Consider the following 115,343-nt stretch of genomic DNA (forward strand, 5'->3'; position numbering starts at 1 on the left):
TCTTACCAAGGAGAACTCTCTTTTACAATGGACTAGTTTTTAGGGGGAAGGTCAACGGCACCAAAAATCTTCGCAAATGCGTACATTCTCTCTTGACAACCCTTCTTAAGTTGTTATATTACTATTAAATCGCAAACAGGAGGTCATGCAAATGGCAACCAAAGCAAAACCATATGACGTAAAGGACTTCACGGAGCCGGTTAAGGAATTGTCCAAGCTCGTAAAAGAGACTTACCTTAACACTATAGATTTCTCCCACTCGATTTCCGAGGAGAACAAGAAGATGTTCCAGAAGCAGCTCGACTACGCGCTCGACGCAGAGAAGGAATACGTCAGCACGGTGAAAGACCTCTTCGACAAGTTCCCGAAGGAAGAAATCCCCTTCGTAAAGATGGACGCGAGGGCGTTCGACGATGGCTGGATAAAGGCGCTCGAATACAGCAAGAACGTAATCGATTCGCTCAAAACAATGTCGGACAATATGACCGACGGCAGCCACGACATGGCGAAGAAGAACATCGTGAAGGCATTCTCGATTTTCGACGAAGCCCTGGACTCGTTAAAAATATAAGTTCTGAATATCAGACATACGCGGGGCGGCCGGACGGCTACCCCGCTTACAATTGCCCGGTTTTCAGTCCTTGATCCATTCTCTATAAACTCGAATTCCATTCACATGCCGGGATTTACAGGTACCCTCATATTCTATAGGGATATTGAAGGAGCCCGAAGCCTTGACCCACGCGAGGCCACAGGCTTCCGGCAGCATAAAGGGGATTCATGAAGAAGTCAAAGGAATATCCTAAGCTCGCCCCTGATATAAGGGCGCTCGAGACGCGCGAGTCCGGGGTCGACTACGATGCGGTCGCCCCGTTCGAGGACGAAGACGACAACCTGCAGTTCGACGACGATACCGGGACCGAATTCGATCCCGGTGCACCGCGCAGGAAACGGAAGAAAAAGCCCGGGGCTTCGAAGCTCGAAGAGCACCTCCGCCTTCTTCACGTCTACTTCCGCGACCTCGAGCACGAAACGTCACTCCTCTCTCCGAAAGAAGAGCTCCGCATCGCGGCCAACATCCGTAAATGCGAGAACAAGGCCGAGGCCATAAGGGCCGTCCTCACGGAGCTCGCCGAGGGGAAGCTGCCGAAGAAGCCCCAAAAAGAGTATCCCTTTTACGACGGCGGCGACATGCTCGACTACGTACAGAGGATGAACACCCTCTCCAACGCCTACATGAAACGCTCGAACGAGCTCAAGAACCGCTTTATAAAATCCAATTTAAAACTCGTAATCAGTATAGCCAAGAACTACATGGGAAGGGGGCTCCCGCTCGCCGACCTCATACAGGAAGGCAACCTCGGCCTCATGCGCGCCGTCGAAAAATTCGACTATACACTGGGATATAAATTCTCGACCTACGCGAGCTGGTGGATACAGCAGGCCGTCTTCCGCGCCCCGTTCGAAAAAACGAAGACAATTCGCATCCCCGTTTATCTCTACGAATGGGCCGGGAAGGTCAAGGCCGTAACCGCGCTCCTGACGAAGGAGCTCGACAGGGAGCCCACCTGCGAGGAAATAGCCAAGGAGCTCGAAATAGCGCCCTCCGTAGTAAAGCGCATAATACAGACGGCGTCCGACGTGATGAACAACGTGCAGTCCCTGGACGCACCCATTTCCAACGACGACCAGCGCACCTACATCGAATTCGTCGAGGATTCGAAAATACCGCCCCCCGACACCGCCATACTCAAGCGCTCTGTCCAGAATAGGATAGAGGACGTCCTCTCGACGCTCAGCCCCAAGGAAGAGGAAATCATAAGGATGCGCTTCGGCATAGGTATCGAAACCACCTACACTCTGAACGAGATCGGCGACAAGTTCGGCGTAACCAGGGAGCGCATAAGACAGATCGAAAAATCAGCTCTCGACAAGATAGCGTCCTCCTACCTCGGCGATTATCTCAGGGATTTAGTCTAGAATCCGACGTCGCGGCCGTGAGCCGCGACAACAACTTATCCGTCATTCTGAACATGATTCAGAATCTTGCCTTTTTCTTTTTTGTAATTCCCAGGAATTCCGAGCGAGCGAGGAATCACCCCTCCAGTCTGTCATTCCTGCAACGATTTCGAGCGAGTGAGGAATCGGACGCCCTTGGCCGACTGTTATGAAGCATGTTTAGTACAGCTCGAAAGTAACCCAAACCCAAATAGCAGGAACCCATTCAGTTTCCCGCCAGCAATCCATCAAGATCTTGTCATTTCGAGCTTGTGCGAGAAATCTATCTTTGCTTTAATCCCCCTTAGAAAAAGGGGGACAATTCCGAACGCGTGAGGAATAGGGGGATTTAATCTTTATAATGTGTCATTTCTGGCAAAGCGAAGCAATTCAAACTCATTCCGGCACTGTCCCGTCAAGCAAATACGTCCCCCACTCGGCAACGTAGGCGTCGAGGTCGAAGGGCGGCGTCCAGTCCTGGTCCACCGTTATGTACAGGACCTGACCCGGGTAAATCCTGTTCGGATTCCGAATCGTCCCCGCGTTATCCCGGTATATCCTCACCCACTGCCTCGGGTCCCTGTAGTAATACCCCGCCAGCAGGTGAAGCTCCTCTGCACGCTTAACGGTGTGGGCGATAACCCTCTTCGGCGGCTCCGGCGGAAATTCGATGGAATGAGCGGAAGATGCCACGAATCCAAGTGTGATTAGTATAGGCGTAATAGACATAAGACCCCGCATAATACACCCCCGTTGATTTCAAACCCCAATATCCATATTATAATGCATCCGTGTCCGACGGAATACCGAAACACGGACGATAACGAAACCATGCGCGCGATAATCCAACGAGTAAAAGAAGCGAAGGTCGATGTCGCCGGCGAAACCGTCGGTAAAATAGGGGAGGGTATGCTCGTCCTCCTCGGGGCTGGCAAGGATGATACGTCCGCCGACGCCGATTACCTCGTCGACAAAATCCTGGCGCTCCGCATATTCGAGGACGCTGACGGCAAGATGAACCTCTCCGTCACGAATACGCCCGGCTCGCTCCTCGTCGTCTCCCAGTTCACCCTCTACGGCGACTGCCGGAAGGGCAGGCGGCCATCCTTCGACAAGGCCGCCCCGCCCGAAGTCGCCGAGGCCCTTTACGAAGAATTCGTGTCGAAGCTCCGCGCCCGCGGGGCACACGTCGAAACCGGCCGCTTCCGCGCCATTATGGACGTCCATCTCGTGAACCGGGGGCCGGTAACACTGATGCTGGACAGTAAGAAGGAATTTTAGGACCAGGATAAACTGATTCCCCTAGTACAAAAATATTTTGGAAATATTACTCGCACGGGCTATCTTGGTTAATTATTCGGGCCTTCTCTATGTCAGCCCTGAATCTATATCAAGTATTAGATTGGATAGACACTCATGAAGGAGAGTAACGATGAAGAAAAACACTATCTGCCTATGGTACAACCATGACGCGGAAGAAGCGGCGCACTTTTACGCCCGAACCTTTCCCGACAGCAAGGTCGGCGCAGTACACCGGGCGCCGTCCGACTTTCCGGGCGGTAAAGAGGGCGATGCCCTGGTTGTCCATTTCACGGTGTGCGGCGTGCCGTGCATCGGCCTCAACGGCGGGGACGCGTTCAAGCACAGCGAGGCGTTCTCTTTTCAGATCGCTACCGAAGACCAGGCGGAAACCGACCGTTACTGGAACGCCATTGTCGACAATGGAGGCACGGAAAGCGCATGCGGCTGGTGCAAGGATAAATGGGGCCTGTCGTGGCAGATCACGCCGCGCGTCCTGACAGAGGCACTGGCCAGGGGCGGCGATGTGGCGAAGCGCGCGTTCGAAGCGATGATGGATATGCGGAAGATAGACGTCGCCAGGATCGAGGCGGCGGTGCGCGGGTAAGAATCGCATCCTCAAGCCGGCGCCTTTTTGTCATTCATCAAACCCGGATTTTCTCTTCATCCGGGCCCGGCCCTGAAAAGAAAGCCAAAGACAGATTACTCGGAATTGCCTCGAAATAGCGGATTATTCACCCCCACCCCTCACCTTACTTCCCGAACGCCTTGTCGTACGATTTCATACATCCTTTTATATAACTGTCGACTACGCCTTCGTCGGTGGAAAATCCCATTTCCTTGAAATGCTCTTCCCATAGTCTGTGGAATAATTCTCTGCATTCTACCTTCGCCTCGTCCGGCTTGTATTCGGTGTAATCAAGCGCTATTGATTTACCGCCTTGCTCCCCGATGATCTCCGCCCTGAGCTCGCTGCCGCTATCCGCGTAGGAAGGGTAGGCCAGGAAAGATAATGCTCCTAGAGTCATAAAAATTACCTTCATATATTTTCCTCTCCGTTATTGGTATCCACATTATAATGCGCCACCAGCCCACCAAACGCCGTTCACTCATCAAGTCAGATTCCGCATATTTAAAGATTTCTGTATGTACAAAGATTATTGAGAAGAATTTACATTTATGATAGCATAGGACAGTATCGGTAAAAAGGAGGAGCAAGATGGAAATTAAAAAATGGAAATCGATATTGTTTGTCGGGCTTATCGTTTTTGGTTTCCCGGGTTCGATTTTGCCGAATAAAGTTCATGCGGATGATGGGGAATACGTGTCGGGTTGCTGCCAGTTCTTTATGGAAAAAAGCCGGGGTGTTTATATCCATCCTCGCCCGATCCATGCGCCAATAACATGAACGGGAAGTTCCTCGAGGGTGAGAAATGTGACATCGATACGGGCTACTGCTCGGGATATACGGCAGACGAGCCAGCCTCATCCGAGTGAACGTAGTCTATGCGTCTTATTTCTGACCCTTTGCCCAAACCTTTTTCAAGAGGGAAAGGTATCTGCGGGAGTCGGTTGATTTCCCTCTGCGGGGCATTATATTACCCCCATGGAAAAGGTGGTCTGCACTCATCCGAGGGCAAGGCGCGATTACGACATCGAGGAAAACTACGAGGCCGGCATCGAGCTCAAGGGCTCCGAGGTGAAATCGCTGCGCGTGAACCAGGCGAGCATAAAGGAGAGCTTCGCCATGATCAGGGACGGCGAGGTGTTCCTCATTAACAGCTACATCGCTCCCTACGAGCAGGCGAACCTCTTCAACCACGAGCCCCGCCGCGACCGGAAGCTCCTCCTCAACAAACGCGAGATTAACCGTCTCATGGGCAAAACCCTCATCCGCGGCTACACCCTCATCCCGCTCAAGGTCTACTTCAAAAAGGGCAAGGCCAAGGTGGACCTCGCCCTCGGCAAGGGCAAGAAGGTCCACGACCGCCGCGACGACATCAAGAAACGCGAGGCCGACAGGGAGATGGAAAAGGCCCTGAAGCGCCGCTACTGATTGTAGCGTCCTTCCTCCGTGTAGTGTATCCTTATAATCCCTCCGGGCGTCGCCCGGGGTTGAAATCGGCGTAACCGTAATTATTTTATTTAAAGCGGGTTACGCTGCATTACTCAGGTTTGTACTGTTCTTTGACATGGGGGCGACATGGCTTCGACGGGGAATGGGATAGTTTGTGCTGCATGCCGAGCTTCTACTAACTCGTAAAACTGGTGGAGCACACACAAGTGCCGAAAATGACTTTGCACTCGCTGCCTAACTGAGCGGCGACGGCTCCTTAATGCGCGCTCGCGGGATTAAGAGGGCCGACGACTAGCGAGCTGGTCCGATGGCGACGCACTGGACACCTGAGGACGAGACAAAATTCGGTGCTGGCGGTGAAAACCCTGTCTATCGGTAACTTCACTGCGAGACTAAACGATAGACTAAGCATGTAGAGGCCTTTCGAGTCTCTTTCTCGGACCCGGGTTCGATTCCCGGCGCCTCCACCATTTAGAAAAGACAAACCCGTCTCTCTGGGGTCATTCTCCGGGGTGACGGGTTTTCTTTTTCCCCTTGCTTCTAAAGGGTTTGCGCCCGTTTCACATCTTTCCAAAGCACCTCTCCGCACCATCGATTCTCCCCATCTTCCAGCCTCTCTTTCTCTGTTTGGCCCCTGATTCTCTGTTTTCTCCGGACCAAGTCCGAAGCTCGTCCGGAAAGCTACATCCTTGATTGATATGGGTTTGTGGCTGGTTGCCATTTTTGGCGGTTGTCTTAGGTCATCGCTCGACGCCGCAACCGGACGTTTTTTTCGAACTCGCCTGCATCGGCCGTGAAAAGAAGCGCGGTCAACTCCGGTTTCCAGACCCCCAAAGTAGAAAAGCCGACGCTGATGGTCGGCTCTCTGGGGTGGTCTCGGGTCCGGTCGTCAGTCGGTGGCGAAGCCGAACTGGCGGCGCTGCTCGGCCCAGTCCTCGGGAAAGGTCTGGGTCAGCTTGGCCAGCGAGAGTCCGTTGGGTTCCTCGCCGTTGATCAGGGCTTCGACGATGTCAGGGGCCAGAGTCGTCAGCTTGAGGATGCGGGCCACATACGAGCCATCGACGTCGAGGGTACGGGCAAGCTCGCTGATGGACTTGATCTGCCCGGATTCGAGGATGTCGGCCCAGGAAAAGGCCCGTCCCAGCGCTTGGAGGATGGCGGACTGCACCGGTTCCTGCGCTCCGATGATTTCTCCATCCAGGGCCTGGGGAGCGATGACCGTCTTGCGGCCACGCATGCGCCGGATCAGCATCGGGATGTGGATCTGCAGGTTGCCGTTGTCGGCAACGGTAATGGTCGGCTTCATTTTCATCGGCTTGCCCTCCGTTCGGTGACTTCGCATGCCAGACCAGCCAGCTCGGCGATGAGCGTTGTCAGCCCGTTGGTTCGCAGCTCCATGTCGATTCCGGTCTCGCGGATCTCGACCTTATCCACCAGGAGGCGGATGAGCCGATTTCGCTCCACTGGGAAAAGGTCTTCCCAGAAGCCCTCGACATTCTGGAAGGCCTCCGACACATCCTGTTCCGTGATGCTGTTCCCCTGGTAGGCTCTGCAGCGCTCGCTCACATGGGTCAGTTGTTTCGAGAGCTCGACCGCCTGGCGGTTAACCGTCGTCAGCATCTCGGTCTTGCCCGGCTGATCGCTGCCGGGTTTCATCAGTTCGAGTGCTTGCTCCCGCGCCTGCGACAGTTCCATCTCGAGTTGGGCTTTCTGCTTGAACAGCCGCTCCCGCTCCGCCTGCTCGATGTCCCGGGCCGCGAAGTAAGTTTTGGCCACCAGCGTCGGTGTGCGGAACACCGCGCTCAACTGCTCGATCACCGCCTGCTCGATGTCCCCGGCGGGAATTCGTTTGAGGGGGCATCGGCTCACGGTCCGCTTGCTGTCCTTCTGGCAGATGTAATAGGTGTAGTGGCGGCCGTTCTTGCGGGCGTAGGTCGGTCCCATCGAGCAGCCGCAGTGGCCGCAGCGGATGACGCCCTTCAGCGGGGCGACCATTTTGGTCCTGGCCATGGAAACCTTGACCGGTTTGTTGTCCTCCAGGATGGCCTGCACCTTGTCCCAGGTTGCCCGGTCGATGATCCCTTCGTGCTCGCCGGGGTAACTGCGATCCTTGTGGGCGATCTCGCCGATATAGATTCGATTGTTGAGCAGCCGGTAGATGTGGGCGGTGTTCCATTCGGAGCCCTCGCGCACCTTTCCTTTCTTGGTGGTCCAGGCCTTGGTGCGGTATCCCTGTTCGTTCAATTCCTGGCCCAGCTTCTTGGCCGAGCCGATCTGGATGAACCGGCGGAAGATGTACTGCACCGTCCTGGCTTCATCCGGGTTGACCAGCAGCTTCTTGTTGTCCCTGTCGACGTCGTATCCGAGGATGGGTACGCCGCCGCAGTATTTCCCCCGGCGCTTGGCGGCCGCCACCTTGTCCCGGATACGTTCGGCGATGACCTCCCGCTCGTACTGGGCGAAGGTGATCAGGATGCCGAGAAACATCCGGCCGGTGGGATCAGTGGTGCTGAAGTGCTGGGTGACCGAGACGAAGCTGACACCCTTCTCGTTGAAGAGGTCGATCATCTTCATGAAGTCCAGCAGCGAGCGGGACAGCCGGTCGACCTTGTAGACGACGATCACATCGATCTTCCCGGCGTCGATGTCCGCCAGCAGGCGGCGCAGCCCCGGACGCTCCATGTTCCCGCCCGAGAAACCACCATCGTCATAGCGATCCGGCAGAGCCGTCCAGCCCCGCATCCTCTGAGCTTCGATATAGTGTTCCGCCGATTCCCGTTGCGCATCCAGCGAGTTGAACTCCTGCTCGAGCCCTTCCTCATGACTCTTGCGGGTGTAAATGGCGCAGCGCAGGGTCTTGTTTTTGCCCGGCGCGACATTGCTGTTATCAAGCATCCGAACCTCCCTCGGCTTTTCTGCCGTAAACCTTCTTCAGTCCGAAAAAGACTTTCCCGTTCCAGCGCGTCCCGGTGATCTCTCTGGCCACCGCGCTGAGCGACCGGAAGGTGCGGCCTTCGAACTCGTAGCCATCGGCAAGGACGATCACCTCATAGCGCCGGTCGTTCCATACCCGCACCAGTCTGGTCCCGGGCAGGATCGCCTCGTTTGATTTCCGCTCTTCAGGGATGCGTCGATTGACAGTGGCGACCGGGTCCTCCTTGGCGGCCTGCTGGAGATGGACCTTGGCCTGCTCGGACAGCCCACCGTAGAAAAGCTCCTGGATGCGATAGGCCAGCCGCTTGATGAGGAATTGCTTTTTGTACTGGGGCGGCTCTTCGCCGTAGAGGTCGAGCCATTTTTCCCGGAGCTGCTCCAGGGACATGGATTGCAGCAGGGCCATCTGCCGAAGGACCGAGTTTCGGGTTCGGTCCTGATTCTTGCCGCCCGTGGCGGCATTCTGTAACTCATTCATTTTCAACTCCTTATTTTGGTTTCCGGACGAGTTGTCATGAATGAATGCTCTGTTCCGGCAATGAATCAAGTCCTTCTCCGAGCACAGGGGAAGAATCTTCGAAAACCTCTAACTCATTGCTTACACATGCTTTTTTTGCCTTTCGGCGCAGGATCGCAGTGGCCAGAATGGAAACGGCTGACTGGAGCCTCGCCTCACCCGATAGGCGGCCGGGTTTGCCGCTTTCGCCAAGGTCATCCGTCCCCGGCACATCATTCATTTCCTGTACATCCAACATCGAACACCTCCGGTGGGACCGGGGGACTGGATGGTGTGGATGCCAGAAAACGGTGGCGGTCGGGATGCGCGTTCGATGGCACCCACAACCGCCTCAGCTCCGCCTCTGGTCGGTTATCTGGTTGTGCCCGGCTTTAACCGGACTTGCGTTCGTTACCTACCGGAGGGACATGCAAGATGACGGAATCAGATGAAAAGTCCTGTTTTTGATTGACCTGATATTCATCAGGTCGTATATTTCTTGGTCATAAATTGGGCTTAATCCGCTCAGTGGCCATGACACGGAGCAATCGCCATGGGAAAGAAAAAGCTATCGGAAATAACCGACCCGCAGGCCAGGACGCTGAGGGTCATTTGCCAAATCATCGATGAAAAGGGGTTGCCGCCAACGGTGAAAGAATTGTCGGAAGTCCTCGGTATCAGCCACGCGAGCGCCCACGAGCAGATCGCTCAACTGGTTCGGAAAGGCTATCTGAAGAAAGAAGCTCGTAAGGCCCGGAGCATCGTCGTCATCAGGAGGCCCGAATAACGATGCCGGGTCGCGACAAATAAGGAGATCGACATGGGGCACGTCAGACTTGGGAGCCTTCCAAGATCGAGGGCATGGAAAGAGGTGGTCGGCCTGATCACGGCCGGTGCCGATGTGTCCCAAATCGCAAACGCCACAATACGGGCTGCTGACAAGGCCTTCTCATTTGTGCTCAACGATGAGGGGTTTACCGAGGCGGTATGGTTGATGACCCAGCTTGCCATTGCTGCCAAGAAGGACAACTTCAACGATCACCTGCAGTCGGTCGGCATCAATCTGCCGCAGGACACCTCATTGCCCGACGTTGCCGCCGCTGTTGCAGAGGCAATGGATCGGAAACTGGAGTCCAACGGTAGCCGCTCTGACTTGGGTGAGATGTCGCAGCGGGCCTTGGTTGGAGCATTGGTCGAACACATCTCTCCCAAGCTGCCCTCCTTGTTTACGCCAGACGCCAGTGACGTTCAGGCAGCATTGGCGTCGCTCGGGAAAAAACGGGAGTTCGGCGAGTTGTCCCGCACGTTCTTCGCCAAGCTGACCAACGAGAGCATGAATTATTTCCTGTCAAAAACGCTGGCGACCCATCTGGGCGAAGGCCAGCGCTTTGCCACCATGAATGAAATGGGACAATTCGAGAAAGCCCTGACCACGCACTGCAAAGAAGCATCCCTGATCGTCGAACAGTTTTCGGCGGATTGGTTTTCCAAGCACAAATACGAAGAAGGCGGTGACATCTCCCGGGAGTCGTCCAACGGCTTCGCCTCCTATGCGCTGAAGAAAATGAAGGACGAATTGAAAGAAGGAGCGCGAGCCGATGCAAGATAAGCGTTACATCATCTGCGGAAACGCACCGACCAGCGGAATCGAGGAGAACCCGAATCGGGATTTGCGCCTGCGCTTGTGGGGCAAAGATGGGCCGGACAAGATCACCCTACGCATTGAGGACATCCACAAAAAGATGAGCAAGGACGTGCCGGATTCCTTCCAGGATCTGCTCGAAATTGCCACCTACGTCTACAGCGCCGACCAGGCCATTCCCCGTGGGGCCGATGACGTTGATTCCTTTGGTCATGGTTGGCGGAGAAACCTGCATTTCATCATTCCGGTCCGGAACCCGGATTTCTGGAATGGTGAGGAGATTCAGCAGGCCCTGTGCTCGACGCTTGGGTTCCTGTCTGATGACAGCTATCACTTCGAATTCACCAAGCTGACAGAGGCTCAGGCATTCCAGGGCTACCTGGACTTCAACGATGACGGGCGTCTTCTCGGTTATCCGGAGCAGGTGGTGATGTTTTCAGGCGGGCTGGATTCGCTGGCCGGAGCTATCGACGAGGTGTTGAACGAAAAGCACCGGGTCGTTCTGGTGACTCACAAGTCAACCCCGAAGCTCAACAAGCGCCACCGCCGCCTGGAAAAGATGATCGCCGACAAGGCCGGGGAAAACGCTCCGCTCCACATCGGCGTTCGCGTCAACAAGAACAAGGGGCTGAACTACGAGTACACTCAGCGGAGCCGCTCCTTTCTATACGTGTCCATCGGCGCGACCATCGCAAAAATGATCAACCTGAAGAGCGTCCGTTTCTACGAGAACGGCGTCATCAGTCTGAATCTGCCGGTCTGCGCCCAGGTCGTCGGCGGCCGAGCAACGCGCACCACCCATCCCAGGGTAATCCGAGGGTTTCAGGAAATCATCAGCCTGGTAGCTGGCGAACCTTTCACCATTGAAAATCCCTACATCTGGAAAACCAAGGCTGACGTCGTCGGGGTCATCACCAAAGCCGGATGCCAGGAGATGATCGCGGCATCGACCACCTGCACGCACACCTGGGAGATGACCAATCACCATACCCACTGCGGCACCTGCTCGCAGTGCATCGACCGGCGCTTTGCCGTGATCGCTGCCAAGGCCGATCAGTATGACCCTGTCGATGCCTACAAGGCCGACATCTTCACCCAAAGCCGAAGCAAGGACGAGGACAAGATCATGGCGGCCGCATACCTGGAACGTGCCAACCAGGTCCGTGATCAGGATGACATCACCCAGTTTATCGCTCGATTCAGCGAGGTGAGTCGGGTCTTCCGCTACCTGAATGGGAACCCCGGAAGCGTGGCCCAGAAGGTCTATGACCTTTACAAGCGCCACGCCAAGGAGGTCTGCGAAGCGATGGACACCATGGTCGCCCGCAACATCACCGCCATCCGCCAGCGCACATTGCCGGGAGACTGCTTGCTTCGGACGGTCTATGAATCGGGATCGGTGATCTCAGTCCCAGCCATTCCGGTCGAGCTGAAGCAACCGGACAACTACTTCAGAAAGCGCGGGGGTGTCTGGGCCGCACGCTTTAACGGTAACGCCGAGGTGCTCGTGACGGGTGTCGACAAAGGAGCCGAGTACATCAACTTCCTCCTGGCAAGGCCCAACAAGGAAACCTCGGTCTACGAGATCGTCTGCGGGTTTGCCATCGATAGCTGCAACGCGGTCCTGAACTCCAATGAGACCGACGAAGGTTTTCAGGTCACCCAGGGGGTTCCGTTGGGTGATACCGGTTTCGTTGCCGACCGCAAGGCCGTCGAGCAATACCGGGAGACGGCTCACGACCTTCTACGAGAGATTGAAGAAGCCCGGGCAGAAAACAACGATGCCGAGATTCAGCGACTGGAAGACGAAATGACCCAGATCACCGCCGCAATCAACGAGGCGGTTGGTCTGGGTGGCAAACTCCGGAAATCCCACGACAAGCGGAAGAACATCCGCGACGCCTTTCGTAACGCCGTGAACCGGGCCATCAAGTATCTGGAGAAGTATGACAAGCCGCTGGCCGCCCACCTGAAGGAATCCATCAAGTGCGGCAACGAGCCTGTCTACCGGACCGAAGAGGAGATCGTTTGGGAGGTCCGCCCGATAGTCAACGAGTGACCCGGGACCACCCAGGAAGAAAAAACTAAAAAAAATTTCCGCTACGCCAAATGTAGCCATTGCGACGCCGGATGTAGCGCCTTCCCCAATGAAGGCGCGATCCGGCGTTTTTTATTGGTCAGCACAGGGTTGGCCACCGGGCGTGCCAGAACTTCCGAACAAGGAGACTGGCAGTGGCACAAATCAACAAAGCACACCTCACCCCACCGAAGCGGCGACTCATCGAGCTGATGCAGGACATCAACTTCGGCCGCATCACCAACATTCCGGTCCGCGACGGCGAGCCGGAACTCACCCCTGACACGGTCATCGAGCGCGAGATCAAGCTGGGCGGACAGAGCGGTCCCCGGCCCGAGCGCGACCAGGATGACTTCATCCTCAAGCAAGAGGTCGTGGCGCTGCTGGAGCACCTCGCGCAGATGGGCAGCGGAAAAGTCTGCCTGCTCGAGATCAAGCACGGTCTCCCGTTCCTGATGCGCATCGAGGAACGGGCAGCCTGAACACGTAACGACCTGAACCCTTAGACACTGGACAACAAGCTGGACGCATGGCGGAGGCTGTTGTGGGTGTCGCCGAGCCGAATACGGCAATTGGCGGCGTACCTGCGACCCCTTCGCCCACGCGACAGCTTTGTCCTGTGATCTGGCCCGTGCCGACACCCACGCGGACCTCCTCCTCGCTCCGAGGAGGCCCCGATGGTTTCACAGAATTCTTACGACGGCATCGACAAGTATGCCGCCGACCTCATTCGGCATAAAGCACGTCAACTCGTAGGCAAGGCCGGATTCACCGAGGACGACAGACCCGACCTCGAACAGGAACTGATGATCGATCTGCTGCAGCGGATGCGGCATTTCAATCCCGCCAAGGCCAAGAAGACCACCTTCATGGCCCGGATCGTCGAACGTCACATCTCCACCATTCTGGAGGCCCGGTTCGCCCAATGCCGGGACTGGCGGCTCTGCCAAACCTCACTCAACGAACCCCTCGATAACGGCGAAGGCGACACCACCGAGCGGATCGACTTCCTGGACAGCGAGGGCTCTCTGGGAAGCGGCACCCGCGAGACAAGGGAGCGCCTCGCCCATGAGATCCGCATGGACCTCGACCGGGCCATCGCCTCGCTGCCGGAAGAGCTCCGGTATCTGTGCGTGCGCCTGCACGACAGCACCATGGCCGAAATCGCCCGGGAGATGGGCATCCCCAGAACCACCCTCTACGACCGGCTGAGCAAGCTGCGGGAGGCTTTCAGCGAGGCTGGCCTGACCGACTACCTGTGATCTCCGACGCATCAGCCCCGGCTCCGGTAAGTAAGCACCGTGCCGCATGGTGCGGCTATCCGGGGCCTCGGAAATCAGAACCTGAACAAAAGAGGAGTTCAACCATGACTCACGACACCTACAAGTACCGTTTTGACGAGTCGGTCCCGGCCCAGGAACTGGAAGACACTTTCATGCTGGCGATGCTGGCCGTCGAAAGCCTGCATGGCCGTTCCCGTGTGCGGATGGAGAGCCGGTTCAATCTGGACAAGGCCCGCCGTACCTGCGTGATCGACGCCTCCACCGATGTCGGCAGTGATCTCGCCCGCATCTTCACCGGCTTCGCCACCAAGGAATACGGCGAACGCTCGGTCCTGATCGAACGATCTCAGCCGTCGGGTTGCGCCTGCGCCTCCAAGCATCGCGCAGCGCCAGCCGCCGCCGAAGCGGGGGTGGCGGTATGAGCGAGCTGATGACCACCACCTATTCCATGTGGCGGCTGTTCCGCAACTGCCGCATGGCCTGCAAGTGGCGCTACATCGACGAGCTGGTGCCGCTCGAGCGCGACCCCAATCTGGCCTTTGGCTCGGTCATTCACGACTGCCTGGAGAGCTGGCACGGCGAGCGGGATCTGGCCAAGGTCCTCGACCACATCGACCGGACCTATCCGAACCGAGCGCAGGACGATCATCAACAGGCCGACTGGCATCTCGCCCGAGCCATGATGAGCGCCTATGCGGAACACTACCCGGCTGAAGCGTTCGAGGTCGTCGCGCTCGAGAAGACCTTCGAAGGTCCCATCGTCAACCCGGCGACCGGCGCGACCTCGCGAAGTTTCCTTCTCGCCGGAAAGGTGGACGGCATCGTCCGTCAAGATGGTCAGTATTTCCTGCTGGAACACAAAACCGCTTCACAGATCGACGCCAGCTACCTGGAGCGGCTGTGGACCGATTTCCAGATCATCCTCTACGCCTGGTACCTGGAGCAGACCCTCGGCATCACGGTCAGCGGCATCATCTACAACGTCCTGGTCAAGGCCAAGCTGCGCCAGGGCAAGGGTGAAACCGAAGCCGAATTCGAGGCCCGCCGGGCGGAGCTGATCGCCAAGTCGAAAACCGGCAAGAGCAGCGCCAAGCGCAAGTTGCCCGAGGACGACGACACCTTCCAGCAGCGGCTCCAGGAGAAGTACCTCGAGCCGGGCATGTTCCACCGCGAGGTGCTCTACATCTCCCGCGACCAGTTCGATGAACTGCGGGCGGAGCTGTGGGAACTCTCCAAGGCCATGCTCGACGCCCGTCGGCGCGACACCTTCTACCGCAACACCAGCTACTGCTTCCAGTACGGAAGGCCCTGCGCCTACTTCCAGCTCTGCCGCTCGGGCGGCAACCCCAACGTCATCGAAAACCATTTCCAACGGATCGCCCCGCACGAAGAGCTGCGGGACGGAGCCGGTGAAGACGCCGCTCCGGTGTTTTGAAATCCCAACCATAAGGAGACGAAGCCATGCTTCCCAAGACCAAAAGCAAACCCAAACACACACTCTCGGACCTCACCGCCCTGGTGTACGGCCCGAGCAAGATCGGCAAGAGCACCTGGTGCTCCAAGGCCGATGACGCACTGTTCCTGGCGACCGAGCCGGGTCTGAACGCCCTGGAGGTGTTTCAGACCCCGATCACCTGCTGGGACGACCTTCTGCAGGCCTGCGCGGAAATCGCCGAGGGCAAGCACGAGTTCAAGACCATCGTCGTCGACACGGTGGATAACGCCTACAAGATGTGCTCGGACTACGTCTGCAAGAAATTCAAGATCGAGCACGAGTCCGACCTGGGCTACGGCAAGGGCTACGCGCTGATCAACAACGAGTTCCAGCGCGTCATCAACAAGCTCGCCTTCCTGCCCTATGGGCTGATCCTGATCTCCCACTCCCAGGAGCGGGACATCGAGACCCGGACCGGCAAGCACACCCGCATCGTGCCGACGCTGCCGGAGAAGGCGCGGAAACTGGTCACCGGCCTGGTGGACCTGATCCTGTTCTGCGACCTGGACATGAAAACCGGCGAGGACGGTAAGCCTGTATGGCAGCGCGTGATGCGCACCAAGCCCAGTCCCAACTACGACGCCGGTGACCGCACCGGCCGACTCCCCGAAGTCATCCCCCTCGATTTTTCGAGCTTCATGAAAGCGTTCAACAACACGGCAGCCGGAGCTGCGGCGAGTGCCGCCCGGCCGAAGCCGGAGCCGACCGCGAGTGCGGCGGCGAAACCTCAACAGTAAGGAGATCCGACCATGGAACACTACGAAAACCAATCCAACAGCAACCTCGACCTGGCGCAGTTCGACGACGCCTTCGAAACCGCCGAAGTCGAGGAACGTGAGTTCGAGGCCGTCCCCGACGGCAAGTACCAGGTCAACGTCGACCGGGTCGAACTGACCCGCGCCCAGACTTCGGGCAATCCCATGCTCAAGTGGACACTGCGCATTCTCGCGCCGACCCACAAGGGCCGTCTGCTCTGGCGCAACAACGTCATGGCCAGCAACGAGAACATCAAGTGGCTCAAGCAGGACCTTTACACCTGCGGGCTGCAGCTCCAGAAGCTCTCCGACCTGCCGGGTCACCTCGAGCAGCTTCTCAACATCAAGCTGGAGGTGACCAAACGCACTCGCGGTGAAAACGAGAACATCTACTTCAACCGTCGCATTGTCATGGCCGACGATGCCGGGGCTCCCGGCGCGGCGATGGACGACATGATCCCGTTCTGATGATGGACCGGATCACCGTTGTCGTCGACACCCGTGAACAGGAGCCCTACAGCTTCGATACAGACAAGGTTTCGGCGGTTCGCAAGGCGCTGCCCGCCGGTGATTACTCGCTGGTCGGCCTCGAGGAGCGGGTGGCGGTGGAGCGCAAATCCCTGACGGATTTCGTCTCCACCGTCATCCGGGGGCGAAAGCGGTTCCACCGCGAGCTGGAAAAGCTCTCCGCCTACGAATCCGCCTGTGTGGTTGTCGAGTGCAACTTTCGCGATCTGGTCGATGGCCGCTACCGCAGCGATGCCCACCCGCACGCGCTGATCGGAACGGTCGCCTCCATCGTCGTCGACTTCGGTGTCCCCGTCTACTTCTGCTCGGACCGGCAGGCCGCCTGCCGTTTTGTCGAGGAGTACCTGACACGTTTTCACCGGAGGATCGCGAGATGCCAAAAAGAAATGAGAGTAACCCGGCGCGACTCCGGGGAAGAATAGAGCGCGTTTACTATGCCGGACCCAAGTTCTCCGCAGGCCGACTGCTCACCCCGACCGGTGAGGAGGTCCAGTTCGCGGGCAATTTGTTTGCCCGGGAAAATCAACCTGTGGTCCTGCTCGGGTCGTGGTCCACCCATCCCAAATACGGCCGTCAGTTCAAGGTCGACGGGATGGAGCACGACCTCGAACTCGATCCGGAAGGGCTGATCCACTATCTGGCCAACCATCCGGAGATCAAGGGCATTGGTCCGGCCAAGGCCAGATTGATCGTCGAGAGCTTCGGCGACGCCTTTGAAGAAACCCTTCTGAGTGACCCCGAGCGCATCGCGCTCAAGGCTCGGCTGCCGCTGGACGCGGCCCGGCGGCTGCGTGACGAGTGGTTGAAGAACCGCAGCGTCAACACCGTCATGGCCTGGCTTTCGGCATTCGGCTTGACCCATCATCAGGTCACCACCCTGGTCGAAAGACTCGGCGGGAACTGCCTCGATATTCTGAAGGAAGACCCGTACATCCTCATTCGGGAGATCCGGGGATTCGGCTTCAAGAAGGTCGACAAGATCGCCCGCAAGCTGGGCACCCCCAAGGACCACGTTCCCCGTATCCGGGCCGGTCTGCTGTTTTGCGTCCGTGATGCCCTGGACAATGGCCACTGTTGGATCGAATACGAGGATCTGGTGGACCAGACCAATCTGCTGCTGGTCATGGATGCCCTGGACAGCCGGGTCCGCATCGAGAGCGCCCTCGACGCGCTCATCGAAGAACAGGCGCTTGCCTGCGATTCCCACGGCGGACGGTTCGTGGTCGCTCTGCCGGAGATCGTCCGCATGGAGCGGGAGCTGGCCTCGCTGTTCGGCCAGGCCGAAACACCCAACCCGCATTTCAAGTCCGTTAAGAAACTCGATGCCCTGATTCGGCGCTGCGCTACGACGCTGAACGAGAAGCAGCTCGACGCGGTCCGCTTGGCCCTCAAGCACAGCATCAGCCTGATTTCGGGTGGAGCCGGTTCGGGCAAGAGCTACACCATTTCGGTCATCAACACGATTTGCGAGGAGAGCGATCTGGAGGTCGTGCTCGCCGCGCCGACCGGCAAGGCGGCAAAGCGCCTGGAGGAAGTCAGCGGCCGCAGCGGCACCACCATTCACCGCCTGCTCGGCTATGACGGCAAGGGTTTCTCGCGCAGTAAGGAGAATCCCATCGATGCCGACGTCCTGGTGGTCGACGAGTTTTCGATGGTGGACGTGCCCCTGGCCTGGCATCTGTTCGAGGCGGTCGACCTGTCGCGGACCACGGTGCTGTTGGTAGGTGACCACAACCAGCTTCCGCCGGTGGGACCCGGAAACATCCTGCGCGATCTGATCCAGACACGCGCCATTCCCACGGTCATCCTCGACAAGGTCGTGCGCCAGGCTGGCGTCCTCAAGGAGAACTGCACCGCCGTTCTCAAGGGCGAGGTGCGCAAGACCAGCGAGGCGTCGGTGACCGGATGCCGGGATTGGTACCTGGTGGATCAGTTCACCGATCCGATGGCGGCACGCTCGTTTCTGCTGGAGCTGTTTCAGGAGCGGCTCGACGCCCTGGGGTTCGACATCATCAAGGATGTGCAGGTGCTGACGCCGACCCACAAGGGACCGCTCGGCACCAAGGAACTCAACGAGGAACTGCAGCGGCTCATCCAGCGCAAACTCTGGAACACCGAGGTCCCGCCGGTCGCCATGGGCCGCCGCGCCCCGTTTCTCAAGCACGACAAAGTCATCCAGACCCGGAACAACTACGACCTGAACGTGATGAACGGTGCCATCGGCTATGTGGTCGATGTCCTCGCGAACGGCACGTTGGTCATCGACTTCGACGGCATGCCGGTGGAACTGGAGAAGGGGTCGCCCGACCTTCAGGACCTGCAACTCGCCTATGCGCTCACCATACACAAAACCCAGGGTTCCGAGTTCCCCTGCGCCGTGGTGGTGGTCCACAAGGCGCATTCCTTCATGCACCACCGCAATCTGCTCTACACCGGGGTGACTCGTGCCCGGCGCACCGCCATTGTCCTGGGTGACCATTGGGGCATCCAGAACTGCGCCAAGCGGTGCCAGGTGGATGACCGCCGGACCTTTCTGCCCCTGTTTCTGGACGCCGCCCAGCACGCGGATGCCGATTTCGCCCGTGTCGCGGAGGCCGAATGAGCATGGGCGGAACGGATAACGTCAGGGAGTATTACCGGCTCGTCACCGAGATGGACATCGGTGACGTGGCCCGGGAACTCCTGCCGGGACGGATCACCCAGGAGACCGGCCAGCGCTTGATGTGCGACTGCCCCAACCATCAGAGCCAGTCGCGCCTGTCGCTGCACGTGATGCTCGACAAACAGGGCTGGTACTGCTTCGGCTGCGGGGTTGGCGGCGATGTGCTGCAGCTCGTGGAGTTCATTCAGACGGGCTCGGTCACCGCCGGGCAATCCGGTCCGATGCCGGACAGCCACCGTCAGGCCCGGGACTATCTCGCCAAGAAGGCGGGCTTGCCGCCGCTGTCGCGCTATGGCCTCAGCCAGGAGCGTCTCGCCCAGACGGAGGCCGACCGCGCCTTCGAACTGCGGGTCAAGGACGCGCTGACCTCGCTGGCCAGGCTTTACCACGCCAGACTCAAAGAGTCGCCGGAGGTCCTCGACTGGCTGAAATCCAAATACGCCCTGAGCGAGGAGACCATCGACGATCTCCTGATCGGCTACGCGGACAACGCGTCCGGCGCGGTCGCCCAACTGACCGGGGGTGAGGACGGTTTCTCCAAGCGGGAGCTCGCCGCCACCGGCGCTTTCCGTCCCACCAGCCAGGACGGCCTGACGCCATTTTTCGAGCGCCGGATCGTCTTTCCCTACTGGAGCCGTGGCCGGGTGGTGTTCATGATCGGCCGCAAGACGCCGTGGACCCCGGACGTTGGCTGGGAGCAAGGGAAATACAAGAAACTGCCGGTTCACGACGAACACCAACGGCCTTACGTCGCCGACTTCATCAACAACGCGCTGCTGTTCAACGAGGACTGCCTGCTGGCGAGGCCCGGCAAGGTGATCATCACCGAGGGGGTGACCGATTGCTTGGCGCTGATGCAACTGGGCCTGCCCACCGTATCTCCGGTCACCGTCCGCATCCGGGCCGCCGATTGGGAGCGCCTGATCCCCAAGCTGCGCGGCGTCGAAACTGTCTACATCTGCCAGGACAACGAACTCTCCCAGGCCGGTCTCAAAGGGGCGCTGCAAACCGCTCGCACCCTGGCCGAACACAAAATCGACACCCGCCTGGTGACGCTGCCCTTGTCGGAGACACAGCTCTCGGCCCGGCAGGAGCTGACCGAACGCTTCGGCCTGACGGCGAGCGTGGGGCCGAAGGAGCTGGCCAAGCTGCTGGCGGGACGTCCCGCCGAGGAAATCCAGGCGGCCGAGGCGCTTCTCGCCACCGCCAAGATCGACGTCAACGATTACATTGCCGCCGGGCATACCCGGGAGGATTTCGAACGCCTGCTCGCCGAGGCCAGCACGCCCATCGAGTTCGGCGTGCGCTCGCTGCCCGAGGGCGCTGAAGAAGAGGAACGCAACCGCCTGCTCGAACCGATCCTGGGAGAGATTTCCGAGCAGTCGCCGCTGGAACAGGCCCGCCTGCTGAAGCTGGTGCAGGAGCGCATCGGCGGTGGCGTTTCGATGGCCACCCTCAAAGAGCAGATCCGCGCCATCCAGAAGGACCGCAAGGTCGAGTTCCGCAACGAAAAGAAAAAGGCCAAGCGGATGTCCGGCGCGATGCCCGGATCATGCCGCGCCCGGGTCGACGAGGTGCTGATCGACACGGAACTTGAGAACGGCGCTCCCGACTACACCCTGGCCGCCGAGGCGGCCTACGACTGGTTCACCGCCAACGGTGCCCAGTTCTTTCACACCCTGCAGGGCGAGCCGTTCATGTATTTCGACAACGCCATCTACTGGATGGATTCACCGGACAGGGGCCGCAAGCGCCATTACGCGGCCATGCTCTATAAGCACACGGGCATGGTGCCGACCTCCAACGGCGGACGGACATTTTTCGAGGTACTGCCCAGCCTGGCTATGATCCGAGGCCAGGTGCGCGACCATTTTTCCTGGCTGCACACGGATGTGGCTTCCTACACCGTCTATTTCAACCTGAACAATCCGGAGCACGAGATCGCCAAGATCACCCCGGACGAAATTCAGATCATGAAGAACGGCGGCAACGAGGATGGCATCATCCTGGACGGCTCGCGGAAGATGAAGCCGCTGAAATTCCTGCCAGACGCCGATCTCGAAGAGGCGGACCGGCTCCTGGTCGATCTGCTGGTGGGCAACATGACCTGTCCACAGGGGGATCGCTTTCTCATCCTTTCCTGGCTCTCCTGTTTCCTGCTGATCGATTTTGCCGGGACGCGGCCCATGACCCGTTTCGAGGGTTCGGCCGGATCGGGCAAGACCACCGCCAGCAAGATCACGTCGACGCTTCTTTACGGCGAGCCCCAGCACAAGAAGGCCACCGATGCGGCGAACTACACCGACGGCTCGCAGAACCCGCTCATCGTCCTCGACAACATCGAGGTCAAGCAGATGACCGAGGATCTGACCACCTTCATGCTGACCAGCATCACCGGCATCGCCAAGGAGAAACGCAAGAGCGGCACCGACAGCGAGACCATCACCGAGCGGACCAAATGCCTGCTGAACACCACCGGCATCGAGCCGCTGTGCGGGGAGCTTTCGGAGATCCTGTCGAGGTCCTTCGTCATCAACTTCGACCTCGCCAACCAGGCAAGCGACTGCTTTCTGGAATCGGAGGTCATTTCCGCCATCCAGCAGAACCGGGACCTGATCATCTCGGCCATCATGAAGCGAACCAGTCATGTTCTGGCGATGATCCGGGACGGAGCCCAGAAGCAGGTCATGCGCCTGCTGCACCGAACCATGCCGACCCATGGCAAGCGCCGTTGCAACGATTATCTGAGCCTGATGTACCTGATGATGCTGGCCGGGTCCGAGGAACACGAGGTAACCACCGGACTCGAGGATCTGAGCCCGCTGTTCATCGAGCAGATCCATTCCATCAACGACACCAGTCAGGAGATGGCGCGGGAGTCGAACCCCATTGCCACGGCGCTGGCGTCGCTCTTCCATGCCTACCGGAATGCGGTGGAGCTGGACGAGAAGGCCCGCTACGGCGAGGACGACCGGGCAAACCACGTCGTCGGGTTCATCGAACGCTACCAGGTGCGGTTCGAAAACGAGAACACCATGGAGCCGGTGTCGGCTGGACGGCTGCTCGCGGCGCTGCGCAGGGTTGGCCGGGAATTCAACCTCGAATTCGAATACAAAAAGCCCGCCCAGCTCGGTCGGCGCATCAGCAACGACCTGGACGTCATCCGGGACGCCGGGTTCGACATCGACCGGCAGCGCAACGCCCACACCAAAAACTTCGAGTACCGGATCGGTCGTAGAGGTGCTTAACGAGAAATTTTCTCTTTTGGATTGACTTTCGAGCCGCCTATGCCTATATTAAAGGCATGATAAAGCGAATATTTCACTTTAGGAGGCGGTAAGATGATAGTCAGTTTCTCACTCGAAAACTGGATGTCCTTCCGCAACCAGGTCACATTTTCGATGGTCGCCAGCAGGGAGCGCCAGCATGGAGACAGGGTTCCCAAGCTCGGCAAGTACCAGACGAGAGTTCTTCCGGTTGCGGCAATTTATGGCGGCAACGCGTCGGGCAAGACCAATTTTTTCAAGGCCCTGAGTTTCGCCAAGGCGCTGGTCGTCAAGGGCACCCAGCCCGACAGCCTGATTCCTGTCGAGCCGTTCCGGCTGGACGCCAAGGTGGCTGATCAGCCGTCACGGTTTGGCTTCGAGCTGCTGATCGACGAGATCATTTACGAGTTCAGCTTCGCGGTGACCCGCAAGGCGGTTCTGGAAGAGAAGCTGGTGGCCATTACCAGCACCAGTGAAAAGGTGCTCTACCACCGTCGGGACGGAAAGCCCAACTTCGATGATTCCCTGGCCAAGGACCAGTTCCTCCAGTTCGCCTTCAAAGGGACCCGGGACAACCAACTCTTTCTGACCAACTCGGTTTCCCAGAAGGTCGACAATTTCCGGCCGGTCTACGACTGGTTCAAGGACACGCTCGAGCTGGTCGCGCCCGATTCCCGCTTCGAACCTTTCGAGCAGTTCCTCGACGAGGGGCACCCGCTCTACTCGACCATGAACGAGATGCTGCCGCAGCTCGACACCGGCATCGCGCACCTGGGTGGTGAGGAGATCCCTTTCGAGAACATTCCGCTGCCCGAGCCACTGAAGACCAAGCTGCAGGAAGACGTCAAGGAAGGCATGACCGTTCGTCTGCTGACCGAGCCGATCAACGAGCGATTTGTGGTGACCCGCAAAGGTGGTGAACTGATCGCCAAGAAGCTGGTGACCTATCATCCGAAGGCGGACGGCACGGAAGCCAAGTTCGAGATCCGCCAGGAGTCGGACGGCTCACAGCGGGTGATCGATCTGCTGCCCGCGTTTCTTGAGCTGTCGGCCCAGGTCTCGAAGAAGGTCTACGTGATCGACGAGGTCGACCGCAGCCTGCACACGCTGCTGACACGCAGATTGCTCGAAGCGTACCTCGCCAATTGCTCCACGGAAACCAGAACGCAGTTACTGTTGACCACCCATGACGTGCTGCTCATGGATCAGCAACTGCTGCGCCGTGACGAGATGTGGGTAGCCGAAAGAGACGCCACCGGAGCTTCGAACCTGCTCTCTTTCAGCGAGTACAAGGATGTCCGGTACGACAAGGACATTCGCAAGAGCTACCTGCAGGGACGACTGGGTGGAATTCCCCGGATTCTGTTGGGAGGCGCTTTGACCAATCCCTGCCTCACCGAAGAAAGTGAGGGGGATAACTGATGCCACCGAATAGACGCAGATTCCAGAGACCCCTTGGCGAGCGTCGCTACCGCAAACTGTTCGTGATCGCGGTGGAAGGCGTGAAGACCGAGCCGCAGTATTTCGCCATCTTCAATGACCAGCAATCGGTGATCCGGGTGAACTGCCTCAAAGGCAGCCACGATAGCTCCCCGCCGCAGGTACTGAAGCGGATGGAGGACCATCTCCGGCAGGAGGAGCTGAGATCCTCCGACGAAGCCTGGCTCGTGGTGGACAAGGATCAGTGGACCGACGAACAGTTGGACCAGCTTCATGCCTGGGCTCAGGCACGCGACAATTACGGCTTCGCCCTCAGCAACCCCAAGTTCGAATACTGGTTGCTGCTTCATTTCGAGGACGGCACCGGCATCGCATCGTCACGGGATTGCAGCGACCGGCTGAAGCGGCATCTTCCCGGTTACGACAAGGGGATCGACGCACGCAAGATCACCCGCGACCGAATCGATGAAGCCATCCGCCGCGGCAGGCTGCGCGACAATCCTCCTTGTGCCGACTGGCCACGAGCCCTTGGCGGCACCACGGTTTACAAGCTGGTCGAAAACATTCTCCAGGTCTGAACCTCAACCAATTCGATCCCCAATCATCCAGGACGCTCTCGGGCGTCCTTTTCTTTTGCGGTGGTGCGGTGATCACCGCTGTCCCTTGCGGTGGATGACCACCGCACGCCAAACCCTTGCCAGACAAGGCTTTCATGGCCTTTGCGGTGGTTGCGGTGGTAAATCCAGAGGTCTCACCCCCTATGGGCTGAAATATTTTTTCGACCCACCGATCCGGCATTCCTCGCCAGAGAAATTCCGGCCAAGCGTGAGAGACATTCCCCAAATACCACCGCAACCACCGCACTCTCTCTTCTCTTTCTTCATAACTATCTAAAAACAAATAACAAACAAAGAACTACCCCCTGCGGTGGGACAAGAAAATCTTCCACCGCACGACCACCGCAGCCACCGCAGATATCCACCGCAGCGGGTGGTCACCGACGGTTTCAGGGCAGCTCCGGTAAGTAACGGGAAAAGCGATTAACCCGTATTTCTGGAGCGTGAAGCCATGAGCCTTCTGAAAACCATGATCAAGCACACCGCCGGAGGGCAGGAAGCCTCGGCCGGATGTGAACCCCCCTCATTACCACCGCAACCACCGCAACCCGCCATCTATGTCTCCACCGGGCTCGATATCCACGACATCAAGGACGCCCGCGATTGGCCTGAAGACAGGGAGATCGACGGCACGCTGTGTCGCCGTCTGTCGCCTGAATACTTTGCCTGGCTACGTTCCCGCATGGTCACGGCCCAAGCCGCGCACAAGGCCGGAAAATTCCCCGACGATGCCTGGAACACGCTGCGGCAGCGATTCAACGCCCTGCAGGAGCTGGCCATCCGGGAGTTCGGCAAGGAACACCTCCAGGAGGTCCTGCAATCCTTTTCCCCGAAAAACTACCGGCCACCTGCGCTTCGTCCCGAGCCCCAGGAGAAACCCGTCGAAGTTCCCAGAAAGGACTGGATTTATCCCGGGAACCAAGCTTGGAAATGTAAGCAGCCGGTGACTTCCCAGGCTGTCGCCAAGGTCGACGCCATCCGTGAGGAGGCCATGGCCAAGGGCTGGTCCGAGGCACGCCTCTATCAGAACCAGGGCCGGTTTCGGTTTCCCTGCGGCGAGGACTACGGCTTGGTCTGCTTCGTCGATGGCGATCAGGAGATTGGCGAGGTCACCGAACGTTCTATCGAAATTATCCACGGGCCGAAGTCCGGGCGTCCCAGCACGCTGCGGTTCTACAACCCGGACGTGCCGCAGCCGTGGATGAAGAAATTGGAGGATTGAGCCGTGAAGAAAAAGAAACGCTACGCCAACGCCAAGGATGTCCTGCCCGAGGAACTGTTCGAGCAGATCCAGAAGCACTACACCGGGATTCTCTGGGTCCCGGCACCGAGCCGGTTTTACCAGGAGCGCCGCGATCTGGTGCTTGCCCTTCACCTGCAGGGGATCAGCAGCCAGGAGATCTCCAACCTCGCCGGAGTGACCACCCGCCGGGTCAATCAGATCATCGCCGCCGAACGAAAACAGGATCGGGACCGACAGTTGGCCATCGCTTCCGGTAAGTAACCCCTGAACCGGCGGGAGCGCGTTTGGAGGCTAAATCGGCCTCCCGCCCCGCATCCCGGCTTGGGAAAACAATATTCGGCAGGATTTCCACGTGGCACTGAACAAACCGGACAAAGAAACGCTGGACCGCTGGCACCGCAACGAGGGCAAGACCGAACCGCCCCGGCGCGGGCCTGGTGCGCCCGAGGGCAACCAGAACCGGCTGCGCCACGGCATCTTTGCCGACCGCTGTCTGACGCCGGAAGAGAAGGTCATGTTCGACGCGATCATTGACCGCCTCAACCAGGACTTCGAGTTCAACAAGTCCAGCGACTTCCTGCAGGTGGAGCTGGTCGGCGTCTACTCGGTGAAGCTGGTCCGCGCCCAGATCGAAGGGAACACCGACGCCGCCGAAAAGCTCGACCGGATGATCCGCTGCCACATGAAGGATCTCAAGACCACCAAGATCGCCCGCGAGGGTGAGGAGCCGAAAGGACTGCAGACCTCTCCGGCGGAATGGGCGGCGGCGCTGCTTGAGAAGGTGGCCGAGGCCACCAACGCCCCGGGCGCGAAACCCTCCGGCCGCAAGAAACGCGGAAAGAATTGCGGATAACACCATGGAGGGCTTTTCCGATGACCCCGGCACACGGCGACTTGCGGCAGACTGCTTCACCAGGAATTGCGGATAAGACGTGTTCCTTGCACTTTCGGAATCGGCATTCTCCGGCTGCCGATCATCATTTCCACTCCTCGATTTCTTCCTGCAGCTCTCGATATCCGCTTGGCATGTGTGCGCATAAGCCGAGCCGCATAACCCAAGTAGATATTGGCATGTTCGCGCCGGAGCTCTCTCACACAACCCAAGTAAATATTGGCATGTCGAGCCCCAGGCAGAACCGGCCAAGCCCCGCAAACAGCCATTCCTTCGGCAGCGGCCCTCACATAAGCCAAGCAGATATTGCCATGTGTGTTCCGCGCCTGGAGCGCACAAGCCAAGCAGTTATAGCCATGTGCGGCCGACAGACAGCGAAGGAGAAATTACGGTCAATCGATATTTCCCGCTCCGCCCGGGAGGAAGAGACCCTCCGTCATGATCATTCATCATCGGCGGATGTGTTCTTCTGCGGGCACTGTCATTCACTGTCTTCGACACTGTCTCGGCCAACGAAAACAGGAGCAGCCGAGGCCGCTCCCATCGTCGGGTCCGGAAGGATCAGAGGCGTTCGAGGGCTTCCTCGAGCTGACCGTCCACGAGGTGGGTATAGATCTGGGTGGTGGACACGTCGCGATGTCCCAAGGCCCGCTGCACCACGAGCAGGTCATTGGTCGCGCCGTAGAGGTGGGTGGCGAAGGTGTGACGCAGCCCGTGCGGCGTCAGTTCCTTTTCGATCCCGGCTTTCCGCAGCCAGTGGGCGAGCCGGTTTGCAATCTGCCGCTGGCAGAGTCTGCCGTCCCGGTTCGACAGGAACAGGGCTTCCATTTCCGGGCGGCCGTGTCGACGACGCTCGGCCAGGTAACGGCGCAGCAATGTGCGGAGGTCGGTCTTGATGAACTTGACCTGCGGCACATTCCCCTTGGCCCGCACCCGCAGATGCTTGGCGTCGAGGTCGATGTCATCCATGTCGAGCGCGGCCAGCTCGCCAAGCCTGATCCCGGTGCCCAGCAGCACCTCGATCATGGCGCGGTCGCGCAGCGCGGAGAAGTCGGTCCGTCCCTTGAGTTCCTTGAGGAGCCGTTTCTTTTCGGCGGCGGTCAGGAACACCGGCAGTTTTCTCGGCAGCCGATGCATGCGGATGGACCGGGCCGGATTGTCATCGACCACGCCCGCCTCGACAGCCCAGGCGAAAAAGGCTCGTACCGCAGCCTTCATCCGATGGAGCGAAGCCGCCGAGCGAGGGCCGCGCTCACTCTCGATAACCACCTCGGCGGAGAACACCTGGTCGAGGAGCCCGGCCGTGACCGCCCGGCAGACGATGCCCGGGGTCAGCTTCCCGGCCACGCGGGCCACCAGGGCGAGGTCCCGGCGGTATGCGGCTATGGTCGCAGGGGAGCGTCCTTCGGCCGACAGGCGGGCACAGAACGCCTCCGTCGCGCCCGTCAGGTCGAGGTCAGCCGTTCGGTTGCTCATCGCTGGACTCCTTCACCCGGCTGTGGCCCATGGGTGTGCTCTTGGGCAGAGGCAGCTCCGCGATGCGCCCCGATTCCCTGGCCCAGACCATCATCATGCGGAACACCCGGACGGTCTTGGCGACGGTGCGCTCGGCCCGCTCCTTGCCGTCGGGGAGTTTGAGCAGCAGGTCGGACTTGTAGAACTTGCCGACCTGGGGGAGCCGGATCTCGGCGAGCTGGCGATCCGCGCCGAAGAAGGCCTCGACCACGTCGAGGTCCTTCCTGTAGGTGTAAAGGGTCCGCTCTTTCTTTCCGGATTCCCGCAGGTGGCCGATGAAAGCCTCGGCGGCTTGATGCACGGTGCATTCGGTCATGTCGATGTCTCCTTTGTCGGTGGCCCGGTGTGTTCAGGACAGGAACTCGTCCAGCTCCCGCAGCAGTTCCTCGACGTGGCCGAGGGAGCCGACGCTCGCCCAGGTGATGTCCGTCTGCTTCGCGTCCGCTTCGAGCTTGCCGCGAATGCCCTCGATCAGCCGGGTGATGTTTTCCTGCTTTTCTCGGTACGCCTTGAGTGCCTGCTGGCGGTTTCTGTCGTAGGTCATGGCCTGCCTCCGGTTCCGGTTTTCTTGGATGCGGGACCATCCCGCGTCACATCCAATGACGCTTCTATTTCGTTGGAAATCAAGTGCTTGCAGAGATCTTTCTGCATGTGCCCCAAACCCATAAACCAAAGGAGATCAACATGTTGAAGAAGACCCTCGAATGGACCATCCCGCTGGTCCTGGCCGGGATCATGACCGGCTGCGCCACCTACCGGCCTCCGGCCCAGATCCAGTCGGCGGTGGCCACCGTCAACCGCCACACGCCCGAGTATGTGACCGAGGCCAACAAGGCGCTGCGCGAGGTCGGCCACCCGGACGCCGAGCGCCTGACCGGTGTCGGCCTGCGCCTGCAGACCGCCGTGGACGCCCTTGACCAATGGGCCAACGGCTCGAACCAGGAGGCAGGCCAATGAAAGAGATCCTTCAGGAAAACAGCGATGCCGTCCGCCAGGCCGGTGAGGCCCTGGTCGAAATCGGCACCGAGCTGGCGGCGGGACGGATCGAGAACGCCCTCGGCCGTCTGGAAGCGGCCCAGCAGCAGTACCTGGCCTGGGCGGAGTTGGACCAGGCCATCATCGACATTCAGGAAGCTGTCCACGACCGGAAGAACACCCTGGCCGTGCAGCAGATCCTGACGGAACTGGTGGGCACCATCCTCGGAAACGCCTTGAGGACAGGAATGCATTGATGGCGGTAACCGACAAGGAGCGCAAACTCGCGGCGACCCTGAGCGATCCCGTGTTGTGGGGGCAAGCCTACCTCTACAACCGGGATGGCTCAGGCCGCGACTACTGGCCGCACCAGGTGGAGGACCTGCGCTGCCCTGCCAAGAACATCATCCACCTCGACGGCCGGGACGTGGGCAAGTCCATCGTGCTCTCGACCGACGCGCTCCATTACGCCTTCACCACCCGAGGCGGCCAGGGCCTCATCGCGGCTCCGCACCAGGGGCACCTTGATACCATCATCGAGGAGATCGAGTTCCAGCTCGACACCAACCCGGATCTGATGAACAGCATCGCCCTGACCAAGTACGGCAAGCCCAAGATCCACCGCAAACCCTACTTCCGGCTGGAGTTCACCAACGGTTCGGTGCTCTATTTCCGCCCGGCCGGGGCTTATGGCGACGCCTTCCGGTCCCTGCACGTGAGCCGCGTCTGGGTCGATGAAGGAGCCTGGCTGACCGAGCGTGCCTGGAAGGCGCTGCGCCAGTGCCTCAAGGCCGGGGGGACGCTACGCATCTACTCCACGCCCAACGGCCTGCGCGACACCACCTATTACCGGCTCACCTCGTCGGATCAGTTCCATGTGTTCCGCTGGCCGTCCTGGCTCAATCCCCTGTGGACCGAGGAGCGCGAGGCCGAACTGCTGGAGTTCTACGGCGGCCGCGACAGCTCCGGCTGGCAACACGAGGTGGCCGGTGAACACGGCAAGCCCTCCTATGGGGCCTTCAATGTCGAGCAGTTCAACCTCTGTCGGCAGGATCTGCTGGAGTATCAGAAGATCGTCATCACCGATTCCGAGCTGCGCGACTGCGACACCGAGGAAGCGGCCCACGACCGGCTGGAGATGCTGCTCAACCTCACGCCCCGCAGCGGGCAGTTCTGGATCGGTGGCGACCTGGGCTACACCAACGACCCCACCGAGATCGTCGTATTCCAGGAGACGGAGATCGGCGAGCGGACGCTGCTGAAGATGATCCTGCGCGTGCATCTTGAACACGTTTCCTATCCGCACATCGCCCAGATCATCGCGCTGCTGGAGCGTTACTACACCCCGGCGGGCATCGGCGTGGACAATGGCGGCAACGGTCTGGCCGTGGTTCAGGAGCTGCTCACCCTGGACAAGTACAAGGGGCTTGAGTTGGAAGGCAGGCTCAAAGGATACGATTTCGGCGGCATGACCCGGCTGGCGGTCCGCGACGGCAAGGAAGTCAAGAAGCGCACCAAGGAGCTGATGACCAGCCTCATCAACGGAGCCCTGCAGCGCAAGCAGGTCATTTTCCCCTCGGACGACCTGGAAGTGGAAGACCAGTTCACCACCCACACCTACACCCTGCGGGACGGCAAGATCATCTATTCCAAGGGCAACGACCACATCATCGACGCGGTCCGCTGTGCCATGCTGATCCGGGAAGAAGGCAACCTCGACCCGGTCGGCGAAGAGGTGGTTTCGCTCAAGCCCGTGCTCACCAATCCGGTCTTCATCTGATCGCATCCTCCGACGCTTTCCACCCCGCTCCGGTAAGTAACCGGCATCGAGCCGGGTTCGGCCCACACGGGCCGGATGTGCGGCTGTCATGGCCGAAACTACCGAGAGGATCACGTGGAAAGCACTGCCCATCAGGACGACCAACCCGAAAGCCTGGACACCACCGGCTTTGTCATCGCGCCGCTGGCCGCAGCGGCCGCGCTCGACTCGGCCGCCTTCAGCAAGGTCAACGCCACCGAAGCGATTCCGGCCACCTGGGAAGAACGCGCCCGCAAGGCCTGGGAATACTACGTCGAGGAGCCGTTGGTGAAGAACTGCGTCAACTCCTGGCGCACCTTCGCCGTGGGCGACGAGATCAAGATCACCAGCGATGACGAGACCCTTAAGGAGCAGGCCCTGGAGGCCGCCTGGCGGTTGAACATCACGCAGTTCATCAAGGACATGGTTCTTCAACTCCTGGTGAAAGGCGACGCCATCGGCTTCAAGCGCTTTACCAAGTCCGGCCAGGACATCGAGGAACTGGTCTGCGTCAACCCGGTTTCGGTCAAGGTTAAATACGCCCAGGGCGAACTGATCGAGGCCCGGCAATTTCCCGAGGACACCCCCGGCGGCGGGGAATCCATCCCGCTGCCCGTCGAGCAGGTGGTCCACCTCAAATGGGACGCACCGGCCTTCTCGCCCCGGGGTAACTCCCTCGTGCTTCCCGCTTTTCAAGCCATCGAACTGCTGCGCGACTACCGCCGGGCCGAACAGGCCATCGCCAAACGCTGGGCCACGCCGTTTCGCCTGCTCAAGGTGGGCGGCGCGTTCGGCCAGAAGATGGTGATGCCGGACCAGCGGATGCTCGAACAGGTTCGCGACATGGTCAACAAGATGGACATGAAAAGCGGCCTGGTGGTCCCGTTCTACGTCAATGTCGAAACCCACGGCACCGACGGCCAGGTCCTCAACGTCGAGGACAAGGTCAAGGAGGTGAAGGAAGACATCGTGGTGGCCCTGGGTCTGTCACGCTCGCTGGTGACCGGCGATGGCCCTAATTTCGCCACCGCCTCGGTGAGCATGCAGAAGATGATGGTCATGATCCGCGAGATCAAACAGGCCGCACGCAAGCTCCTCGACTGGGTGTTCGATGACTGGATGGAGCTGAACGGCCACGGCGACAAAAGCATCCAGTTCATCTTCAACGACCTCGACCCCAGCGACGCGGTCGATTTCAAGAAGCTCCTCATCGAACTCTACGACCGCAAACTCATCAGCCGCTCCAGCCTTCAGCTCAAGATGGACCTGGACCCGGACATCGAGGCTGCCAACCGCGAGACAGAACGTAAGCAGATCGACCTGATGGACGAGAAACAGGTGAAGCCGGTGGTGGATATGGTCGTCTCCGGCATCCTGAGCGTGCCTCGCGCCCGGAAGATGCTCGGGATTCCGGCCGAGGACAATGAACCCACGGCGGAGGCTGCATTGGTCTGGTCGGGCGACCTGGAGTCCACCGGCGATGCGGCCGTGTGCGACGAGTGCAGCCACTTCATCGCTGACACCAACCACTGCCGGGTCCACAACAGCGAGCGCACTTTCGACGCCCCGGCCTGTCGTTTCATCGACCGTCGGGAGCCCCGCTGATGCCGTCGGACCTCAAGCAGCGCATCCATGCTGCCACCCTAAAGAGCCTTACGGCCCGCAACCGCTACAACGACCAGGTCACGGCCCAGCTTACCCAGGCGCTGAAACAGGCCGAAGACGAGGTCGCCCGCGCCATCCTCCAGTACCGCTCCCTCGGCTCCCTGCCGGACAACAAGCTCGCCGCCCTCAAGGGGCTGGAAAAGCTCCAGCTCGAACTCGACGACACCATGAAGCGGCTCAAACGGGAGCAGACCCTGCTCTTTCGCAAGACGACCAAGGACTCCTTCAAGCTCGGCATCCAGCAGGGAATCGGAGAGCTCGCCGACTCAGCGCTGCCGTTCTACGCCGACCTGAAGCCCGAGGGCATCGACAAGCTGGCCACCAAGGTGTTCACCATCGTCGACACCAATGCCCTCGACTTCATGGCGCAGTACAACCTCACACTCGCCGGTGACGTCCACCGCGAACTCGCAGACGGCATCAAGCGCACCATCCTGAACGGCGTCGCCACGGGCAAGGGAGCCGACGACATCGTCCGGGATATGGGCAAGGTGATCGTCGACAAGGACTCCTTTCGCCAGGCCGGAAGCCGGGTGTTCAGCAAGGCGCAGTACCGCATGGAGATGATCGCCCGCACCGAGGTTCTCCGCGCCCACAACATGGGCAGGCTCAAGTTCCACGAGCGGGTCGGCATCCAGAAGCTGGAATGGCTGGCTATGGAGGACGAGCGCATGTGCCCGGTCTGCGGCGGCCTGGACGGCAAGACCTTTCCCATCGACAAGTTCCCCCAGCAACCCGCGCATCCGCACTGCCGCTGCACCAACATCGTGGCCTGGCCGATGACCGTCTGCGGTAGCGAGATGGCCGCCAAGGCAGCCGCCCAGGCATCGCAGGGGGACGCATGCATTCTCCCGCCCCATGTGCTGGAAGGCATGGCCGACGCCCAGGCCAAGGAGAACGCCAAGCTCAAGAGCGCCTTTGAAAACGGCGACATCGCCGACCTCGGTTCGCTGACGGTCAAACAGCTCCAGACCCTGGCGAAACAGAACGGCGTGGCCATTGCCCGGACCAAGGCCGATTTCATCAAGATGCTCGATCTGGCCGAACCGGGGATCGATCACGGCGACCTGGCCGGAGCGGCACTCAGCGCCAAGCTCAAGGAACACAAGATCGGCCTGCTGCGGACCAAGGAAGAACTGGTCGAGCTGCTCGGACTGAAGCAGGCGGAACTCAAACAGGCCAAGCTGCTCGCCGCCCAGTTGGCGAAGATCCCTCCCGCCGAGGGGCTGGAGGGCATGACCGCTCAGCAGCTCAAGGAGATGGCGAAGGAGAACGGTATCTCCCTCAACATGACCAAGCAGGAGACCATCGAGCTGCTGGATAAGCTGGAACCCGGCGTGGATCACAGCGGCCTGATGGGCAAGGAACTCGCGGCGGCCAAACAGAAGCACGGCATCGGCATCCTCAAGAACAAGCAGCAGCTCGTTGAGGCGCTGCAGAAGAAGGCCGGTGCCGACATGGCCGAGTCGGTCAAGAAAAAGGCAGTCGACGAGGCCAAACAAAAGCTGCTCCTGAAACAGAAAACGGCACTCGAAGACGCCGCCAAGGCCGTGGTCGTTCCCGACACGCCGACCGGCTACAAGGATTTCCTCGACGCGATTGCCAAGGTGGAACAGGCGGTTTCCGGCGGCACAGATCTACCCCAGGATCTGCTGGCGGCCCACAGCAAGGAAATCGCCCTCAAGAAACAGCTCTTTCAGGATCAGATCGGCAAGCTGAAATCGACGGAGCTCAAGACGCTCGCCAAGGAGACCAAGGTCCAGTATTGGCAGTGGGCCAACAAAGACGAGCTGGCCACGCTCTTCACCGAGACCGATCCCGCGAAAATCAAAGCGGTTCAGGCCAGCATCGACACCAAGCACGCAGCCTGGGCCGAAAAACATGGCGGCAAGAAGAAAACCGCACCGGCCAAGCCCGCCACGCCGAAGAAAGAGCCACCGAAACCGGCTCCGCAGCCGATCCCGGTCAAGCCGCCCGAGCCCAAGATCGGCAAGAAAGGCGCGGAGTTCGCCACCGTCGATACCGCGTGGCAGCAGAAGGGCCTGTCTTCGAAATTCAAGAAATCCGGCAAGGCCGCTGTCGGCGGCGCACACGAAAAGGAGTTCTGGACCGACGAAAACGGCGACAAATGGCTGTTCAAGCCCATTGGCCGCAAGGATGACGAGTTCATCGCTTTCGGAGAGGAAGCCGCGTACAAGATCGGTCGCCTGATCGACCCTCATTCCATCGAGGTGCGCACCATCCAGTTGAACGGCCGCACCGGCTCCATCCAGAAATGGCGCACCGATCTGCGGGACGACTTCGATTTTCGCAACATCCTGCCCCAGGATCTGACCACCATCGAACTGGAGCAGATCCAGCGCGAGCATGTGGTCGACTGGCTGATCGCCAACCACGACGGACACTCCAAGCAATTCATCCGCGCCCGGGACGGTCGCGTCTACGGCATCGACAAAGGCCAGGCCTTCAAGTTTCTGGGTCAGGACAAGCTCTCGCTCGACTATCACCCCAACGGCGTCTGCGGCGAGGAAGAGCCGTTTTACAACAAGGTCTTCCGGGCGGCCAAGGAAGGGAAGGTACGGGTCGATCCGAACGCGACCCTGCGCTACATCCAGGAAGTCGAAAAGATCGCCGACGAGGATTACCTCGATCTGCTGCGGCCTTACGCCGAGGGACGGTTCGCCAAGGACCCGGCCGGGCTGCGGCATTTCTACGATCTGGCCTTGGAGCGGAAACACAATCTCCGGCGGGACTTCGAGGGTTATTACGCCGATGTGCTGGGGGATCGGGGCTTCCGTTTCGACAAGCTGAGCGCCGCCACCGGCAAGAAAAAGCTGCTCTCCTCCGCCGAAGAGACCCTGGTCGAGGAGGCCCGCAAACTCGGCTGGCAAGGCAAGACGTTGCCCTTCGACAGCGGCGACGTGGAGGACCAGAACGCGCTGATCTTCACTGAGAGCTTCAAGGGGAAGAAGCGCACCGTGGTGAAGATGAAGATCCGGCCGGACACCGACCGCCGCATCGACGAGGTGCTGCGCAGGTATGTGCAGACGGCTGCCGGGGAAAAGGGACAACCGCTGGTCGAAGACAGCTTCTTTCCGACGATTCTGGACGCCGTCAAAAACGTCAATTTCCACGTGGGCGACGGCAAGTACAACCGGACCAAGATCGACAAGGCCCTGCGCCTGCGCAAGAAACTGGAGACCCTACAAAAGAGCGCCGACCCCAAGGTCAAGGAGATGGCGGACCATTATCTGAAATGGGTCAAGGAGATCGAAGAATCCGTCGACTGGGACCGGGCCACCAACGGCGTTTTTGAGCAGTATCTGCCCAAGCTCGACGCGCAGAAACCCAAGGAGAAACCGCCGTTCAAGGTGGAACGCGGCAAGGTGACCCACACCAAGCGCAGGATCAGTTCCGGCACCATCACCGTCGAGGCCGACGACATCGACAACCGGACGCTGTTCAATCACAACTCCCGCATGCAGGACGGGCACCAGTACACCGTCACCTTCGAGGACGGCACCCGGGTCCGCTATCGCCCCTGGTCGGACACCAACCTTTATGCCCAGCGCGGAGAGCTGGAAATGATCCTGGATGGCGATGCCACCCCCGGACGGGTCGAAGCGATGCTGGAAAAGCTCGAACAGCTCGGCATCGACACCCGGGTGGCCACGGCGGAAAACGCGGAGCAGATGTATCTCGAAAAGCTCGCCTACATCCGCAAGACCGACAAGAGCGCCGACTACAAACGACTGCAGAAATCCCTCGACGACCGCAACGCCACCACCACCGAGCGGGTCCAGGCTCTGCGCGGCTATTGGCAAAAGGAACTTGGCGTCCAGGACATCACCCAGCTTTCCGGATACAACCCGCTGGGCGAATATCAGGCGGGCTTTCTGGACCGCGACGCCAAGGGCGGATACCGGCACCAGCTCCGGTTCGACATCACTGAGGAGGACCTGGAAAAACAGATGAAGGGCTATTCGCTGGTCCACGATCTGACCAACGGCGAGAGTATGTCCGGCTTCATCGACTTGATCATGGAGAACAACGGAGCCATGGTCAGCACGGTCGAGAAGATGCGCATGGGCGTGGCTCCGGGCGGAATGTCCCCGGTGGCTGACATGCAGACCGGCGGCGCGAGCTATTTCTTCACCCGGATCAAGAAGCAACCGGCCAGCGACGCCTCACCGGCCCTCTATTTCAAGAAACAGATGCTGCGGCGCATGGACGCCATCAGCTACGACCATGACGCCTACGGCAAGGTGATTGATGACTACGTGCAGCGCAACCGGGGGGCCAGCATCGACGACTGGAAGCGGTTCTCGCAGCGCCATGGCAACGAGACCATCTTCAAATACTCGGTGACGCTGCTGGACAACATCGAATTCATCGTCGCCAGAAGCGACAACGAACGCCGGGAGATCATCCAGAGTTTCACCCGGCGCGGCATCAAGAAACTGCCCGACGGGCGCAAGGTGGAGGACATCGTCCATACCCCGCAAAGCTGGAGCAAACGCAAACAATGACCATGAAGGACTTTATCGAGCAGGAGAAACGAAGGCTGCAGGAAGCGCTGCACTGGTTCAACAACCGGGGCAGCCGCATGACCCTAAGGGAATCCGGGGATCTCTTTCTGGATACCCTGGTGGACAGCTTCACCGTCACCCGGATCGCACCCCATTTCGACGCCGTAGGCAACCATCTGCGCACCGATTTCTGGCTGTTGTGGAAGGCGCTTGGCTACGACGAAGGCTTTCAGCACGCCCACACCGTCAAGGTCGTCGATGTCCGGGTCGAAGATACCCTGACGGCCGAACATGACGGCAAGGAGGCCGAAGGCTGGCTGATTGTCGAGCTGACCGACGATCTGGGCCGGATTCACCATGTCGAAATGATGGAGCCGGTCTCGGAGCCCGAGCTCGCGGCGGACTGGCAACGCTGGATCGCCTACCGCCAGAAAAACGCCGAAAGATTCCGCCGGATCGACGCCCAGCTTCTGGCCGAGCATCTCCGGATCGCGGAGGACTGGTCATGAAACTGCGCTATATGCTCGACTCGATAATCGCAGACCGGCAAGCCACCGCCCCGGAATACGTGCCCGTGGGCGTCTGGGTTCAGGGGCCGGGTCCCGGTCTGGATGTGGAGATGTACTATCTCGACCGTGGGCCGAACGGGCTTGCCGACCGCAGGGACGAGGCCGCCTGGGTGGTCAACCGTCTGGTCGAGGCCGGGGCCACCTCGCTTCCGGCGGATTTTCTCGAATACCACCGGCTGTCCCGCTCCCCCTATGACGGGTTCTTTTCCGAGATCACCGAGAGCGACGAATACCCCTCCCTCGACGCCTGCGGCAAGGCCGTTCTGACCCGTCTGAACCCCGCCCGCTGAAATTCGCCGTCACCCTCCGACACATCGCCGACGCTTCCGGTAAGTAACCGCTGAACGCTCCCCGCAGGTCGCGGAGAGCACAGCAAACTGACCGGAGACGTTGATGGAACTGTTCGCCACAGACCTGGAAAGGCTGGCGTTTCTACTGGAGGCCGATGCGGCGCTGACTCTCGATCCCGACACGCTCGGGACCGAGGCCGCCGAACAGTCCGCTCCTGAAGAGCTCCCTCCCGAGAAACGCCCCAAGTACATCACCAACTACATCGGCAGTAAGCAGAAGCTCGTCGACTGGATCTGGAAGCATACCCCGGAAGGCACTGGCACGGTGCTGGACGCCTTTTCGGGGTCTGCGGTCGTGGCCTACATGTACAAGACCAAAGGCCTCCAGGTCATCGCCAACGACCGGCTCCGCTACTGCCATCACGCCGCCAAGGCGATCATCGAGAACAACTCGGTTCGCCTGAGCGAGGACGAGATCGAGGCGCTCCTGGCCGACAACGCCAAGGCGGGCAGCTTCGTTCAGGACAACTTCAAGGGCATCTTCTTCGCCAAGGGCGTCCATGCGCTGATCGACACCATCCGCGCCAACTGCGACAAGCTCTCCGGCTTCAAGAAAGATATCGCCCTGTTCGGCCTCGGCAAAACCTGCATGAGCGGCAAGGGTGGCTTCGGCCACTTCTCGTCGTCCACCGATTATGGCCGCCGCCAGGACACTCCCGACGAGTTCAAGGATCGCCTGCGCAAGAACCTGCAGCGCATCAACGCCCTGGTCTTCGACAACGACAAGGAGAACAAGGCATACCGGCAGGACATCAACGATCTGCTGCCGAAAGCCAAGGCGGATCTGGCCTACTTCGATCCGCCTTACGCCACCGAGTTTTCGACCACCAACTACGAGCGGGCCTACCACTTCGTGGAGGGGCTCATGACCTATTGGGAAGGGCTCGAAATCAAAGCCGACACCAAGGTCAAGTATTACGAGACCGACCACAAGACCGTCACCAAGGCCAACGCCAGCGAGTTCTTCCAGACCTTTCTCGGCAACGCCAAGCACATCCCGCACTGGCTGATCTCCTATCGCGATCACGCCTATCCCAACGAGCAGGAGATGAAGCGGATCATCGGCTCCTTTGGCAAGCAGAGCCGGATGAAGTCCAAGGATCACCACTACGCCATCACTTCCAAGCACGGCGAGGCTTCCAACGCCAAGGAGCGTCTGTTCGTCTGCGCTCCCGGGGCCAAGGCCAGCGCCGAGCGGGAGGAGAAACCCGTTCCGATGGCTGCCGCCGCGAACTTCCACACCAGCATCCCCGTGGACATCCGGCTGGGCGAAGGCGAACGCCTCACGACCGAGGCCATGGATGTCGGCTCGGCGGGCGACCCCCAGTTCAGCTTCGTGCTCTGCCGCACCGGCACCAACAAGAACGGCGACCACTTCACCGCCGAGGAGTTGTCCGGTCGGCACATGACGGCCGTGAACAAGAAGGTCGATCTGCAGCATTCGCAGGAGTTCAACGACATCGTTGGTGGCATCGTCGCCGCCGACTACCTGGAGGACGACAACGGGGGCCGCGTGGAATGCGTCGGCGAGCTGTACGTCCACGACACCCCGGCCGCCCGGCTGGCCTACAAGCTGATGAAGCGCGGGATCATCTCCCAGGTCTCCATGGAGTGCGACTACCAGGAAGGCGAATGCTCGGTCTGCCACAAGCGCTTCCAGAACAAGGCCGACTACTGCACCCACCTGCGCAAATTCAAGGGCCGTGATTTCAACGGCCAACCCGTTTTCGAGATTCTGCACGGCGTCACTTTCACCGGACTGGGACTGCTCGACCGCAAAGGCGCGGACGAGAACGCCAGGATTCTGCAGGTGGCGTCCCTTCAGAGCCAGCCCGACCAATCCCAACCCGAAGGAGATTCCACGATGGAAGACAAAACCAAACCCACCGATGACCAGGCCGTCGAAGCGGCCAAGAAGAAACCGGCCCAGCAGGAAGGCGATCCTGCCCGCGTTACCGACCTGGAAAAGGAAAACCGGCAGCTCAAGGCCCAGGTCGCCGAGCTGCAGAAACGCGTCCAGGAACTGGAAGCCGAACAAAAGGCGGCCGCCTGCCGCTCCCGGGCCAAGAAGCTGCTCACCCGTCTGGAGAAGCAGGGACTCTCCTTCGCTTCCGAGGAGGACCGGGAAGCCGAACTGAAACGCCTGGCCGAACTGTCCGACGAAGCCTTCGCCGCCACCGAGGCTGCTTACGAACGCCTGCCCAAGTCGGCCAAAGCGGACAAGGACAAGGAAGAGAAACCCGCCGACAGCGACCAGGGCGGCAAGCCCGCCGCCAAGGCCTCGACGGAAACCCCGCTGCGCAGCGACGCCGGTGTCCGGCCCCACGATGTGGACGACCGCAAGGTGTCGCTCGAGGACCGCCTGCGCGACGGGTTCATGGCCGCTTACCGCAACCGTGTCGGCGAGGACTCTCCCGAACACTCGGAAATCAACGCATAAGGAGGAAACACCATGTCATTCATCAATCCGTGTCACCGCAGCCTCGCCTATGGCGACGGCCACATCCAGGGCGACGGCCAGCTTGGCCAGGTGGTCCGCGTGGTCGGCGACGACCTGTTCGCCGTCAACACCGATCCCACCAAGCGTTCCTTCGGCATCCTGATCAAGGACTACGCCGGTGGCGAAATGCCCGGTATCTACTGCGATGGCGGCGTCTACGAGACCGACGCCTTCGAAGGGACCGTCGTCGCCGGAGACGACCTGAAAGTTTCGGCGGGCGGTCGCCTGACCAACGGTGTCGCGGCCGGAGAGCACGTGGTCGCCCACGCCATTTCCGTACAGAGCGGCGTCCTCAAATTTCGACTGCTCGTCTAACCCAAGGAGCCAACGCACATGAAAACCAATCAGTTGAAGATCCACTCCCAGGAGTACATGGAAACCATGGCGCGGCTCATGAGCGAGGCTCTCGAGTCGCCCGAAGGCATGCGGGCGCTTGCCGCCGCCATTGCCGCGCCCATCGAACAGGAGATCAAGCGCAAGGAGATCTCCTCGCTGCTGCTCACCAAGCACACGCTGCCCAAGGGCGAACGTCCGGTTTACCAGAAGAAACCGACCGTCAAGGCCCACTGGATCAGCAAGGACGGCGACGCCCAGGAGCAGGAGGTGGGCAAGGACGAAGTCGAGTTCCCCACCAATCGCATCCACTCCAATCCGATGGTGGACGTGTCCGTCCTCAAGAACGGCAACATCGGCACGCTGATGGACATCCAGACCAGCGCAGCCGACGCCATCCGCAAGGAGATGGACCGCCGCACCATCTCGGTGCTCTCCTCGGCCATCCCGGCGACCAACACCATCGAGGTCACCGGCGACCTGCTCACCGAAGAGGCGCTGAACGAAGCCATCTCGATCATCGAGGACCTGGAGCTGTCGGTGAAGTACATCGTCATGCGCGGCCGCCGGTTCAACGACATGCGCGGCTGGAACCTCGATCCCCAGACCAAGCTCGAGCTGCGCCAGAAGGGTGTCATCAAGAACTACGGCACCGGCGGCATTCTGCTGACCGCCTCCATGCCGCTGGACGAGATCATCATCGTCCCGGATGAAGAGGTCGGAAAGATGCCGGTGCGCGAAAACCTGAAGACGGAGTCCATCGATCAGAAGACCCGCTTCAAGACCGGCTGGCTGGTGTGGTCCGAGATCGGTCAGGGCATTACCCGCCCTGACATCATGGCCAAGGTCAAACTGGTTCCGTAATCTTAGGAGGTGACGTGAGATGAATCGAATCAAGAACATCCGTCCCGGCGTTCTGGTGATCCCCGACGCCGGGCTGAAACTCAAGCCCGGCCAGGTGGTCGAGGTGGAACGCCTCACCAAGCAGATCCAGGCAGCACTCAAGAATGGCCGCCTGGCCATGGCCGACAAACCGAAGCAGGAACCGCTCGCCCCTCCAGAGCCCGATCAGGACGCGGAACCGGTGGACCTGAGCAAGCTCTCCGCCACCGACGCCATCTCCAGGGTCAACGAGGAAGCCAATCCGGAAACCCTTAAGGGCTACATGGAAACTGAAAAACGCCGCACGGTGATCGACGCGCTCAAGAGCCGTCTGGAGGGCCTGCAAGGTGCTGCTGAGTGACCTGATCGCCGACCTGCGGCTCGACCTGTCCGATCCGGGCGCATCTCTCTTCGAGGACCAGACTCTGGAGAGATGCGTCCGGAAGGCCGTTTTCCGGGTGAGCCGCGATCTCGACCAATCGCTGACGATCACGGCCGGAGAGATCACCCCTGATCCCACCGGCGAGGTCCGCGAGCTCCTGGTGATCATGGCGCAGATCCATGCCTGCCAGGTCATGCGTTCGGCCACCGCCAACACCTTCTCCTTTTCCAGCGGCGACAAGCGGGTGGACAAAACCGGCCAGCCCGGCCACTGGGCCAAGCTCGAGGCCGATCTGCTCGCCGACTACCGCCAGCGGCTCACCGAGCTGCGTCCGGACACCCAGCTCGATCAGGAAGCCTACATCCTGACCCCGAGCGGCCTTACGCCGGTCATCTACGAACAAGGGATCGATCTCGATGTTGTTGAATGACCGGGAACGCGCCGAAGCCGTGGCCGACGTCGCCCGGCTGATCCTCTCCTCGGGCCAGACAGCACGCGTCCTGCGCGTGGTTCCCGGCGAGCGGCTCTACGGCACCGACGATGCCGAATACACGGAAATCTCCGTCATCCCCCTCGAACTGAACGAAACCCCGCCGGAGGAGCTGAGCGGCAAGATCGACGCGCTTGCCTGTGTCCTTCCGGATGCCGATGTCCGGGGTGAAGACCGCCTGGCCTCAGACAGGGAAACCTATCGCATACAGAGTGTGGAAGAAGAACACTTCTTCGGCACCGTCACTCATAAGAACCTGCAACTGGTGAAGCTCAATGGGCGTTAGGCGGACCGGTGACTGGGACAAGGCCCGCGCCAAGCTGACCACCGGCATGGGGCCACGTCTGGCCACGGCCCTGCGACAGGCCACGATCCGCAACGCCCTTTTTCTGGTGCGCGAGATCCAGCGGGGGATTCGCTCCCAGGCCCCGGGCGGACAGGCCTTCGTGAAACTCGCCGCAAGCACCATCGAGCGCAAAGGTTCCAGCAAGGCGCTCATCGACACCGGCTTTCTCGTCAACGCCATCACCCAGAAGATCATGGCCGACAAGGCGTTCGTCGGCCTGCTGCGCGGCACCGTCAACAAGGACGGGGAAGACATGGTGAACATCGGTGCCGTCATGGAGTACGGGGCCACCATCAAACATCCGAACGGCGCGACCATCATCATACCCGCCAGACCATTTCTGCATCCGGTGATGGAGAAGTACCGCGAACAGATCCTCCAGAACTATCGCGAGGCGATCCGCTCCGCGCTTTGAGCCTCCGACACATCGCCAGCGCTTCCGGTAAGTAACCAGGCAGAAAACGGAGGCGTCCCTTGAGCACGATACAGACCGTCACAGAAACCCTGATCCGCCTGGCCAAACAGACCATCCACCCGGACACCGTGCTGGTGTTCCCGGATGACCTGTTCGAGGTCCAGCGTACCCCCAGCGTCATCCTCCAGGGGCCGAAGCTGGCGGAAGACCGTTTCCGCCGCAGCCAGAGCCGCCTGTTCGAGAAGAATGTCACGGAGCTGAGTTTCGAGGAGTGCCGGTTTCCCAGGCTCTATCACCTCGATTTCGACCTGGTGGTGACCGTGGACCGGGAGGCCGAACTGCTCGGTTTTCACGAATCGGTGTCGCGGTTCCTCCAGCTTTACCCGGAGATCGCCATCGCCGACCAGGGCAGCCTGAACCTTACCGAACTGGTTCCTCTGGGCGGCCTGGCCCGGGTGAACCTCTCCAACCTCCGGCAAAGCTCCGGACGCATTCGCATCGAATCCTGCCCGGTGTACGACGGCGACCTGCGCGACGGTCGGCTGATCCGGGACCGGACCTTCCAGTTTCACGGCGACGTGACAGAGCAACGAACCATTCAACCGTAAAGGAGAACAACCGTGATCGAGATCAGAAACCTGCAGTTCCAACCCCTGACGTTCAACCTCTCCGGCCAGGGAACCCTTCACCTCGGGCCGCGAGAACGCAAGAGCATCGCCCGCAAGGACCTCTCCGCCGAGATCAAGACCGCCGGAAAACGCGGCCTGGTGCGCATCACCGACCTGACCGGCGGCGCGGAACCGGAGCCGGAAAAGCCCACGGCAACCGATGACGCCGCAGCCGATGAGGCCAAGACCACCAGCAAGCGGAGGAAATAACCATGCCGACCTATCTATCGCCCGGGATTTACACCCGGGAAACGGACTTCAGTTTTTATGTGAAGCAGATCTCGACCTCGTCGGCCGCCATGGTCGGGGTGGCCGAGAAAGGTCCGATCAACAAGCCGGTGCTGGTGACGAGCTGGGAACAGTTCATCAACCGTTTCGGCTCCTACATCAACGAGAGCTATCTGGCCTACGCCGCCCGGGCGTTTTTCGACAACGGCGGCTCGGTCCTTTACGTCACCCGCATCGCCCATCTCACCGATCCCACCGACCGTGACACCCTGACGGCGCTCAAGGCATCCGTCGTCCTGCAGAACCGGGAGGCGACCCCCGCCGACGCCCTGCGGATCGAGGCCGTGAACGAAGGCGTCTGGGGCGACCGACTCTCCGTCTCCATCGAGGACGGCTCCCTTGACCCGGCCAACCATTTCAACCTGGTGGTCCGGCATAAAGGCGATGTGGTCGAGGTGTTCAAGGATCTGAGCATGGACGAGACGCTGCCCAACCATGTGGAGCTGGCGATCAACGACCGTTCGGATTTCATCCTGGTCCAGGATCTGGCAGCCGTGTCGGGAACGCCCGGCGACCGTCCGGCATTGGGCGTGTTCACACTCACCGGCGGTGACAACGGGCTGGCCGATCTGGCCGATGCCGATTTCATCGGCGATCCCTCGCAGCATACCGGCCTCTATGGCTTTGACGAGATCGACGCCCTGAACCTGCTGATGGTTCCCGGCGTCACGACGGTGCCGGTGATCAACGCCGGAATCGCCTATGCCGAAGGGCGCAAGGATCTGCTGTTCATCGCCGACATGCCCATGCACCTGGAGCCGCTCGAAGCGGTCGACTTCCGCAAGGGACAAGGGATGTACAGCCACGCGGCCTTCAACTCCTCCTACGCGGCGCTCTACTACCCCTGGCTGGAGATCAGCGATCCGGTCAACTCGCGCAAGAAGCTGGTGCCGCCCTGCGGCGCGGTGGCGGGCTGCATCGCCCGCAGCGACCAGAAGACCAACGTCTGGAACGCGCCCGCCGGTATCGACCGGGGCCGCATCTTCAACACGCTCTCCCTGGCCTACAAGACCAGCCGTGGCGAGCGCGATGTGCTCTATCCGGAAGGGATCAACGTCATCGCCGTGTTCCCCGACACCGGCATCAACATCTGGGGGCAGAAGACACTGCAGAGCCAGCCCTCGGCCGTGGACCGCATCAACGTCCGCCGCCTGATGATGTACATGGAGGAAGCCATCTCGGAATCCTCCCGCTTCGTGGTGTTCGAACCGAACCATCCCCAGACCTGGCGTGCCCTCGGCCGCCTGATCAATCCCTTCCTTCAGGACATCAAGGACAAGGGCGGCCTCTACGACTTCGCATTCCAGTGCGACGAGGAGACCAATACCCCGGCGGTCATCGACCGCAACGAAATGGTGGCCCGCGTGTTCGTCAAGCCGACCAAGACGGCGGAGTTCATCGAGCTGAACTTCATCCTGACCAGCACCGGCGCGGACTTCAAAGAAATCATCTAACGGGAGAACACGGCTATGAGAAGCGGAAATATGCCCAAGAGCCTTTACCAGAACTGGCAGTTCGCCATCGAGGTAAACGGCTTCGACGTGGCCCTGTTCCACAAGGGACAGGAGCCCAAAACAGAATTCGAGGAAGTGGCCTTTGCCCCGGCCGGTTCGATGTTCGACCAGAAGGTGGCGGGGCGGGTCAAGTTCGAGGACATCACCCTCGAGAAAGGCACCCTGCAGGACGGCTCCGACGAGGCGGCACGCGAATGGATCAAGAAACAGGTGGACGTGAACGCCGTCACCGGCGGTCTTCCGGCCGACTACATGCGCGACATCGACGTTGTCCGCTACGACCGCACCGGCAACGAGACTCGCCGCTGGACCCTGCACGGGGCCTGGGTGAAGGCGCTCGAATACGACGAGCTCGAAGGCGGCAACACCGAGAACACCATCGAGAAGCTCACCATCTGCTTCCAATACTGGACCTAAACCGGAGGATCGACCATGTACAGCTTTGAACTGCCAAGCGGCACTGAACTCGAGCTTCGGGAAATGACCGGGGCCGAGGAAGAACTGCTCACCAACCAGCGCCTGATCCGCTCCGGAGAGGCGATCAACCAGGTGCTCCGCAACTGTTTTGTCCGGCTGGGCGAGAAGACCGACCCCGATCTTTCCGAGGTGATGAACCTGCTCTCGGGTGACCGGTTGTTCGCCCTGGTCCGCCTGCGCCAGATTTCCCTCGGTGACGAGGTGGAGCTGGAGCTGAGCTGTCCGAACAGCTCCTGCCGCATGAGCAACTTTGTGACCATCAATCTCGAGGATCTCAAGGTCACCCCCTACGGCGAGGAGCGGGAGTTCGCCTTCAAGCTGCCCGGTTCGAAGAAAACCGTGCGCTTCGGATATCTCGACGGCCACAAGGAAAAGCGTCTGGCCAGCCTGCGCGAGCCCAACATCACCTCGGCCATGCTCATCCGCGTCCTCGACATCGACGGCAAGGCTCCCTCCAAGAAGAGCCTGGCGGAAATGTCGATGCGCGACCGCAACGCGCTGCGGCAGGAGATGTCGCGGGTCGACGCGGGAATCGACACCTCGGTCGAGACCGAATGCGATGGCTGCGGCACCAAGATCCGTACCCGCCTGGAGGCCGAACCGGCTTTTTTGTTCCCCGGAGTTCGCTTGTAAGCGACGCATTCTTTCTCGCTTACGGCGGACTGCACTGGGGCTGGTCGGAAACCCGCTCGCTGACGCTCAGGGTCCGGCGTCAGTTCGTCGAGGCCCTCGAGCGGCAACTTGATTTTGAACGTGAGCAAACGGAACGGCGATAGATGAACGGCGATCTCGGACTGGGCATAGTGGTATCGATGAAGGATGCGTTCTCGCAGAACGCGCAGCGCATCCGTGGTTCCATGATGGACCTCGATTCCACCGTGGCGGATGCCAGCGAGCGGATGACCCGCAACCTGGACCGCATCCAGCAAGGGACCATGATGCTGGGGGCGGGACTGGCCCTGATGGCAGTACCCGCCGCCCTGGTCGCCTCCACCGCCGCGACCCAGAAAGCCCTGGGCGAGCTGGCGTCCCTCGGCGTGCAGGACCTCCGGGCCATCGAGGACGCCGCCGAATCCTTCACCAACCAATGGTCCGGTGCCGACAAGGCCGCCTTCATCACCGCCACCTACGACGTGAAATCGGCCCTGTCCAACCTCAGCGACGAGGCGGTGGGCGTATTCACCTCCATGGCCGCCATGACCGCCAAGGCGACCAAGGCCACCACCCAGGAGATGGTCGGCACCTTCACCACGGCCTACGGGATCTTCAAGCCCATCATGGCCGACATGAACGACATGGAATGGGCGACCGCCTTTTCCGGAGCCATGGCGCAAACCGTGGCCTCGTTCAAGACCAACGGCACCCAGATGGCCGACGCCATCAAGAACATCGGCGCGGTGGCGGCGGCGAGCAACATTCCCCTGAACGAGCAGCTCGCCGTGCTTGGCCAGCTTCAGACCACCATGCCCGGCTCCGAGGCGGGCACGCTGTACAAGGCGTTCATCATGAAGGCGGCCGAGGCCGGGGACGAGCTTGGCCTGTCGTTCACCGACACCAGCGGCCGCCTCAAGGGCGTGGTTCCCATCCTGCAGGAGATCAAACGCCAGTTCCCCGACCTCTCCAACGCCGCCGCCCAGGTGAAACTGAAGAAGGCCTTCGGTTCCGACGAGGCGGTCAAGTTCCTGCTGCAGATGTCGGCGGGCATGGAGAGCCTCGAAGGCAATATCCAGTCGGTGGGCCGGGCCATGAAGACCGGCACGGCAGTCACCGAGCAGATGGCCGACGCCATGAACCAGGACATCGGAGCCCGGTTCCTGCTTCTGCGCCAGCAGATGGCCAACCTCAGCGAAATCCTGGGCCGCACTCTGCTGCCGGTGGTCACGCCGATGATCAACGGGGTCTCCCGCTTCATTCTGTTCCTGCAGCGCATGGCCAAATCAATGCCGGGCGTGACCCGGGTGGTCCTGGGACTGTCCATGGCCCTCGGCACCATTCTGGTCGTGGCCGGAGCCGTCACCGCCGCCGTGGGCATGGTGGGACTCATGCTTCCCGCCATCAAGGCCGGGTTCGTGGCCATCAGCGCCGCGTTGGCCGGGGTGGGTTCGGCGGTCGCGACCTATTTTCTGCCCGTCACCGCGATCATCGCGGGCGTGATCCTCTCGGTGTATCTGCTCAAACGCGCCTGGGAAACCAACTTCGGCGGCATCCAGGACGTCATAACCGGGGCCTGGAACAAGGTCTCGCTGGTGTTCCGGGGGGTCAGAGAGCTGGTGGGTTCGCTCAGCGGCGGCGTCGGGCAGATGTCGGCCGAACTGGCCCAGAAGCTCGAATCCGCCGGACTGATGGGCTTCGTGGTCACCGTCTTCAAAGCCTATTACCGCGTTCGTGAGGCCCTGGCCGGATTGTGGGCCGCGTTCTCCCATGCCTTTGGCCGCATCCGCGCCATCCTCGAACCCACCGTCCGCACCCTGATGAGTGCCTATGCGGCGCTGGCCAGCGCGGTCTTTTCAGTGGTGGAGATCTTCGGCGTTGCCGCCAGCGCCACCGACGGGTCGTCCTGGCGCACCTTCGGCACGGTTATCGGCACCGTCGCCGGTGTGCTTCTGCAGGGGCTGGCATTCGCGCTGAAGATCGTGGCCTGGAACCTGTCGCTCATCGTCCGAGCCCTGGCGGTGGTGGTGCGCAGCGTGGTCTGGGTCGGCAAGGTCATCGTCGGGTCCCTGGTCGGAGCAACCAAGTTCATCTACAAGTTCCTGCTGCCCGTGCGCATGATCGGCGAGGCCTTCGTGGCCGCCGGGAAGATCGTCTATGCGGTCTGGCAAGTGCTGACCGGCGACATTTCCCTGCTGGACGGTCTCAAGGCCATCGGCGGCGCGGTCTACGATTTACTCGCCACCCCGTTCCGCTGGGCGCGGGATGTGGTGGTCGGTGTCTGGAATTTCATTTCCGGGATCTTCACCTCCATCGGACGCCTGGTGGCTGACGCCGCCGGACAGATCGGCCAGGCGATTCTGAATCTGCCGATCATCAGCACCCTGCGAGATCTGTTTGCCACCGTGCGCTCCTTCTTCGCCGGGGATACCACCTTCTTCGAGGCGGGCAAGAAGCTACTGATCACCCTGGGAGAAGGGATCTGGTCGGCGGTGACCTATCCATTCACCATGCTTAAGAACGCCCTCGGCAAGTTGCGCAATCTGCTGCCGTTCTCCGATGCCCGCGAGGGACCACTCGCCAGCCTGACCGCCTCCGGTTCCGCGCTGCTCAAGACCCTCGCCGACGGCATGAGCCTTACCCAGTCGCTGCCCGCGAAAGTGTTCGGCTTCGCCGCTCGCGGGATTCTCTCGGCCGCTGCGGGAACCTGGCAGCAGATCAAAACGGCAGGCGGCAACCTCATGGATGCCGCCTCGGCTCCCTTCCGGATGGCCGGAAAACTCTGGGATGGGTTGACCTCCGGCGCTCAAACCGTCGCGGCCAAGGCCGGTGCCATCTTCGGCGGTCTCAAACAATCCCTGTTTGGCAACACGCCCGAACTGGCGCTCACGCCGCCCCAGGTCAATGCCTGGGACGCGCTGGCCACAGGAGCCGTCAATCTCCGCGACCGGATCGTTGCCACGCTGTCTGCCGTCCCCGGGGCTGTCGGTCGAATCTTTGCCAGTGCCGGTACCGAGGGGCAATCCCTCTGGCAAAGGCTTTCCAGCGGCGCGAGCGCGGGCATCCAGGCACTCAAGGATCGCAGCACCGGGATCGCCAACGGTTTGCTCTCCTCCGCTCGCGCCATGCTGGGAGTCCAGACCCCGATTCCGCAGGTGGCCGAGCAGAAACAACCGCTCGGAGCTACGCCGCCCGCCGAATCGATTGGGCAACGCATCATCGAAAGCGTGCTCAGTCTCATGCCGCGTCTGGACGAGCGCCTGGTGCCCAAGGCTCTGAGCGCCATGCTGATGCTCCAGCCGGTCATGGCCACGGCCGCGCCGCATCCGCAACAGATGAACGGCACCGTGCAGACCGTCGCGGCAGCCGTTGAGCCGGTAAGTAAGAGCTATATCCAGCCGTTTGCGGTGGAACCGGCACCGGAAATCGGAAGTGCCTCTCTGGCTCCGGCCGGGATCGAGCGGCCCAAGACAACCGCGCCGACTCCGATAGCGAAGCCCCTGCAATCCGGACTCACCGAGACGGTGCCTTCCGAACGGTTGATTGCTCCGGCCCGCACCGCTCCCGCGATACTCCTGCGGGCAGAGGAAAGCGGTCCGGGTCTGCGCGAGCTGCTGGAATCGCTGCTCTCGCGCCTCGATGGCCTGGCCGAGCGCCCGGTGGAACTGAGCGTGACCACCAACATCGATGGCCGGAAGGTGGCCGAGGCAGTCTACAAGGACCTTCGCGAGCGGAAGATCAGAAATTACGAAACACTTTGAGAGGACCGATGAAACGCATCTTTGTCTGCAGCCCGTTCGCGGGTGACATAGCCCGAAACGTCAAGGTAGCCGAGGCGCTTTGCCGACGGGTCATGAGAAACGGTCACGCGCCGTTCGCGCCGCACCTGTTGTATCCAACCTTTACCGATGACAGCGTTCCCGAGCAGCGGGAGACGGGCATCGCCTGCGGCCTGGCCTACATGGAATGTTGCGACGAGGTGTGGGCGTTCACCGGCAACGGCATTTCCAGCGGCATGCGGCGGGAACTCGACCGGGCCGGACAACTGGGCAAGCCGATCCTCGAGATCGCCGAGGTGTAAGGAATGGCCTGGGATCAACAGCCCATCAAGGGATATCTGGTGGACGCCGACACGGGGGAGCGGCTCGAATTCCAGTACAACCCCAACTCCATCAGCGACGAGAAGTCGACCGACTACGCGACGATCAAGATCCCCGGCATGAGCCACCCGCGCTACCAGTATGTCGCCGGGGAACCGCGCCGGATCGCCTTCAAGGTCGAGCTGTTCAAGGGGCCGGTGAAGCAGAAGGTCGACTGGCTCCGCTCGCTGCAATATCCGGAACACGCCGGAACCATGCTCAAGAACGCGCCGCACCGTGTGCTGCTCATCTTCGGCGATCTCTACCCCGGCGTGACCTGCATCGTCCGGCAGGTGAAGGCGCGTTTCTTCGGCCTGTTCGACCGGGACAACCTGCTACCGCAACGGGCCGAGGTGGACATCGTCCTCGAAGAATACGTGGACCGCTCCATCAACTGGTCGGAGGTACGTTTATGATCGGCCGCGATTCCCGATACGCCCGCTGCCTTCTCTACCGGGACAGCGACGGCACCTCCCTCGGCATGCGCCAGCGCATCGACAATACCCCCAGACACGACGACCGCCTACACACTGTGGTCGAGGGCGACCGCCTGGATCTGCTCGCGCACCGCTATCTGGGTGACGCCCGGCTCTGGTGGATCATCTGCGACTACAACGACATCTTTTTTCCGTTGGCGCTCGAGCCCGGTCTGGCGCTGCGCATTCCCTCCCGCGAACACGTCCAGATGCGCCTGCTCGACTGAGGCGTCCGACACCTCGCCATGCCTTCCGGTAAGTAAGCAGGGAACTGCGAACCGCCGGAGAAACGCATGGATCTGGATACATTCAAGCCGACATTTCTGATTCAGATCGAGGGGCAAGACCTTTCGAAGGACATCACCCAGGAGATCACCTCGTTCGTCTTCACCGACAACGAGGAGGAGCTGGATGTTCTCGAGCTGTCGGTGACCGACCGCAACCTGCAGTTCGTCGACGATCCGCTGTTCCAGGAAGGCAACGAGATCGTGGCCCGCTTCGGCTACGTGGGGAACCTCTCTCCGCGCAAGAAGGCGGTTATCAAGGACATCGATTACGACTTCCCGGAAAACGGCGATCCAACCATCCGCATCAAGGCCTACGACAAGGGCTTCAAACTCGCGGGCAAGGAGAACCAGAAAGTCTGGCAGAAACCCGCTCCCGGCGTCCTCTATTCGGAAATCGCCGAACAGATCGCCGCCGCCAACGGCCTCACGCCGGTGGTCACGGCCACCAAGGGAACCCATCTCCGCGTCACCCAGAGCAACATCTCGGACGCCCAGTTCCTCAAGGAGCTGGCGGAAAAGGCCCGCGACCGCGATGGCGACGGCGTGAGCGGCTATGTCTTCTACATCCAGGACGACGAACTCCATTTCCATCCCCGCGAGCTCGACCAGACGCCGCTTCTGACCCTCGAATATTTCACCGACACCAAGGGCCTGTTGCGCTCGTTCCGCCCCAGCACCCAATCCCAGGGAGCCAAGGGCGCAGGGGTCGAGACCAAGACGGTCGGCGTCGATCCGCGCAAGAAGGACGTGGTCGAGCACAAGGCTAACAACGCCACCACGCCGGAGCGGACGGCCCTGGGCAAGCAGACTTATCTGGTCGACGGCAACACCGGCGAAGGCAGCTTCAAGGAACAGGAGACGGGGCAGATCGTGCCCAGCTTCGACCGTTCCGAAGGCTTTCACGAAGAGCCGCGCCAGGAGCCCGCCCAGGACAGCGCCGAAGGCAAATTCCGCGAGGCCGAGCTGCGACAGGTCGAGGCGGACGCGGCCACCATCGGCATTCCCCAGCTACGCGCCAAGAAGAACGTCGAGATCAAGGGCGTGGGACGGAAGTTTTCCGGCATCTACTACTGCCACTCGGTGCGCCACAGCATCAGCGGCGCTGGCTATCTCTGCGAACTCAAACTCAAGAAGAACGCCCTCGGCAAGGGCGCGGGCGACAAGTCCGCCGAGTCCCAGGGCAAACCCAACGACAAGGAGGCCCCGCCCACGCCGCAAAACGAGCCGCCAGCCATGGTGACCATCGACGCGGACTCCGGCGCGGTCACACAAGGAGGCGGCAATGGGTGATCTCAGCAAGAATTTCAACCGTTCGGAATTCGCCTGCAAGGGCAAGAACTGCTGCGGCCATTCGGCTGCGGTCCATCCCGACCTGGTCGACGCCCTGCAGGCGTTGCGCGACCGCATCGGCAAACCGCTGTCCATCACCAGCGGCTTCCGCTGTAACCGGCACAATAAGGCGGTGGGCGGCGCGGAGCAGAGTTTCCACACGCTGGGCATGGCGGCCGACGTGAGCTGTCCGGCAGGCGTTTCGCCCGAGGAACTGGCGGTCATCGCCGAGGAGATTCCACTCTTCCGCGAGGGCGGCATCGGCGTCTACGCATCCTGGGTCCATCTCGACGTGCGCCAGTCGGGCAAAGCGAGGTGGCGGTCATGAGCGCCGAAACCAAGACTCTGTTTTCCGGCACCGCGCTGGGACTGTCCGGGCCTCTTCGGGTGGAGATCCTGCCCAATGGAATGACCGCCAGGCTGACCCAGCCGTTCCGTGTCCGCACCGCCACTGGCCGCATCATCGAAGTGCCCGCCGGGTTCGAGACCGACTTCGCCTCGGTGCCGCGCCTGTTCTGGCGCGTGGTGCCGCCCTGGGGGCGATATTCTCCGGCGGCCGTCGTTCACGACTACCTCTACCACTCCGGCAAGGTCTCGCGGCTTGCGGCCGACCGGCTCTTTCTCGAACTGATGGCGGCCCTGGGCGTGCCACTGTGGAAACGCCAGCTCATGTATTGGGCGGTTCGCCTGGGCGGCTGGCTGGCCTGGAACGCCAGTCGAAAGCGGGAGGCGGAGCATGCTTGAAACCCGCGACCGTCAATCCGAGGAACGCTACCGCAACCGCTGGTACGGCAAGTACCGGGCCTTCGTGCGCGATAACAACGACCCCGAACGCCTCGGCCGGGTCCGCCTGGAAATCCCCGCCGTGCTCGGCAGTGGGCGGGAGAACTGGTCCGAATGGGCCGCGCCCTGTTTTCCCTACGGCGGTAACGACGACACCGGCATGTTCCTGGTCCCCGAGGAAGGGGCCTCGGTCTGGGCCGAGTTCGAGGGCGGCGTCGTCCAGCATCCGATCTGGACCGGGGTCTGGCTGGCCAAGAGCAATCCCGGTGAGCAGCCCGAGGAATCCAAGCGCACCTGCGCGAATGCCTTCTGTCATGACTGCGAGGACAAGGTCGAGCATCAGACCAACCGGCACGACGATCTCGAACACAAGAAGTACCACGGCCATCCGCCGTATTACTGCCCACGCCTGAAGGTCCTGCTCAAGACCGAAACCGGCCACACCATCCTTGCCGATGACCGCGACGGCGACGAGCTGCTGCGGATCATCGACCGCGCTGGACAGATCCTCACCATGGAAGGGAAGGTGAAGCCCGAGATACAGAGCGGCAACGCCCTGCGCCGAGGCACGAAGGACGCCGAGAAAGGCGACCAGCTCGACATCGCTTCGCAGATCGTCGGCTCCCGCGCCCGCATCCAGCTCACCGACCTCTGCCGCCAGCAGGTAATCCTCGAAGCCTGGCAGGACAAGGAGAAGGTCCACATCCTCTCGTGCGACAAGGGCCGCTCCCGCTGGCAGAAGATCCTCATCGATACCACCAAGGGTCGGGAGAAGGTTCACATCTGGGGGCTCAACGGCACCCAGGAAATCCTCGTCGATTCCACCGCCGCCGCCGAACAGATCCGGCTCACCGACAAGGCCGGTCAGGTGGTGCGCATGAACGCCGCGCCCGGCCAGGAAAGCATCAGCGCCACCGACAAGTCCGGCAGCCTCGTGTTCATGGATGGGGTGGCCGGAAACATCATCATTCGCTCGACGAACACCGTCTTGATCAACACCTGAAGGAAGCATTGCATGGGAGAAAGAACAACAACGCCCTCCGGACTCTCGGCCAGCGAGGAATTGCTGGCTCGGACCTTCGATCATTGGCGGGAGGAATTCCGCAGCATCCTCGAAAACCATCGCCGGGAAATCCAGGACCGACTCGAGAAGATCGAGCGTGAAATCGAGAAGAAATCGGACAAGGAAAACGTCGAGGTGCTGGTCCGCTCGATCTATTCCGATCTGCACCGGCACGCCGAGGAGATCGACCGGTTGCACGCCCGGGTCGGCTCCAAGATGGGGACCGAGACCATGTGGAAGATCGTCGGCCTGGTGTTGACCATCGGCAGCACCATCGGCGGACTCGTCGGCTTTCTGATCCATCTGCTGCTAAAGGTGAATCCATGAGCTCCCAGGCGCGACTTGGCGACATCAGCAGTCACGGCGGCGTCATCATCACCGGGGCCAGTCGGACGCTGGACAACGGCATGCCGGTGGCCCGCATGGGGGATCTGCACGTCTGTCCCATCCCGGGGCATGGCGTGACGCCCATCGTGACCGGCAGCTTCGACACCATCACCGAAGGATTGCCCAACGCCCGCATCGGCGACATCACCGCCTGCGGAGCCATCATCCTCACCGGCAGTCCCGACACCATCGACAACTGAGGGGGCCGCCATGAACAATCTCGAACAGCCGCAGGAACCGCAATACTGGGATGTCTTCCCGAAACTGATCCGGGTCTCGCGATCCCCATTCGTCCAGCGTATTCCGCTCTCGATCCGGGGTCTGCCCGAAGCGCCTGTGTTCGAATCGTCCAATCCCGACGTGGCCAGTGTCGATGAGGACGGCAATGTCGAGTGCGGCTTCGTTCCCGGGGCAGCCATGATCCTGGTCTGGGATTCGCCCGAGCGGCTCAGCCTGCGGCACGTTCAGGTCGAGGTCTATGGCGGCGGCGTCTCCGCACCGGTGGAGGTCCCTTCATGACGGATACCCCACCAGCCTTCAGCCACTGGGAGGTTCAGCCTCGCTCCATCCGGCTCTCCGCTGGCGAGTTCGAGCAAAGGGTTCCGCTCTCCCTGCGCGGCGACGTGGACGCCCCGGTTTTTGCCTCCAGCAATCCGGAGGTCGCGGAGATCGGGCAGGATGGCGTCATTCGCTGCGGCTGGACCATCGGCAACGCCGTGCTCATGGTTTGGCGGTCTTCGGCCCGGGACAGCCTCCGCCATGTTCTGGTGGAGGTCCGCGATCCGTCCTGGTTCGCCGACCACCCGGACTTTGCCAGCGGAGCATCGGTTTTCCTCAGTGGCACGGTGGTCAACGCCATCAACACCAGCGGCGTCGGCAACGCGCTGATCGAATTCCGCCGCTCGGAAACCGGCCCTGCGGCGTTTCAGACCTTCGCCAACGCCTATGGCGGGTTTGAGCTGTCCGTGCCCGAGGGATTCTATTACGTGGAGGTCACAGCGCCGGGATACATCGCCTGGCATGGCTGGGTGAACGCCGACCCCAACACCTCCGGCGACATCCAGATCGTTCTTTCGCCCGAGCTCGACGGCCAGGTCGCCCGCATCGTGTTGCAGTGGGGCCTCAACCCCAGGGATCTCGATTCCCATCTCACCGGACCGACGCCATCGGGCGGTCGCTTCCATGTGTTCTATTCCCACACCATCGAAAACGAGGCGGCGGAATTGGACGTGGACGACACCAGCTCCTACGGGCCGGAGACCATCACCATCCATCGGCTCATCCCAGGTGTCTACCGGTACGCGGTCCACGACTACACCAACCGCAACGCCAATCCGAGCACCGGCCTGGCGCAGTCCGGAGCCTCGGTGAAAGTATTCCTGAGCGATGGCCGTGAGCAGACCTTCACCGTTCCCAACGCCCCGGGCACGGTCTGGACCGTGTTCGAAATCGACGGCGCGACCGGAACAGTGACGCCGGTCAACGCCATGAGCTATCAATCCCAACCCGCCAATGTCGGCATGTAATGGAGGTTGTCCATGATTTCCGAAGAACCCGCCGACTTGCAGGCCACCATCGAACAGACCGATTCTGGGGAACAGCAGTATGTGCTGCGGGCGCTCTGCGATCACCTGTCAGGCATTCGTGAGGAGCTTTCCGGCATCCGCACGCTGCTGGAGGCCGGTCACGCCGCCTCTGAGGCGATGCGCGGCCAGGCCCAGGCCTATCTTGAGGCCCAGCAGGCCAGGACCCAGGAGTACCTGGAGCAGGTACAGATCGAGCCGGAGCCCGATTTCTATCCCTTCGTCGAACTGCCTGCGGGCACCGAACCCCGGGATCTGCCGGATGGCAACCGGCTCTTCACCTTGCCCGACGGCATGATCCTGCGAACCACGGACGACCAGCGAATCTGCGTTATCGACGGCGGGGAACAGCGGGTCATCACCCCCGGACCCGGCACGGCCATCGAGGTCGCCCCGGGACGCCTTTACACCCTGGTCGAGTCCTATCTGCGTTCGCCCCAGGAGGCGGCCGGTATCAGCGGACTGCCTGCCGGGATCGAGCCGACCGCCATGGGCGCGGAACGCTTCGCGGTGGTTCTGCCCGAGGGCATCCGCCTCGACGTCGATCACCGGGAGCGGTTCATCACCCTGATCAACCCGGCCGGACCTATCGACATCATCGGCATCGGCCGTATCGAGGGTATCGGCGAAACCATCGCTGTTCGTCTGCTGTCCGGCGGAGCCAAGGGATTCCAGTGCGGCCAGTCCGGCCATGGCGGGCTGATCGAGGCGGACGGAACCATCCACCTGGGTCTGAAAAATGGTCTGGATCTGGTGGTCCGGTTCCAGGGAGAAGCCATCGACGACGGCACTTCGAAAAATGGCTGCGCCGCTCAGTGCGGCCTCGACTGCGAGGAGCGTACCTGATGAGCTATGACTTTCTCGGCAAGGGGCTGCGTTACCCGTTCCGGTTTCAGTCGCTATCCGGCGGCACCCAGGTCTCGACCGCCACCTCACGGGAGCACGAGCATATTCGCGAAAGCATCCTGCAGATCCTCGGCACCCGGATCGGCGAACGGTTCATGAATCCGGAGTTCGGCTCCCGGCTGAAGGATCTGGTGTTCGAACAGAACGACGAGGTGCTCAAGGGCCTGCTGCGCCATTACGTGATCGACGCCATCAAGCGCTGGGAAAAGCGGGTGATCATCACGGAGGTGCGCTTCGACGACCGGCCGCTGAACATCGACGGCAACCTGCTGCTGGTGCATATCGCCTACCGGGTGATCCAGAGCCAAGTGGACGGCAACCTGGTCTATCCCTTCTACAGAGAAGACCCGAACAATCCCGCGCCCAGCTATCCCCAGCCGGAGCCCGAGCCGGAACCCGAGCCGGAACCGCCGCCGGTGCGCAGCGTGCGCCTGTCGCCGGACGTGCGCTCGCTGTTCAATCTGCTCTGGTTCGACGCGGCCGAGATGAGCCCCGATCCGGCGGATTCCTTGATCTGGCCAGCCGGGAAATACGAAGTCGCCTACATCGAGGGAGCCTTTCAGGACCGCAACGGCAAGTGGATCGTCAGCGATCCGGGTGACAACCACGGCCATTACCTGACATTCGAGGGAGCGCCAGAAACGGAAGCGCCCCAAGCCGAGCACGCCCTCTATCTGGCCGCGAGCGGTCTGGGCTTCGACACCCCGAGTCAGGCGGAAGACAACGCCGCTGGCACCGTTCACCGGATCAGCACCCTGGAGCCGGGCCGCATCGGTCTGTTCTATTTCGAGGGCAAGAAGGAATCCCACTACCTCAACAACATCTCCGGGCAGCCCAATCCCGTCTGGCAACTGCGCGGCCCGCTCTGAGGCATCCCGCCTCCGACACATCCAGGCCCCTTCCGGTAAGTAACCGGCGTGGCGAGAGCATCAGGCGCTCTCGCATAACCGCCGAAAACCGGAGAGACCATGGGCCGCGCAAGCATCGGATACATCAACAAGGACTACGAATCGATCCGCCAAGAGCTGCTGGCGAAGATCCCGCAGCTCACCGACCGCTGGACCGATTTCAACCACTCCGATCTCGGCGTCGTCCTGCTCGATCTGTTCTGCGGCGTGGGCGACATGCTGGCCTACTACCTGGACGCCCAGGCGGCGGAGGCCTTTCTGCCCACGGCCCGCCAGCGCCAGAACGTCATCAACCTTTGCAAGCTCATCGGCTACCGGCTGGATTCGCCGGTGGCCTCCACCACCACGCTGCGTTTCCGCATCTCCGCCCCGCTCGGCAAGGACCTGACCATTCCGGCGGGGACGGCCTGCCGCGCCTTGCTGAGTGACGGCGAGGCGGATTTCGAGACGGTCGAGGACGGCCTGATCCCGCGAGGCGTGCTCTCGGTGGACATCCCGGCCCGGCAAGGCGTGCGCCGCACCGAGACCTTCACGTCGACGGGGTTGCCATTCCAGCGCATCCGCCTGACCGGCGACGTTATCGCCCAGAGCACGATCACCGTTACGGTGGGGGACGACGCCTGGAGCGAGGTCGATCATTTCCAGGACAGCCTGGCCGACAGCCGCCATTTCATGGCCGACCTGGACGCCCTCGACATCTCCACGCTGATTTTCGGCGACGGGCAAAGCGGCGCTGTACCGGTTCAGGGAAGCGCCATCACCGTCAGCTATCTGCAGACCATCGGAGACCAGGGCAATCTCGGTCCGAACCGGATCACCCAACTGCTGAGCCCGGTCTACCTTGACGGAGGCCAGGTCTCCCTGACCGTCACTAACCCGGTGCCCGCCACCGGTGGCGCTTCGCGGGAAGCCCTCGAACACGCCCGCCGACAGGCACCGGCGGAGCTGCGCAGTCTCTGGAAGGCCGTCACCCTGGAGGATTACCAGGCCCTCGCCGAGGGTTACCCCGGCGTCGCCAAGGCCAAGGTGCTCGACACCAATGCCTGTCAGAACATCCGCTATTACAACGTTCAACTGGCCATCGCCCCCAATGGCGGCGGAATGCCCTCGGCGTTGCTCAAGCGGGACCTCGCGGAGTTTCTCGAACGCCGCAAGGTCATCACGGTCGAGATCAACCTGTTCGACCCGATCTACCGACCCGTCTCCATAGACGCCGAGGTCTATGTCTGGCCCGGTGAACCGCTGGAAAACGTGCGCAGCCGCATCGAAGCCGCGCTCACCGATTTCTTTTCCTTCGACCGGGTCTCCTTCGGGCAGACCGTTCACTTCTCCGACCTGGTGGCCCTGATCGACGGCGTGCGCGGCGTCAGCCACATGCACCTGTACGCGCCCCAGCAGGACATCGAGCTTCGCCACGGCGAAATCCCGGTTCTCGGCAGCGTCAACCTCGATCTGCGGAGGGCCGGTTGATGTCGGATTGGTTCAAGGACAATCTGCTCGGCCTGCTGCCGCCGCTTTACGATCATAACGACGAAGCCGGTGACCTGCGCACCTTTCTGAGCCTTCCCGCTGGAACGCTCGACGAACTTAAGCAGGCCATCGACGAGTTCCCGACCATCTTCGATGTGGATCATTGCGACGAGCGTTTCCTGCCGCTGCTGGCGAGACTCGTCGGCCTCGAAGTGGACGGCACCTGTTCGCCGGACTGCCAGCGCCGCCGTGTGCGGGAGGCGGTCGAAATCTATCGTCGCAAGGGCACCATTCCGGCCATCGAGCGCGACTTCAACACGCTCGGCTGGAAGGGGGAACTGCAGGAGACCTTCCGCTCGGCGTTGCGTCTCAATGTCCGCTCCCGACTCAGCAACGCCAAGCTGCCCGGGCTGGTGTTCAGCCTCGGCGTGTTTCGCGTGCTGTGTCTCAACCAGACCGAAGGGCTGCGCGACGCCCTGGTGTTTCACCACCCGGCTGCCACACGCTGTTTCTGGCTCCAGTTTCTCCTGGAATGGATCGAAGGCGGCGCGATGCTCGACTTCGGGCATGCCAACGCCGTGCGCCGGATCGTATTGGCGTTTCTCGACGAAACCTTCGTCCTTGGCCGCTCCTCGCTCGGTTCCTGCCGTCACCTGACCAGCAAGCAGAGGGCCTGGGAGCTGCTGCAACTCACCAGCACCACGGAGATGCTCCCGGAAATCGACCGGGCCGCCGTGAAGGTCTCCCGTTTTCACGGCCGCCAGAACCGGATGCGCCTGAACCACAAGGCCCTCAACGACTGGCGGCTTCCGTACACCCGTGTCGGCGAGGATCGGGTTTCCTTCTGCACGCCCATCTACACCGGCCGCGATTTCGAGGGGGATGTGCTGGAAAGCGGCTTCGGGCTGGGCGAGAGCCATCTCAACCGTAAATCGCTGACCCATGGCGAGACCGCGCTGCGGTACTGCTTCCGGCAGAAGGATTTCTTTTTCGACACGCAGGCGGAACCGGTCGAGCGGGTGGAGGCCAAGTACGACCTGCGCCTGCCCTTGGAATCCCGGCACCGTCTCTGCTTCCAGCTCGGCCGCGCCAGGCTCAACGCTGGTCTCGACCTCACCGCCAACCAGGGCGGCATCAGCAATCTGCTGCTCGCCTCCACCGCTGGCTGCGACGCGGACGTCACCCTGGCCGTCGACCGGATCGACCGATGGCGGCGGAGAGGGCCTGTGTTCCGGCTCAACGCGAACACCCTGAACACCCGGTATCTGAGCAATGCGAATCTGACCGGCGAACGGGCCTCGCTTGAAGTCTACGTGGACACGGGCTCTCTCCAGCGCCATCGGGTCGAGACCATGAAGCTGGGCGCAAGCCCGCTCAACACCACCGGCCTGCGTCTCTCTGTGGACCGGACCCGCCCCCTGCGCGTCAGCCGCATGCGCCTCAACCAGGCCGGATTCCGCTGGTCGCGGCCTTCCTATCGCTGGCTGTTCCGTCAGCAGGATCTGCACGCGCCGACGCAGGCCGGGTTCGAGGCCGCCAACAACAACTATCGCGCCACCCAGTGGCCCATCTGAAGGAGAACCCATGGCGATACATCTCTATCTTGACGAAGCGCTGACCCAGCAGATTTCCGAGGGGGATTTCAGCCGCCCCGAGGCCGAGAGCTACAACGGCACCGACGGCGACATCAAGGATCGGCAGCTCTACGTCGCTAACGAGCAGACGAGCCTCGCCTCGGCCATCGACGCGTCGCAGACATCCATCGCCCTGGCCGAACCGCGTTTTGCCGACGGCGAGCTCATCATCATCGACGGCGAGCAGATGCTCGTCGAAAGCGGTGGCGGCACCGTCAATCTCACCGTGCAGCGGGGCGTGGCCAACACCGCTCCGGCCGCGCACGACGCCGGGACGACCGTCTATTCCGGCTACGACTACACCGGTCTGGTGCTCGATCCCATCGACGAAACCGGCACCGACGAATCGGTCTGGTACCGCCTGGCCCTGACCCAGGCCGAACTCGACACCGCCACCCAGGGCGCACCGCTCAATCTCGGCGACAAGGCATTCCAGCAGACGCTGTCCTTCTGGCGGCGCTGCACCGTGCTCCCGGGCACCCCGGTGCAAAACAAACTCGACATCAAGCTGCGCCTGACCGGCACGGAAAACCCGATTCTCTAAGGAGGCCGCCATGGCATACAACAGCATTCAAGGACTTGCCCACGGTCGGCTCGACCTGCTCAATCAACTGCGGACCTTTCTGGTGACCACTACCGGCTGGACCCTGCACGACGACCAGTCGGCCGACCCGCAGCCGTATTTCGTCTTCAAGTCGCACGGGGAATCCGGGGCCGAGGACGTCTATCTGCAGTTCCGTATCAGCGCCACCTCCGGGCGGATTCACGTCGCGGCATTCCAGTATTGGGACGCGGCCACCCACACCGGCGTCAACGAGGCTTCGCACACCAGTTACACCTACCTGCGGGTGGAGGACAGCGCCGACTTCATCTTCTGGCTGTTCGCCGACCTGGACCACGTCTTCGTGGTGACCAAGCTCGTCTCCACCTACTACGGCCATTACAGCGGCTTGCTGAAACGGTTCTGGTCCGGGGCCGTCGCGCTCACGCAGGCTGCGGTCACCGCCGGAAGCGGCGTGGTGCTTCAGGTCAACGACGCCACCGTGGTCACGCCCGGACAGGACTATGTGATCAAGGACGACGCGGGCATCGAACGCGTGCGGGTGAGCGCCATCGACACCGCCGTCACGCCGAACACCATCACCGTCGAAACCCTCGTTCGGGATTACGCCTCGGGAGCCAAGATCGGCGAGGACCCGCAGCCGGTCGTCAACAGCTACTACAACGCGCCGGGCACCTTCTACGCCGTGAACAAGTTCGACGGCTGGACTTCCGCGTCCGGCCAGCAGGGCCGCTGCGGCGCGGCCCACGGCGGGCTCCAGGGTGAAACCGATCCGGAGATGCGCTACGGCACCACCATCCTCTTTCCCTGGCTCGCCTCGATGTCCGGTTCCGCCGTCTACCAGGAACTGCGCGGCGAACTCATCGAGATCTTCTCCGTGGGCGGCGGCAATGTCGCCTCGGAAGACACCATTCAAATCGGAACGGACAGCTACCGCGTGTTCAACCTGACCACCGGCGGCTGGTGCGCGGTGAAGGAGTAACGCCATGGCAAATCAAAACGGAAAGCTCAAAACCGTCACCACGATCACCGGCCAGCGTCGCCCGGGAACGCTTGTGTCCATGAACCGTGGTCAGGCACTCAAGCTCAGCGGGAGGATTCGCCGTGGCCGTGCATAAGGGACAACTGGCATCCATCACCACCCGCAGAGGCATCCGGCGGCCGGAACTGCTCGCCATCGGCGCGGCGCAACCAGGAACGCTCTTCGAGCTGTTTTCCGGGGCACCGGCCAGGCGCACGGTGATGGTCCGGGCCGACAGCGCGGTGCGGGTCGCCCATCGGCTCGAACGTCGATCAGACCTCGCGCTTCGAGTGAACAACCGCCTGAACCGGAGCGCCGACCTGTGGCTCGTCGTCCATGGCCGTCTGGGCGTCGATGCCGACGTGGCGGTGCGGGTGACGAGTCCCTGGCAGCGGAGCATCGACACCAGCGTCCGGACATCCGGCGCACACATCAGCCGATCCGACACCGTTCAGCGCATCGCGATCCCGGCCGGACTGCTGGCCGACACGCGCCAGATCCTGTTCGCGGTGCTCATCCATCAAGACCACGAAATTCAGACCTAAAGGAGAACAGCAATGGCACTGGGACTCATCGTCAAAACCGGCCGGATACTGACGGCCAAACTCCTCCTCGGCCAGGCCGTGGACGGCATCACCCACTGCGCCATCGGCGACGGGGATGCCAGCTTCACCGACCCGCAGAATCCGCCCGCGCCGGATATCGGCCAGACCGGGCTCAGAAACGAACGCGCCCGCAAGCGCTACTACAAGCGGACCTTCCTCAAGGAGGACGCCGAAGGGGCGCTCCTGGTCAATGGCGTGCGCTATCTCGAAACCGGCGAGGAGACCAACACCATCGGTGTCTTCTTCCGCTTCGACGAGGCCGAGGCCAACGGCATCACTATCCGCGAATACGGCTTCTTCGGCGGCGACGTGCAGTACACGGCCAGCGTCACCGGGGATCTCGCCATGGGCGGCGTGTTCCATCAGGACACCAACCCGACCGGCGAGGTGCTGCGCCCGGGCTACCTGTACGAGGTGAAGAACATTCCCGACTTCAACAAGATTTCCGACACCCGCGTGGAGCTGGTCGGGATCATCAAGATCTAACTGGAGGATTCAAACATGAGCATCTCACGCGAGACATTCGACCCGACCAAGAATTACAAGCGCATCCGTTACCATCAGGATCGCGACCTGCTGGATTCCGAACTCAACGAGCAGCAGGACATCATCAATCTGGAGCGGCGCAAGATCGCCGACATCCTGTTCAAGGAAGGCTCCATCATCATGGGCCTCGAGGTCAGGGCGGCCGCCAACGTCCTGACCCTGGCCCCGGGCGTGGTCTACATCGACGGCCATCTGGAACAGGTGAGCGGCGCGACTCTGACCTATGACCCGGCCACCACCAGCGGGGCCGACTACGTCTATGTGGAGCTGCTGAAGTACAACTACGGCTACACCCAGGACCCGGCCCTGATCAATCCGGCCACCGGCGAGCCCACCGCCGAACGGGAAAAATGGGTTCTTTCTCTCAAGGCGACGGATACCAGCGGCCAGACGCTGCCCAACAACGTGGCCGAGCGCCGGGTGATCCCGATCTACAAGTTCGACCGCGAGAGCGGAGACGTCACGCCCACGGTGCAGGAGAAGTCCAACCTCTACCTGCGGGATCTGCTGGGCACGCTGCCGGGCAGTCGGATCACCGTCTCCTCGATCACCGAGGACCAGCTCTCCTTCGCCGCCGCAGAGGGGCTCAATTCCCTGATTCAGAACCTGGCCGAGCGCACCTTCGACCAGGCAGGAAGCTATCTGGTGCGGGGTTTCGACACCTTCATCGGCGGGGTCGACGACGACAGCGTGGAGGCGATCACCAACGCCGGACGCGCCTACATCCAGGGCTTCCGGCATCAGCGCGATCTGCCCACCTCGACCCTGGTGCCTAAATCCATCGCCACCAAGACGGTGCGCGGCGAGCAGAAGACCTTCGACATCAACAAGCGCCGCTATCCGGTCAACTCCACCCCGCTCAAGGAGACGACCCAGGTGGAGGCCATCGTCGAGATCACTCGCAACGTCACTCGCGGCTCGGTGGGCGGCGGCGAAGACCTGCTCGACCCCAATCCCGTGGTGGATATCCTCGAGGTCAGTCAGGGGGCGACCATCTTCCAGGAGGGCGTGGACTGGCAGCAGTCGGGCAACCATGTCGATTGGCTCGGCTCCGGCAACGAACCGGCCATCGGCACCACCTACACGGTGCGCTGGACCTACACCAAGCAGATGATCAAGGGCACCGACTACGTGGACAGCGGCTGGTTCGGGCAGGCCAACCATCCGGCGGCCGGAAACTACTTCTATCTGGTGACCGCCTACAACGCCACCGGCGAGACGGCCTTCAACGCCGCTGCGGTCATTGCCCGGGCCACCGCCGCCGGGGAGATGAACAAGCTCTCCTGGCTGCCGGTCAGCGGCGCGACCGGCTATCGCGTCTACCGGGCCGCCACCAACGGCGCACGGACCGACTACAAGCGCCTGATGGAACTGGGCAGCGAGGCGCTCTCCTACGTCGACGACGGCGTCGAGGAGATCGGCACCGCTTCGCCTCCGGCCACCAACACGGCCGGACTCACCATGTCGCCGGTCCAGCTCGAGATGGGCAACCTCAACGTGATTAACTTCGGGCGCGGCAGCCTCGGCGACCAGCCGGTGAACGGTTCCAATTGCAGCCTGGACTACGACTATTACCTTGGCCGCCGCGACATCGTTTACGCCACCACCACCGAGATCAAGCGGCTGGAAGGGGCTCCGGCGGATTTCCCGAAGCTTCCCATCGTGCCGGAAAACGCCCTGGGACTGTGCAGCATCGATTGCCCGCCCAACTCCACCGACATGGAGATCCGCAACTTCGGCCTGACCCGCATCACCATGGACCAGATCCACGACATCATTCAGGACGTCGAGGACCTGAAGTACAACGATGCCCAGTACCAGATGAACAACGAGCTGCAAAACCGGGACGCCCAGACCAAAAAAGGCATCTACTCGGACGACTTCTCGAACACCGCCCAGTCGGACATCTACCACGCCGAATGGGACGCCCGGGTCAACGAGATCGCCCGCTTCGTCGCGCCGGACCGCATTCCGCACTCTACGGTGCTCTCGGTCGATCAGGCGGGCAGCAACGCCAGCTTCTTCGGCAGCCTGGCGCTGCTGCCGGGCAATGAGACGGTGCTGGTGGAACAGAACGACTGGTCCGAAGAGCGCAACATCAACCCCTACGCGGTGTTCGACAAGCCCCCGGCCATGCTGCAGATCACGCCCAACCTCGGGCGGCGCGGCCAGACCGGCATCGCCGTCACCGGCATCAACTTCACCCCGAGCAAATCCGGCATCGTGCTGCGCTGCGACGGCCAGGTGATGGCCAGCAACCTGATCAGCGACGAGGCCGGTCGGGTCAGCGCCTCCTTCACCATCCCGACCAACGCCCGCAATGGCAACCGTATCGTGGAGATGGCCGACGGCGTCTACTCGGCCCGGGCCAGCCTGCAGATCAACGATCCGCTGGTCATCACCCGCATCGAGCGCATCATCGAGAACCGCATCATCCGCGTACCCGTGGTGCAGGTGGTCTGGCGCACCCAGACCATCTTCGTGCCCCGCGATCCACTGGCCCAGACCTTCAGCTTCACTCAAAACCAGGTGATCTCCAGCATCGGGCTGCAGTTTACCGCCAGGGACCCGAGCATCCCGGTCACGGTGCAGATTCGCGGCGTCACCACCGGTCTGCCCAACGGCGTGGTGTTCGCCGAGAAGGTGCTGGCCCCGAACGAGATCAGTCTGAGCGGCGAGACCCGCATTCGTTTCGACGACCCGTTCTACGCCGAGGCCAACACCAGCTATTCCGTGGTGCTGCTGACCAACAGCACCAATTACAAGGTGCGCACCGCCACTCTCGGCAAGATGGGCCGCTGGGGCATCATCACCCGCCAGACCTACATGGAAGGCGTGCTGCTGGAGAGCTCCAACGCCGAGACCTGGACGCCGCTCAACGGTTCCGACCTGGCGATGAAGATCTACGGTTACAACTTCCAGTCCGAGGGGATGATCCGCTTCCAGCCGGTCACCGGCGTGCAGTTCTCCGACATCAACCTCGACGAATACTCGGCCATCCCCCAGGGCACCGGTCTCGACTGGGAATACTCCACCGACGGCGGCGTGACCTGGGACGCCATGGTTCCCGCAGAGGAGGAGCGGCTGCCCAACCTCGCCACCCGGGTCCAGATCCGCGTGCGTCTGAGCAGCTCGCTCTCCAACGACACCCCGGCCATCAACTTCCGCGACGTCAACCTGGTGGGCTACCTCAATAAGACCACCGGGGCCTACCTGACCCGCGAGAACGAGCTGACCCAGGGGGTGGAATCGACCAAGGCCTATGTGCAGATGCAAATCCCCAGCGGCACCACCCTGCAATGGTTCGCCAGCAACGACGGCGGCCTGACCTGGGAGGCGATGACCATCCAGGACACCCGGCCCATCGACGAGAACTGGACCGAGTACACCCTGGTGCGCACCTTCACCGACAACACCGGCAACAAGGTCCGTTACAAGGCCGAGATGACCGGCACGCCGCTGATCTACCCGCGCATCCATTCGCTGGGCGCGACCCTGAGCTAAGGAGGCACGGCCATGATCGTTCGACGCAAAGGCGGCCTGACCGAGTTCATCCCCACGCCGCAGGAGAAGCGCGACGGCCTGATCCGCGACAACGCCCTGGGCCTGCTGGAGAATCTGCACCAGCGCCTGGCGCGGCTGGAACGGGCGTCAAAGCTTCCGGCCACCGAAGCGGAGGCCTTCACGGCGCTGCTGGCGCGGATGCGGGCCGACGAGTCGCGCAACCTCGAGCTGCACGCCAGTCTGATCACCGGCGAAACTGCTTCCGGCTGACCGGCTCACTGCCACCGCCACCCCAGAAACCCCGGATACGGCCAGCCCGTTCCGGGGTTTCTGCCGTCTTTGCTTCGCCCAATCCGGACAAACTCGCAAATCATTGAAAATAAACGTGTTAAATGTCGGCTTCGGCTGTTCTTCTACTTGATTTGTGTCCGGAAAGAAGCATTCATTCATGGTGTAAGCAGAGGCTGAAAAGCCTTGCCAGACAACGACTTAGAAGCGCCATGAACGACGGAGGCACGCATGAACCTGAAAGAGATCCACTACGGGATCGAGATCGAGACCGTAAAACGCACCCGGGAACAGATCGCCTGGGCCATCCACTCGGTAGTGGGCGGCACGGTCCGCCATGTCGGCATCCCCAGCAGCTATGACCCCTGGGAGGTCGAGGACCTGCGCGGCCGCGTCTGGAAGGTGGTGGGGGACGCTTCCCTGACCAGCGTCCCGGCCCATCTGCGGGCCGAGGTGGTCAGCCCGGTGCTCGGCTACGACGACATCCCTCAACTGCAGGAGGTGGTCCGGGCCATCCGCCGCGCCGGAGGCAAGATCAACAGCCAGTGCGGCATTCACATCCATATCGACGCCGCGCCCTTCGACGGCAGACACCTGGGTAACCTGGCCAAGATCATCTACAAGCAGGAGCCGCTGATCCTTCACGCCCTCGGCATCAGCCGCGACAGGCTCAATCGCTACACCCGGCCGGTCAGCGACGAACTGATCCAGCGTATCGAACAGCATCGCCCCCGCACCAAGGACCAGCTCAACCGCATCTGGTACGGCTACCACAACCGCCAGCCCCAGCACTACGACAACAGCCGCTACCACGGGGTCAACCTGCACAACGTCTGGTACCGGGGCACGGTGGAGTTCCGCTGGTTCGAGGCGACCCTCCATGCGGGACGGATCAAGGCTTACCTGCAATTCTGCCTCGCCGTCGCCGCCAAGGCGCTCAATGGTCGGGCAGCCTCCAGCCGCAAGCGGGACTTCGATCCTCAGAGCGCCAAGTACGACTTCCGGGTCTTCTTGCTCCACCTCGGCCTGATCGGCGACGAGTTCAAGACCGCCCGCAAGCATCTGATGACCAACATGCCGGGTGACGCCGCCTTCAAGAACGGACGGCCCAAACCGGAGGACGTCCTTCCGGACGAAACGACCACCAATCTCACCAACGAGGCCGGGCAAGTTCCCGGCCTCACTGTTTAAGGAGGTGCCCCATGAAGATTCTGATCCGCTCCACCACGCTGGACGGCGAACCGATTCCCGGCAGTGGGGAAACCATCCAGGCCGCCGACTGCCTCGAAGTTGTCGAGCTGATGCGCGGCCAGACGCCGTTTACCGCCAGCCGAGCGCCCCGGGACTACATGACCGAAGTGCTTTCCGGCATCGAAGGCGGGCCGCCCCAGCCATTGCCGGAGGAAGTAGCCGCTGCGGCCGCCGAGTTTCTCACCCGTCTGGCGCGGCACGGCCTGATCGAATTCCTGCCCGACGACAAGGCCAGCGATCCCTGGCCGGAACGCTTCCTCGAAGCTCTGGAAACGGTGCGGCTCTCCGGGCGCACCAACATGCTCGACCACCCGGAGGTGACCCGGCTGACCGCCGATATGGGCTACCCGGAGGTGGCCGAGTGGCTGGCGGACCACCGGCGCGAATACGCGGCCTTCGTCCTCGAAGGGACGAGACCGCTCGGTAAGAACTTCGGCGGCAAGGAGGACCCGGCTCCATGTGCGGACAAGTAGGCATCATCTTCGGCCGCAAGCGCAGACGGCCCGACGAGCGGGATTACCTGCGCGAGCTCTTCATCCGCATGCTGCTGCACAGCGAGGAGCGCGGACCGCACGCCTCCGGTCTGGCCTGGCTCAAGACTGACGGCAGCCACCGCATCTTCAAACGGCCGATGCGGGCGCACGAGCTGGTCTACGAGAAGCCGTTCCAGGAGCTGCTCGGACAGGTCGACAACGAGACTACCATCCTCATGGGGCACACCCGCTGGCGCACCCGGGGCAACGAGTTCAACAACCGCAACAACCATCCCATCCGGGCCGGGATCGTCATCGGCACCCACAACGGCACCATCTACAACGCCGATTATCTGTTCCGCCGTCTCGGGCTGCCGCGCTACGCCGAGGTGGACAGCGAGCTGATCTTCCGTCTGGCCGACCGCTTCGCGCCCGAAGGCCCCATCGACCAGGAGGGCCTGAAGAAGGCGCTTGCCCTCTGTCGCGGTCAGATGAGCGCCGTGCTGGCCTCACGGCTCGACCCCGGCACCATCACCGTACTCAAGGGCAACAAGCCACTCTGCCTGCGCATCCACCGCCAACACCGGGTGGTGCTCTACGCCTCGGACGACGCCTTCATCGACTTCGCCGTGGACTTTGATCCGGGCTGGCGCGAGCTGGAGGTGCCGCCCATGACCATGCTCACCATCCGCCACGAGGATGTGCGGGCCATCGACAACAGCGAATTCCGCTTCATACCCCAGGAGCGCAAAGGGACACTGCCCGAAGGAGTGAATGCATGAACATTGGAGACAGCGTAAAGCTGAACACAAACCCGGAAGACAGTCCCGAGACCATCCTCCGACTCTTCGTCTACGGCACCCTGAAACGGGGCTACTGGAACCATCAACGCTTCTGCGCCCAGGCCCGCAGCATCGAACCGGCCGTGGTCTGGGGCAGACTCTATCATCTCCACGCCGGATTCCCGGCCCTCGAGGTGCCCGAAGGTCTGATCCTGGCCAGGGGCACCGCCGATCCACTGGCCGACGCCCGCAGGCAGCAGGAGATCGACACGCCACGCTTCGGCCGCCCGACTGGGGACTGGGATCTGATCCATGGGGAACTGGTGACCTTCACCGATCCGCAGCGCGACCTGCCGCCCATCGACCTGCTGGAAGGCTTCCGACCCGGCGGGCACAGCATGTACCAGCGGGTGATGGTGGCTTCGCTACAAGGCACAACCGCATGTGCGGTATGGGTTTACATCATGTGTGCGCCTCAAAACGGCCACCGGGTCACCAACGACAATCAGGCCGTTTTTTGGAAAAGTCGGCACTAATCGGCACAAAACGCTTGATTTTGGTAATCCGCCAATGTAATTTGTGGAGGTTAATTTGCGGCACTGTGTCCGGATTTCGGGTTTCCCGGAGACCTTCGGGCTTTTACCGAAAACATGATGAACGAAGGACGAAGGCTATGGATGAGAGATGGCTGACGGTCGATGACATTTGCAAATATCTGAATGTAAGCAACGAGACGGTCTACAAGTGGATCGAACAACGGGCTATGCCCGGTCATCGCGTCGGCCGTCGCTGGATGTTCAAACAAGACGAAGTGGACGAATGGGTCCGCTCCGGCGGTGCGGCTGACAAATCCGATAAGCCGGACACCGAGCAGTAAGGAGCGACCATGGCCGAACCGATTCACGACAAAATAAAGCGATCCCTCCAGGCAGCCGAAGGGCTGTATCACCGCCTGGTATTGCTGGTGGGTGAGACCGGTTCCGGCAAGACCGGCGTTCTTCGGGAAGTTGCCGAGGAGTTCGGCTCATCCGTCGTCAACGTCAATCTGGCGCTTTCAGGCGAACTGCTTGAGCTGACGGCAAAGCAGCGGTCACTCCGGCTACCGGGCATCCTCGACCAGATCGCGGACCAGGCTCAGTCACCGGTGGTGCTGGATAATCTTGAGATCCTCTTCGACAAGGATCTCCAGCAGGACCCCTTGCGCCTGCTGCAGTCCATTTCAAGAAATCGGGCCGTGGTGGCTTCGTGGAACGGAATCGTGAATTCCGGGAGGCTTTTGTACGCCGAAACCGGCCATCCCGAGTACCGCAGCTATGACTCGGTCGATGCGCTGATTGTGGGCATGGATGGCACGGCCACGGTCGATTCGGCAAAAAACAATAGAGAGGCAGGACAAGCATGAAATACGGAGACCTTATCCAATTCGACCCGATTGAGTCGGTCGTTCAGTTGCGTGACGCGGACAAATCGAGCGCCGCGCACACCCTCGTGAACACCTATGTCATTTCCGAGGAAATGGCCGAACGGCTCACCCAGCTTGTCATTCCTCAGATGCAGTTCGACCAGCCGGTCGACAACAAGGGCCTGCTGGTCGTCGGTAACTACGGCACCGGTAAGTCGCACTTGATGTCGGTGGTCTCCAGCCTTGCCGCAGACGTCTCCCTGCTGGAAGGGCTGAACCACGCCGGTGTCCGCGATGCGGCCTCTCAGATCGCCGGTCGGTTCAAGGTCATCCGTACCGAGATCGGAGCCACCACCATGTCCCTGCGTGACATCCTGGTGGCCGAGCTGGAAGAGCATCTCGAAAAACTCGGCGTGGAGTATGTGTTCCCCGAAGCCGGGACCATCACCAGCCACAAACGGGCCTTCGAAGACATGATGGCCAAGTTCGGCGAGGTCTTCCCCGAGCATGGTCTGCTGCTGGTGGTCGACGAGCTGCTCGACTATCTGCGCACCCGCAAGGACCAGGAGCTGATCCTCGACCTCAACTTCCTCCGCGAGGTCGGCGAGGTCTGCAAGGACCTGCGCTTCCGCTTCATGGCCGGTGTCCAGGAAGCCATTTTCGACAGCCCGCGCTTCGCCTTTGTCGCCGACAGCATCCGCCGGGTGAAGGACCGCTTCGAGCAGATCCTCATTGCCCGTAGCGACGTCAAATTCGTTGTGGCCGAGCGTCTGCTCAAGAAGACCACCGAGCAACAGGCCAAGATCCGCGACTACCTGATGCCCTTTGCCAAATACTACGGCGGGCTCAACGAGCGCATGGACGAGTTTGTCCGGCTCTTCCCGGTGCATCCCGATTACATCGACACCTTCGAGCGGGTCACCGTGGTGGAAAAGCGCGAGGTGCTCAAGACCCTGTCCATGGGCATGAAAGGCATCCTGGGCAAGGACGTGCCGCAGGACGAACCCGGCCTGATCGCCTTCGACAGCTATTGGGGTACCCTCAAGCAGAACGCTTCGTTCCGCGCCATTCCCGAAATCCGGGCAGTCATTGATTGCAGCCAGGTTCTGGAATCCCGCATCGAGAACGCCATCACCCGCAAGCAATACAAGCCGATGGCGCTACGCCTGATCCATGCTCTGTCCGTCCACCGCCTTACCACTGGCGACATCTATGCCCCCATGGGCGCATCCGCCGAGGAACTGCGCGACCGTCTCTGCCTGTTTGATCCGCTGATCGCCGAGCTGAGTAGCGACGAACCCGACAAGGATCTCCAGACCCATGTGGAAACGGTCCTGCGCGAGATCCACAAGACAGTCAGCGGCCAGTTCATCTCCTTCAATGCCGACAACCGCCAGTTCTATCTCGACCTGAAGAAGACCGACGACTTCGACGCCCTGATCGACAAGCGGGCCGAAAGCTTAGGATCGGCTCAACTCGACCGCTTCTATTACGAGGCGCTCAAGCGGGTCATGGAATGCCAGGACGCCACCTACGTCACCGGCTACAAGATCTGGCAGCACGAACTGGTCTGGCAGGAGCACAAGGCCGCCCGTACCGGCTACCTCTTTTTCGGGGCTCCCAACGAACGCTCCACCGCCGTGCCGCAGCGGGACTTTTACCTCTACTTCATCCAGCCCAACGATCCGCCGCGCTTCAAGGACGACAAGGTCAATGACGAGGTCTTTTTCCGACTTAGAGGAGGAAGTACCGACGATGAATTCCAGACCGCGCTGAAGAGCTATGCGGCCGCCCTGGACCTTGCGGCCACCTCATCGGGCCACGCCAAGGCCACCTATGAATCGAAAGCCAACGGCTTCCTGAAGAAACTGGTCCAGTGGCTGCAGAAGCACATGAGCGATGCCTTCGAGGTCACCTATCAGGGCCGCGCCAAGTCCATGACCGAATGGGCCAAGGGCAAATCGATCCGCGATCTGTCCGGTCTGTCGCCCCACGAGACCATCAACTTCCGCGACCTGGTCAACACCATCGCCGGTGTCTGCCTGGCTCCGAACTTCGAGAACCAGGCCCCGGGCTATCCGTTCTTCTCGGTCCTGATCACCGGCAACAACCGCGCCCAAGCCGCGCAGGACGCCCTGCGGGCCATCGCCGGGCAGAACCGCACCAAGCAGGCCACCTCCGTGCTGGACGCCCTGGAGCTGCTCGACGGTGAGAAGATCGACCCCTACAAGTCGAAGTACACCAAGTTCATCCTTGATGCCGTCAAGGCCAAGGGCCACGGCCAGGTGGTCAACCGCAGCGAGATCATCCAGGACGACCACGGGCTGGAATACATGAACCCGGGCGGTTCGCGTCTGGAACCCGAATGGGTGAGCGTGCTGGTGGCGGCCCTGGTCTACTCCGGCGACATCGTGCTCGCCATCCCGGGCAAGAAATTCGACGCCACCGGCCTGCAGCAACTGGCCGCGACCGGCATGGACGAGCTGGTCCGCTTCAAGCACCTGGAGCAGCCCAAGGAATGGAACCTGCCCGCGCTCAAAGCGCTGTTCGAACTGCTCGGCATGACGCCGGGCATGGCCCAGCTCGTCACCCAGGGCAAGGACGAGCCGGTGCAGAACCTGCAACAAGCGGTGGGCAAGATCGTCAAGCGCATCGTCATGACCCAGCAGACCCTGCGCGAAGGGCTCTCCTTCTGGGGTCTGGACCTGCTCGCGGGAACCGACCTGTCCAGCCAGGCCAGCGGACTGGACGAGGCCAAGGGCTTCTTTGAATCGCTCCAGGCCTACTCCTCGCCGGGCAAACTGAAAAACTTCCGCTACAGCGCTCCCGAAGTGCTGGCCCACGAAAAGGCCGTGAAGGCGCTCGATGAGCTGGACGCCCTGCGCGAGTTCATCATGGACCACAGCCCGACGGCGTCCTGGCTCTCCACCGCCGAGGCGGTGCTGCCTGCCGACCATGACTGGGTGGATCGCATGAAGACCACCCGGCAGGATGTGCTGGATGCCCTCAAACAGGCCGACCTGACCGAGCTGGCCAGTCAGTCCCAGTCCATCGGGGCCAAGCTACAAAAGCTGAAGAAGGATTACACCGTCGCCTACATCGGCCTGCACACCAAGGCCCGGCTGGGCGTGAACGACGACAAGCGCAAGGCGGGCCTGCTCAATGACCAGCGCCTGCAAACCCTGCTCAAACTGGCTGGTATCGACCTGATGCCCCGGCAGCAGCTCACCGACTACCAGAACCGCCTGGCCGGACTGAAGAGCTGCTTCGCGCTGACCGAGCAAAACCTCGACGCCTCGCCCATCTGCCCGCATTGCGGGTTCCGGCCGTCGGTGGAAACCGGCACGGCGGCAGGCTCACAGATGATCGACCAGATGGACGCCCAACTCGACGCCATGGTGACGGCCTGGACCTCCACCATCCTCAGCAACCTGGAGGACCCGATCACCCAGGCCAACATGGATCTGCTGAAGATCGACGACCGCGAACCGCTGGAGGCCTTCATCAAGTCGAAGGAACTGCCGGTGCCGCTTGACAGCAACTTTGTCCATGCATTGAAGGAGGTGCTCTCCGGCCTGGTCAAGGTCACCGTCAAGGCGCAGGAGCTGCAACAGGCCCTGCAGGTCACCGACGGTCCGGCCACCCCGGCGGAGATGAAGAAACGCTTTGAGGAGTACATCGATCAGCTCACCAAGGGCAAAGACCCGGCCAAGGTGCGGATCGTCATGGAATGAATGGGTCACGGGTCGCGAGTCATGAGTCACGAGTCGAAGGATTGAAGATGGCAAGGATTGAAAAGTTCGAGGATATCGAAGCATGGCAGCGGGCAAGACAGCTCGCCAAAGCCGTGTATGCCGTTACATCGGAAGGAAAGTTCGCTCGTGATTTCGGACTGCGTGACCAGATTCAAAGAGCAGCCGTTTCGGTGATGTCCAACATTGCCGAAGGATTTGAGCGTGGTGGTGATGTTGAATTCCGGCGATTCCTTGCCATCGCAAAAGGCTCTGCCGGTGAAGTCAAAGCGCAGCTTTATGTGGCTCTCGATGCCGGGCTGATTGACCAGACTGCTTTCGACTCGCTTTACAAATCAGCCACAGAAACAGGAAACCTCATTGGCGGTTTCATGAAATATCTGAGCAAAGGGATTAACAAATGAGCAGACATCAAGACCAGCCAACGCTGTTTCCGACAGAAGGACCCGCGACCCGCGACTCGGGACCCGTGACCTGCTTAGGCATGACATTCGAGAACGACGAAACCCGCCGCGCCCACTTTACCGAGGAGCTGCGTAAGAAGCTGCAGGACCCGGAGTTCCGCAAGATCGAAGGCTTTCCCATCGGCAGCGATGAGGACATCCTGAACCTGAGCGATCCGCCGTATTACACCGCCTGTCCGAATCCGTGGATCGCCGACTTCATCACCGAGTGGGAGGCGCAGAAGCCGGAACAGCCCGAAGGCAATCACTACCACCGTGAGCCTTTTGCGACCGACGTGAGCGAAGGAAAAACCGATCCAATTTATCAGGCACATGCATATCACACAAAGGTGCCTCATAAAGCCATCATGCGTTACATCCTCCACTACACCCAACCAGGAGATATCGTTTTTGATGGCTTTGCTGGAACTGGTATGGCTGGCGTTGCTGCTCAACTTTGTTCAGATAAAAATGCAGTAGCAAGCCTGGGATACAGAATTGGTGCTGATGGCATCGTGTTTAAAACAGAGGAAGATGAAAACGGGAAACAAATTAGCTCGCCATTCTCAAAGATAGGGCTTCGTTATAGCATCTTGAACGATTTATCTACAGTTGCAGCATTTGTTGCCTCAAATTACACGATCCCTTTCGACACAGGAATCTTCAAAAAAGAATCTTCCAGTCTCCTGAAAACACTGCGGAAAAGAATAGGCTGGATGTACGAAACCCTCCATAGTGATGGGAAGACCAAAGGCATAATTAACTTTACTGTATGGAGCGAGGTTTTTGCGTGTCATCAATGTGGTTCTGACATCGTTTTTGTGGATGAAGCATTTGACCATGATGAAAAGAAGGTCAGAGATGTTTTTCCATGTCCCTCTTGCGCGGCTGAGTGCTCAAAAAACAGTCTGCAGCTACTCTACGAATCTGTTTTTGATGCTGCCTTAAATGAAACTATTCAAGCGCCTAAGCGAGTACCTGTCTTAATAAACTACAGCATTGGAAAAAACAAATACGACAAAAAACCAGATAGCTTGGACCTGGAGATTATTGCGAAGATTAACTCCATCGACCGACATCCAAACGTCCCAACAATGGAACTCCCACCGATGCAGATGACTCGTGTGGGAAGAATGCAACCAGCGAAAATTACACATATCCACCATTTCTTTAACAAAAGAGCCTCGCATGCTTTGGGCGAAATGTGGAAAATTGCGTTAGAGTCACCTACGCATCGAATGAAAAACATGATGCTGTTTTTTGTCGAGCAAGCAATATGGACTGCATCTGTCTTAAATAGATATCGTCCGTCTGGATACTCACAAGTCAATCAGTATCTAGCTGGAGTTTTTTATGTCCCATCTCAAAACGCAGAACCAAGTCCTTGGTATGTACTGAACGGAAAATCGACTCGATTGCCGAAGGCTTTTACTGAATTTGAGCAGTCTCATTCAACTTTAATCAACAATGGGGATTGCGGCGCTTTGCCAGTGCCAGATGCATGCATTGATTACATCTTCACGGACCCACCTTTTGGCGAAAACATCTACTATTCAGACCTGAACATACTCATAGAGTCTTGGCATAAAGTTAAGACTAACGAAAAGCCTGAAGCTATTGTCGACCGAGTTCGAGGTAAGTCACTAATTGACTACCAGAAACTAATGACCGATTGCTTCAAGGAGTATTATCGAATCCTTAAACCTGGACGATGGATGACGGTTGAGTTTCACAACTCAAAAAATAGCGTCTGGAATACTATACAAGAAGCTTTGCAGCATGCAGGATTTGTTGTTGCTGATGTAAGGACCCTTGATAAAAAACAAGGTTCTTTTCAGCAGGTAAGCAGCGCAAGCGCCGTCAAACAGGATTTGGTCATTTCTGCATATAAGCCAAATGGTGGTCTTGAAAATCGATTTAAGAGCGAAGCTGGCACAGAAAGTGGTGTATGGGATTTTGTTCGGACACACTTAAAGCAACTTCCAGTTTTTTCCTACAAAGGCGGAAGAGCGGAAGCAATTGTTGAACGTCAAAATTACCTCTTGTTTGACCGAATGGTCGCCTTTCACGTCCAACGAGGTGTACCTGTCCCAATCTCTTCTTCTGAGTTTTACCTTGGGCTTGCGCAGCGATTTGCTGAGCGTGATGGAATGTTCTTCCTCGCAGACCAGGTTGCTGAATATGATAGAAAGCGGATGCTGTGCAAAGAACTGATTCAAATCTCGCTGTTCGTATCTGATGAAGCATCTGCAATACAGTGGCTACGAAACTCTCTAAAAAGCAAGCCGCAGACATTCCAGGAACTACACCCCCTGTTTATGCGCGAAATTAATGGTTGGAACAAAAACGAGCAACCGTTGGAATTATCGCTTTTACTCGAACAAAACTTTCTGCGCTACGACGGCAAAGGCCCCGTGCCCGAGCAGATCCACGCCTACCTCTCCACCAACTGGAAAGAGCTGCGTAACCTGCCGAAGGATGATCCGACCCTGGTCGCCAAGGCTCGTGACCGTTGGTACGTGCCCGACCCCAACAAGGCGGGCGACCTGGAGAAGCTGCGCGAGAAGGCGCTGCTCAAGGAGTTCGAGGAATACAAAGAGGTCAAGAAGAAGCTCAAGGTCTTCCGCCTGGAAGCTGTCCGCGCCGGATTCAAGAAAGCCTGGCAGGAACGCGACTACGCCGTCATCGTCGCCGTGGCCGACAAAATTCCCAACAACGTCCTGGAAGAAGATCCCAAGCTGCTCATGTGGTACGACCAGGCGGTAACAAGAATGGGCGATGGTAATGAAGGGAGGCTGTTATGAAAAAAGGCCGCGATATACCTATTAAGATCAGGCGGATAACAATACGCAATTACAAGGGAATCGACGAGCTTGAGATGGATTTCCCGACGCCCAGAATGCCCGACGATCCGGATATTCTTGTCATGGGCAGCAGAAACGGCTTGGGCAAGACGTCGATTATTGAATGCTGCTCATTGTTGTTGCTCGCGCTCACTTTGAGGGAAGAGCGATTCAAGCTGCGGGACCGGTACTCGATTGTCGACGTTCCTGACTTGCTCATTAAGGCTGGGTCTCATTTTGCCGAGATTGGCGGCGACATCGTTATTGGTGATGAATCAATAGCCGTTCAAATCAGGATAGATCGCCACGGAGTCGTGAAAATATCCGGCGAATCGCTCCGCGAAAAGGTGCTCGAGAACGAGCTGTTCGACCCCGAAAGCGAAACAGACGATTTCATCAAGGCGATTTGTGGGTTCACGCCAAATCCCGTTGTAGAAAATACATTTCTGTTGTTCCACAGCTATCGGAAGGTTCAAGAAGGAAATCCGGAGCTTGGGATGATGGTTGATCGAGGACGATCACCGAGACGCCCGCCGTTCCCGCGCTATGAATTTCCGATGAGCGCCTTCAAGTTAAGGATACTGCGTTCCCTGATGGGCAAGGCCAACCTGTTCGAGTTTGTGGAGGACCAGGAGCCAGACGAGACCATCGAAAAACTCAACGAGCTTGTGCGGTTTTATGCGGGTGGCACGATCAGCAAGCTACGGCCTTCGTCGGACAATACCGTTGATTTCCGAGTTAAGCCTATAAATGGAGATGAGTCTTTTACTTTTGATGGCTTGAGTTCCGGCCAGAAGGAGATTATCTCCACGCTTTTCCTTATTTGGTATCACACCAAAAACAACCCCTCTGTGGTGTTCATCGACGAACCAGAGCTTCATCTTAATGCACAATGGCATCGCAGCTTCGTTAAAAATCTCGTGAGCCTGGCACCGCAAAACCAGTACGTCATGGCGACTCATTCCGAAGATGTTATGGATTCGGTCGGTGAGGATCGCCGCGTTCTCCTTCTGAACAACCAGGAGGGGGATAAATGATCAGCGTAAAAACAGGCATTCGTGCGGAAGAGGTTCGGCTCCAAAGTCAGCATGTGCTTTTTGTCGAAGGAAAGGACAGGAACTCGGTCGATCCTAATGTTTTGGGTGAACTGTTTGACCGGAGCATAAAAATTGAGACTCTTGGACCATCGTTTTCCGTAAGAAGTGTTGCGGAAGCTCTCTTCAGCTACCACCCAACCTACTATTTTTTGATCGACCGAGATCATCACGATAATGACTTCATAGATCGTTGCTGGGGAAACTTTCCTGACCCCGCAACACACAATCTCTTGGTTTGGCGTCGTCGTGAGATTGAGAACTACTTCTTGGAGCCGGAGTACCTGTTCCAATCGAAGTTTTGTCGTGTCAGCCAGGACGAGTTGGAACGGAAGGTTCTGCAGTGCGCCAATGAGCGATTATTTCTCGATGCGGCTAACCATGTAGTGACGTCAATTCGTGAAGAGCTCAAGCGGAACTGGATTCAGAAGTTCTCCAACCCTGCAGAATTTTCAAGTAGGGAAACAGCCCTGCAGAGGCTGAAAAGCGCCAATGAATTCGATCAGCATCGCACGAATGTGGATCAAAAAGTCTCTGCCGATGAGGTGGAACGTCGTTTCCACGAATACCTTGGAATCATGACGGGCGGGCAAGAGCAACTCGCTTTCGGGGTTGGCGATTGGCTTCATATGGTCCAGGGCAAGAAGGTTCTTGCTCAAGTCATCAATTCGGGCTGCTTTCAAGTGCAGGCAACTGATGGGACGTCCGTTACGGGTCGAGAGAAAATCAATGAAGTCGTAAAGGATCTACTTCAAAAAGATCCCAGCATACAACCCGCCGACTTTGTTGCCCTGAAGCAGCTCATCGACACAAGAATCAATGGAGCGAGCTGACTATGAGGCGCGTTACATTCAAAACCTCACCAATAATCGACATAAACTTGTCCGACATGGGTGCTTGTAATTGCTTAGCGTGGATTGGAGGGGAATAATGTTTCTCAGGGAAGTCATTCTAAAAAATTTTCGAGGATACAAAAACGAACACCGAATCCCCATCGACCAGCTAACAGCGTTTATCGGGAAAAATGATGCTGGGAAGTCCTCCATCTTTGATGCTTTGGCCGTCTTTTTTGATCATCCATTGGGAAAAATCGACGCTTCAGATATCTGTGTTCACGCCGGGGCCAACGGCGAATTAAGAATCGGCTGCGTTTTTTCGGATTTTCCTGATTCGATCACAATTGACGCATCTTCGGTCACAACGCTTGCAGACGAATATCTGCTGAATGTCGGTGGTGCGCTTGAGATCCATAAAGTCTACGAATTTTCGGACGGAACGCTAAAGAAGCCAAAAGTATTTGCAATTGCCAACCATCCAACGGCAAATGGCTTCGATGGCTTGTTATCAAAAAAGAACGCTGAATTGAAAAAAGCGGGCGAAGCCGCGAATATCGATGCCGGAGTCGATAAACGTTCTAATGCAGCCCTTAGAAGGGCCATTTGGGGAAGTGCAGACGATTTGAAATTGGGCCATTCCGAAATCCAACTGGATAAGGAAGATGCCAAAGCCATCTGGGAACAGCTCTCCAAATACCTGCCCGAATACGCCCTTTTCCGAGCAGACCGCCCGTCAACAGACGAAGACTCAGAAGTCCAGGACCCACTAAAGGTCGCCATAAAACAGGCAATCGAAGAAGTACAAGCTGAACTGGACGCGGTGAAGGAAAAGGTTAAAGCACGCACGCTTGATGTGGCCAATCGTACCATCACGAAGCTTGCTGATTTTGATAGTACGCTTTCATCGCAGCTCAACCCGAATTTCAAATCTGATCCAAAATGGGACGGCCTTTTCAAACTCTCTCTAACTGGAGACGATGAAATACCAATCAATAAGAGGGGCAGCGGTGTCCGGAGATTGGTTCTATTCAGCTTTTTCCGCGCTGAAGCTGAACGGCTTCGAGAAGAGCATAAAAAAGGGAATATTATTTACGCAGTGGAAGAGCCGGAGACTGCGCAGCATCCAGACAACCAGCGAAAAGTAATCGAAGCATTGCAGGCTATCGCCGAGGCGGATGGCTGCCAAGTTATGCTTACCACGCACGTCCCGGCATTGGCGTCACTACTTCCAATCAATTCAATTCGATATGTATGTTCTCACGACCTAAATGGCAGAGATGTCTGTATCGCAGACGATGATGTAATCAAGACCGTTGTCGCTGACCTGGGAATCATACCTGACAAGCGCGCAAAGGTTTTGGTGTGTGTAGAAGGTCCGCATGACCTTCAATTTTTAAGACGGATCAGTAGCTTGCTCCGGGCGGAGGACGACTCCGTCATTGATATGTTTGTCGACCCAAGAGTCGCTCTGGTCGTCTTGGGTGGAAGCACTTTGAAGGAATGGGTAAATCAGCATTACTTGAAAAATGTAGGACTTCCAGAGGTCCACATTTACGACCGTGATGAGCTGAAAAATGGGAAGTACAAATATCAGGACGATAAAGATGCGGTAAACGCAAGAGGTGACGGATCTATTGGGTTCCTGACCGCAAAGCGGGAGATGGAGAATTACCTCCACATTGATGCAATTAGTGAAGCGTTGCAGCCTGTTGTTGGCTTCAACTTCACTTTTGCGCTTTCAGACGACTGCGATGTTGAAACCGAGATAAAAACACTGCTGAACGGTCAAGGAAAGATTCAGAGGCGTTCGATTAAACATTGGCTTAACGAAGACGCGGCAAGTCGAATGAACATAGATCGCTTGAAAGAGCGAAACGGCTATGACGAGATCAAAGGTTGGTTTACCGAGATCGCAAATAGGGTCGTTTGATGAATCAATCGCTTTGGCAATATAGCACCGTTCATAACAGCGCCTGCAAGGTCATCGAGGAACAGATCTTGTGGGGGCAGACGGTGTGCCGTGTCTGGTTGCCGAACCAGGACGCGGTGGTGCGCGTGCCCCGCTCCGCTTTGCGGCCGCTGAGTGCCGACCTGCAGCCGGAGATCGAGGCCGGACGCATTGCCTATGTGGCCGCCGCAGCCAAGGTAGCCGAGGTGCTTGAAGGCTCCACCAGCGCCACCGACGGTCATGTGCTGCTGGCTCCCATGGAGTCCAACGTCATTCCGCTGCCGCACCAGATCCACGCCTTGTCCCGTGCCATCTCCGGCGACCGCGTGCGCTACCTGCTGGCCGACGAGGTGGGTCTCGGTAAGACCATCGAGGCCGGTCTGGTCATGCGCGAGCTAAAACTGCGCGGGCTGGTTCGGCGAATCCTGGTCGTCTCTCCCAAAGGTATCGCTACCCAGTGGGTTGCGGAAATGCAGACCCATTTCAACGAGCAGTTCCAGCTTGTGCTGGGCGACGACATCGGCACCTTGCAGCGTCTGGCTCCAGGGGCTGACCAGCGGAACTCAGCCTGGTCGATGTTCGATCAGGTCATCGTTTCCCTGGATTCGGTCAAGCCCATGGACAAGCGGCGCGGTTGGACCGCCGAGCGCGTTGCCGAATACAACCGCAGCCGGTTCGAGGATCTGATTACCGCCGGTTGGGATCTGGTGGTGGTGGACGAAGCGCACCGCCTGGGCGGCAGCACCGATCAGGTCGCCCGCTACAAACTCGGCAAGGGCCTGGCGGAAGCCGCGCCCTATGTGCTGCTCCTTTCGGCGACTCCCCACCAGGGGAAGACCGACGCCTTTCATCGCCTGATGAACCTGCTGGATGACGACGCCTTTCCGGATATGGACAGCGTCTCCCGTGAGCGGGTGGCCCCGTATGTCATCCGCACCGAAAAGCGCAAGGCCATCGATGCCGACGGCAAGCCGCTCTTCAAACCCCGGCGCACGCAGATGGCCCCGGTGGCCTGGGAGAGCCGTCATCACCTGCAGCAACTCCTCTACGAGGCAGTGACCGACTATGTGCGCGAGGGCTACAACCAGGCCCTGCGCGAGAAGAAGCGCCACATCGGCTTCCTGATGATCCTGATGCAGCGTCTGGTGGTCTCCAGCACCCGGGCGATCCGCACTACGCTGGAACGGCGACTTGCCGCACTCAAGGAAGGCGAACAGCAGGCCAGCCTGCGCCTGGCGGAGCTGGAAAACGGTACGGGGGGATCGGAAAGCCCAGACGATGAAATGGCCGAGCTCTACGACATGGACGGCCAGGAGCTGCTCGATGAGCTGCTGAAGTCTCATGTGTCGGCTCTGCAGAGCGAAGGCAGCCATGTAGAGACCCTGCTCGATGCGGCGGTTCGCTGTGAACAGGCTGGACCGGACGCCAAGGCCGAGGCGTTGATCGAGTGGGTCTACGAGCTGCAAGCCGAGGAAAACGAGCCGGACCTGAAGGTGTTGATCTTCACCGAGTTCGTGCCCACCCAGCAGATGCTGAAGGAGTTTCTGGAAGCCCGGGGCATATCGGTCGTCACCCTGAACGGCTCCATGGATATGGAGGAACGCAAGCAGGCCCAGGACGCCTTCCGCAAATCGCACCGCGTGCTGGTTTCCACCGACGCGGGCGGTGAGGGTCTGAACCTGCAGTTTGCCCATGTCATCATCAACTACGACATCCCCTGGAACCCGATGCGGCTGGAACAGCGAATCGGCCGTGTGGACCGTATCGGGCAGCCCAAGAAGGTGCGGGCAATCAATTTCGTGTTTGAGGATTCGGTCGAGTTCCGGGTCCGCGAAGTGCTGGAGCAGAAGCTCTCGGTGATCTTCGACGAGTTCGGTATCGACAAGACCGGCGACGTACTCGACTCCGCCCAAGCCGGTGAGCTGTTCGAGGATGTGTTCGCCTCGGCCATCCTTAATCCTGACGGTATCGAAACCTCCGTCGATCACACGGTGGCTCGACTTCGCGAAGAAATTCAGCAGGTGCGCGAGGCCTCCGCCATCTATGGCATTTCAGAAGAACCGGATGTGCAGGCGGCTGAGCGTCTGCGTTCCCATCCGCTGCCCCATTGGGTGGAGCGGATGACGGTGGGCTACCTCAACTCGCACGGCGGTGCGGCCAGCCGCAAGCGCTCCTGGTGGGATCTGAATTGGCCGGACGGCCAGGAACATCGCAAGGCCGTGTTCAACGCCCGGGAGGCGGATCGTCTGACCGACGCAACCCTGCTCAATCTTGAAAACAGCCGTGTCCGTGGGCTGGCCTTGAACCTGCCGCAGATCGCGGCTGGCCAGCCATTGCCTTGCGTAAGCGTGAGCGGATTGCCAGCCAGCATCTCTGGGCTCTGGGGGCTCTTTGAAATCCGCCTTCAGGCCGGGATGCACCAGAAGACACAACTCCTGCGCATCCCCATGGTGCGGCGGGGATATGTCAGTGTGTTCCTGAGCGAGGAAGGCAAACTGTTTCTGCCCACGGCCCGGCATATCTGGGATGCGCTGCAGACAGCGGAAACCCAGGTGCAGGCCACCCTCGGCCAGGACGAATCCATCATCGCCCATGAGCGGTTGCAGGAAGCGGCAGAGCAAGCCGGACAGGAGCTGTTCGACGCCCTGCAGCAGGCGCATCTCGCCTCTGTGGCTCGCGAGGAGGAACGCGGCATCGTCTCCTTTGCCTCGCGCCGCAAGGCCATTGAGCGGGTTGGATTGCCGGAGGTGCGGCAATTCAGGCTCTCCCGTTGCGATGCGGACGAATCCGAGTGGCGGCATGAACTGCAATCGGCGCGGCAGATCGTGCCGGAAATCCGGCCGCTGCTGATGCTGCGGATCATCAAGGGAGGCGCTCAATGAGTAGTTGGCGAGACGCCATCCTGAACGACTTTGTACCGAACGTCAGCAAGCTGACCCTGGTCGCCGATCCGGATTGCTTGTTGACCGAGGAGAAGCTGGCGCTCGAATTACGCGGGCGGGGCTTCGACCTGATCGAGTTCAGTGACCCGGTCGAATTCAGATACGCCTATGAGTCCAAGTACCGCTCGATCTGGGATCGGGGTGAGCACACAGACCTGGTGGTGGTCCTTCGCTTACAGAATGCAGAGCTGGAGTCCCTGCCATACGATCTACTCCAGGCGGGCCGGAAGCTGTCGTTCAACCTGGGAGATCTCTTTCCCCATCTGAGCTACCCGGTCATTGAGAAGCTCGACCGGAGCCTGCTGGACGCGCTATTCGAGGCCCAGCGCAAGTCGCCGCCGGATCGCATGGGCGACAACGCCACCAAGGATTTCATTCTCCGTCATGTGTTCGGCATTGCGGCGGAACTGATCGCCAACGAGGTGGAGCTGCTTCGCGCCTTGCTCCGTCTGCACTACGGCAAGCTCCAAATCCCGCTGATGCTGGCCGAGCGGCTCATCCAGGTTCTGAAAGGCCATGATGGGTTCAAGGCGTGGCCGCTTTCCGAGATCGTTCCGGACGATGAGGCCTTCTTCGCCTTTTTGCAGGAACGCTGGCCGCTCTTTCTTTCCAGGCTCGGCAGCGCTCATCAGGTACGGGAGGATTCGCCGGAATACGGCCTCAAGTATCCCGGCCCTGACCGCCTGCCGTTCGACCATCAGGACATCAAGGTCTACATCGACAACCTGTTCCTGGAGGGGAAACTCACCCCAGTCGAGGCCACAGATATTGAAGTGGATGCCGGGTCCTGGGTCCGTAGCGGTATCGCCACCTCCGGCACGGACAATGACGAGTTGCGGATTTCCCGCCTGTTTGACCTTGTCGAAAAGGAACTGCCCACTGCGGAAGCGCGTTACTCGGACTGGACCGCCTTTGCATTGAAATGGGCCGAACTTTCTTCGCTGGTTCACTGCGGCAACAGCACCGAGCATCAGACCCGGCTCAAGGAAATCGGCGATGCACTGAACTCGACCTTCGCCGGTTGGCTGGCGGACCACTACTCCAGTCTGATCAACTTGCCGCCGACCAATCCGGCCATGCTCCACCATGTACCGCGCCGCCTGGCAAGGGACATCGAGGACTCCGGTAGCAGCCGTGCCGCGCTGATCGTGGTCGATGGCCTGGCCCTGGACCAGTGGGTGACCATTCGCCAGCTTCTGCAAAAGCAGGATGCCAATCTGGTCATGCGCGAATCCGCGACCTTCGCCTGGATTCCGACGCTGACCTCGGTATCGCGGCAGTCGATCTTCTCGGGCAAGCCGCCGCTCTATTTCCCGTCATCCATCAACTCGACCAACAGCGAAGAGAAACTCTGGAAGCAGTTCTGGGAAGGCCATGGCCTGTCCTGGCTGGACGTCGCCTACCAGCGAGGTCTTGGCGACGGCGATGCTGCGGGCGTCCTCGACTCCGCAATCCACCCCGGGAAGACCAAGGTGGTGGGGTTGGTCGTGGACAAGGTGGACAAGATCATGCACGGCATGCAACTCGGCTCGGCCGGGATGCACAACCAGATCAAGCAGTGGTGCCATGCAGGATTTCTTTCCGCGATGGTCGGCCAACTGCTGGATTACGGCTATGAGGTCTGGCTGACGGCCGATCACGGCAACATCCAATGCGAAGGTAAAGGCCGCCCATCTGAAGGTGTGATTGCCGAAACTCGCGGCGAGCGGGTTCGTGTCTATCCCACACCGGAACTTCGCGCTCAGGTTGCTGGGGCCTTTCCGTTTGCCCACGAGTGGCAGCCGGTCGGGTTGCCCGCAGATTATTTCCCCCTGGTGGCCGGTGGCCGCGACGCATTTGTGAATCCGGGAGATGCCATCGTAGGTCACGGCGGTGTAGCCATCGAAGAAGTCATCGTGCCCCTTGTGAAGTTTGAAAGGAGGACACGGTGATGGGCAAAAGACACGAAGCCATTGGCATCAAGCAGGCGATTCGTTTCGAGTGGATGCAGAAAGCAGCCAATCTGCTGCTGGCGGGACTCGACGCCAAAACCATCCGTCAGGAGCTGCATGAGTTCCTCGTGGACAGAAAAGGCAATGGCTCAGAGGGCGAGCGAAGCGATCAGACCCGGACCTTCGTGGTCAACAACCTGATGAAGATCTGGGTCACTCCTGACCCCGAGTTGATCCCGTTCCGGGATGCCTCGCTGGCGTTTCTGCGGGAAAAACCGTCCATGGCCCTGGCGGTCCACTGGGGGATGATCTCGGCGGTCTATCCCTTCTGGTTCAACGTGGCCCGCCAGACCGGCCGTCTGTTGGCCTTGCAGGATCAGGTGACCCAGACCCAGATCATCAACCGCCTGAAGGAGCAGTACGGCGACCGGCAAACCGTAAGCCGCTATGCCCGGTTCGTCATCCGCTCCTTCGTCGCCTGGGGAGCCCTGAAGGATTCCGAGGCCAAAGGCTGCTATGAGAAAGCCGCTCCGATGAGCATTGCCGAGCCAAACCTGGCCATCTTGATGTTCGAATCCGCACTCCTGGCCACCCCAGAGGCCAAGGGCGCATTAGGGCTGCTCCTGAATAACCCGGCATTCTTCCCATTCCAGCTCCCCGTGTTGACAGGAGATTTTGTTTCACAACGCAGCGACCGGATCGACGTGGTTCGCTACGGACTGGACGATGAGCTGTTGAAATTGAAGGGCAACTAAATCAGGGATGGGACGTGAATGCCTTGGACTTCGGAACACACTAAATGGCTGGTCGACACCGGCGAACGACTGAAGACCGCCGACGGCAAGGAAGTCGAGGTCTGGGAGTTCCGTCATAAGAACGACGCGGCAGTGCTCTCGGCCTGGGCCAGGCATTTTCGGAATCACTACTGCTTTGACAGCGAAATCGATTATTGGCGCAGAGGGTACAAGTGTTCTCGCGGAGAGTATCTCAACACTATAAAGTTCCCGGACCCAAAAGATGCGCCAGGACCAAGTATCCGCGCTGGCGACTTTGGAGAAGTGCTGGTTGCCGATTTTCTTGAATATCTGCTTGGCTACTGGGTTCCACGTACTCGCTATGGTGACAAAACCATCCGGAACGAGTCGACAAAAGGCAGTGACATCATCGGCTTTCATATCGTCAAGGATGGCAAAGCCTCTTCGAAGGATAGGCTGGCGATCTTTGAAGCGAAGGCGCAATTCTCAGGAAAGAAAGCCAAGGCGAGACTTCAAGATGCGGTAGATGGCTCGGCAAAAGACATCGCACGGAAGGCGGAGTCCTTAAATGCCATCAAGCAAAGGCTGCATGGCCGGAATGAGCTCGATGATGCCGAAAAAATTGAGCGTTTCCAAAACGAAGTAGATCACCCATACAAGGAAGTTTATGGGGCTGTCGCGCTCTTTGAGAATCCGCTTTTTGACGGCCACCTGACATCCTCGACCGATGCCTCCTCTCATCCGCATTCAGGTGAGCTTGCGTTAGTGGTCATCAAAGGGGATCAGATGATGGCACTCGTCCACGAGCTCTACAGGAGGGCTGCGGATGAGGCCTGAACAGAAATCCCAACTCCTGCTGGGCGTCACACGGTCAAAGGCCAAGATGCTCGAGTACGGTGTTCCTGAAGAGCATCACATCAAGATCACCCAAGATCCGGCCAAGCTCTTCACCATCTCGATTGGCCTGCTTGGTGACCTCGCCGCCGCCATCAACCGGGAGGAGCCAGATCCCGATTCTCTCGCAGAGCTGAAAACCAATCTGCTATTTTCCGCCCGCTTTTTCGACTCCTACCTCCAGTCAAAGCTGAACGAGACACTTGATCCCTACCTCGTGCTTCTGGGCTCTGCTTCCTATTACCTGTGCGATCTGCCTGGGAGCGCTTCGGTATTGGCGAAGCGCATCGATAGTGACTGTCCGGATCTGGATGGCGATGCTTTGGAGGACCTGTTGCTCTGGTTGCTGCAGGCTGATCTGCGAACCTATTTTGATGAAACGGAGGGACCATTCGGTGGATTCATCGACGGGATTTCAAAATGGATTCTCCAGTTTTTCGAGGATGGAAATGGCGAAGAAAATCTTCTCGATCTCGCCACGAAGCTGAGGGACGCCGTCTATGAATTCGGCACACCCAGGCAGCTTCTGTTTGGCGATATGATCGCGGCGGTTCTGAGGAAAAAGCTGGAGAATTCCGCCTGGAAGGCTTTGCCGTCATATTCCGGGTTGCCTCGCGACAAATGGCTCCATGCGCTGCAAAAGGATTCGTTCATCAAGGAACTTTGGCCTGCACAACACCTTTTGGGCAAGGCGGATGTTCTCAAAGGCGAGTCTGCCATCGTTCAAATGCCCACCAGCGCTGGCAAAACGAAGGCAACGGAGCTGATCCTCCGAAGTGCGTTTCTGGCCGACCGCGTGTCACTGGCCATCATCATCGCCCCGTTCCGGGCGCTGTGCCATGAGATCAAGAACAGCCTCGTAGAGGCGTTCCACAACGAAACCACCAAGGTGGATGAATTATCCGATGCCCTACAGACCGACTTCGAGATTGCCGAGCTTCTGGGGCACCAGCAGATCCTGGTCGTAACCCCCGAGAAGCTGCTCTACGTCCTTCGGCACGCTCCGGAGCTGGCTGCCCACGTTGGCCTGCTGGTTTTTGATGAAGGCCACCAGTTCGACAGCGGCACACGAGGCATCACATACGAGCTGCTCCTGACGTCGCTGCGCTCCATGATTCCTGAAGGAACCCAGAAGGTCCTGATCTCAGCGGTCATCAGCAACGCCGAGGCTGTTGGAGAATGGCTGAACGGGGAACCCAATGTCGTCGAAGGCACAACCCTGATTCCGACTTTCAGGTCGGTCGGATTCGCGAGCTGGCTCGATCAGTTGGGAAAGATCGAGTACGTCGACAGCCGTGACGCCGAACAAGGTGAGTTTTTCGTTCCGAGGGTGATCGAAAGATTCAATCTCGGAAGGAAGAAGCGGGAAAGGACGGATCGCTTTTTCCCTGAAAAAACGGACGGGCAGGCTATCGCACTTTACCTCGGTCTGAAATTGGTCCCGAATGGCAGTATCGCTGTTTTCTGCGGGCGGAAGTCGACAGCGGCCAGCGTCTGTGAAAAGGCCGTCGATATTATCGAGCGAGGTGCACCGCTGGCCTTGCCGTCAGATATTTCAGACGCCCAGGAAGTTGCGAGGCTAACACATCTGCATATCGAGAATCTCGGCGCTGACGCTCCGGCGTCCCAGAGCGCGGCGCACGGCATTTTTTCCCATCATGGCAATACGCCTCATGGTATTCGGCTGGCGGTGGAGCATGCCATGCGTGACGACCTTGTGCGATTCGTGGTTTGTACCTCGACTTTGGCGCAGGGCGTAAACCTTCCGATTCGATACCTCATCGTGACCAGTGTCTACCAGGGCATGGAACGCATCAAGGTTCGAGATTTCCATAACCTCATTGGCCGAGCGGGCCGAGCCGGGATGCATACCGAAGGCAGCATCCTGTTTGCCGATCCGGTGATCTTTGACAAGCGGAAGGCCCGTAACGACAAATGGCGCTGGGACCAGGTGAAAGAGCTTTTGGAACCGCGCAATTCTGAGCCATGCATCAGCAATCTTCTATCGATCTTCGATCCCATCAAGAGCGATGACGAGAAATACACCATCACCATGGAGGCACTGGATTTTGCCAAGGCCTATATCGATGATCCTGATGAAATTGCCAAGCTGGCGGCGGGGATAGCCGCACGACATGGAGACAAAAATTTCTCCCGAGACGGTGTCGAGCGGCAAATCGCCTGGAGAATCAGCCTAATCTGTGCAGTCGAGAGCTTCCTGCTATCTCATTGGGATGAATCTGAAGATGGTCTTTCGGAAGCTGATGTGATCCGCCTGGCCGAAGGGACGCTGGCTTTCTTCCTGGCTGATGATCAGAAAAAGGAGCATATCCGCGAGTTGTTTCAGCTTCTCGCTGGGAACATCTCTGCAAACATCACAGATCCGGCTCGCCGTAAAATCTATGGCCGGACGCTTTACGGTATTCAAGATGCCCAAGCCATCGAGGGATGGGTCCAAACCAACGCCGACAGTCTGCTTACGATTGTTGATGAAACAGACGCGCTCGATCTTGCCTGGCCATTGCTTACCCGGCATATCAACAGTGGCGTATTCACCAAGTTCGATAAGCCGGAGGTGCTAAAAGAAATCGCACATGGGTGGATCAGTGGAAAGCCCTTCAGCGATCTCCTCAAAATCATCCGTAAGCGAAAAGCCAAGATGATATGGGGCACCCGCCGAAGGGAGTTCAAGATCGATCATGTCGTCGACGTCTGCGAAGGGACGCTCGCTTATGACGGAGCGCTCGTTGTAGGCGCTGTGTGTGAATTCATCGAAACCCTCGACCAAGATGGCACTGGAGACCTGATCAATCGTCTGCAGATTTTTCAAAAGCGCCTGAAATATGGTCTGCCGACCGAAACCACCATTGCCCTTTACGAGCTTGGCTTTTCGGACCGCGTCATCGCTCAGGATCTTGCCGCATCCCTAAACCTGGCAGCGACCCAGAAGAAGGATCTCGTGAAGGCGCTGAAAAAAGATCGGGACGGGGCCAGAGCGGTGATGGAGAGATACCCAATCTATTTCCAGGAGAGGATGAATGAACTCCTGTAGCAGGAAACGCAATCAACGGGTCGTGATTCTATGCCAGACAATTTAAAAACTGCAAAATCTGCTCTCGCCAAGATCCATCAGGACATGGAGTCCATCAACCGGCTGGCCAAGCCGTCCTATCTGAGCGTGATCGAGCAGATGGAGCGCACGCTGGAACCGATCCGTCGTCAGCAGTTGGAAATCAGTCGCGCCCTTGAACTGTCCGGAGCAGCGGCCCGGATACAGGAGATCGTCAGTGCCAATCAACACTGGCAGGATTTAATAAAACAGGCCACCGCGACAAGTCGTATTACCGAGAGTCTTTCGGCTGCGCATCAGTCATGGCTTGATACGATCAAACCTATCCAGCACGACTTCTCGCAGCTTTCACAGCTTCAAGCCTCCGCCAAGCTGGCTCTGTGTGATACATCCTTGCGGCTTGCCGCCACGGAACGGCTCATGGCGGGCATCGATTTCGAGGCGATAAGGGGACGTTTTCAAATCGAGATACCAGTCATAGCGGGGCTGGAGAGCTCGATAGCCCATGTGGCAGCCTCGTATGGAAGTTTGGCAGAGTCACTGCGGGAGATCTCGGACATCACGCGGCTGCCTGCCTTCGTTTTACCTGGGGCCACCCGTGAGATCTACACCACCAGCTTCGCGCTCGAGACCCTTCGCCCCTGGGATGACCGCGATGAGGACGAGGCCGAAACGGAAATTCAGCTTGTCGCCGAAGCAGAGCTGGAAACATCGGGCTGCATCGCTCTTCTGCAGCAGGTCGATCCGGGGCTCGCTCGCCCGTACATCGGCGCTCGAGATGCCCTGCATGGGAACAATGCCGACCGGGCAAGACACATTCTGAGCTCGCTCAGGGAGCTGTGGAACCATCTGCTCAGGCGTTTGGCACCCGATGATCTCGTCGCCACGTGGATTCCGGGTGTGTCCAATCAAAAGGATCTGCTACATGACGGCAAGCCTACACGTCGAGCCAGGGTACTTTATGTCTGCCGGGATCTGAACAGCGATCCGCTGACCGACTTCCTGATGCACGATACCCGGGCACTGGTGAAGCTGATCGAGCTGTTCAACCGGGTCCACGAATTGGAAACAGAACTGACCGATGAGCAGCTCAGGGCCATTCTCCTCAAAACCGATTCGTGGCTGATGTACATACTGCAAATCTCGTCGGGAAATTTTCACAAGTAAACAGGAGGCAACCATGCCAAAGAAACCAGGATCACATCATGTCGTACCCAACGCCGACGGCGGCTGGGACGTCAAGAAAGACGGCGCGACCCGTAGCAGCGGCCACTTCGACAAGAAGCAGGATGCCGTCGATGCCGGGCGCAAGATCAGCCAGAACCAAGGCACCGAGTTCTACATCCACGGCAAGGATGGGAAGATCCAGAACAAGGACAGCCACGGGAACGATCCATATCCGCCGAAGGGGTGATGCTCGGGCCAATTCGATTCCGGTTTTGGGAACCGAACCGGCGTCCGAAAACCGGATTCGAAGTTGTTGCGGCTCGACGCCAGGTATGCGGTTTTACTACAAACCCGTCACCCTCGTCCGGTGCTTGGAAATCAGGGGAGAAAATCGTTTCTCTGGTCGGGTTGACGGGAAGTGGTTGTGGGAGATGACTTCGGCGTTTATTATCAAGGAGTTACGAGGAGCGCGTGCTTTGAGACTGTTTTGCGGTAGGTCGTCGTTCCCTCCACCACCCGAAGCTCGTAGAGCGAGGGTGGTGTCACCCGTAGCTTCAGCGAAGGGGGGACAAAAACCTAACACATACTGCATACCCCTTCGAGATTCGGATGGTGCAATCAGTTGAAACGCTCTTATCGAAAACTTAGCCTATGGCTTATCAAAGCAATGTGGTGTCGCCCGTAGCTTCAGCGAAGGGGGACAGGCCCCCTGACATACGCCCCATCACGCAGCCTTTATTCCTCGAAGCTTCAGCAAAAGGGAACGGCGAAGGGGGATAAATCTGCAAATCAACATGTTCTATGTATATCTGATTCAAAACGAATCCCATCCTGACCGGCGCTACATAGGATGTACCCAAAATTTAAAAGAACGCCTGCAAAGGCATAACGCCGGCAGAGCGTCACATACGGCGCAGTATATCCCCTGGAAACTTGTAACTTACCTTGCCTTTTCCGACAAATTTAAAGCACAGGAATTCGAACGCTATTTGAAATCCGGTTCCGGACAGGCCTTTGCACGTAAGCGTTTCTGGTAAGGTGCAACTGCAAAGTTTCTGCAATTGTCAGCTAAAAACCACACTCCCTCACCCTCCTCCCAAAAAACTCCCTCTCCGCAGGGCTCCTCGCAAGCTCGGCCGCCTTCTCAAAATGCCTCGCCGCCTCTTCCCTCCTCCCCGCCATAAGATGAAACTCCCCCTGCGACGCCTCGTAAAACGGATAGTTTTTAAGCCTCTCCGAATCCGGGATCTTCCCGATCTCGGCCAGCCCTTCGTCTGGCCCGAACGCGTTCCCCAAAGCTACCGCCCGGTTAAGCGCCACAATCGGCGAAGGGGCGATGCCGTAAAGCGTATCGTAAAGCCCGAGTATCTTCCCCCAGTCCGTCTCCTCGTACGAAGGGGCCGAGCAGTGAAGGGCCGCTATGCCCGCTTCGATGTGAAATTCGCTGAGCTCTTCCCCGGAAGACGACATCGTCAGAAAATAAAACCCCCTGCCGATCAAATCCCTGTCCCACTTCGAGCGGTCCTGCATCCTTAGCTGGACGAGCCCGCCGTCCTCGCCCGTCCTCCCCGAAAGCCGCGCCGCCTGAAAACAAAAGAGCGCGAGCAGGGCGTGCGTCCGCGGCCCGGCGCTTTCCGGGTGTTCGCTCAAAAGCAGCGCGAGGCGAATCGCTTCGAAGCAAAGCTCCTCCCTGACGGTCTCTTCCGCCCTCGTGCCGTGATATCCTTCGCTAAACAGTAAATATATCGCCCGGTAGACGGCCTCCAGGCGCCCGGGTATGTCCGGCGCGGTCGCTATCTCCACGAATTCGCCCGACGAGCGGAGGACATTCCTCGCCCGTGTGAGCCGCTTTTCTACCGAATCCTCGCTCACTAAAAGCGCATGGGCGATCTCGGCGACGCCGAACCCGCAAAGGGTCTTCAGTATTAGCGTCATACGCGCCTCGGTCGAAAGGGCAGGGTGGCAGCACGAGAACATCATACGGAGCTGGTCGTCCCGTATCTCGCCGGCGAATGCCGCATCCTCTCCTGGCGGAGAATCGACCGGCGCAAGCTCGCGCTCCAGCCCGGGCGCGATGTGCCGGAACCGTCCGTCGCGCCTCACGATGTCTATAGCCCTGTTCCGCGCGACGCGCATCAGCCACGCGGGCGGGTTCTCGGGCACGCCGTAAACGGGCCACGTTTCCAGAGCCCGGAGGAGCGTGTCCTGCACGACGTCCTCGGCCATGCGCAGGTTGCCAACACCGAATACCCTCGTCAGGTACGAAACCATCTTCCCCGCCTCACGGCGAAACAGATGGTCCACGAGCCCCGATACGTCTTTCGTGTCGGTCATCACGACACCGGCGGCCCCTACATCTTCATGAACGGGCGGATCTCGACGGAACCGTCGCTTTCTAGGATCGGGCACCCATTGGCCAGCTCCGCCGCCTGCTCCAGGTCTTCGGTGCTCACGACCATGTACCCCTGTATGAAGTCCTTAACCTCTACATACGGCCCGTCCGTAACTGCCTTCGCTTTACCCTTGACTACCTTCCCGTTCTCGCTGAGCCTTTCGCCCGTGAGCTTCAGGTTGCCGCTCTTCTCGATTCCATCTACCCACTCCCTCCACTTCTTGATGGTCTGCTGCATCTGCTCGGGCGACATCGACTTCCACGCCTCGGGATTACTCCTGAAGAGATATATAAAATCTGCCATTTTATTCTCCTTTAGCGGTCTCTTCCTGATTTTAACATCTATTCACGCGGCCAGTCCCTTTCCGGACTTCGCCTTCACGACCGGTATCTGCGCCCCGGCGGGCTGCCTCGTCGCGACGTTCACCCTGTTCCAGAAATTGATGAGCCCGATATTGACGACGAGCGCCCCGAGCCCGGTTTCGTCGTAATAATTGGCCGCCTCCCGCCAGACGTCGTCCGGCACTGCATCGCCCCTGTCGTTAATCCTCGTCACGGCCTCTGTCAATTCAAGCGCCGCGCGCTCCTCGTCCGTAAAGTGCGGCGATTCACGCCACGCGGCCACTCCGAAGATTCGCTCGTCGGTTTCACCCGCTCTCTTCATCTCGCGTGAATGCATGTCCACGCAAAATCCGCATCCGTTTATCTGGCTCGCGCGGAGATAAACGAGATTGAGCGTCTTCATAGGGACGCCCGCCTTCTTCGCGGCCGTCCCAAGCGTGAAAAGCGCCTGCATAGCGTCGGGCACTACAACCGCCGGGTTCTGCATACGTGGTGTTATATGTGACATATGGCTTCTCCTCTCAATACTAATGGATTTTAGAGGCCTTTTCCCGCCTCTGTATATAATGACGAGCGAAAAAGCCCGACCGGGACATGCTAATTTTCCGGGAGGATAAAAAGGCCGGCCCCACGGGCGGTACGGGGCCGGGTGTTGGAAGATATTCTACAATTTCAGGCTGTTTATTATGCCGCGTTAAGCCTGGAGAGTTTTGACGAACGCCACGAGCTGGTCGAGCGCCGTTCCCCATCCCTCGTGGAACCCCATTTCCTCGTGCTGCTTCCTGCCCGCTTCCGTAGGATGAATAGCGATAGCCGTGTACTTCGTCCCGCTGCCGTGAGGCTCCAGCAGAAGGAAGGCCGTCATGAAGCCAACCTTGTCCGCCGGGCGATAGCCCTCCTGGAGTGCGTCCGTCCAGACGAGCTTCTCATTCTCGACGACCTCCAGAAAGCAGCCTATATTCGGATAGTCCTCTCCCTCGGGCGAGCGCATAACGGTATAAAAAAGCCCTCCGGGGCGGAGGTCTATCTTGCAGTCCACCGTCTGCCACGGCGCGGGCGTAAACCACTTCGTCACGTATTCCGGCGTCGTCCACGCCTTCCATACGAGCTCCCTCGGCACGTCGATCACTCGTTCGAGTATAAGGTCGAGCTTCGGGTCCAGATTATATTTAGTGCTTGCCATCATTCTTTCTCCTTGAGTTCATATAAGAAATTGTCGAGTTGATCGAGGCGCTTCTCCCAGAGCGCCCTCTGTTTTTCGATCCACGTCCCCGCCTTTTCGAGCGGCCCGGGCGCGATCCTGTACGTCCTCACGCGCCCCTTCTTCTCCGAGCTCACGAGCCCGCATTCCTCTAGCACCCCCAGGTGCTGCGTGAACGAGGGGAGGGCCATGTCGAACGGCCTCGCAAGCTCGCTCACGGCTGCCGGCCCCCTTCCGAGCCTCGCGAGAACAGCCCTCCGCGTCGGGTCTGACAGCGCGTGAAACACACTGTCGAGCTGTATATTATTGTTAGGCATATGCCTAGGTATCTCCGACGCCGGTTATCGTGTCAATCCTTATTTCTATTTAATTTGATTCAGCGATGGGGCAAAAGTTTCGGAAGGGCACGGCTCCCGGCCGGGATAGAGCGGCCCCCTGATATAATTCCCTCCCCCTGTAAGCAGGGGGAGGGTAAGAGTGGGGGTTACTTCATAGTCCGGTAAACTATTTTCGACACAATTCCCCGGAGGAGATGCAACCATGGAAATGAGAAAACTCGGAAACTCGGACTTATACACGGCTCCCGTCGTCATGGGAGGCAACGTATTCGGCTGGACCATAGACGAGAAACAGTCGTTCGCCGTCCTCGACGAATTCACCGGGCTCGGGTTCAACGCCGTCGATACGGCCGACGTCTATTCCCGCTGGGGCCGCGGCAACGAAGGCGGCGAGTCCGAAACGATAATCGGCAAGTGGATGAAGGAGCGCGGCAACCGGGGCAATATACTCCTCATTTCCAAGGTCGGCTACGACATGGGCGAGGGAAAGAATATCAGCAGGAAATATATACTGAAGCAGGTCGATAGCTCTCTCAAGAGGCTCCGGACGGATCATATCGACCTCTACTTCACACATCAGGACGACGACGTCACGCCCGTCGAGGAAACGCTCTCGGCCCACGAAGAGCTCATCAAGGCCGGAAAGGTCAGGTGGATCGGGGCGTCGAACCTCTCCCCCGAAAGGCTCAGGGAATCGCTCGCGGCGAGTGCGGCCAAGGGCCTCCCGAGATACGAGGTATTCCAGCCCGAGTACAACCTCTACGACCGTCAGGGGTTCGAAGAGGGCGTGGGGCCGGTTTGTAAAGAGCACGGCCTCGGGGTCATAGTCTATTTCGCACTGGCAAGGGGCTTTCTCACGGGCAAGTACAGGAGCGAAGCCGACCTCGGCAAGAGCGTCAGGGGACGGGGCATAAAGGATTATCTCGGCGAGCGCGGGATGCGAATACTCAGGGCCCTCGACGAGACGGCCGAAAAGCACGGCGTTTCGCAGGCCGCCGTTTCCCTCGCATGGCTCATGGCCAAGCCGCCCGTAACCGCGCCGATCGCGAGCGCGACCAGGACCGATCATCTGAAATCCTTCACCGAGGCGGCCGGGCTCAGGCTCGATTCCGAAGACATGTCGCGGCTGGACGAGGCGTCGGCCTACTGAAGGGGCGTCCAATTGTCCGCCCGGGACGCGGCGAGCCACTTGAAACTCGCCGCCCGTCCTGCATCCTTTATAACCTGACGCGGCGGGAAAATTAACGGAATGCGCATCTTTACGCGGCGGGCATACTCGAATAACTTATGGATAATGCGATCGTAGTCGAAGGGCTCCGAAAGTCCTACGGGAAGCTGAGCGTACTCGAAGGGATAAACTTCTCCGTCAGGCGTGGCTCCGTCTTCGGACTCCTCGGCCCGAACGGCGCGGGGAAGACGACTACGGTCCGCATACTCAGCACGCTGCTCAAGCCCGACGATGGACGAGTCACAGTAAACGGCCACGACGTCGTAACGGACGCGCATAAGGTCAGGGCGAGTATCGGCCTCACAGGTCAGTACGCCGCCGTGGACGAATACCTCACCGGTGAGGAAAACCTCCTCATGATAGGGCGGCTTTACAGGCTGAGCGTCGCCGATGCGAAACGCAGGACAGCCGAGCTCCTTGAGCAGTTCGGCCTCGTGGACGCGGCCAAAAGGCCGCTAAAGGCCTACTCCGGCGGCATGCGGAGGCGTCTCGACCTTGCGGCGAGCCTCATAGCGTCGCCGTCCGTGATATTCCTCGACGAGCCCACGACGGGCCTCGACCCGCGGAGCCGGCTTATAATGTGGGATATCATAAAGGAGCTTGCGGCCGGCGACACGACAATACTCCTCACGACGCAGTACATGGAAGAGGCCGACAGGCTCGCGGAGGATATTGTCGTCATCGACAAAGGCACGGTCATATCCCAGGGCACGCCGGACGAGCTCAAGGCCCGCGTCGGCTCCGAACGCATAGAGCTTGCCATAGCCGAGGGCTCCGACTTCGCCGCCGCCCAAAGGGCCATATGTGCCGACGGCGACTACGTAGACCCGAAGAAGAGAACGATAAGCGTCGCCACCAAGGGTGGAGTTACCGAGCTGAAGGATGTTTTAGACAAGCTCACACGCGCCGGTGTGGAAGTCGAGACGCTCTCCCTCCACCGTCCCACGCTCGACGATGTGTTCCTCACCCTCACGGGCCACGCGGCCTCGCCCGCCGACACGAACGGCAACTCCGACAGCGATTCGAAAAGGGGCGATGCGCCGGATGCCGAAGCCGCGAAAGAAAAGGAGAGGATAAAATCATGACTTCACTGCCGCGCAAGGTCGAACCAGCCCGCCATTCCGAGCTCTACTGGATGCTGAGCGATTCGTGGGTGCTGACAAGGCGGAGCATAAAGCACATCACGCGTAACCTCGACCAGCTCCTCTCGCTGATAATAATGCCCGTGATGTTCCTGCTCCTGTTTCGTTATGTCTTCGGCGGGGCGATAGACACGGGCGGGACGACGTACGTCAACTTCCTCGTCGCGGGCATACTCGTCCAGACGCTTGCGTTCGGCTCCAGCAACACGACGGTCAACCTCGTCCTCGACCTCAGGCGGGGAATCATCGACAGGTTCCGCTCGCTTCCGATGTACAGCTCGTCGCTTTTGACTGGCCACGTTCTCGCCGACCTCTTCCGTAACACGATATCTGGCCTTATCATGGTTGCGGCCGGTCTCGCCGTCGGGTTCCGCCCGACCGCCGATATAGGAGAATGGCTCAAGGTGCTCGGGCTCCTGCTGCTCTTTACATTCGCCGTGTCGTGGTTCTGCGCCATACTCGGCCTCGTCGTAAAGAGCTTCGAGGCCGCGCAGTGGATAAGCTTCATCTTCATAATGCCGCTCACGTTCGCGTCGAGCGCATTTGTCCCGACCGATGGCATGCCGACCGCGCTTAAAATTTTCGCCGAAAACCAGCCGTTCACAATAGTCATACAGGCCATGCGAGCCTGGCTCGTCGGAACGCCGATAGGCAACGACGGGTGGCTGTCAGTCGTCTGGTGCACGGGCATAACGGTCATCTGTATGCCGATAGCGGCGTGGCTCTTCAGGCGCCAGGCCCGCTTCCCGGCTCTCTAATCCCTTTATTCCCGAATCCCGGCAAGCCTGTCCCCGGGCGAGGGAGGGCTATTTTTACACATTCTCTATCGAAGGCTTGACTGGCCATCTTTTCCCTGAACAATTATGCTATTCGTTTTGTTAACTCTGATGAAGGTACATACCACGTTTAAACATATACATCCGCCAGTCATTACCGCTTCAAAGACCGACGTAAACACAGTCCGCCCGCCACTCAGCGGTTAAGGATTACAGTCCGGAGATAAAGCCCCGGCGCATTATTCGACCAGGTTCCACATTTCATTCAAAAAAAGGCAACGGAGAGCGATGCTTAAACCCAAGCTGTTTACGACCCTAGAAACGTATAGTAAAAAAACATTCATGGACGACCTCTTCGCCGGCCTCACGGTCGGCGTCGTCGCCCTTCCTCTCGCCATGGCCTTCGCCATAGCCAGCGGCGTCCCGCCCGAGCGCGGCCTCTTCACCGCCATCATCGCGGGTTTCCTCATATCCTTACTAGGCGGGAGCCGCGTCCAGATAGGCGGTCCTACAGGGGCCTTCGTCGTCATCGTCGCAGGCATCATGGCCGAGCACGGCTACGACGGCCTCGTCTACTGCACCATAATGGCCGGTTTTTTCCTTATCGCCCTCGGCCTCAGCAAGATGGGCGGCCTCATAAAATTCATCCCGTTCCCTGTGATAACCGGCTTCACGTCCGGCATCGCCGTCGTCATATTCTCGACTCAGATTAAAGACCTCCTCGGCCTCCGGATGCCGACCCCGCCCGCGGAATTCATCCCCAAATGGATCGAGTACGTAAAGCACCTCGGCACGTTCACGCCCGCCGCGGCAGGGCTCGGTATAGGAACGATAATCGTCATCTTCGTCACCCGAAAATTCATCCCCAGGTTCCCGGCGATGCTCATAGGAATGGGGGCGGCCACTATAGTTTCCGTCCTCCTTGGACTCGATGTCGAGACGATAGGCAGCCGCTTCGGCGACCTTCCCCGCGTCCTGCCCGCGCCCGAGCTCCCGGCCTTCGACATAGAGAAAATGAAGAGCCTCATCGCCCCGGCTTTCACGGTCGGCCTCCTCGCTGCCATTGAATCGCTCCTTTCGGCGACAGTCGCCGACGGCATGATCGGCGGGCGGCACCGCTCGAACATGGAGCTGATAGCCCAGGGGGCGGCAAACGTCGGCTCGGCCGTCTTCGGCGGCATACCGGCCACGGGTGCGATAGCGCGTACGGTGACGAATATCAAGAGCGGCGCGAAAACCCCGGTCGCGGGTATCATCCACGCCATATCACTCGCGCTCATACTCCTCATCTTCGCCCCGTACGCGAAGATGATCCCGCTCGCTGCGCTGGCCGGGATACTCGTCGTCGTCAGCTACAACATGAGCGAGATCGAAAATTTCATAGGGCTCCTCAAGGCCCCGAAGAGCGACGTTATGGTGCTCCTGACGACGTTCGCGCTCACGGTGTTCGTCGATCTGACCATCGCCGTTCAGGTCGGCATAGTCCTCGCGGCGCTCCTCTTCATACGCCGCATGTCCGAGGTCACCAACGTCGGCATAGTGACGCGCGAGCTCCAGGGCAACGGCGAGGACGACACCGGCGACCCGAACGCCATATCCAGGCGCGACGTGCCGTCCGGCGTCGAGGTATTCGAGATACAGGGGCCGTTCTTCTTCGGCGCGGCCGACAGGTTCAAGGAATCCGTCAGCCTCATAGAAAAACCCGTCCCCGTCATAATACTCCGCCTCCGTAACGTCCCCGCGATCGACGCGACCGGCCTCTACACGCTTAAGGACTTTCTCCATAGATGCAGGCGCGACCACACGACGCTCATCCTCTCCGGCGTTCACACGCAGCCCCTCTTCGCCATCGAGCGCTCGGGCCTCTGGAACATGATAGGGAAGGAAAACATATTCGGGAACATCGACGACGCCCTCGACCGCGCGAGGGAGATACTAGGCCTCCCGAAGGTAGAGCGCCCAGCGCCCTTCGTCCCCGTCGTCGCGAGAGAGGCGGAGAAGGCGCCCGAATAATCGCCTGCCCCGAGCCCCGCACCTATTAACCGCCGGCCCGTACTCGTATATATTATTGTCCTTAAAACGTGGCAGCGAGGTATAACGCATGAGATCAGGTGGAAGGGACTGGGACGAGCTCAGGCCCGTAACGATAACGCGCGGCGTCATGAAGTACGCCGAAGGCTCCGCGCTGATAGAAACCGGCGAGACGAGAGTCCTCTGCACGGCGACGGTCGAAACCAGGGTTCCGCCGTTTCTGAGAGACACGGGCAGGGGATGGGTGACGGCCGAGTACTCGATGCTCCCCCGCTCGACGAAGGACAGGATAACCCGCGACAGCGTAAAGGGCAGAATAGGCGGACGCTCGCACGAGATACAGCGCATAATAGGACGCGCCCTCCGTTCCGTGATCAATCTGGACAAGCTCGGCGAAATGTCTATAACCATCGACTGCGACGTCCTCCAGGCGGACGGCGGCACGCGGACCGCGGCCATAACGGGCGCGTTCGTGGCTCTCTCCGACGCGGCGCTCCACCTCGTAAGCACCGGGGTCCTCGCCGACAGCCCCATGCAGGATTACATAGCCGCCGTCAGCGTCGGAATCGTCGAAGGCAAGACCGCGCTCGACCTGGACTACGAGGAAGACTCCACCGCAGAGGTGGACATGAACGTCGCCATGACGGGCTCCGGCCTCCTGGTCGAGGTGCAGGGGACGGCCGAGGGCAAGCCCTTCAGCAAAAGAAGGCTTTCACAGCTCGTCACGCTCGCCGAAAAGGGAATAAACGAGCTCATACAAAAACAAAAAGAAGCGCTCACGGAATAAACCCGAACTGGAAACGACTTATGATCGACGAAATAGTTTTGGCTACCGGCAATAAAGGAAAGATAAAGGAATTCGAAGGACTCCTCCGCGGCGTGGCAGGGAAAATAACCGGCCTCGGCGACCTCGAATCACCGCCCGAAATCGTCGAGGACGGCGATACCTTCATGGAGAACGCGCTCAAGAAGGCCCGTGCGCTCGCGAAATATTCCGGGAAGCCCGCGCTTGCAGACGATTCCGGCCTCGCGGTGGACGCACTCGGCGGAAAGCCGGGCGTATACTCGGCCCGGTATGCAGGTGAGGGCGCGACAGACGAAAAGAATATAGACAAGCTCCTCGGCGAGCTCGGCGATACGGAGAACAGAAACGCCAGGTTCGTATGCTTCCTCGCCCTCGTCACTCCTGACGGGAAGGAGACGGTGGTCAGCGGAAAGTGCAAAGGGATTATACTCACCGAGCGCAGGGGCAGCGGCGGGTTCGGGTACGACCCCGTCTTTTACCTCCCCGAATTCGGGAAAACGATGGCCGAGATACCGTCCGGGCTCAAGAACGAAATCAGCCACAGGGCGCGCGCCGTGGAAAAACTCGTCCGCATCTTGAAGGAAGAATCGTCCGGCGTGTAGATCTCTCCCGGCATGACACGGCTAACCCGGCTTCCGCCCCGTGAATACCGCTATCGGGAACGTGAACACGAGCTTCCCGTTCTCGCGGCGCGCGTTTATGCCCAGCGCATCGACGCCTATGTCGCCCTCTATTATCGCCGTCACCTCGGCCCTCTGTTCGGGCGCATGTGAAGAAGCGTCGAGCAGATGCTCCACGTCGGCGTCGAGCCCGTATGCGCCGTACTGCACGTCTTCGAGGCCCGATTCCCCGAACAGACGGCTGAATTCCGGCCCCGTGAGGGCGTGCGCGTGCGAATCGTCCCTCAGCTTCTCCATCCGGTCGTATTCCTCCGAAGACTCCTCGGCGACGCAAACGTCGGCGACGAGTACCCTTCCCCCGGGCCTGCACACGCGTATCATCTCGCCGAACACGGCCCCGGGGTCGAGGAAGTGATGGAAGCTGTAACGCGTTATGACGCGGGAATATTCCCCGTCGGAAAAGGGCAGCGGGTTTGCGTTCCCGATAACCCAGTCCACGTTCGTAAGCTCCTTTCCGGCCGCGAGCTCGCGCGCCTTTTCGATCATCGCCTCCGTAATGTCTATGCCGGTAACGTGCGAAGCACGGCGGGCAAACTCGCACGCGACGAGCCCCGGCCCGCACGCAACGTCGAGCACATTGTCGCCCGCCCCGACGCCCGACATTTCGATCAACATGTCCATTGCGTTCATGTGTATGTCGAGCTCGGCGAACGGCGCCGCCTGCTTCGAGAACTGGTCCACTATCCTTTCGAGGTGCCCCCTTTCTGCGTCACTCATCTCTATCGCCTCCGGACTAAAGGTATAAGCGGAATAGGCTACACGCAGAAAGCCCCGTGTAAACAAAATCCGCTCTGATCGCCATCAGCCGGCGCGGCAAAATCACTGAAACCGGGCCGTATTACGCCTGTTTCCGGCTCCGTAAATTTTTTGGCCCCGAGGGTCTTGCAACCGCTCTGGCTTTCGAATATATTAGTAAAGACCAAGACGGTCCCGCCATTAATTTTCAAAAATCGTTCTCTGAGGTCATAGATATTTGAAGACTAAATTCATATTCGTAACGGGTGGTGTTATGTCCTCTCTGGGAAAGGGGCTCGCCGCCGCATCTATCGGTGCGCTCCTCGAAAGCAGGGGGCTCGAGGTCACGCTCCAGAAGCTGGACCCCTACATAAACGTCGACCCCGGCACCATGAACCCCTTCCAGCACGGCGAGGTATTCGTCACGGACGACGGCGCCGAGACCGATCTCGACCTCGGCCACTACCAGCGCTTCACCAACGCCCGGCTCTCGCAGAAGAACAACTTCACGACCGGAAAGGTCTACCACTCCGTCATCATGAAGGAGAGGGAAGGGAAGTACCTCGGAAAGACAGTGCAGGTGATCCCGCACATCACCGACGAAATCAAGTCACGCGTGCTCGACGTCGCGGGCGACAACGACGTCGTGATCGTCGAAGTCGGCGGCACGGTCGGCGACATCGAAAGCCTCCCGTTTCTCGAGGCCGTAAGGCAGCTCCGGACGGAGCTCGGCCGCGAAAACACGCTTTTCATACACCTCACCTACGTCCCCTATCTCGCTGCGGCGGGCGAGCTCAAATCCAAGCCCACCCAGCACAGCGTAAAGGACATGCTGCAAATCGGCATCCAGCCCGACATACTCCTCTGCCGGACGGACAGGTTCCTCCCGAAGGAGATAAAAGAGAAGATCGCGCTCTACGGCAACATCCGCATGGACGCCGTAATCACGGCGAAGGACGTCGAAACCATTTACGAAGTCCCGCTTATATTCCACCAGGAAAAACTCGACCAGATAATCACCGACTACCTCAAGATGTGGACCCGCAAGCCTGACATCGCCGTCTGGGAAAACATCGCCTACAGGTTCTCGCACCCGAAAACGGACGTCACGATTGGCGTCGTCGGTAAGTACGTCAGCCTCAAGGACTCTTACAAGAGCCTCCACGAGGCCCTTTCCCACGGCGGCATGGCGAACGACTCCCGCGTGGAGATCAGATACGTCGATTCCGAGGACATCGAATCCCAGGGAGTAGACTCGCTCCTCTCCGGAGTTCACGGAGTCCTCGTCCCGGGCGGCTTCGGCAAGAGGGGATTCGAGGGGAAGATAGAGGCCGTAAGGTTCGCCCGCGAAAACAAGGTCCCGTTCTTCGGCATATGCCTCGGCATGCAGATGGCTGTCGTCGAATATGCACGCAACGTCTGCGGCATCCTGGGGGCGGGCACCCGCGAGTTCGGCGACGACGTCCAGGACCCGGTAATCGACCTCATGGAGGAGCAGAGGGACGTGAACGACATGGGCGGGACGATGAGGCTCGGGGCCTACCCGTGCATACTCAAAAAAGACACGCTGGCCTTTTCGGCTTACGAAACGGACGAGATATCCGAAAGGCACCGCCACAGGTACGAGGTCAACAACGCCTACAGGGCGGCTCTTGAAGAGAGCGGCCTCATACTGAGCGGGCTGTCTCCCGACGGAAAGCTCGTCGAGATGGTCGAGCTCAAGAACCACCCTTGGTTCCTCGGCTGCCAGTTCCACCCCGAATTCAAATCCACGCCTCGCGATCCGCACCCTCTCTTCAGGGATTTCGTCAAGGTCGCCATGGAATACAAGTCCTCGCGTAACGCGGCCTAGCGTGGGGCCGACGAGGCTCCGGCGATATCCGGAGAGAATTTTCGCTGCGTATCCCGTAAAAAAGGCACGGTCCGGCTGTAAACACCTTACACATCCTCAGCGATCCGCCTGAAAATTTCAGTGTAACTCCACCTTCTCATGCTATATTTATATAGTGAAACGCCGGTCGGTTGCGGCCCGCATCGGGAGGTATGGAATGAAAAAAATATCGCTGAAAAATAAGACCGTTTATATTATCGGTCTTTTCCTGGCGGCCGTGTTTTATGCCTGCCCGGCCCTGTCCGATGTGCCGCCCGGGCAGAAGCCCGAGGTCGAATTCCTTATAGAGACGGTGCGCACGACCGACTGCAAATTCGACAGGAACGGAAAGACGTACAGCGGCAAGAAGGCCGCGAGCCATCTCCAAAGAAAATACAACCACTACAAGGACGAGATAACCTCGACCGAAACGTTTATAGAATACTCCGCGACAAAGAGCATGCTGTCCGGGGCCGACTACTACATCATTTGCCCGGGCGAGCCGCCGGTTAGGTCCCAGGACTGGCTCCTCGAGAAGCTTTCGGAATTCAGGCAAAAGAACAAAACCGAATAAACCCCCGTATTTCCGCCCGTTTGACGAAATTTTTTGTAAATCTCCTCCGCTCAATTAGAATAGTTACCCCATGATTTTAGAGAAGCTGCCAAGGGCAGGCGAAGTATTGCTGTTTAGAAAACGTCAGGAGCCGTCGCTCGGAATATTTTCTCACCTCGAAGGAAACAAGGCCGCCGTCTTTTCCGAAGAGGGGCGCGAAGTTACGGTGGACCCGGAAAAAATCGCGTTCGTGAGCCCGGTCACGATCACGGGCGACCTCACGCAATCCGAGAAAAAACTCGCGCTTAGAGACCTCCGCCGGAGGCTCGACGAAGCCCGCGAAGAGATAGACCTCGTAACGGTCTGGGAGTGTTTCGAGGGCGAGACCCGCGAAGTCCCCTACAAGGAGCTCGCGGAATTCTACTACGCGGGCGAAGAGGCGGACGGCTTCGATGCGCTCGCGTTCTTCTGGTCGGTGGACAAGAACGACGTCTACTTCAGGCGCGGGGCGGCGGGCTACGAGCCCAGGGCCCGCGACGAAGCGGACGAGATAATCCATAAAAAAGAAGTCGAGCAAAAGAAGAAAGAAGAGAGGGAGAGCGCCGTCCGCTGGGCGAAGGGAATCATCTCCGGCCACGCCCCCGATCTCGGCGATTTCACGCCCGACGCCTACATCGATCTCCTTCGCGGCTACGTCATACACCTGGACAAGTTCAGCCGCGCCCCCGAGGCGAAATCTTTCCTCTCCGAAATAGGCATACGCGACCCCGAGGGCACGATAGAATTCCTCGTGAAGGCCGGGGGGTGGGGCGTGGACGAGGACCCGATGATAAAGAGGTTCTACGTCAGGGAGGATTTTCCGGCCAAGGTCCTGGCCGAAACCGAAAGGATCATGTCGGGGCCCGTCCCGAAAGAGGGCCTCCGCGACCTTACGCACCTCGACATCTTCTCGATAGACGACGAAAACACCGAGGACATAGACGACGCGCTCTCCATGGAGGAAACGGACGGGGGAGGCATGACCATAGGCATACACATAGCCAACGTCGCGGCCCTCGTTCAAAAATGGGGCGACGCCGACGAAGAGGCGTCCAAGCGCGGCGAAACTATTTACCTCCCCGAAAAGCGCATACACATGTTCCCGCCGGATTTCATAAAGGAAAGGCTCTCGCTCGTGGAGAACACCGAGCGTCTCTCGCTCTCGCTCATGGTGAGCGTAGACCAGGCCTTGAGCGTAAAGGGGACTGAATTCGTGGCGTCCATAATCAGGGTCAGGCGCAACATGACGTATAAGGAAGGGACGGAATACTTCCTGAACGACCCTGTGGGGATGAGGATGAGAGAATTCGCGCTCAGGCTGAGGAGCTCACGCCTCGAAGCCGGGGCGCTCATCGTCCAGCTTCCACAATTAAAAGTGAGGACGGGGGAGGGCGGGGCCATCTCTATCGAGAAGAACCCTATGAATTCCGAGGCCCACGTAGTCGTCGCCGAGATGATGATCCTGATGAACAGGACGGCCGGGAAATTCCTCAAGGACAGGCGCATACCGGCGATCTACAGGTCCCAGCCCGAACCCGTAGCCGAAGACGCGCACGGGCTCGACGATACGAACCCTCTCTATCCGCTCCAGATCGTAAAGTTTCTAAGGGCCCCCCGCATCGGGCTCGGCCCCGACGTCCACAAGTCGCTCGGCATAGACGTCTACACGCAGGTCACCTCTCCCATCCGCCGCTACACCGACCTCGTCATGCAGCGCCAGATATTATCCGAGCTCGTGGAGGGCGAGCCGATGTACACCGAGGACGAGCTCGAAAACCTCTATCCGATGATCGAGGTCGGAATACGCGACAAGAAGACGATCGAGAGGAACCGCGAAAGGTACTGGCTCTACAAGCACCTGAAGTCGCTCGAAGGGACGGCGATAAACGGCATAATCAGTTCGACGTCCGGAAGGAGGATAGGGGTCTATCTGCCTGACTACCTCTTCGAGACGACAGTAAGCAACGGGCCTGAAACCCCTGTCACAGAGGGCGACCAAGTGCGTCTACTTGTGACGAAAGTCGACCCGCTGAGGCGTATTTTGACCCTGTCGTTGACGTAACAGGACGTCCGGCCCCGCAACTCAATAAATTCCCGGCAACCAAGACGCTGCTCTATCAGCCCACCAAATATTAAAGCTCAATCTTAAGTATATATTATTTCTGTAATAGCAGTATAATAAATACCAATATTTAAAGGTTGTCCTATGTCAGATTCGAAGCCTATTCCGGACTGTTTTTCAGGGCTTCAAGTATTTCCTCAAGGCTCGTATATTTGAGCCTCGGCCTCCCGGCGGCCTTTCCTCGCTCGACTTCCAGCACGTCCAGCCTGAGCCAGTCTTCGTATGTAATAAAATCGGGCTGAGCCTTCCTGACAAACGCTTCGAGGCTCTCCCTGTCGGGGCTTTCCGGCTTAAGGAGCTTCCCCGAAGCTATATCCTCGACAATGCACTCCACGGTCTCGCCCGAATCCTGCTTGTTGGTCCCTATGACGCCCGACGGCCCGCGCTTGATCCATCCCGTGGCGTAGAGCCCGCTTACGTGCCCACCCGTCCCCGGGTCGGTGACGCGCCCCTTCTCGTTGTGTATCACTCCCCACTTCTCGTGGAACGGCACCTCGGGAAGCGGCACTCCGAGATACCCTATCGAGCGGAAGACGATCCCGGCCTCGAGCTCTTCGTACTCGTCCGTGGCGCGGGAGCGTATCTCCCCCTTTTCGTCCCTGTAAAGCTCGTTCCTGACGAGCCTTACGCCCCTGACCCTGCCGTTCTCGTCGCCCAATATCTCCACCGGGGAGACGAGGAACCTTATGTGAAGCTGCCTTTCCTTCACGTGCCCGGCAGGGTCGCAGAACGACTTCAGTATCTCTATCTTGTTTATGGTGGACTGGTCCTTCGACGTTTCGAGCTCGGCCTTCGTCTCGTCGTCGAGCTCGACCTCGTGCGGGAGCGTCACCGCGTGGGCGGCCATCATCTTCCCGAGCTCCCTGACCTCGGGGTTCGTAAATGCGGCCTGCATAGGGCCCCTCCTGCCGAGGAGATAAACCTCCCTGATCTCGCTTTCTTCGAGCGCCTCCAGGGCGTAATCCGCTATGTCCGTTTCCCTTAGCTCCTCGTCCGTCCGGCACAGTATGCGCGCGACGTCTATCGCGACGTTCCCTACGCCCACGACGACGGCCCTTTTCACGGAAAGGTCGAAATCGAGGTCCCTGTAATCCGGGTGCCCGTTGTACCAGGCGACGAACTCCGTCGCCGTGTGGCTGCCCTTGAGGTCCTCGCCCGGTATGCCGAGCTTCCTGTCCGTCTGCGCGCCGGTGGCGAAGACGATAACGTGGTAAAAGCGCTTCAAATCCGAAAGGTGGATGTGCTTTCCGAACTCGACGTTCCCGTAGAACCTGACCTTCGGGTTCGCCGCGATCTTGTCGTAAATCTTCGTCACGGATTTTATCTTCTGATGGTCCGGCGCGACGCCCGATCTCACGAGCCCGTGGGGCGTCGGCAGCCTGTCGAATATGTCTACCTCGAAGTCGTGCTCCGTGCGTTTCAGCAAATGCTCGGCCGCGTAAAAACCGGCCGGTCCCGAGCCGATAATGGCGACTCTTATAGTATCGTTCATCTTCAATGCTCCGTTGGGTTAAATAGTTTTCTTCCTGTCGGTACGCATAAAAAGAGCTTCAGTCCGGAAATGGAAATTCCCGCGGGGCCACGGGATTCTGAAAATTTCTTCGACTAGTTATGCATAGTTCTTTTTACCGAGTATTATAATTTAATGGAATAAATATACCAAAAATCCGGGCGGAGGGGTTAATGCCGGCCACGCCGCAGCCGCCGCGATTATTTATACCATAACGAGCCCGGTTTTCCGGGCGTGATGCGCGCCCGAAGACAGCCTTTCACGGCCGTCCCCTTCGGAAGCGCATTCGACAAAGCAGGCAAAGAGAAGCATCCGGGTTCCCGGAGCCAGTCAGTACCGGTAAAGAAATAATGCACGCCAAAAACCGGCCAGGCACATCCGCTAAGAAAACCATAGACAGGGCGGATTTCCATCTAAAAATCGTTCAGGAGATAAGCGACCTCGTCAACACATCGACGGGGCTCAACATCATCCTCAAAAAGGTCGTAAACAAGATCGCCGTCTCGCTCAGGCTGGACGTCGTCTCGGTCTACTTGTGGGACTCCGAAAGGAAGATGCTCGTACTGCGCTCGACCAAGGGCCTCAACATCGACCCTCTCCGGAACCCGATAACCCTGAGCCCCGAGGAAGGGCTCACGGGCCTTGTCTACGAGACGTCGAGGCCCATAACCGTGATGCCGGCATCCGAGCACCCGCGCTACAGGTACTTCCCCGAAATAGGCGAGGAAGAGTACGAAAGCTACATCGGCGTACCGATACTCCTCCAGAACCGCTGCATAGGGGTCCTCGTCGGCCAGACGAAGGAAAAGCGCCTTATCAATCCGGCCGAGGAAACCCTGTTCCAGATAATCGCGTCTAGGCTCGCCGGGCTTCTCGAAGTCGCCGACAGGCTGGAGCGGCTCAAGACCCCCTCCATCGTAAAGCACGAGACGAGGACGTACCAGGGCAAGGGCGTCTCGAACGGCGTCGCCATAGGCAACGTCTTCATCTTCCGCGGCCTTTTCCAGCAGGTAAACACCGAAAAGCTGACGCCGTCCTCGCCAAAGGTCGAAAAGAAGAGGCTCGAGAAGGCGTTTCAGGACGTCGAGCTCGACCTCAAGAGCCTCATAGAAACGCTCGACTCGAAGTCCGTGCTCTCAAGCGAAGAGATAGACATCTTTCGGGCGCACCTGCTGATACTGCGGGGCTCGACGCTGAGAAAGGCCGTCATCGGGAAGCTCGACGCCGACGGCATGGCGGCGGAGCTCGCCGTGATCGAGGGGATAGAGGCTATAGCGCAGCAGTTCGAATCCATGAGCGACAGGTATCTTCGCGAAAAGGCGCAGGACTTCCGCGACATCGGCGAGAGGCTCCTCCACGAGCTCATAAAGCACAACACCGGGAGCAAGGCCGCCGCGGAGCCCAAAGAGGGCTCGATACTCGTAGCCTACGAAATCGGCCCGTCGTTCATTTCGATGCTCCTTAAGAACAAAGTCTCGGCCGTCGTAATCGAAAAGGGCGGCGAAACCTCGCACGCCATAATAATCGCGAAATCCCTCGGCATCCCCGCCGTCGTCGGGGTGGACAACATAAGCAGGCTCCTCCGCTCCGGCGAAAAGGCGATCGTGGACGGCAAGACGGGATTCATCTTCTCGAACCCCGACGAAAGCCTCATCGCCGAATATCAGAACACGTACTCACGGCTCATCAAGGTAAAAGAAGAGATCGAGCAGGCGGCGATGGAAGTATCCGACGGCTCGGGCCTCGGCATCAGGATATCGGTAAACATCGGCTTTCCCATAGACGTTCAGCTCGCAAAGCAGTACGGCATACGCGACGTCGGCCTTTTCAGGACGGAGTTCGCCTTCAGCCAATACGCGAAATGGCCGGGCGTCCGCCAGCAGGCGCGCATCTATAAGAACATCGCCGACAGCTTCGAGGGTTACGTTACTATCCGCACGCTCGACATAGGGGCCGACAAGCTGCTCCCTTATTTCGAATTCCCGAGGGAAGACAACCCGCTCCTCGGCCTGCGCGCCATACGGTTCTCGATGGAATACCTCGAGCTCTTCAAGGACCAGCTCCGGGCGATTCTCCTCGCTTCGAAGAAGGGCTGCAAGTTCAGGATACTCCTCCCGATGATAACGAACCTATGGGAGGTCGAAACGGCGAGGGACATAATCGACGACCTCGTAAAGGAAGTGGGCGTCCCCGAGGCCGATGTCCCGCCGCTCGGGATAATGATGGAAGTCCCGGCGATCCTGTACCAGCTCGACGACTACAAGAGCATCATAGACTTCGTCTCCATCGGCACGAACGACCTCATTCAGTACATACTCGCCGTGGACAGGAACTCGAACGTCGTCGGGCACCTCTACTCGGGCTTTCATCCGGCCGTCCTCCGTGTGCTCGACGACATCTACTACAAAACGAGGCTATCCGGGATGGACGTCTCCGTATGCGGCGAGCTCGCGGGTACGCCGTCCGGCGCGCTCGGCCTCATGGCCCTCGGGTTCAAGCAGCTGAGCGTCTCGCCGTCGAATCTCCCCTACGTAAGATTCCTCAGCGGCAAGGTGGACAGGCTGCTTCTCAGCTCTGTAAGGAGAGACATCCTCAACCTCAAGAAAAACAGCGAAATCGAGCGCTATCTCATCGAGACGCTCGAGTCGATCCACCCCGCTTTGATAGAGATCGAATAGCCGATTCGCCGTCCTCACTTCCAATTTCCCCGTGCTGGTGTAACTTTTACTCCCTGTCCATGAAGCCCCGCAAGATACACGTAATCCTTTTTCTGCTGACGGTCGTGACGACGTTCCTCACGGGATACGGCACGTGGGGGAGCTACCTGAGCGCCGCGCTCTTCTCCGGGGGGCTGCTTTTTATACTCGGCTCCCACGAAATGGGGCACTATTTTTACGGCAGAAAATACGGCATAGACATCACGCCGCCGTACTTCATACCCGCGCCGCCCTATATCTCTCCCATCGGCACATTCGGCGCATTCATAAAAATAAAGTCTCCCATATACTCCAAGAAAGCACTTTTCGACATAGGCATCGCGGGGCCTCTCGCGGGTATAGTCGCCACTATACCCATAACGATAATCGGCATATCGCTTTCGACATTCGTCGACTCCGGGACGTTTAACGGAAACGGCGGCTATATGCTCGGCACGCCGCTTATATTCGGATTCATCTCCGAAATCTTCCTCGGCTCTCCGCCCGAGGGGCAGACGATACTCCTCCATCCCCTGGCATTCGCCGGGTGGGTGGGGCTGTTCGTGACGGCGCTCAACCTTATCCCGAGCGGGCAGCTCGACGGCGGGCACATAGTGTACGCCCTCTTCTCGAAGGGGTTTCACCGCATGGTCTCGGCGCTTATGATCGCCGTCCTGTTCGTGTTCGGCGTGGGGACGGCGCCGCTCCTCCTCCTTGCCGAAAAATACGGCGGCCCAGGGCTCGCGCCCTACCTCGCC

The 115,343-nt window shown here is 59.7% G+C and carries 111 protein-coding genes and 1 other RNA gene (1 of these 112 running past the window's edge); 96 read left to right on the forward strand and 16 right to left on the reverse strand.

Annotated features, from left to right (window positions below):
• The first annotated feature begins 151 nt into the window (after positions 1-151).
• Both PKC29_11765 and PKC29_11770 read left to right on the forward strand, forming a co-directional pair.
• The gene (locus tag PKC29_11765; protein ID HML96092.1) at positions 152-571 is read left to right on the forward strand and encodes a hypothetical protein; all 420 of its coding nucleotides are present in this window, start codon (positions 152-154) and stop codon (positions 569-571) included.
• A gap of 209 nt (positions 572-780) precedes the next feature.
• Entirely contained in the window at positions 781-1,980 is a 1,200-nt protein-coding gene (locus PKC29_11770; GenBank protein HML96093.1) for an RNA polymerase sigma factor RpoD/SigA, read from the forward strand.
• A 414-nt stretch (positions 1,981-2,394) separates the two neighbouring features.
• Here PKC29_11770 and PKC29_11775 read toward each other — a convergent pair whose 3' ends face one another.
• A complete protein-coding gene (locus PKC29_11775) occupies positions 2,395-2,727 on the reverse strand; it encodes a LysM peptidoglycan-binding domain-containing protein (GenBank protein ID HML96094.1) in 333 nt (110 codons plus the stop codon).
• Between the two features lie 102 nt (positions 2,728-2,829).
• On the opposite strand from PKC29_11775, the gene dtd reads away from it, so the two are divergent.
• Both dtd and PKC29_11785 read left to right on the forward strand, forming a co-directional pair.
• Positions 2,830-3,279: a D-aminoacyl-tRNA deacylase gene (dtd, locus tag PKC29_11780; protein ID HML96095.1), complete on the forward strand. Its 450-nt coding sequence runs from the start codon at positions 2,830-2,832 to the stop codon at positions 3,277-3,279.
• A 151-nt stretch (positions 3,280-3,430) separates the two neighbouring features.
• The gene (locus tag PKC29_11785; GenBank protein ID HML96096.1) at positions 3,431-3,904 is read left to right on the forward strand and encodes a VOC family protein; all 474 of its coding nucleotides are present in this window, start codon (positions 3,431-3,433) and stop codon (positions 3,902-3,904) included.
• Between the two features lie 145 nt (positions 3,905-4,049).
• On the opposite strand, the gene PKC29_11790 is transcribed toward PKC29_11785, so the two are convergent.
• Positions 4,050-4,340 (reverse strand): hypothetical protein, encoded by a 291-nt coding sequence (locus tag PKC29_11790; protein HML96097.1) that lies wholly within the window; start codon positions 4,338-4,340, stop codon positions 4,050-4,052.
• Between the two features lie 176 nt (positions 4,341-4,516).
• On the opposite strand from PKC29_11790, the gene PKC29_11795 reads away from it, so the two are divergent.
• The 3 genes from PKC29_11795 (at position 4,517) to ssrA (ending at position 5,844) form a co-directional block, all read left to right on the forward strand.
• The gene (locus PKC29_11795) at positions 4,517-4,705 is read left to right on the forward strand and encodes a hypothetical protein (GenBank protein ID HML96098.1); all 189 of its coding nucleotides are present in this window, start codon (positions 4,517-4,519) and stop codon (positions 4,703-4,705) included.
• A 198-nt stretch (positions 4,706-4,903) separates the two neighbouring features.
• The gene (gene smpB, locus PKC29_11800) at positions 4,904-5,353 is read left to right on the forward strand and encodes an SsrA-binding protein SmpB (protein HML96099.1); all 450 of its coding nucleotides are present in this window, start codon (positions 4,904-4,906) and stop codon (positions 5,351-5,353) included.
• 138 nt (positions 5,354-5,491) lie between these two features.
• Positions 5,492-5,844, forward strand: a transfer-messenger RNA (tmRNA) gene (gene ssrA, locus PKC29_11805).
• A gap of 419 nt (positions 5,845-6,263) precedes the next feature.
• On the opposite strand, the gene PKC29_11810 is transcribed toward ssrA, so the two are convergent.
• The 4 genes from PKC29_11810 to PKC29_11825 are packed head-to-tail and all read right to left on the reverse strand — an operon-like array spanning position 6,264 to position 9,063.
• On the reverse strand, positions 6,264-6,686 hold the full coding sequence (locus tag PKC29_11810) for a hypothetical protein (GenBank protein HML96100.1): 423 nt from the start codon (positions 6,684-6,686) through the stop codon (positions 6,264-6,266).
• Positions 6,683-8,269: a recombinase family protein gene (locus PKC29_11815; protein ID HML96101.1), complete on the reverse strand. Its 1,587-nt coding sequence runs from the start codon at positions 8,267-8,269 to the stop codon at positions 6,683-6,685. The genes PKC29_11810 and PKC29_11815 overlap by 4 nt, the downstream gene beginning before the upstream one ends.
• Positions 8,262-8,786, reverse strand: coding sequence for a DUF2924 domain-containing protein (locus PKC29_11820; GenBank protein HML96102.1), 525 nt, complete (start codon positions 8,784-8,786; stop codon positions 8,262-8,264). The genes PKC29_11815 and PKC29_11820 overlap by 8 nt, the downstream gene beginning before the upstream one ends.
• Positions 8,787-8,820: 34 nt before the next feature.
• Complete coding sequence (locus PKC29_11825) at positions 8,821-9,063, reverse strand: hypothetical protein (GenBank protein ID HML96103.1); 243 nt, start codon at positions 9,061-9,063, stop codon at positions 8,821-8,823.
• A gap of 294 nt (positions 9,064-9,357) precedes the next feature.
• Here PKC29_11825 and PKC29_11830 point away from each other — a divergent pair, with 294 nt between their 5' ends.
• The 17 genes from PKC29_11830 to PKC29_11910 all read left to right on the forward strand — a co-directional run bounded on the left by PKC29_11830 (position 9,358) and on the right by PKC29_11910 (position 26,665).
• Positions 9,358-9,591 carry a MarR family transcriptional regulator gene (locus PKC29_11830; GenBank protein HML96104.1) on the forward strand — a complete coding sequence of 78 codons (234 nt, stop codon included), beginning with the start codon at positions 9,358-9,360 and terminating at the stop codon, positions 9,589-9,591.
• Between the two features lie 33 nt (positions 9,592-9,624).
• Positions 9,625-10,413: a hypothetical protein gene (locus tag PKC29_11835; GenBank protein ID HML96105.1), complete on the forward strand. Its 789-nt coding sequence runs from the start codon at positions 9,625-9,627 to the stop codon at positions 10,411-10,413.
• Positions 10,403-12,505, forward strand: a complete 2,103-nt coding sequence (locus tag PKC29_11840; protein ID HML96106.1) for a 7-cyano-7-deazaguanine synthase — start codon at positions 10,403-10,405, stop codon at positions 12,503-12,505. Before PKC29_11835 ends, PKC29_11840 begins: the two co-directional genes overlap by 11 nt.
• 173 nt (positions 12,506-12,678) lie before the next feature.
• Positions 12,679-13,005 (forward strand): hypothetical protein, encoded by a 327-nt coding sequence (locus PKC29_11845; GenBank protein ID HML96107.1) that lies wholly within the window; start codon positions 12,679-12,681, stop codon positions 13,003-13,005.
• A gap of 195 nt (positions 13,006-13,200) precedes the next feature.
• Positions 13,201-13,785 carry a sigma-70 family RNA polymerase sigma factor gene (locus tag PKC29_11850; protein HML96108.1) on the forward strand — a complete coding sequence of 195 codons (585 nt, stop codon included), beginning with the start codon at positions 13,201-13,203 and terminating at the stop codon, positions 13,783-13,785.
• Between the two features lie 104 nt (positions 13,786-13,889).
• A complete protein-coding gene (locus tag PKC29_11855) occupies positions 13,890-14,228 on the forward strand; it encodes a hypothetical protein (protein HML96109.1) in 339 nt (112 codons plus the stop codon).
• Positions 14,225-15,241 carry a PD-(D/E)XK nuclease family protein gene (locus PKC29_11860; protein ID HML96110.1) on the forward strand — a complete coding sequence of 339 codons (1,017 nt, stop codon included), beginning with the start codon at positions 14,225-14,227 and terminating at the stop codon, positions 15,239-15,241. The genes PKC29_11855 and PKC29_11860 overlap by 4 nt, the downstream gene beginning before the upstream one ends.
• A gap of 26 nt (positions 15,242-15,267) precedes the next feature.
• Positions 15,268-16,038: an ATP-binding protein gene (locus tag PKC29_11865; protein HML96111.1), complete on the forward strand. Its 771-nt coding sequence runs from the start codon at positions 15,268-15,270 to the stop codon at positions 16,036-16,038.
• 12 nt (positions 16,039-16,050) lie between these two features.
• Complete coding sequence (locus PKC29_11870) at positions 16,051-16,524, forward strand: DUF669 domain-containing protein (protein HML96112.1); 474 nt, start codon at positions 16,051-16,053, stop codon at positions 16,522-16,524.
• The gene (locus PKC29_11875; GenBank protein ID HML96113.1) at positions 16,524-17,006 is read left to right on the forward strand and encodes an ERCC4 domain-containing protein; all 483 of its coding nucleotides are present in this window, start codon (positions 16,524-16,526) and stop codon (positions 17,004-17,006) included. The genes PKC29_11870 and PKC29_11875 overlap by 1 nt, the downstream gene beginning before the upstream one ends.
• Entirely contained in the window at positions 16,958-19,186 is a 2,229-nt protein-coding gene (locus tag PKC29_11880; GenBank protein ID HML96114.1) for an AAA family ATPase, read from the forward strand. The genes PKC29_11875 and PKC29_11880 overlap by 49 nt, the downstream gene beginning before the upstream one ends.
• Positions 19,183-22,494, forward strand: coding sequence for a CHC2 zinc finger domain-containing protein (locus PKC29_11885; protein HML96115.1), 3,312 nt, complete (start codon positions 19,183-19,185; stop codon positions 22,492-22,494). Before PKC29_11880 ends, PKC29_11885 begins: the two co-directional genes overlap by 4 nt.
• A gap of 93 nt (positions 22,495-22,587) precedes the next feature.
• Positions 22,588-23,934 (forward strand): ATP-binding protein, encoded by a 1,347-nt coding sequence (locus tag PKC29_11890; GenBank protein ID HML96116.1) that lies wholly within the window; start codon positions 22,588-22,590, stop codon positions 23,932-23,934.
• Positions 23,934-24,530, forward strand: coding sequence for an RloB family protein (locus tag PKC29_11895; protein ID HML96117.1), 597 nt, complete (start codon positions 23,934-23,936; stop codon positions 24,528-24,530). Before PKC29_11890 ends, PKC29_11895 begins: the two co-directional genes overlap by 1 nt.
• A 490-nt stretch (positions 24,531-25,020) precedes the next feature.
• Positions 25,021-25,791, forward strand: a complete 771-nt coding sequence (locus tag PKC29_11900) for a hypothetical protein (GenBank protein HML96118.1) — start codon at positions 25,021-25,023, stop codon at positions 25,789-25,791.
• A gap of 3 nt (positions 25,792-25,794) precedes the next feature.
• The gene (locus tag PKC29_11905) at positions 25,795-26,073 is read left to right on the forward strand and encodes a hypothetical protein (GenBank protein HML96119.1); all 279 of its coding nucleotides are present in this window, start codon (positions 25,795-25,797) and stop codon (positions 26,071-26,073) included.
• A 91-nt stretch (positions 26,074-26,164) separates the two neighbouring features.
• The gene (locus PKC29_11910; GenBank protein HML96120.1) at positions 26,165-26,665 is read left to right on the forward strand and encodes a hypothetical protein; all 501 of its coding nucleotides are present in this window, start codon (positions 26,165-26,167) and stop codon (positions 26,663-26,665) included.
• A gap of 600 nt (positions 26,666-27,265) precedes the next feature.
• Here PKC29_11910 and PKC29_11915 read toward each other — a convergent pair.
• Genes PKC29_11915 through PKC29_11925 form a run of 3 tightly spaced genes read right to left on the reverse strand, consistent with a single transcriptional unit; the run spans position 27,266 to position 28,763 of the window.
• Positions 27,266-28,180, reverse strand: a complete 915-nt coding sequence (locus tag PKC29_11915) for a tyrosine-type recombinase/integrase (protein HML96121.1) — start codon at positions 28,178-28,180, stop codon at positions 27,266-27,268.
• A complete protein-coding gene (locus PKC29_11920) occupies positions 28,161-28,535 on the reverse strand; it encodes a hypothetical protein (protein HML96122.1) in 375 nt (124 codons plus the stop codon). The genes PKC29_11915 and PKC29_11920 overlap by 20 nt, the downstream gene beginning before the upstream one ends.
• A gap of 33 nt (positions 28,536-28,568) precedes the next feature.
• A complete protein-coding gene (locus tag PKC29_11925) occupies positions 28,569-28,763 on the reverse strand; it encodes a hypothetical protein (protein HML96123.1) in 195 nt (64 codons plus the stop codon).
• A gap of 140 nt (positions 28,764-28,903) precedes the next feature.
• Here PKC29_11925 and PKC29_11930 point away from each other — a divergent pair, with 140 nt between their 5' ends.
• The 61 genes from PKC29_11930 (at position 28,904) to PKC29_12230 (ending at position 95,162) form a co-directional block, all read left to right on the forward strand.
• A complete protein-coding gene (locus tag PKC29_11930) occupies positions 28,904-29,176 on the forward strand; it encodes a hypothetical protein (protein HML96124.1) in 273 nt (90 codons plus the stop codon).
• The gene (locus PKC29_11935; protein HML96125.1) at positions 29,173-29,451 is read left to right on the forward strand and encodes a hypothetical protein; all 279 of its coding nucleotides are present in this window, start codon (positions 29,173-29,175) and stop codon (positions 29,449-29,451) included. The genes PKC29_11930 and PKC29_11935 overlap by 4 nt, the downstream gene beginning before the upstream one ends.
• The gene (locus tag PKC29_11940; GenBank protein ID HML96126.1) at positions 29,451-30,974 is read left to right on the forward strand and encodes a terminase family protein; all 1,524 of its coding nucleotides are present in this window, start codon (positions 29,451-29,453) and stop codon (positions 30,972-30,974) included. Before PKC29_11935 ends, PKC29_11940 begins: the two co-directional genes overlap by 1 nt.
• 114 nt (positions 30,975-31,088) lie before the next feature.
• Positions 31,089-32,597 carry a phage portal protein gene (locus tag PKC29_11945; protein HML96127.1) on the forward strand — a complete coding sequence of 503 codons (1,509 nt, stop codon included), beginning with the start codon at positions 31,089-31,091 and terminating at the stop codon, positions 32,595-32,597.
• Positions 32,597-37,186, forward strand: coding sequence for a minor capsid protein (locus PKC29_11950; GenBank protein HML96128.1), 4,590 nt, complete (start codon positions 32,597-32,599; stop codon positions 37,184-37,186). Before PKC29_11945 ends, PKC29_11950 begins: the two co-directional genes overlap by 1 nt.
• The gene (locus PKC29_11955; GenBank protein ID HML96129.1) at positions 37,183-37,695 is read left to right on the forward strand and encodes a hypothetical protein; all 513 of its coding nucleotides are present in this window, start codon (positions 37,183-37,185) and stop codon (positions 37,693-37,695) included. The genes PKC29_11950 and PKC29_11955 overlap by 4 nt, the downstream gene beginning before the upstream one ends.
• Positions 37,692-38,045 (forward strand): hypothetical protein, encoded by a 354-nt coding sequence (locus tag PKC29_11960; protein HML96130.1) that lies wholly within the window; start codon positions 37,692-37,694, stop codon positions 38,043-38,045. Before PKC29_11955 ends, PKC29_11960 begins: the two co-directional genes overlap by 4 nt.
• Before the next feature lie 103 nt (positions 38,046-38,148).
• Complete coding sequence (locus PKC29_11965) at positions 38,149-40,545, forward strand: DNA adenine methylase (protein ID HML96131.1); 2,397 nt, start codon at positions 38,149-38,151, stop codon at positions 40,543-40,545.
• A 12-nt stretch (positions 40,546-40,557) separates the two neighbouring features.
• On the forward strand, positions 40,558-40,920 hold the full coding sequence (locus PKC29_11970; protein HML96132.1) for a hypothetical protein: 363 nt from the start codon (positions 40,558-40,560) through the stop codon (positions 40,918-40,920).
• Positions 40,921-40,938: 18 nt separating this feature from the next.
• Positions 40,939-41,802: a hypothetical protein gene (locus PKC29_11975; protein ID HML96133.1), complete on the forward strand. Its 864-nt coding sequence runs from the start codon at positions 40,939-40,941 to the stop codon at positions 41,800-41,802.
• Between the two features lie 19 nt (positions 41,803-41,821).
• Positions 41,822-42,181: a hypothetical protein gene (locus PKC29_11980; GenBank protein HML96134.1), complete on the forward strand. Its 360-nt coding sequence runs from the start codon at positions 41,822-41,824 to the stop codon at positions 42,179-42,181.
• Positions 42,168-42,632 carry a hypothetical protein gene (locus tag PKC29_11985; protein ID HML96135.1) on the forward strand — a complete coding sequence of 155 codons (465 nt, stop codon included), beginning with the start codon at positions 42,168-42,170 and terminating at the stop codon, positions 42,630-42,632. Before PKC29_11980 ends, PKC29_11985 begins: the two co-directional genes overlap by 14 nt.
• On the forward strand, positions 42,619-42,978 hold the full coding sequence (locus PKC29_11990) for a hypothetical protein (protein HML96136.1): 360 nt from the start codon (positions 42,619-42,621) through the stop codon (positions 42,976-42,978). The genes PKC29_11985 and PKC29_11990 overlap by 14 nt, the downstream gene beginning before the upstream one ends.
• Entirely contained in the window at positions 42,968-43,453 is a 486-nt protein-coding gene (locus tag PKC29_11995) for a hypothetical protein (GenBank protein ID HML96137.1), read from the forward strand. The genes PKC29_11990 and PKC29_11995 overlap by 11 nt, the downstream gene beginning before the upstream one ends.
• Before the next feature lie 59 nt (positions 43,454-43,512).
• Positions 43,513-44,061: a hypothetical protein gene (locus PKC29_12000; protein HML96138.1), complete on the forward strand. Its 549-nt coding sequence runs from the start codon at positions 43,513-43,515 to the stop codon at positions 44,059-44,061.
• 12 nt (positions 44,062-44,073) lie between these two features.
• Positions 44,074-44,331: a hypothetical protein gene (locus PKC29_12005; GenBank protein HML96139.1), complete on the forward strand. Its 258-nt coding sequence runs from the start codon at positions 44,074-44,076 to the stop codon at positions 44,329-44,331.
• Positions 44,332-44,333: 2 nt separating this feature from the next.
• Positions 44,334-45,863 (forward strand): phage tail sheath subtilisin-like domain-containing protein, encoded by a 1,530-nt coding sequence (locus tag PKC29_12010; GenBank protein HML96140.1) that lies wholly within the window; start codon positions 44,334-44,336, stop codon positions 45,861-45,863.
• Between the two features lie 15 nt (positions 45,864-45,878).
• Positions 45,879-46,340, forward strand: coding sequence for a phage tail protein (locus tag PKC29_12015; GenBank protein ID HML96141.1), 462 nt, complete (start codon positions 45,879-45,881; stop codon positions 46,338-46,340).
• Between the two features lie 15 nt (positions 46,341-46,355).
• Complete coding sequence (locus PKC29_12020; protein HML96142.1) at positions 46,356-47,033, forward strand: hypothetical protein; 678 nt, start codon at positions 46,356-46,358, stop codon at positions 47,031-47,033.
• A gap of 143 nt (positions 47,034-47,176) precedes the next feature.
• The gene (locus PKC29_12025) at positions 47,177-50,812 is read left to right on the forward strand and encodes a phage tail tape measure protein (protein HML96143.1); all 3,636 of its coding nucleotides are present in this window, start codon (positions 47,177-47,179) and stop codon (positions 50,810-50,812) included.
• A gap of 8 nt (positions 50,813-50,820) precedes the next feature.
• Entirely contained in the window at positions 50,821-51,132 is a 312-nt protein-coding gene (locus PKC29_12030; GenBank protein ID HML96144.1) for a hypothetical protein, read from the forward strand.
• Between the two features lie 3 nt (positions 51,133-51,135).
• Complete coding sequence (locus PKC29_12035; GenBank protein ID HML96145.1) at positions 51,136-51,606, forward strand: hypothetical protein; 471 nt, start codon at positions 51,136-51,138, stop codon at positions 51,604-51,606.
• A complete protein-coding gene (locus PKC29_12040; protein HML96146.1) occupies positions 51,603-51,893 on the forward strand; it encodes a hypothetical protein in 291 nt (96 codons plus the stop codon). The genes PKC29_12035 and PKC29_12040 overlap by 4 nt, the downstream gene beginning before the upstream one ends.
• A gap of 66 nt (positions 51,894-51,959) precedes the next feature.
• Positions 51,960-53,243, forward strand: a complete 1,284-nt coding sequence (locus PKC29_12045) for a hypothetical protein (protein HML96147.1) — start codon at positions 51,960-51,962, stop codon at positions 53,241-53,243.
• The gene (locus PKC29_12050; protein ID HML96148.1) at positions 53,236-53,610 is read left to right on the forward strand and encodes a D-Ala-D-Ala carboxypeptidase family metallohydrolase; all 375 of its coding nucleotides are present in this window, start codon (positions 53,236-53,238) and stop codon (positions 53,608-53,610) included. Before PKC29_12045 ends, PKC29_12050 begins: the two co-directional genes overlap by 8 nt.
• On the forward strand, positions 53,607-54,026 hold the full coding sequence (locus PKC29_12055; GenBank protein ID HML96149.1) for a DUF1353 domain-containing protein: 420 nt from the start codon (positions 53,607-53,609) through the stop codon (positions 54,024-54,026). The genes PKC29_12050 and PKC29_12055 overlap by 4 nt, the downstream gene beginning before the upstream one ends.
• Positions 54,019-55,068, forward strand: a complete 1,050-nt coding sequence (locus PKC29_12060; protein HML96150.1) for a phage baseplate assembly protein V — start codon at positions 54,019-54,021, stop codon at positions 55,066-55,068. Before PKC29_12055 ends, PKC29_12060 begins: the two co-directional genes overlap by 8 nt.
• A gap of 12 nt (positions 55,069-55,080) precedes the next feature.
• The gene (locus PKC29_12065; GenBank protein ID HML96151.1) at positions 55,081-55,455 is read left to right on the forward strand and encodes a hypothetical protein; all 375 of its coding nucleotides are present in this window, start codon (positions 55,081-55,083) and stop codon (positions 55,453-55,455) included.
• The gene (locus PKC29_12070; GenBank protein HML96152.1) at positions 55,452-55,715 is read left to right on the forward strand and encodes a PAAR domain-containing protein; all 264 of its coding nucleotides are present in this window, start codon (positions 55,452-55,454) and stop codon (positions 55,713-55,715) included. The genes PKC29_12065 and PKC29_12070 overlap by 4 nt, the downstream gene beginning before the upstream one ends.
• Positions 55,716-55,725: 10 nt before the next feature.
• Entirely contained in the window at positions 55,726-56,034 is a 309-nt protein-coding gene (locus PKC29_12075; protein ID HML96153.1) for a hypothetical protein, read from the forward strand.
• Complete coding sequence (locus tag PKC29_12080) at positions 56,031-57,041, forward strand: hypothetical protein (GenBank protein HML96154.1); 1,011 nt, start codon at positions 56,031-56,033, stop codon at positions 57,039-57,041. Before PKC29_12075 ends, PKC29_12080 begins: the two co-directional genes overlap by 4 nt.
• A gap of 12 nt (positions 57,042-57,053) precedes the next feature.
• Positions 57,054-57,944 carry a hypothetical protein gene (locus PKC29_12085; GenBank protein ID HML96155.1) on the forward strand — a complete coding sequence of 297 codons (891 nt, stop codon included), beginning with the start codon at positions 57,054-57,056 and terminating at the stop codon, positions 57,942-57,944.
• Positions 57,944-58,873, forward strand: coding sequence for a GPW/gp25 family protein (locus PKC29_12090; GenBank protein ID HML96156.1), 930 nt, complete (start codon positions 57,944-57,946; stop codon positions 58,871-58,873). Before PKC29_12085 ends, PKC29_12090 begins: the two co-directional genes overlap by 1 nt.
• 99 nt (positions 58,874-58,972) lie before the next feature.
• Positions 58,973-60,382 carry a baseplate J/gp47 family protein gene (locus PKC29_12095; protein ID HML96157.1) on the forward strand — a complete coding sequence of 470 codons (1,410 nt, stop codon included), beginning with the start codon at positions 58,973-58,975 and terminating at the stop codon, positions 60,380-60,382.
• The gene (locus PKC29_12100; protein HML96158.1) at positions 60,382-61,956 is read left to right on the forward strand and encodes a phage tail protein; all 1,575 of its coding nucleotides are present in this window, start codon (positions 60,382-60,384) and stop codon (positions 61,954-61,956) included. Before PKC29_12095 ends, PKC29_12100 begins: the two co-directional genes overlap by 1 nt.
• A 10-nt stretch (positions 61,957-61,966) precedes the next feature.
• On the forward strand, positions 61,967-62,560 hold the full coding sequence (locus tag PKC29_12105; protein ID HML96159.1) for a hypothetical protein: 594 nt from the start codon (positions 61,967-61,969) through the stop codon (positions 62,558-62,560).
• 10 nt (positions 62,561-62,570) lie between these two features.
• Positions 62,571-63,560, forward strand: a complete 990-nt coding sequence (locus PKC29_12110; GenBank protein ID HML96160.1) for a hypothetical protein — start codon at positions 62,571-62,573, stop codon at positions 63,558-63,560.
• A gap of 122 nt (positions 63,561-63,682) precedes the next feature.
• Entirely contained in the window at positions 63,683-64,144 is a 462-nt protein-coding gene (locus PKC29_12115; GenBank protein HML96161.1) for a hypothetical protein, read from the forward strand.
• Positions 64,145-64,156: 12 nt separating this feature from the next.
• Complete coding sequence (locus tag PKC29_12120) at positions 64,157-64,690, forward strand: hypothetical protein (GenBank protein ID HML96162.1); 534 nt, start codon at positions 64,157-64,159, stop codon at positions 64,688-64,690.
• 15 nt (positions 64,691-64,705) lie between these two features.
• Positions 64,706-68,254 carry a DUF4815 domain-containing protein gene (locus PKC29_12125; GenBank protein HML96163.1) on the forward strand — a complete coding sequence of 1,183 codons (3,549 nt, stop codon included), beginning with the start codon at positions 64,706-64,708 and terminating at the stop codon, positions 68,252-68,254.
• Between the two features lie 12 nt (positions 68,255-68,266).
• Positions 68,267-68,524 (forward strand): VrlD, encoded by a 258-nt coding sequence (locus PKC29_12130; GenBank protein HML96164.1) that lies wholly within the window; start codon positions 68,267-68,269, stop codon positions 68,522-68,524.
• A gap of 249 nt (positions 68,525-68,773) precedes the next feature.
• Positions 68,774-69,733: an amidoligase family protein gene (locus PKC29_12135; GenBank protein HML96165.1), complete on the forward strand. Its 960-nt coding sequence runs from the start codon at positions 68,774-68,776 to the stop codon at positions 69,731-69,733.
• Positions 69,734-69,744: 11 nt separating this feature from the next.
• Complete coding sequence (locus tag PKC29_12140; protein ID HML96166.1) at positions 69,745-70,266, forward strand: DUF5049 domain-containing protein; 522 nt, start codon at positions 69,745-69,747, stop codon at positions 70,264-70,266.
• Entirely contained in the window at positions 70,251-71,048 is a 798-nt protein-coding gene (locus tag PKC29_12145) for a glucosamine 6-phosphate synthetase (GenBank protein HML96167.1), read from the forward strand. The genes PKC29_12140 and PKC29_12145 overlap by 16 nt, the downstream gene beginning before the upstream one ends.
• On the forward strand, positions 71,045-71,584 hold the full coding sequence (locus PKC29_12150) for a gamma-glutamylcyclotransferase (protein ID HML96168.1): 540 nt from the start codon (positions 71,045-71,047) through the stop codon (positions 71,582-71,584). The genes PKC29_12145 and PKC29_12150 overlap by 4 nt, the downstream gene beginning before the upstream one ends.
• 137 nt (positions 71,585-71,721) lie before the next feature.
• On the forward strand, positions 71,722-71,925 hold the full coding sequence (locus PKC29_12155; protein HML96169.1) for a helix-turn-helix domain-containing protein: 204 nt from the start codon (positions 71,722-71,724) through the stop codon (positions 71,923-71,925).
• A gap of 9 nt (positions 71,926-71,934) precedes the next feature.
• Positions 71,935-72,450 (forward strand): BREX-3 system P-loop-containing protein BrxF, encoded by a 516-nt coding sequence (gene brxF / locus PKC29_12160; GenBank protein HML96170.1) that lies wholly within the window; start codon positions 71,935-71,937, stop codon positions 72,448-72,450.
• Positions 72,447-76,184: a DUF6079 family protein gene (locus PKC29_12165; protein ID HML96171.1), complete on the forward strand. Its 3,738-nt coding sequence runs from the start codon at positions 72,447-72,449 to the stop codon at positions 76,182-76,184. The genes brxF and PKC29_12165 overlap by 4 nt, the downstream gene beginning before the upstream one ends.
• Before the next feature lie 47 nt (positions 76,185-76,231).
• Complete coding sequence (locus tag PKC29_12170; protein ID HML96172.1) at positions 76,232-76,606, forward strand: four helix bundle protein; 375 nt, start codon at positions 76,232-76,234, stop codon at positions 76,604-76,606.
• Positions 76,603-79,449 (forward strand): DNA methyltransferase, encoded by a 2,847-nt coding sequence (locus tag PKC29_12175; GenBank protein ID HML96173.1) that lies wholly within the window; start codon positions 76,603-76,605, stop codon positions 79,447-79,449. The genes PKC29_12170 and PKC29_12175 overlap by 4 nt, the downstream gene beginning before the upstream one ends.
• Positions 79,446-80,525: an AAA family ATPase gene (locus PKC29_12180; protein ID HML96174.1), complete on the forward strand. Its 1,080-nt coding sequence runs from the start codon at positions 79,446-79,448 to the stop codon at positions 80,523-80,525. The genes PKC29_12175 and PKC29_12180 overlap by 4 nt, the downstream gene beginning before the upstream one ends.
• Complete coding sequence (locus tag PKC29_12185; protein ID HML96175.1) at positions 80,522-81,415, forward strand: hypothetical protein; 894 nt, start codon at positions 80,522-80,524, stop codon at positions 81,413-81,415. Before PKC29_12180 ends, PKC29_12185 begins: the two co-directional genes overlap by 4 nt.
• Before the next feature lie 97 nt (positions 81,416-81,512).
• Positions 81,513-83,348 (forward strand): ATP-binding protein, encoded by a 1,836-nt coding sequence (locus tag PKC29_12190; protein HML96176.1) that lies wholly within the window; start codon positions 81,513-81,515, stop codon positions 83,346-83,348.
• Positions 83,348-86,248, forward strand: coding sequence for a helicase-related protein (locus PKC29_12195; GenBank protein HML96177.1), 2,901 nt, complete (start codon positions 83,348-83,350; stop codon positions 86,246-86,248). Before PKC29_12190 ends, PKC29_12195 begins: the two co-directional genes overlap by 1 nt.
• A complete protein-coding gene (pglZ, locus tag PKC29_12200; protein ID HML96178.1) occupies positions 86,245-88,239 on the forward strand; it encodes a BREX-3 system phosphatase PglZ in 1,995 nt (664 codons plus the stop codon). Before PKC29_12195 ends, pglZ begins: the two co-directional genes overlap by 4 nt.
• Positions 88,239-88,994 (forward strand): hypothetical protein, encoded by a 756-nt coding sequence (locus PKC29_12205; GenBank protein HML96179.1) that lies wholly within the window; start codon positions 88,239-88,241, stop codon positions 88,992-88,994. The genes pglZ and PKC29_12205 overlap by 1 nt, the downstream gene beginning before the upstream one ends.
• 18 nt (positions 88,995-89,012) lie before the next feature.
• Entirely contained in the window at positions 89,013-89,831 is an 819-nt protein-coding gene (locus PKC29_12210) for an SAVED domain-containing protein (GenBank protein ID HML96180.1), read from the forward strand.
• Positions 89,821-92,940, forward strand: a complete 3,120-nt coding sequence (locus tag PKC29_12215; GenBank protein ID HML96181.1) for a DEAD/DEAH box helicase — start codon at positions 89,821-89,823, stop codon at positions 92,938-92,940. The genes PKC29_12210 and PKC29_12215 overlap by 11 nt, the downstream gene beginning before the upstream one ends.
• A gap of 30 nt (positions 92,941-92,970) precedes the next feature.
• Complete coding sequence (locus PKC29_12220; protein HML96182.1) at positions 92,971-94,125, forward strand: hypothetical protein; 1,155 nt, start codon at positions 92,971-92,973, stop codon at positions 94,123-94,125.
• 13 nt (positions 94,126-94,138) lie between these two features.
• Entirely contained in the window at positions 94,139-94,372 is a 234-nt protein-coding gene (locus PKC29_12225) for a DUF2188 domain-containing protein (protein ID HML96183.1), read from the forward strand.
• Positions 94,373-94,919: 547 nt separating this feature from the next.
• A complete protein-coding gene (locus tag PKC29_12230; GenBank protein HML96184.1) occupies positions 94,920-95,162 on the forward strand; it encodes a GIY-YIG nuclease family protein in 243 nt (80 codons plus the stop codon).
• 31 nt (positions 95,163-95,193) lie between these two features.
• Here the strand turns inward: PKC29_12230 and PKC29_12235 are convergent, their stop codons facing one another.
• From PKC29_12235 to PKC29_12255, 5 genes are all read right to left on the reverse strand, one after another.
• Positions 95,194-96,459 carry a sigma-70 family RNA polymerase sigma factor gene (locus PKC29_12235; protein HML96185.1) on the reverse strand — a complete coding sequence of 422 codons (1,266 nt, stop codon included), beginning with the start codon at positions 96,457-96,459 and terminating at the stop codon, positions 95,194-95,196.
• 17 nt (positions 96,460-96,476) lie between these two features.
• The gene (locus tag PKC29_12240) at positions 96,477-96,821 is read right to left on the reverse strand and encodes a YciI family protein (GenBank protein HML96186.1); all 345 of its coding nucleotides are present in this window, start codon (positions 96,819-96,821) and stop codon (positions 96,477-96,479) included.
• A 42-nt stretch (positions 96,822-96,863) separates the two neighbouring features.
• Positions 96,864-97,358 carry a carboxymuconolactone decarboxylase family protein gene (locus PKC29_12245; GenBank protein HML96187.1) on the reverse strand — a complete coding sequence of 165 codons (495 nt, stop codon included), beginning with the start codon at positions 97,356-97,358 and terminating at the stop codon, positions 96,864-96,866.
• Between the two features lie 195 nt (positions 97,359-97,553).
• Positions 97,554-98,042, reverse strand: a complete 489-nt coding sequence (locus PKC29_12250) for an SRPBCC family protein (GenBank protein HML96188.1) — start codon at positions 98,040-98,042, stop codon at positions 97,554-97,556.
• Complete coding sequence (locus tag PKC29_12255) at positions 98,042-98,377, reverse strand: metalloregulator ArsR/SmtB family transcription factor (protein ID HML96189.1); 336 nt, start codon at positions 98,375-98,377, stop codon at positions 98,042-98,044. The genes PKC29_12250 and PKC29_12255 overlap by 1 nt, the downstream gene beginning before the upstream one ends.
• Before the next feature lie 223 nt (positions 98,378-98,600).
• On the opposite strand from PKC29_12255, the gene PKC29_12260 reads away from it, so the two are divergent.
• The 6 genes from PKC29_12260 to PKC29_12285 all read left to right on the forward strand — a co-directional run bounded on the left by PKC29_12260 (position 98,601) and on the right by PKC29_12285 (position 104,982).
• Entirely contained in the window at positions 98,601-99,548 is a 948-nt protein-coding gene (locus PKC29_12260; GenBank protein HML96190.1) for an aldo/keto reductase, read from the forward strand.
• A gap of 137 nt (positions 99,549-99,685) precedes the next feature.
• The gene (locus PKC29_12265; GenBank protein ID HML96191.1) at positions 99,686-100,711 is read left to right on the forward strand and encodes an ATP-binding cassette domain-containing protein; all 1,026 of its coding nucleotides are present in this window, start codon (positions 99,686-99,688) and stop codon (positions 100,709-100,711) included.
• Positions 100,708-101,526, forward strand: a complete 819-nt coding sequence (locus tag PKC29_12270; GenBank protein ID HML96192.1) for an ABC transporter permease — start codon at positions 100,708-100,710, stop codon at positions 101,524-101,526. The genes PKC29_12265 and PKC29_12270 overlap by 4 nt, the downstream gene beginning before the upstream one ends.
• A gap of 306 nt (positions 101,527-101,832) precedes the next feature.
• Positions 101,833-103,557: a sulfate permease gene (gene sulP, locus PKC29_12275; GenBank protein HML96193.1), complete on the forward strand. Its 1,725-nt coding sequence runs from the start codon at positions 101,833-101,835 to the stop codon at positions 103,555-103,557.
• A gap of 88 nt (positions 103,558-103,645) precedes the next feature.
• Positions 103,646-104,362, forward strand: coding sequence for a ribonuclease PH (rph, locus tag PKC29_12280; GenBank protein ID HML96194.1), 717 nt, complete (start codon positions 103,646-103,648; stop codon positions 104,360-104,362).
• A 20-nt stretch (positions 104,363-104,382) separates the two neighbouring features.
• Entirely contained in the window at positions 104,383-104,982 is a 600-nt protein-coding gene (locus tag PKC29_12285) for an XTP/dITP diphosphatase (protein HML96195.1), read from the forward strand.
• Between the two features lie 21 nt (positions 104,983-105,003).
• Here the strand turns inward: PKC29_12285 and PKC29_12290 are convergent, their stop codons facing one another.
• The gene (locus PKC29_12290; GenBank protein HML96196.1) at positions 105,004-105,777 is read right to left on the reverse strand and encodes a methyltransferase domain-containing protein; all 774 of its coding nucleotides are present in this window, start codon (positions 105,775-105,777) and stop codon (positions 105,004-105,006) included.
• 256 nt (positions 105,778-106,033) lie between these two features.
• Here PKC29_12290 and PKC29_12295 point away from each other — a divergent pair, with 256 nt between their 5' ends.
• The 3 genes from PKC29_12295 to PKC29_12305 all read left to right on the forward strand — a co-directional run bounded on the left by PKC29_12295 (position 106,034) and on the right by PKC29_12305 (position 110,319).
• Entirely contained in the window at positions 106,034-107,647 is a 1,614-nt protein-coding gene (locus tag PKC29_12295; GenBank protein ID HML96197.1) for a CTP synthase, read from the forward strand.
• A gap of 196 nt (positions 107,648-107,843) precedes the next feature.
• Entirely contained in the window at positions 107,844-108,239 is a 396-nt protein-coding gene (locus PKC29_12300; protein HML96198.1) for a DUF5329 family protein, read from the forward strand.
• Between the two features lie 106 nt (positions 108,240-108,345).
• Positions 108,346-110,319 (forward strand): ribonuclease catalytic domain-containing protein, encoded by a 1,974-nt coding sequence (locus PKC29_12305; GenBank protein HML96199.1) that lies wholly within the window; start codon positions 108,346-108,348, stop codon positions 110,317-110,319.
• Positions 110,320-110,479: 160 nt separating this feature from the next.
• Here the strand turns inward: PKC29_12305 and PKC29_12310 are convergent, their stop codons facing one another.
• Positions 110,480-111,871, reverse strand: coding sequence for an FAD-dependent oxidoreductase (locus tag PKC29_12310; protein ID HML96200.1), 1,392 nt, complete (start codon positions 111,869-111,871; stop codon positions 110,480-110,482).
• Between the two features lie 368 nt (positions 111,872-112,239).
• On the opposite strand from PKC29_12310, the gene ptsP reads away from it, so the two are divergent.
• Positions 112,240-114,567, forward strand: a complete 2,328-nt coding sequence (gene ptsP / locus PKC29_12315; GenBank protein ID HML96201.1) for a phosphoenolpyruvate--protein phosphotransferase — start codon at positions 112,240-112,242, stop codon at positions 114,565-114,567.
• A 59-nt stretch (positions 114,568-114,626) separates the two neighbouring features.
• Positions 114,627-115,343 carry the 5' portion of a site-2 protease family protein gene (locus PKC29_12320; GenBank protein ID HML96202.1) on the forward strand. 192 nt of this gene lie beyond the right edge of the window, so only the first 717 of its 909 coding nucleotides appear in the window; the start codon lies at positions 114,627-114,629; the stop codon falls past the right edge of the window.

Source organism: Thermodesulfobacteriota bacterium (assembly GCA_035325995.1).
Taxonomy (GTDB): domain Bacteria; phylum Desulfobacterota_D; class UBA1144; order Nemesobacterales; family UBA2774; genus JADLGH01.

Excerpts from the sequence above, each read along its gene's own strand:
- PKC29_11865 (HML96111.1), top strand. The coding sequence starts at position 15,268 with ATGCTTCCCAAGACCAAAAGCAAACCCAAACACACACTCTCGGACCTC.
- PKC29_12270 (HML96192.1), top strand. The coding sequence starts at position 100,708 with ATGACTTCACTGCCGCGCAAGGTCGAACCAGCCCGCCATTCCGAGCTC.
- PKC29_11770 (HML96093.1), top strand. The coding sequence starts at position 781 with ATGAAGAAGTCAAAGGAATATCCTAAGCTCGCCCCTGATATAAGGGCG.
- PKC29_12155 (HML96169.1), top strand. The coding sequence starts at position 71,722 with ATGGATGAGAGATGGCTGACGGTCGATGACATTTGCAAATATCTGAAT.
- brxF (HML96170.1), top strand. The coding sequence starts at position 71,935 with ATGGCCGAACCGATTCACGACAAAATAAAGCGATCCCTCCAGGCAGCC.
- PKC29_11950 (HML96128.1), top strand. The coding sequence starts at position 32,597 with ATGCCGTCGGACCTCAAGCAGCGCATCCATGCTGCCACCCTAAAGAGC.
- PKC29_12205 (HML96179.1), top strand. The coding sequence starts at position 88,239 with ATGGGCAAAAGACACGAAGCCATTGGCATCAAGCAGGCGATTCGTTTC.
- PKC29_11900 (HML96118.1), top strand. The coding sequence starts at position 25,021 with ATGAGCCTTCTGAAAACCATGATCAAGCACACCGCCGGAGGGCAGGAA.
- PKC29_12150 (HML96168.1), top strand. The coding sequence starts at position 71,045 with ATGAACATTGGAGACAGCGTAAAGCTGAACACAAACCCGGAAGACAGT.
- PKC29_11990 (HML96136.1), top strand. The coding sequence starts at position 42,619 with ATGTTGTTGAATGACCGGGAACGCGCCGAAGCCGTGGCCGACGTCGCC.
- PKC29_12125 (HML96163.1), top strand. The coding sequence starts at position 64,706 with ATGAGCATCTCACGCGAGACATTCGACCCGACCAAGAATTACAAGCGC.
- PKC29_12175 (HML96173.1), top strand. The coding sequence starts at position 76,603 with ATGAGCAGACATCAAGACCAGCCAACGCTGTTTCCGACAGAAGGACCC.
- PKC29_11880 (HML96114.1), top strand. The coding sequence starts at position 16,958 with ATGCCAAAAAGAAATGAGAGTAACCCGGCGCGACTCCGGGGAAGAATA.
- PKC29_12080 (HML96154.1), top strand. The coding sequence starts at position 56,031 with ATGACGGATACCCCACCAGCCTTCAGCCACTGGGAGGTTCAGCCTCGC.
- PKC29_12215 (HML96181.1), top strand. The coding sequence starts at position 89,821 with ATGAGGCCTGAACAGAAATCCCAACTCCTGCTGGGCGTCACACGGTCA.
- PKC29_12225 (HML96183.1), top strand. The coding sequence starts at position 94,139 with ATGCCAAAGAAACCAGGATCACATCATGTCGTACCCAACGCCGACGGC.
- PKC29_11830 (HML96104.1), top strand. The coding sequence starts at position 9,358 with ATGGGAAAGAAAAAGCTATCGGAAATAACCGACCCGCAGGCCAGGACG.
- PKC29_12190 (HML96176.1), top strand. The coding sequence starts at position 81,513 with ATGTTTCTCAGGGAAGTCATTCTAAAAAATTTTCGAGGATACAAAAAC.
- sulP (HML96193.1), top strand. The coding sequence starts at position 101,833 with ATGCTTAAACCCAAGCTGTTTACGACCCTAGAAACGTATAGTAAAAAA.
- PKC29_11955 (HML96129.1), top strand. The coding sequence starts at position 37,183 with ATGACCATGAAGGACTTTATCGAGCAGGAGAAACGAAGGCTGCAGGAA.
- PKC29_11795 (HML96098.1), top strand. The coding sequence starts at position 4,517 with ATGGAAATTAAAAAATGGAAATCGATATTGTTTGTCGGGCTTATCGTT.
- PKC29_12210 (HML96180.1), top strand. The coding sequence starts at position 89,013 with ATGCCTTGGACTTCGGAACACACTAAATGGCTGGTCGACACCGGCGAA.
- PKC29_11935 (HML96125.1), top strand. The coding sequence starts at position 29,173 with ATGAAAGAGATCCTTCAGGAAAACAGCGATGCCGTCCGCCAGGCCGGT.
- PKC29_12230 (HML96184.1), top strand. The coding sequence starts at position 94,920 with ATGTTCTATGTATATCTGATTCAAAACGAATCCCATCCTGACCGGCGC.
- PKC29_12035 (HML96145.1), top strand. The coding sequence starts at position 51,136 with ATGGCCTGGGATCAACAGCCCATCAAGGGATATCTGGTGGACGCCGAC.
- PKC29_11810 (HML96100.1), bottom strand. The coding sequence starts at position 6,686 with ATGAAAATGAAGCCGACCATTACCGTTGCCGACAACGGCAACCTGCAG.
- PKC29_11875 (HML96113.1), top strand. The coding sequence starts at position 16,524 with ATGATGGACCGGATCACCGTTGTCGTCGACACCCGTGAACAGGAGCCC.
- PKC29_12260 (HML96190.1), top strand. The coding sequence starts at position 98,601 with ATGGAAATGAGAAAACTCGGAAACTCGGACTTATACACGGCTCCCGTC.
- PKC29_11825 (HML96103.1), bottom strand. The coding sequence starts at position 9,063 with ATGTTGGATGTACAGGAAATGAATGATGTGCCGGGGACGGATGACCTT.
- PKC29_11835 (HML96105.1), top strand. The coding sequence starts at position 9,625 with ATGGGGCACGTCAGACTTGGGAGCCTTCCAAGATCGAGGGCATGGAAA.
- PKC29_12075 (HML96153.1), top strand. The coding sequence starts at position 55,726 with ATGAACAATCTCGAACAGCCGCAGGAACCGCAATACTGGGATGTCTTC.
- PKC29_11860 (HML96110.1), top strand. The coding sequence starts at position 14,225 with ATGAGCGAGCTGATGACCACCACCTATTCCATGTGGCGGCTGTTCCGC.
- PKC29_12255 (HML96189.1), bottom strand. The coding sequence starts at position 98,377 with ATGCCTAACAATAATATACAGCTCGACAGTGTGTTTCACGCGCTGTCA.
- PKC29_12045 (HML96147.1), top strand. The coding sequence starts at position 51,960 with ATGGATCTGGATACATTCAAGCCGACATTTCTGATTCAGATCGAGGGG.
- PKC29_12060 (HML96150.1), top strand. The coding sequence starts at position 54,019 with ATGCTTGAAACCCGCGACCGTCAATCCGAGGAACGCTACCGCAACCGC.
- PKC29_12195 (HML96177.1), top strand. The coding sequence starts at position 83,348 with ATGAATCAATCGCTTTGGCAATATAGCACCGTTCATAACAGCGCCTGC.
- PKC29_11815 (HML96101.1), bottom strand. The coding sequence starts at position 8,269 with ATGCTTGATAACAGCAATGTCGCGCCGGGCAAAAACAAGACCCTGCGC.
- PKC29_12140 (HML96166.1), top strand. The coding sequence starts at position 69,745 with ATGAAGATTCTGATCCGCTCCACCACGCTGGACGGCGAACCGATTCCC.
- PKC29_12040 (HML96146.1), top strand. The coding sequence starts at position 51,603 with ATGATCGGCCGCGATTCCCGATACGCCCGCTGCCTTCTCTACCGGGAC.
- PKC29_11920 (HML96122.1), bottom strand. The coding sequence starts at position 28,535 with ATGACCGAATGCACCGTGCATCAAGCCGCCGAGGCTTTCATCGGCCAC.
- PKC29_12105 (HML96159.1), top strand. The coding sequence starts at position 61,967 with ATGGCGATACATCTCTATCTTGACGAAGCGCTGACCCAGCAGATTTCC.
- dtd (HML96095.1), top strand. The coding sequence starts at position 2,830 with ATGCGCGCGATAATCCAACGAGTAAAAGAAGCGAAGGTCGATGTCGCC.
- PKC29_12135 (HML96165.1), top strand. The coding sequence starts at position 68,774 with ATGAACCTGAAAGAGATCCACTACGGGATCGAGATCGAGACCGTAAAA.
- PKC29_12055 (HML96149.1), top strand. The coding sequence starts at position 53,607 with ATGAGCGCCGAAACCAAGACTCTGTTTTCCGGCACCGCGCTGGGACTG.
- smpB (HML96099.1), top strand. The coding sequence starts at position 4,904 with ATGGAAAAGGTGGTCTGCACTCATCCGAGGGCAAGGCGCGATTACGAC.
- PKC29_11885 (HML96115.1), top strand. The coding sequence starts at position 19,183 with ATGAGCATGGGCGGAACGGATAACGTCAGGGAGTATTACCGGCTCGTC.
- PKC29_12015 (HML96141.1), top strand. The coding sequence starts at position 45,879 with ATGAGAAGCGGAAATATGCCCAAGAGCCTTTACCAGAACTGGCAGTTC.
- PKC29_12010 (HML96140.1), top strand. The coding sequence starts at position 44,334 with ATGCCGACCTATCTATCGCCCGGGATTTACACCCGGGAAACGGACTTC.
- PKC29_11960 (HML96130.1), top strand. The coding sequence starts at position 37,692 with ATGAAACTGCGCTATATGCTCGACTCGATAATCGCAGACCGGCAAGCC.
- PKC29_12120 (HML96162.1), top strand. The coding sequence starts at position 64,157 with ATGGCACTGGGACTCATCGTCAAAACCGGCCGGATACTGACGGCCAAA.
- PKC29_12285 (HML96195.1), top strand. The coding sequence starts at position 104,383 with ATGATCGACGAAATAGTTTTGGCTACCGGCAATAAAGGAAAGATAAAG.
- PKC29_12090 (HML96156.1), top strand. The coding sequence starts at position 57,944 with ATGAGCTATGACTTTCTCGGCAAGGGGCTGCGTTACCCGTTCCGGTTT.
- PKC29_11785 (HML96096.1), top strand. The coding sequence starts at position 3,431 with ATGAAGAAAAACACTATCTGCCTATGGTACAACCATGACGCGGAAGAA.
- PKC29_11820 (HML96102.1), bottom strand. The coding sequence starts at position 8,786 with ATGAATGAGTTACAGAATGCCGCCACGGGCGGCAAGAATCAGGACCGA.
- ptsP (HML96201.1), top strand. The coding sequence starts at position 112,240 with ATGCACGCCAAAAACCGGCCAGGCACATCCGCTAAGAAAACCATAGAC.
- PKC29_11925 (HML96123.1), bottom strand. The coding sequence starts at position 28,763 with ATGACCTACGACAGAAACCGCCAGCAGGCACTCAAGGCGTACCGAGAA.
- PKC29_12020 (HML96142.1), top strand. The coding sequence starts at position 46,356 with ATGTACAGCTTTGAACTGCCAAGCGGCACTGAACTCGAGCTTCGGGAA.
- PKC29_12185 (HML96175.1), top strand. The coding sequence starts at position 80,522 with ATGATCAGCGTAAAAACAGGCATTCGTGCGGAAGAGGTTCGGCTCCAA.
- PKC29_11975 (HML96133.1), top strand. The coding sequence starts at position 40,939 with ATGAAAACCAATCAGTTGAAGATCCACTCCCAGGAGTACATGGAAACC.
- PKC29_12235 (HML96185.1), bottom strand. The coding sequence starts at position 96,459 with ATGACCGACACGAAAGACGTATCGGGGCTCGTGGACCATCTGTTTCGC.
- PKC29_12265 (HML96191.1), top strand. The coding sequence starts at position 99,686 with ATGGATAATGCGATCGTAGTCGAAGGGCTCCGAAAGTCCTACGGGAAG.
- pglZ (HML96178.1), top strand. The coding sequence starts at position 86,245 with ATGAGTAGTTGGCGAGACGCCATCCTGAACGACTTTGTACCGAACGTC.
- PKC29_12290 (HML96196.1), bottom strand. The coding sequence starts at position 105,777 with ATGAGTGACGCAGAAAGGGGGCACCTCGAAAGGATAGTGGACCAGTTC.
- PKC29_11940 (HML96126.1), top strand. The coding sequence starts at position 29,451 with ATGGCGGTAACCGACAAGGAGCGCAAACTCGCGGCGACCCTGAGCGAT.
- PKC29_12030 (HML96144.1), top strand. The coding sequence starts at position 50,821 with ATGAAACGCATCTTTGTCTGCAGCCCGTTCGCGGGTGACATAGCCCGA.
- PKC29_12065 (HML96151.1), top strand. The coding sequence starts at position 55,081 with ATGGGAGAAAGAACAACAACGCCCTCCGGACTCTCGGCCAGCGAGGAA.
- PKC29_12310 (HML96200.1), bottom strand. The coding sequence starts at position 111,871 with ATGAACGATACTATAAGAGTCGCCATTATCGGCTCGGGACCGGCCGGT.
- PKC29_12170 (HML96172.1), top strand. The coding sequence starts at position 76,232 with ATGGCAAGGATTGAAAAGTTCGAGGATATCGAAGCATGGCAGCGGGCA.
- PKC29_12220 (HML96182.1), top strand. The coding sequence starts at position 92,971 with ATGCCAGACAATTTAAAAACTGCAAAATCTGCTCTCGCCAAGATCCAT.
- PKC29_11915 (HML96121.1), bottom strand. The coding sequence starts at position 28,180 with ATGAGCAACCGAACGGCTGACCTCGACCTGACGGGCGCGACGGAGGCG.
- PKC29_12050 (HML96148.1), top strand. The coding sequence starts at position 53,236 with ATGGGTGATCTCAGCAAGAATTTCAACCGTTCGGAATTCGCCTGCAAG.
- PKC29_11855 (HML96109.1), top strand. The coding sequence starts at position 13,890 with ATGACTCACGACACCTACAAGTACCGTTTTGACGAGTCGGTCCCGGCC.
- PKC29_12145 (HML96167.1), top strand. The coding sequence starts at position 70,251 with ATGTGCGGACAAGTAGGCATCATCTTCGGCCGCAAGCGCAGACGGCCC.
- PKC29_12110 (HML96160.1), top strand. The coding sequence starts at position 62,571 with ATGGCATACAACAGCATTCAAGGACTTGCCCACGGTCGGCTCGACCTG.
- PKC29_11775 (HML96094.1), bottom strand. The coding sequence starts at position 2,727 with ATGTCTATTACGCCTATACTAATCACACTTGGATTCGTGGCATCTTCC.
- PKC29_11970 (HML96132.1), top strand. The coding sequence starts at position 40,558 with ATGTCATTCATCAATCCGTGTCACCGCAGCCTCGCCTATGGCGACGGC.
- rph (HML96194.1), top strand. The coding sequence starts at position 103,646 with ATGAGATCAGGTGGAAGGGACTGGGACGAGCTCAGGCCCGTAACGATA.
- PKC29_12130 (HML96164.1), top strand. The coding sequence starts at position 68,267 with ATGATCGTTCGACGCAAAGGCGGCCTGACCGAGTTCATCCCCACGCCG.
- PKC29_12165 (HML96171.1), top strand. The coding sequence starts at position 72,447 with ATGAAATACGGAGACCTTATCCAATTCGACCCGATTGAGTCGGTCGTT.
- PKC29_12240 (HML96186.1), bottom strand. The coding sequence starts at position 96,821 with ATGGCAGATTTTATATATCTCTTCAGGAGTAATCCCGAGGCGTGGAAG.
- PKC29_12025 (HML96143.1), top strand. The coding sequence starts at position 47,177 with ATGAACGGCGATCTCGGACTGGGCATAGTGGTATCGATGAAGGATGCG.
- PKC29_11890 (HML96116.1), top strand. The coding sequence starts at position 22,588 with ATGATAGTCAGTTTCTCACTCGAAAACTGGATGTCCTTCCGCAACCAG.
- PKC29_12095 (HML96157.1), top strand. The coding sequence starts at position 58,973 with ATGGGCCGCGCAAGCATCGGATACATCAACAAGGACTACGAATCGATC.
- PKC29_11870 (HML96112.1), top strand. The coding sequence starts at position 16,051 with ATGGAACACTACGAAAACCAATCCAACAGCAACCTCGACCTGGCGCAG.
- PKC29_11930 (HML96124.1), top strand. The coding sequence starts at position 28,904 with ATGTTGAAGAAGACCCTCGAATGGACCATCCCGCTGGTCCTGGCCGGG.
- PKC29_11840 (HML96106.1), top strand. The coding sequence starts at position 10,403 with ATGCAAGATAAGCGTTACATCATCTGCGGAAACGCACCGACCAGCGGA.
- PKC29_11850 (HML96108.1), top strand. The coding sequence starts at position 13,201 with ATGGTTTCACAGAATTCTTACGACGGCATCGACAAGTATGCCGCCGAC.
- PKC29_12085 (HML96155.1), top strand. The coding sequence starts at position 57,054 with ATGATTTCCGAAGAACCCGCCGACTTGCAGGCCACCATCGAACAGACC.
- PKC29_12100 (HML96158.1), top strand. The coding sequence starts at position 60,382 with ATGTCGGATTGGTTCAAGGACAATCTGCTCGGCCTGCTGCCGCCGCTT.
- PKC29_11895 (HML96117.1), top strand. The coding sequence starts at position 23,934 with ATGCCACCGAATAGACGCAGATTCCAGAGACCCCTTGGCGAGCGTCGC.
- PKC29_11965 (HML96131.1), top strand. The coding sequence starts at position 38,149 with ATGGAACTGTTCGCCACAGACCTGGAAAGGCTGGCGTTTCTACTGGAG.
- PKC29_12180 (HML96174.1), top strand. The coding sequence starts at position 79,446 with ATGAAAAAAGGCCGCGATATACCTATTAAGATCAGGCGGATAACAATA.
- PKC29_12250 (HML96188.1), bottom strand. The coding sequence starts at position 98,042 with ATGGCAAGCACTAAATATAATCTGGACCCGAAGCTCGACCTTATACTC.
- PKC29_12300 (HML96198.1), top strand. The coding sequence starts at position 107,844 with ATGAAAAAAATATCGCTGAAAAATAAGACCGTTTATATTATCGGTCTT.
- PKC29_11765 (HML96092.1), top strand. The coding sequence starts at position 152 with ATGGCAACCAAAGCAAAACCATATGACGTAAAGGACTTCACGGAGCCG.
- PKC29_11995 (HML96137.1), top strand. The coding sequence starts at position 42,968 with ATGGGCGTTAGGCGGACCGGTGACTGGGACAAGGCCCGCGCCAAGCTG.
- PKC29_11790 (HML96097.1), bottom strand. The coding sequence starts at position 4,340 with ATGAAGGTAATTTTTATGACTCTAGGAGCATTATCTTTCCTGGCCTAC.
- PKC29_11980 (HML96134.1), top strand. The coding sequence starts at position 41,822 with ATGAATCGAATCAAGAACATCCGTCCCGGCGTTCTGGTGATCCCCGAC.
- PKC29_12070 (HML96152.1), top strand. The coding sequence starts at position 55,452 with ATGAGCTCCCAGGCGCGACTTGGCGACATCAGCAGTCACGGCGGCGTC.